The 115,343-nt window shown below is 64.1% G+C and carries 102 protein-coding genes and 3 tRNA genes; 38 read left to right on the forward strand and 67 right to left on the reverse strand.

Translation table 11 applies throughout. The features are described from left to right. The first annotated feature begins 972 nt into the window (after positions 1-972). From WGH93_RS11525 to WGH93_RS11535, 3 genes are all read left to right on the forward strand, one after another. Positions 973-2,304, forward strand: a complete 1,332-nt coding sequence (locus WGH93_RS11525) for a M23 family metallopeptidase (protein ID WP_374765043.1) — start codon at positions 973-975, stop codon at positions 2,302-2,304. Between the two features lie 4 nt (positions 2,305-2,308). Beyond that, positions 2,309-2,953 carry a hypothetical protein gene (locus WGH93_RS11530; protein ID WP_374765044.1) on the forward strand — a complete coding sequence of 215 codons (645 nt, stop codon included), beginning with the start codon at positions 2,309-2,311 and terminating at the stop codon, positions 2,951-2,953. Between the two features lie 291 nt (positions 2,954-3,244). Next, entirely contained in the window at positions 3,245-6,199 is a 2,955-nt protein-coding gene (locus WGH93_RS11535) for a TonB-dependent receptor plug domain-containing protein (protein ID WP_374765045.1), read from the forward strand. A 122-nt stretch (positions 6,200-6,321) separates the two neighbouring features. Here the strand turns inward: WGH93_RS11535 and WGH93_RS11540 are convergent, their stop codons facing one another. After that, positions 6,322-7,254: a class I SAM-dependent methyltransferase gene (locus tag WGH93_RS11540; protein WP_374765046.1), complete on the reverse strand. Its 933-nt coding sequence runs from the start codon at positions 7,252-7,254 to the stop codon at positions 6,322-6,324. Beyond that, the gene (locus WGH93_RS11545; protein WP_374765047.1) at positions 7,241-8,818 is read right to left on the reverse strand and encodes a sulfotransferase; all 1,578 of its coding nucleotides are present in this window, start codon (positions 8,816-8,818) and stop codon (positions 7,241-7,243) included. The genes WGH93_RS11540 and WGH93_RS11545 overlap by 14 nt, the downstream gene beginning before the upstream one ends. Before the next feature lie 107 nt (positions 8,819-8,925). Between WGH93_RS11545 and WGH93_RS11550 the strand changes: the two genes are divergently transcribed. Then, on the forward strand, positions 8,926-9,645 hold the full coding sequence (locus WGH93_RS11550) for a 2OG-Fe(II) oxygenase (RefSeq protein ID WP_374765048.1): 720 nt from the start codon (positions 8,926-8,928) through the stop codon (positions 9,643-9,645). Here the strand turns inward: WGH93_RS11550 and WGH93_RS11555 are convergent. Both WGH93_RS11555 and WGH93_RS11560 read right to left on the reverse strand, forming a co-directional pair. Continuing rightward, positions 9,636-11,474: a tetratricopeptide repeat protein gene (locus tag WGH93_RS11555; protein WP_374765049.1), complete on the reverse strand. Its 1,839-nt coding sequence runs from the start codon at positions 11,472-11,474 to the stop codon at positions 9,636-9,638. The genes WGH93_RS11550 and WGH93_RS11555 overlap by 10 nt on opposite strands. A gap of 25 nt (positions 11,475-11,499) precedes the next feature. Beyond that, positions 11,500-12,552: a hypothetical protein gene (locus WGH93_RS11560; RefSeq protein WP_374765050.1), complete on the reverse strand. Its 1,053-nt coding sequence runs from the start codon at positions 12,550-12,552 to the stop codon at positions 11,500-11,502. Between the two features lie 318 nt (positions 12,553-12,870). On the opposite strand from WGH93_RS11560, the gene WGH93_RS11565 reads away from it, so the two are divergent. Next, entirely contained in the window at positions 12,871-16,197 is a 3,327-nt protein-coding gene (locus WGH93_RS11565; RefSeq protein ID WP_374765051.1) for a TonB-dependent receptor domain-containing protein, read from the forward strand. A 396-nt stretch (positions 16,198-16,593) separates the two neighbouring features. Here the strand turns inward: WGH93_RS11565 and clpB are convergent, their stop codons facing one another. The 10 genes from clpB to WGH93_RS11615 form a co-directional block, all read right to left on the reverse strand. Next, positions 16,594-19,215 carry an ATP-dependent chaperone ClpB gene (gene clpB / locus WGH93_RS11570; RefSeq protein WP_374765052.1) on the reverse strand — a complete coding sequence of 874 codons (2,622 nt, stop codon included), beginning with the start codon at positions 19,213-19,215 and terminating at the stop codon, positions 16,594-16,596. Between the two features lie 235 nt (positions 19,216-19,450). Then, positions 19,451-20,122: a DUF4167 domain-containing protein gene (locus tag WGH93_RS11575; RefSeq protein WP_374765053.1), complete on the reverse strand. Its 672-nt coding sequence runs from the start codon at positions 20,120-20,122 to the stop codon at positions 19,451-19,453. A 275-nt stretch (positions 20,123-20,397) separates the two neighbouring features. After that, on the reverse strand, positions 20,398-21,246 hold the full coding sequence (gene prmC, locus WGH93_RS11580; RefSeq protein ID WP_374765163.1) for a peptide chain release factor N(5)-glutamine methyltransferase: 849 nt from the start codon (positions 21,244-21,246) through the stop codon (positions 20,398-20,400). Between the two features lie 5 nt (positions 21,247-21,251). Next, a complete protein-coding gene (gene prfA, locus WGH93_RS11585; protein ID WP_374765054.1) occupies positions 21,252-22,331 on the reverse strand; it encodes a peptide chain release factor 1 in 1,080 nt (359 codons plus the stop codon). Next, entirely contained in the window at positions 22,328-23,596 is a 1,269-nt protein-coding gene (hisS, locus tag WGH93_RS11590) for a histidine--tRNA ligase (protein WP_374765055.1), read from the reverse strand. Before hisS ends, prfA begins: the two co-directional genes overlap by 4 nt. 27 nt (positions 23,597-23,623) lie before the next feature. Further along, positions 23,624-24,748 (reverse strand): flavodoxin-dependent (E)-4-hydroxy-3-methylbut-2-enyl-diphosphate synthase, encoded by a 1,125-nt coding sequence (ispG, locus tag WGH93_RS11595; protein ID WP_374765056.1) that lies wholly within the window; start codon positions 24,746-24,748, stop codon positions 23,624-23,626. A gap of 166 nt (positions 24,749-24,914) precedes the next feature. Beyond that, positions 24,915-25,961: a RodZ domain-containing protein gene (locus WGH93_RS11600; protein WP_374765057.1), complete on the reverse strand. Its 1,047-nt coding sequence runs from the start codon at positions 25,959-25,961 to the stop codon at positions 24,915-24,917. Positions 25,962-26,239: 278 nt separating this feature from the next. Continuing rightward, a complete protein-coding gene (gene ptsP / locus WGH93_RS11605) occupies positions 26,240-28,552 on the reverse strand; it encodes a phosphoenolpyruvate--protein phosphotransferase (RefSeq protein WP_374765058.1) in 2,313 nt (770 codons plus the stop codon). 27 nt (positions 28,553-28,579) lie between these two features. Then, positions 28,580-29,614, reverse strand: coding sequence for an NAD(P)H-dependent flavin oxidoreductase (locus WGH93_RS11610; RefSeq protein ID WP_374765164.1), 1,035 nt, complete (start codon positions 29,612-29,614; stop codon positions 28,580-28,582). Between the two features lie 134 nt (positions 29,615-29,748). Continuing rightward, complete coding sequence (locus WGH93_RS11615) at positions 29,749-30,996, reverse strand: aspartate kinase (RefSeq protein ID WP_374765059.1); 1,248 nt, start codon at positions 30,994-30,996, stop codon at positions 29,749-29,751. Between the two features lie 175 nt (positions 30,997-31,171). Here WGH93_RS11615 and ubiG point away from each other — a divergent pair, with 175 nt between their 5' ends. Next, the gene (gene ubiG, locus WGH93_RS11620; protein WP_374765060.1) at positions 31,172-31,957 is read left to right on the forward strand and encodes a bifunctional 2-polyprenyl-6-hydroxyphenol methylase/3-demethylubiquinol 3-O-methyltransferase UbiG; all 786 of its coding nucleotides are present in this window, start codon (positions 31,172-31,174) and stop codon (positions 31,955-31,957) included. 58 nt (positions 31,958-32,015) lie between these two features. On the opposite strand, the gene WGH93_RS11625 is transcribed toward ubiG, so the two are convergent. The 4 genes from WGH93_RS11625 to WGH93_RS11640 form a co-directional block, all read right to left on the reverse strand. After that, a complete protein-coding gene (locus WGH93_RS11625; RefSeq protein WP_374765061.1) occupies positions 32,016-32,615 on the reverse strand; it encodes a DUF1178 family protein in 600 nt (199 codons plus the stop codon). Further along, entirely contained in the window at positions 32,612-33,493 is an 882-nt protein-coding gene (locus WGH93_RS11630) for a carbon-nitrogen hydrolase family protein (RefSeq protein WP_374765062.1), read from the reverse strand. Before WGH93_RS11630 ends, WGH93_RS11625 begins: the two co-directional genes overlap by 4 nt. A 7-nt stretch (positions 33,494-33,500) precedes the next feature. After that, entirely contained in the window at positions 33,501-33,764 is a 264-nt protein-coding gene (gene grxC, locus WGH93_RS11635; protein ID WP_374765063.1) for a glutaredoxin 3, read from the reverse strand. A 92-nt stretch (positions 33,765-33,856) separates the two neighbouring features. After that, complete coding sequence (locus WGH93_RS11640; protein ID WP_374765064.1) at positions 33,857-34,690, reverse strand: double zinc ribbon domain-containing protein; 834 nt, start codon at positions 34,688-34,690, stop codon at positions 33,857-33,859. Positions 34,691-34,815: 125 nt separating this feature from the next. Between WGH93_RS11640 and WGH93_RS11645 the strand changes: the two genes are divergently transcribed. Further along, positions 34,816-35,688 (forward strand): methyltransferase domain-containing protein, encoded by an 873-nt coding sequence (locus WGH93_RS11645; protein ID WP_374765065.1) that lies wholly within the window; start codon positions 34,816-34,818, stop codon positions 35,686-35,688. A 32-nt stretch (positions 35,689-35,720) separates the two neighbouring features. Here WGH93_RS11645 and WGH93_RS11650 read toward each other — a convergent pair whose 3' ends face one another. Then, positions 35,721-36,500: a DUF2971 domain-containing protein gene (locus WGH93_RS11650; RefSeq protein WP_374765066.1), complete on the reverse strand. Its 780-nt coding sequence runs from the start codon at positions 36,498-36,500 to the stop codon at positions 35,721-35,723. A 233-nt stretch (positions 36,501-36,733) separates the two neighbouring features. Here WGH93_RS11650 and WGH93_RS11655 point away from each other — a divergent pair, with 233 nt between their 5' ends. Further along, a complete protein-coding gene (locus WGH93_RS11655) occupies positions 36,734-36,970 on the forward strand; it encodes a hypothetical protein (RefSeq protein ID WP_374765067.1) in 237 nt (78 codons plus the stop codon). A gap of 126 nt (positions 36,971-37,096) precedes the next feature. Beyond that, a complete protein-coding gene (locus WGH93_RS11660; protein WP_374765165.1) occupies positions 37,097-37,540 on the forward strand; it encodes a (deoxy)nucleoside triphosphate pyrophosphohydrolase in 444 nt (147 codons plus the stop codon). A gap of 28 nt (positions 37,541-37,568) precedes the next feature. On the opposite strand, the gene argJ is transcribed toward WGH93_RS11660, so the two are convergent. Further along, positions 37,569-38,813: a bifunctional glutamate N-acetyltransferase/amino-acid acetyltransferase ArgJ gene (gene argJ / locus WGH93_RS11665; RefSeq protein WP_374765068.1), complete on the reverse strand. Its 1,245-nt coding sequence runs from the start codon at positions 38,811-38,813 to the stop codon at positions 37,569-37,571. A gap of 443 nt (positions 38,814-39,256) precedes the next feature. Here argJ and secA point away from each other — a divergent pair, with 443 nt between their 5' ends. From secA to WGH93_RS11685, 4 genes are all read left to right on the forward strand, one after another. Then, complete coding sequence (gene secA, locus WGH93_RS11670) at positions 39,257-42,061, forward strand: preprotein translocase subunit SecA (RefSeq protein WP_374765069.1); 2,805 nt, start codon at positions 39,257-39,259, stop codon at positions 42,059-42,061. Positions 42,062-42,085: 24 nt separating this feature from the next. Beyond that, entirely contained in the window at positions 42,086-42,691 is a 606-nt protein-coding gene (locus tag WGH93_RS11675) for a carboxymuconolactone decarboxylase family protein (protein WP_374765070.1), read from the forward strand. Positions 42,692-42,828: 137 nt separating this feature from the next. Beyond that, complete coding sequence (locus WGH93_RS11680) at positions 42,829-43,668, forward strand: hypothetical protein (protein ID WP_374765071.1); 840 nt, start codon at positions 42,829-42,831, stop codon at positions 43,666-43,668. 143 nt (positions 43,669-43,811) lie between these two features. Continuing rightward, complete coding sequence (locus WGH93_RS11685) at positions 43,812-44,039, forward strand: hypothetical protein (RefSeq protein WP_374765072.1); 228 nt, start codon at positions 43,812-43,814, stop codon at positions 44,037-44,039. Between the two features lie 30 nt (positions 44,040-44,069). On the opposite strand, the gene WGH93_RS11690 is transcribed toward WGH93_RS11685, so the two are convergent. From WGH93_RS11690 to WGH93_RS11720, 7 genes are all read right to left on the reverse strand, one after another. Beyond that, complete coding sequence (locus WGH93_RS11690; protein ID WP_374765073.1) at positions 44,070-45,029, reverse strand: ribonucleotide-diphosphate reductase subunit beta; 960 nt, start codon at positions 45,027-45,029, stop codon at positions 44,070-44,072. A 30-nt stretch (positions 45,030-45,059) separates the two neighbouring features. After that, on the reverse strand, positions 45,060-46,955 hold the full coding sequence (locus WGH93_RS11695) for a ribonucleoside-diphosphate reductase subunit alpha (RefSeq protein ID WP_374765074.1): 1,896 nt from the start codon (positions 46,953-46,955) through the stop codon (positions 45,060-45,062). 473 nt (positions 46,956-47,428) lie between these two features. Beyond that, complete coding sequence (locus WGH93_RS11700) at positions 47,429-48,388, reverse strand: acetyl-CoA carboxylase carboxyltransferase subunit alpha (RefSeq protein WP_374765075.1); 960 nt, start codon at positions 48,386-48,388, stop codon at positions 47,429-47,431. A gap of 233 nt (positions 48,389-48,621) precedes the next feature. Further along, positions 48,622-50,817 (reverse strand): penicillin acylase family protein, encoded by a 2,196-nt coding sequence (locus tag WGH93_RS11705; RefSeq protein WP_374765076.1) that lies wholly within the window; start codon positions 50,815-50,817, stop codon positions 48,622-48,624. Beyond that, complete coding sequence (locus WGH93_RS11710; RefSeq protein ID WP_374765077.1) at positions 50,817-51,734, reverse strand: site-specific tyrosine recombinase XerD; 918 nt, start codon at positions 51,732-51,734, stop codon at positions 50,817-50,819. Before WGH93_RS11710 ends, WGH93_RS11705 begins: the two co-directional genes overlap by 1 nt. 10 nt (positions 51,735-51,744) lie before the next feature. Continuing rightward, complete coding sequence (locus WGH93_RS11715) at positions 51,745-53,958, reverse strand: hypothetical protein (RefSeq protein ID WP_374765078.1); 2,214 nt, start codon at positions 53,956-53,958, stop codon at positions 51,745-51,747. Continuing rightward, positions 53,939-54,079, reverse strand: coding sequence for a hypothetical protein (locus WGH93_RS11720; RefSeq protein WP_374765079.1), 141 nt, complete (start codon positions 54,077-54,079; stop codon positions 53,939-53,941). The genes WGH93_RS11715 and WGH93_RS11720 overlap by 20 nt, the downstream gene beginning before the upstream one ends. A 205-nt stretch (positions 54,080-54,284) precedes the next feature. On the opposite strand from WGH93_RS11720, the gene WGH93_RS11725 reads away from it, so the two are divergent. From WGH93_RS11725 to WGH93_RS11735, 3 genes are read left to right on the forward strand one after another with little or no spacing between them, the layout of a single operon-like run. Further along, positions 54,285-54,938 (forward strand): shikimate kinase, encoded by a 654-nt coding sequence (locus WGH93_RS11725; protein WP_374765080.1) that lies wholly within the window; start codon positions 54,285-54,287, stop codon positions 54,936-54,938. Continuing rightward, positions 54,935-56,080, forward strand: a complete 1,146-nt coding sequence (aroB, locus tag WGH93_RS11730; protein WP_374765081.1) for a 3-dehydroquinate synthase — start codon at positions 54,935-54,937, stop codon at positions 56,078-56,080. Before WGH93_RS11725 ends, aroB begins: the two co-directional genes overlap by 4 nt. Continuing rightward, the gene (locus WGH93_RS11735; RefSeq protein WP_374765082.1) at positions 56,077-57,399 is read left to right on the forward strand and encodes an HlyC/CorC family transporter; all 1,323 of its coding nucleotides are present in this window, start codon (positions 56,077-56,079) and stop codon (positions 57,397-57,399) included. Before aroB ends, WGH93_RS11735 begins: the two co-directional genes overlap by 4 nt. Positions 57,400-57,401: 2 nt before the next feature. On the opposite strand, the gene WGH93_RS11740 is transcribed toward WGH93_RS11735, so the two are convergent. The 9 genes from WGH93_RS11740 to WGH93_RS11780 all read right to left on the reverse strand — a co-directional run bounded on the left by WGH93_RS11740 (position 57,402) and on the right by WGH93_RS11780 (position 66,832). Continuing rightward, positions 57,402-57,788, reverse strand: a complete 387-nt coding sequence (locus WGH93_RS11740; protein WP_374765083.1) for a hypothetical protein — start codon at positions 57,786-57,788, stop codon at positions 57,402-57,404. A gap of 79 nt (positions 57,789-57,867) precedes the next feature. Next, a complete protein-coding gene (gene htpG / locus WGH93_RS11745) occupies positions 57,868-59,784 on the reverse strand; it encodes a molecular chaperone HtpG (protein WP_374765084.1) in 1,917 nt (638 codons plus the stop codon). A gap of 99 nt (positions 59,785-59,883) precedes the next feature. Further along, positions 59,884-61,155: a DUF4340 domain-containing protein gene (locus WGH93_RS11750; protein WP_374765085.1), complete on the reverse strand. Its 1,272-nt coding sequence runs from the start codon at positions 61,153-61,155 to the stop codon at positions 59,884-59,886. A gap of 28 nt (positions 61,156-61,183) precedes the next feature. After that, a complete protein-coding gene (locus WGH93_RS11755) occupies positions 61,184-63,079 on the reverse strand; it encodes a GldG family protein (RefSeq protein WP_374765086.1) in 1,896 nt (631 codons plus the stop codon). After that, entirely contained in the window at positions 63,079-63,816 is a 738-nt protein-coding gene (locus WGH93_RS11760; RefSeq protein WP_374765087.1) for an ABC transporter permease subunit, read from the reverse strand. Before WGH93_RS11760 ends, WGH93_RS11755 begins: the two co-directional genes overlap by 1 nt. Continuing rightward, on the reverse strand, positions 63,813-64,763 hold the full coding sequence (locus WGH93_RS11765) for an ABC transporter ATP-binding protein (RefSeq protein WP_374765166.1): 951 nt from the start codon (positions 64,761-64,763) through the stop codon (positions 63,813-63,815). The genes WGH93_RS11760 and WGH93_RS11765 overlap by 4 nt, the downstream gene beginning before the upstream one ends. 134 nt (positions 64,764-64,897) lie before the next feature. Next, entirely contained in the window at positions 64,898-65,596 is a 699-nt protein-coding gene (locus tag WGH93_RS11770) for a glutathione S-transferase N-terminal domain-containing protein (protein WP_374765088.1), read from the reverse strand. 383 nt (positions 65,597-65,979) lie between these two features. Next, on the reverse strand, positions 65,980-66,576 hold the full coding sequence (locus WGH93_RS11775; protein ID WP_374765089.1) for a BglII/BstYI family type II restriction endonuclease: 597 nt from the start codon (positions 66,574-66,576) through the stop codon (positions 65,980-65,982). Then, positions 66,569-66,832, reverse strand: coding sequence for a helix-turn-helix domain-containing protein (locus WGH93_RS11780; RefSeq protein WP_374765090.1), 264 nt, complete (start codon positions 66,830-66,832; stop codon positions 66,569-66,571). Before WGH93_RS11780 ends, WGH93_RS11775 begins: the two co-directional genes overlap by 8 nt. A gap of 89 nt (positions 66,833-66,921) precedes the next feature. Here WGH93_RS11780 and WGH93_RS11785 point away from each other — a divergent pair, with 89 nt between their 5' ends. Continuing rightward, entirely contained in the window at positions 66,922-68,121 is a 1,200-nt protein-coding gene (locus WGH93_RS11785; RefSeq protein ID WP_374765091.1) for a DNA adenine methylase, read from the forward strand. 59 nt (positions 68,122-68,180) lie between these two features. Here WGH93_RS11785 and WGH93_RS11790 read toward each other — a convergent pair whose 3' ends face one another. The 4 genes from WGH93_RS11790 to WGH93_RS11805 all read right to left on the reverse strand — a co-directional run bounded on the left by WGH93_RS11790 (position 68,181) and on the right by WGH93_RS11805 (position 72,414). Then, complete coding sequence (locus tag WGH93_RS11790) at positions 68,181-69,167, reverse strand: Hsp33 family molecular chaperone HslO (RefSeq protein WP_374765092.1); 987 nt, start codon at positions 69,165-69,167, stop codon at positions 68,181-68,183. 37 nt (positions 69,168-69,204) lie between these two features. After that, entirely contained in the window at positions 69,205-70,149 is a 945-nt protein-coding gene (argF, locus tag WGH93_RS11795) for an ornithine carbamoyltransferase (protein ID WP_374765093.1), read from the reverse strand. Between the two features lie 40 nt (positions 70,150-70,189). Further along, positions 70,190-71,386 carry an aspartate aminotransferase family protein gene (locus WGH93_RS11800; RefSeq protein ID WP_374765094.1) on the reverse strand — a complete coding sequence of 399 codons (1,197 nt, stop codon included), beginning with the start codon at positions 71,384-71,386 and terminating at the stop codon, positions 70,190-70,192. Positions 71,387-71,598: 212 nt separating this feature from the next. Beyond that, on the reverse strand, positions 71,599-72,414 hold the full coding sequence (locus WGH93_RS11805; protein WP_374765095.1) for an ABC transporter permease: 816 nt from the start codon (positions 72,412-72,414) through the stop codon (positions 71,599-71,601). A gap of 197 nt (positions 72,415-72,611) precedes the next feature. Between WGH93_RS11805 and WGH93_RS11810 the strand changes: the two genes are divergently transcribed. Beyond that, a complete protein-coding gene (locus tag WGH93_RS11810; RefSeq protein ID WP_374765167.1) occupies positions 72,612-73,028 on the forward strand; it encodes a GcrA family cell cycle regulator in 417 nt (138 codons plus the stop codon). Positions 73,029-73,101: 73 nt separating this feature from the next. On the opposite strand, the gene WGH93_RS11815 is transcribed toward WGH93_RS11810, so the two are convergent. Next, entirely contained in the window at positions 73,102-73,950 is an 849-nt protein-coding gene (locus WGH93_RS11815; protein ID WP_374765096.1) for a hypothetical protein, read from the reverse strand. A 194-nt stretch (positions 73,951-74,144) separates the two neighbouring features. On the opposite strand from WGH93_RS11815, the gene WGH93_RS11820 reads away from it, so the two are divergent. Continuing rightward, the gene (locus WGH93_RS11820) at positions 74,145-74,606 is read left to right on the forward strand and encodes a c-type cytochrome (protein ID WP_374765097.1); all 462 of its coding nucleotides are present in this window, start codon (positions 74,145-74,147) and stop codon (positions 74,604-74,606) included. Between the two features lie 36 nt (positions 74,607-74,642). On the opposite strand, the gene WGH93_RS11825 is transcribed toward WGH93_RS11820, so the two are convergent. Continuing rightward, a complete protein-coding gene (locus tag WGH93_RS11825; RefSeq protein ID WP_374765098.1) occupies positions 74,643-75,308 on the reverse strand; it encodes a cytochrome b/b6 domain-containing protein in 666 nt (221 codons plus the stop codon). Positions 75,309-75,513: 205 nt separating this feature from the next. On the opposite strand from WGH93_RS11825, the gene WGH93_RS11830 reads away from it, so the two are divergent. The 8 genes from WGH93_RS11830 to WGH93_RS11865 all read left to right on the forward strand — a co-directional run bounded on the left by WGH93_RS11830 (position 75,514) and on the right by WGH93_RS11865 (position 84,153). Then, positions 75,514-76,023 carry an SUF system Fe-S cluster assembly regulator gene (locus WGH93_RS11830; protein WP_374765099.1) on the forward strand — a complete coding sequence of 170 codons (510 nt, stop codon included), beginning with the start codon at positions 75,514-75,516 and terminating at the stop codon, positions 76,021-76,023. 39 nt (positions 76,024-76,062) lie between these two features. After that, entirely contained in the window at positions 76,063-77,532 is a 1,470-nt protein-coding gene (gene sufB, locus WGH93_RS11835) for a Fe-S cluster assembly protein SufB (RefSeq protein ID WP_374765100.1), read from the forward strand. Positions 77,533-77,574: 42 nt separating this feature from the next. Then, a complete protein-coding gene (gene sufC / locus WGH93_RS11840) occupies positions 77,575-78,312 on the forward strand; it encodes a Fe-S cluster assembly ATPase SufC (protein ID WP_374765101.1) in 738 nt (245 codons plus the stop codon). A gap of 75 nt (positions 78,313-78,387) precedes the next feature. Next, positions 78,388-79,701, forward strand: a complete 1,314-nt coding sequence (gene sufD, locus WGH93_RS11845) for a Fe-S cluster assembly protein SufD (RefSeq protein WP_374765102.1) — start codon at positions 78,388-78,390, stop codon at positions 79,699-79,701. Then, a complete protein-coding gene (locus WGH93_RS11850) occupies positions 79,698-80,942 on the forward strand; it encodes a cysteine desulfurase (RefSeq protein WP_374765103.1) in 1,245 nt (414 codons plus the stop codon). Before sufD ends, WGH93_RS11850 begins: the two co-directional genes overlap by 4 nt. A gap of 22 nt (positions 80,943-80,964) precedes the next feature. Then, positions 80,965-81,519: an SUF system Fe-S cluster assembly protein gene (locus tag WGH93_RS11855; protein ID WP_374765104.1), complete on the forward strand. Its 555-nt coding sequence runs from the start codon at positions 80,965-80,967 to the stop codon at positions 81,517-81,519. An 87-nt stretch (positions 81,520-81,606) separates the two neighbouring features. After that, complete coding sequence (locus WGH93_RS11860) at positions 81,607-81,933, forward strand: HesB/IscA family protein (RefSeq protein WP_374765105.1); 327 nt, start codon at positions 81,607-81,609, stop codon at positions 81,931-81,933. Positions 81,934-82,089: 156 nt separating this feature from the next. Continuing rightward, positions 82,090-84,153 (forward strand): hypothetical protein, encoded by a 2,064-nt coding sequence (locus tag WGH93_RS11865; RefSeq protein ID WP_374765106.1) that lies wholly within the window; start codon positions 82,090-82,092, stop codon positions 84,151-84,153. Here the strand turns inward: WGH93_RS11865 and WGH93_RS11870 are convergent. From WGH93_RS11870 to hemC, 7 genes are all read right to left on the reverse strand, one after another. Then, on the reverse strand, positions 84,128-86,620 hold the full coding sequence (locus WGH93_RS11870) for a glycosyltransferase (RefSeq protein WP_374765107.1): 2,493 nt from the start codon (positions 86,618-86,620) through the stop codon (positions 84,128-84,130). The genes WGH93_RS11865 and WGH93_RS11870 overlap by 26 nt on opposite strands. Further along, on the reverse strand, positions 86,607-87,374 hold the full coding sequence (locus WGH93_RS11875) for a sulfotransferase domain-containing protein (protein ID WP_374765108.1): 768 nt from the start codon (positions 87,372-87,374) through the stop codon (positions 86,607-86,609). The genes WGH93_RS11870 and WGH93_RS11875 overlap by 14 nt, the downstream gene beginning before the upstream one ends. Positions 87,375-87,603: 229 nt before the next feature. Then, positions 87,604-87,679 (reverse strand) — tRNA-Thr (locus WGH93_RS11880). An 85-nt stretch (positions 87,680-87,764) separates the two neighbouring features. After that, complete coding sequence (locus WGH93_RS11885) at positions 87,765-89,138, reverse strand: tetratricopeptide repeat protein (RefSeq protein ID WP_374765109.1); 1,374 nt, start codon at positions 89,136-89,138, stop codon at positions 87,765-87,767. Next, entirely contained in the window at positions 89,135-90,481 is a 1,347-nt protein-coding gene (locus WGH93_RS11890) for a COG4223 family protein (protein ID WP_374765110.1), read from the reverse strand. Before WGH93_RS11890 ends, WGH93_RS11885 begins: the two co-directional genes overlap by 4 nt. A gap of 30 nt (positions 90,482-90,511) precedes the next feature. Further along, a complete protein-coding gene (locus WGH93_RS11895; protein ID WP_374765111.1) occupies positions 90,512-91,210 on the reverse strand; it encodes a uroporphyrinogen-III synthase in 699 nt (232 codons plus the stop codon). After that, the gene (hemC, locus tag WGH93_RS11900) at positions 91,207-92,175 is read right to left on the reverse strand and encodes a hydroxymethylbilane synthase (protein WP_374765112.1); all 969 of its coding nucleotides are present in this window, start codon (positions 92,173-92,175) and stop codon (positions 91,207-91,209) included. Before hemC ends, WGH93_RS11895 begins: the two co-directional genes overlap by 4 nt. A gap of 151 nt (positions 92,176-92,326) precedes the next feature. Here hemC and tsaD point away from each other — a divergent pair, with 151 nt between their 5' ends. From tsaD to WGH93_RS11920, 4 genes are all read left to right on the forward strand, one after another. Then, complete coding sequence (tsaD, locus tag WGH93_RS11905; protein ID WP_374765113.1) at positions 92,327-93,448, forward strand: tRNA (adenosine(37)-N6)-threonylcarbamoyltransferase complex transferase subunit TsaD; 1,122 nt, start codon at positions 92,327-92,329, stop codon at positions 93,446-93,448. Between the two features lie 99 nt (positions 93,449-93,547). Next, complete coding sequence (locus tag WGH93_RS11910; protein ID WP_374765114.1) at positions 93,548-94,579, forward strand: NAD(P)H-dependent glycerol-3-phosphate dehydrogenase; 1,032 nt, start codon at positions 93,548-93,550, stop codon at positions 94,577-94,579. Between the two features lie 37 nt (positions 94,580-94,616). Continuing rightward, positions 94,617-94,913 carry a YciI family protein gene (locus WGH93_RS11915; protein ID WP_374765115.1) on the forward strand — a complete coding sequence of 99 codons (297 nt, stop codon included), beginning with the start codon at positions 94,617-94,619 and terminating at the stop codon, positions 94,911-94,913. 3 nt (positions 94,914-94,916) lie between these two features. Then, positions 94,917-95,312 carry a Rieske (2Fe-2S) protein gene (locus WGH93_RS11920; protein ID WP_374765116.1) on the forward strand — a complete coding sequence of 132 codons (396 nt, stop codon included), beginning with the start codon at positions 94,917-94,919 and terminating at the stop codon, positions 95,310-95,312. An 81-nt stretch (positions 95,313-95,393) separates the two neighbouring features. Here the strand turns inward: WGH93_RS11920 and WGH93_RS11925 are convergent, their stop codons facing one another. Next, the gene (locus WGH93_RS11925; protein ID WP_374765117.1) at positions 95,394-96,176 is read right to left on the reverse strand and encodes a head GIN domain-containing protein; all 783 of its coding nucleotides are present in this window, start codon (positions 96,174-96,176) and stop codon (positions 95,394-95,396) included. Between the two features lie 233 nt (positions 96,177-96,409). Between WGH93_RS11925 and WGH93_RS11930 the strand changes: the two genes are divergently transcribed. The 4 genes from WGH93_RS11930 (at position 96,410) to WGH93_RS11945 (ending at position 99,644) form a co-directional block, all read left to right on the forward strand. Beyond that, positions 96,410-96,766 (forward strand): DUF2794 domain-containing protein, encoded by a 357-nt coding sequence (locus WGH93_RS11930; protein ID WP_374765118.1) that lies wholly within the window; start codon positions 96,410-96,412, stop codon positions 96,764-96,766. A 143-nt stretch (positions 96,767-96,909) separates the two neighbouring features. Beyond that, complete coding sequence (locus WGH93_RS11935) at positions 96,910-97,452, forward strand: 6-carboxytetrahydropterin synthase (protein WP_374765119.1); 543 nt, start codon at positions 96,910-96,912, stop codon at positions 97,450-97,452. Between the two features lie 124 nt (positions 97,453-97,576). Beyond that, on the forward strand, positions 97,577-98,896 hold the full coding sequence (locus tag WGH93_RS11940) for a methyl-accepting chemotaxis protein (RefSeq protein ID WP_374765120.1): 1,320 nt from the start codon (positions 97,577-97,579) through the stop codon (positions 98,894-98,896). Next, the gene (locus WGH93_RS11945) at positions 98,883-99,644 is read left to right on the forward strand and encodes a trypsin-like peptidase domain-containing protein (RefSeq protein ID WP_374765121.1); all 762 of its coding nucleotides are present in this window, start codon (positions 98,883-98,885) and stop codon (positions 99,642-99,644) included. Before WGH93_RS11940 ends, WGH93_RS11945 begins: the two co-directional genes overlap by 14 nt. A 131-nt stretch (positions 99,645-99,775) precedes the next feature. On the opposite strand, the gene WGH93_RS11950 is transcribed toward WGH93_RS11945, so the two are convergent. The 4 genes from WGH93_RS11950 to WGH93_RS11965 all read right to left on the reverse strand — a co-directional run bounded on the left by WGH93_RS11950 (position 99,776) and on the right by WGH93_RS11965 (position 103,932). Beyond that, positions 99,776-99,985, reverse strand: a complete 210-nt coding sequence (locus WGH93_RS11950; RefSeq protein ID WP_374765122.1) for a cold-shock protein — start codon at positions 99,983-99,985, stop codon at positions 99,776-99,778. Between the two features lie 347 nt (positions 99,986-100,332). Continuing rightward, positions 100,333-100,536 carry a hypothetical protein gene (locus WGH93_RS11955; protein WP_374765123.1) on the reverse strand — a complete coding sequence of 68 codons (204 nt, stop codon included), beginning with the start codon at positions 100,534-100,536 and terminating at the stop codon, positions 100,333-100,335. Between the two features lie 434 nt (positions 100,537-100,970). Then, positions 100,971-103,367, reverse strand: coding sequence for a hybrid sensor histidine kinase/response regulator (locus WGH93_RS11960; RefSeq protein WP_374765124.1), 2,397 nt, complete (start codon positions 103,365-103,367; stop codon positions 100,971-100,973). Between the two features lie 160 nt (positions 103,368-103,527). Continuing rightward, positions 103,528-103,932, reverse strand: a complete 405-nt coding sequence (locus tag WGH93_RS11965) for a hypothetical protein (protein ID WP_374765125.1) — start codon at positions 103,930-103,932, stop codon at positions 103,528-103,530. A gap of 404 nt (positions 103,933-104,336) precedes the next feature. Between WGH93_RS11965 and WGH93_RS11970 the strand changes: the two genes are divergently transcribed. Further along, the gene (locus tag WGH93_RS11970; protein ID WP_374765126.1) at positions 104,337-104,858 is read left to right on the forward strand and encodes a hypothetical protein; all 522 of its coding nucleotides are present in this window, start codon (positions 104,337-104,339) and stop codon (positions 104,856-104,858) included. Next, positions 104,843-106,003: a PAS domain-containing sensor histidine kinase gene (locus tag WGH93_RS11975; protein WP_374765127.1), complete on the forward strand. Its 1,161-nt coding sequence runs from the start codon at positions 104,843-104,845 to the stop codon at positions 106,001-106,003. Before WGH93_RS11970 ends, WGH93_RS11975 begins: the two co-directional genes overlap by 16 nt. Positions 106,004-106,333: 330 nt before the next feature. On the opposite strand, the gene WGH93_RS11980 is transcribed toward WGH93_RS11975, so the two are convergent. The 13 genes from WGH93_RS11980 to WGH93_RS12040 form a co-directional block, all read right to left on the reverse strand. Then, a tRNA-Phe gene (locus WGH93_RS11980) sits at positions 106,334-106,408 on the reverse strand. 77 nt (positions 106,409-106,485) lie between these two features. Further along, positions 106,486-106,674, reverse strand: a complete 189-nt coding sequence (locus WGH93_RS11985) for a DNA gyrase inhibitor YacG (RefSeq protein WP_374765128.1) — start codon at positions 106,672-106,674, stop codon at positions 106,486-106,488. Positions 106,675-106,689: 15 nt separating this feature from the next. After that, a complete protein-coding gene (locus tag WGH93_RS11990) occupies positions 106,690-108,090 on the reverse strand; it encodes a ribonuclease E/G (protein WP_374765129.1) in 1,401 nt (466 codons plus the stop codon). Beyond that, positions 108,083-108,784: a Maf family protein gene (locus WGH93_RS11995; protein ID WP_374765130.1), complete on the reverse strand. Its 702-nt coding sequence runs from the start codon at positions 108,782-108,784 to the stop codon at positions 108,083-108,085. The genes WGH93_RS11990 and WGH93_RS11995 overlap by 8 nt, the downstream gene beginning before the upstream one ends. A gap of 3 nt (positions 108,785-108,787) precedes the next feature. Beyond that, the gene (infA, locus tag WGH93_RS12000; RefSeq protein WP_374765131.1) at positions 108,788-109,006 is read right to left on the reverse strand and encodes a translation initiation factor IF-1; all 219 of its coding nucleotides are present in this window, start codon (positions 109,004-109,006) and stop codon (positions 108,788-108,790) included. A gap of 115 nt (positions 109,007-109,121) precedes the next feature. After that, positions 109,122-109,538, reverse strand: a complete 417-nt coding sequence (locus WGH93_RS12005; RefSeq protein ID WP_374765132.1) for an arsenate-mycothiol transferase ArsC — start codon at positions 109,536-109,538, stop codon at positions 109,122-109,124. Between the two features lie 49 nt (positions 109,539-109,587). Then, positions 109,588-110,085, reverse strand: coding sequence for a UPF0262 family protein (locus WGH93_RS12010; protein WP_374765133.1), 498 nt, complete (start codon positions 110,083-110,085; stop codon positions 109,588-109,590). A 5-nt stretch (positions 110,086-110,090) separates the two neighbouring features. Then, complete coding sequence (gene hisD / locus WGH93_RS12015; protein ID WP_374765134.1) at positions 110,091-111,401, reverse strand: histidinol dehydrogenase; 1,311 nt, start codon at positions 111,399-111,401, stop codon at positions 110,091-110,093. After that, positions 111,385-112,047 carry an ATP phosphoribosyltransferase gene (gene hisG, locus WGH93_RS12020; protein ID WP_374765135.1) on the reverse strand — a complete coding sequence of 221 codons (663 nt, stop codon included), beginning with the start codon at positions 112,045-112,047 and terminating at the stop codon, positions 111,385-111,387. The genes hisD and hisG overlap by 17 nt, the downstream gene beginning before the upstream one ends. A gap of 70 nt (positions 112,048-112,117) precedes the next feature. Then, entirely contained in the window at positions 112,118-112,570 is a 453-nt protein-coding gene (locus tag WGH93_RS12025) for a DUF2948 family protein (protein ID WP_374765136.1), read from the reverse strand. A 101-nt stretch (positions 112,571-112,671) separates the two neighbouring features. Further along, a complete protein-coding gene (gene murA / locus WGH93_RS12030; protein WP_374765137.1) occupies positions 112,672-113,970 on the reverse strand; it encodes a UDP-N-acetylglucosamine 1-carboxyvinyltransferase in 1,299 nt (432 codons plus the stop codon). Between the two features lie 75 nt (positions 113,971-114,045). Further along, positions 114,046-114,600 (reverse strand): dCTP deaminase, encoded by a 555-nt coding sequence (dcd, locus tag WGH93_RS12035; protein ID WP_374765138.1) that lies wholly within the window; start codon positions 114,598-114,600, stop codon positions 114,046-114,048. After that, the gene (locus tag WGH93_RS12040) at positions 114,600-114,827 is read right to left on the reverse strand and encodes a hypothetical protein (RefSeq protein WP_374765139.1); all 228 of its coding nucleotides are present in this window, start codon (positions 114,825-114,827) and stop codon (positions 114,600-114,602) included. The genes dcd and WGH93_RS12040 overlap by 1 nt, the downstream gene beginning before the upstream one ends. A 163-nt stretch (positions 114,828-114,990) precedes the next feature. Here WGH93_RS12040 and WGH93_RS12045 point away from each other — a divergent pair. Further along, a tRNA-Thr gene (locus WGH93_RS12045) sits at positions 114,991-115,065 on the forward strand. Positions 115,066-115,343: the final 278 nt, after the last annotated feature.

Here is a 115,343-nt window from a genome sequence, read left to right on the forward strand (position 1 = left end):
AACCATCGCTCCTTCTCACACAAGAAGTATCCTTCTCGTTAGAGACCAGAACAATAGTACGTAAAAAACGCACCACCGTCCTCATCTCCCTTCCAAAATCACAATGTCAAAGAACAAAAGACATACCCGACCGGATCAAACCGGCCAAAGACCGAACCATCTTGTCGGGCAAACCGTGCGCCAGCTTTCGCCAGACACGGGCCGATCTATATATGGGGTGAAACACACCCTGTCAAGATCGATCCGTGCTTTTTCACACGGTGCGGCGCGAAGTGCTTTTAGCTTCAAGCGGTTAGCTCGTTGCCTCGGCGGTGCGCCGCGTCGGTGAGATGGGTTCTATTCAGATCACCCCGATCACGCAACCCCCTTTTTTCAAAAAACTGAAATTTTTAATCGGGGAAATAATAAATGTCGCAAAAACAGTGGTTTATGGAATCGAGCTTCATGCCCGCTTTCGATGCCCCCAGGCATGACCCGGCAAAAGGCCGGCGTTTTCCGCGGACAATGGCCAAGTTTGAATTTGCCGCGAGTCCCGAAAAACGGTAAGTCTATTGGCGGATCAGGGTGGCACCCCTGCCCGGTGGAAATACAATAAAGGCAGCAGTTTAAAGGCTCATGGCAGTTTCACAACGGCACCGCCGCACATCACAGGGCGATCAGACCGCATCGCCCTCCGCATCCCTGCCGCGCCGCATCCGGCGCTGGGTGGAGCAACCGTCCGCCGCCGCGCTAAGCGGGCTGGCAGGCGCGGGGCTCAGTGCACTGCTATTATGGCAAGGGCCCATGATGGCCGCGCACCCCGGAGCCGCGCTTGCGGCGAACACCCCTGAATCCACGCCAGCGAGCGCACGGCAATCGCAGCATCCGCCGCTTCTGGCTGGGGTAATGCCGCCCTGGCCACAGAATCACGCCGCCACCTCGGACATGCAGGCCGCCACAATGGCGGGTGAGCCCGTCCGGGAGTTGGGCGTGATGGCCCCTTTTAACAGCGCCGCCCCCGCACGTCATAATGGCGGGCAGATTATTGATGCGGCGGTACACACCGAATCCGCCACTCCGTCACTGGCGCAGCAACAACCGGGGGAAAGCCGTCAGCAGCTCAAATTGCGGCGCGGGGAGACCCTGTCCCGCCTGTTGCGCCGGGCCGGGGCGGAACCACGCTCCGCCGCCAGCGCCATACGCGCGCTCGCCGATGTGATTGACATGCGGCGCCTGAAATCGGGCCAACCGTTCGACGTGGTGCGGGATGCATCCGGCGCGCTGACCCGTGTGGAGATGCGGGCGGCGTTTGACCGGTTGGCCGTCGCGCGCCGCGTGGCGGATGCGCCGGATCGCTTCAAGGCGGAGGAAACCACCGTTCCCACCCTGACGCTGACGCGATTCGTGGAAGGCACCATTGAGAACAGTCTGTACTTGTCCGCGCGCGAGGCCGGGATGCCGGACCCGGTGATCGTGGACCTTATCCGCCTGATGAGCTTCGATGTGGACTTTCAGCGGGACATTCGCCGGGGGGATCGCTTCGCCATCTTTTTCGAGCGGCGCTATGCCCCCCGCTTCGGCGATGTGGAAAATGGCCATATTCTCATGGCACAGCTCAATATGGACAGGGCCAATCTGGAAGCCATCTGGTTCGACGATGGCGATGGCAATGGCGGCTATTTCGATCGTGAAGGCCGCTCCACCCGCAAGACACTGATGAAAACCCCGGTGGACGGCGCCCGGCTGTCTTCCCGGTTCGGCGCGCGCAAGCACCCGATTCTCGGCTATACCCGTATGCACAAGGGGGTGGATTTCGCCGCCCCGCGGGGCACGCCGATCATGGCCGCGGGCAATGGCGTGATCGAAATGTCCCGGCGCTATGGCGGGTTTGGCAATTATGTGCGGATTCGCCATGGCAATGCCTATAAGACGGCCTATGCCCATATGCAGAAATTCGGCCCCGGTATCCGCGAAGGGCGCCGGGTGGAACAGGGCGACATCATTGGCTATGTGGGCACCACCGGGCGCTCCACCGGGCCGCACCTGCATTACGAAATCCTGCGTGGCGGGCGGCAGGTGAACCCGCTCACCCTGAAGCTGCCCAATGGCAAGCGCCTTCAGGGAGAAACCCTGGCCAGGTTCATGACCCGGCGGGATCGCGTGCTGGCCACCGTTGACAGCCTCAGGGAAAGCCAGTTCGTTCGGGCGGCGGAGCTGCTGCCGCCGCTGGCACCTGAAAGGCCCGGCCTCGGCGCCCGGCTGGCGAGCGCCAATCCCGGCGCGAACAGCAATGATGGCGATGACCGTCACCTGGACATGGACTAGACGCATGAACAGTCACGCACACCATCACGGCCCGATCTCCGCGCCCGCCGGCAGCCGGTTCAGTCGGATAACCGGCACGGGGCTGGCGGCGGTTTTTCTGTCGCTGGGTCTTGCCCCTGTGGGCCACGCGCAAACACTGACGGCGCAAGGCATTGCGGAGTCGCTGCGCGCCTGTCAGGCCATTTCTGACGATACCCGTCGGCTGGCCTGCTTCGATGCCCTGGCCACTGATCGCCTGTCCGCGCCGCAGGCAAAGGCCGAAGCGCCGGGCACCCCTGCCAAGGGGGAGGCCGACACCCTGAAGGCGGAGCGGGACGCCCTGGCCGCGGAACGGCGCGCGCTGGAAGCCCGCAAGAAAGCGGAAAAAGCGGATCGCGAAAAGGCGCGGCGGGAACAGTTCGGCAAGGACGAGCCGGAACCCGACCGCGTTCAGGCCATCACCGCCACGATCAAAAAGGTGCGCACCCTGCGCACCGGCATGTTGGCGATTCTGCTGGATAACGGCCAGATATGGCTGCAAAGCGGCACCGCGAGCCCCGGCCCCGTGGATGCGGGCGAAACCGTCACCATCAAGGAAGGGGCCTTTGGCGGCCACATGATGCGGTTCGAGACCTCAGGCCGCGCCATCCGGGTGGACCGCCGCTCCTGACAGCCACCCTGATACCGCAAGGCCACAACAGGCCCGCGCCCCTTCCCCCCGATTCCGCTATAGGGAAACCGGGATCGGCACATTTCTGCCATTTTCACCCCTGTGGCATCAGGGCAACAGTCGCCGAATAATCATCGCCGCCAACTGGTGACGATTGAAACTTTGCTGTCATCAAGGAACACATATGTCTATCCGTAGGGGGCGGAATACCAGTTCCGCTATGCGATTACGCTTGGGAAGCAACAAAAATAGCTTGATCGGCAAAACCACCGAAAAGAGAGGAAACGCAGAGTGTCTGACGAATTGAAGACCTATCGTCGCTCCGCCCTCATGGGCAGCGCGGCCACCCTGCTCGCCAGCTTTGCGCTGGGCGTAGGGGCACCGGCGTCCGCACAAGATGCGGGCGGCGCAGAAGAAACCTTCGAGGAGCTGGAAGCCCTTGAAGAGATCGCGATCACCGGTTCGCGGATTGTCCGCCGGGACCTGACCGCACCCTCGCCCATCTCCACCATTGATGCGGCGGAATTCGAACTGTCGGGCGCCGTGAACGTGGAAAACGTTCTGGCCCGCCTGCCGCAGACCATTCCGGGCTTCGGCTCCGCATCCAACAACCCCGGTAACGGTACCGCCACGGTGAACCTGCGGGGCCTCGGCACCACCCGCACGCTGGTGCTGGTAAATGGCCGCCGCTGGGTGGCTGCCGATACCAGCGGTATCGTTGACCTGAACACCATTCCGCCGGCCCTGATCCAGCGCACCGAAATCGTGACCGGTGGTGCTTCCGCCATTTACGGGTCGGACGCTGTGGCCGGCGTTGTGAACTTCGTCCTGAAGGACAACTTCGAGGGCGCCGAGTTCTCCGGCCAGTATGACACCACCACCCGCGGGGACGCAGAGCGCTACACCCTGAACGGGACCGTGGGCGGCAACTTCGATGGTGGCCGCGGCAATGTGACCGCCTATTTCAACTACACCAAGCGGAAGCCGCTGTTCCAGGGTGACCGGGACTTCTCCACCTATGCACTGGCGGATGGCGACCCCAATGACACCAGCGAGCAGGACCCGGACTTCGGTGACGGCGCCGGTCTGGTGCGCGGCGGCTCTTCCGGTATTCCGGGCACCCGCGTCTTCGCGGGTCCGGGTGTTGACCAGGACGGCGACGGCGTTGCGGACTTCACGCTGGGTCGCTTCCTGTCCGACGGCACGGGCGCGCCCTTCACGTCCGATGACTTCTTCAACTATGCACCGGACAACTTCCTGCAACTGCCGCAGGAACGCTGGGAAATCCACACCAGCGCCAACTATCAGTTGACGGACGACATCCGCTTCTACAGTGAAGGCACCTTCACCAACACCCGCGTACCGCAGGAACTGGCGCCGACGCCGGCTTTCGTTGGCACGCTGGAAGTGAACCCGGATTCGCCCTTCTTCGGCAGCGGTGTTCAGGGTGCCCTTGACGGCATCCGTGAGGACACCAATGGCGACGGCGTGATCGACGGCGACGACAACGCCTTCCTGCCCTTCATTGGCCGCCGGATGGTGGAAGTAGGCTCCCGTCAGTCCCTGGACAGCCGCAATAGCTGGCGCGTTGTCACCGGGCTGGACGGTGAACTGGGCGAAGGCTGGACCTTCGACCTGTATTACCAGTTCGCCCGTATGGAGCAGACCAACGCCCTGAACAATGACGTGGCGGAATCCCGCTTCCGTCAGGCCATCATGGTAACGGACGACGGCCAATCCTGTCAGGACCCGAGCGGCGGTTGCGTACCGCTGAACATCTTCGGGCCCGGCAATATCACCGAAGAAGCGGCCAATTTCATCAATGTGGGCGCCGCCAACATCGTGAACTGGCAGCAACAGGTGGTGCAGGGCAGCGTATCCGGCACCCTGGGCGACTGGTTCGGCGCCGGTGACGTGGGCCTGGCTATCGGCTCCGAGTACCGCAGCCAGAGCGCCAGCTTCCGGCCTGACGAATTCCTGGCTGGCGGCGATGTTCTCGGCTTCAATGCGGGCCAGCCCACTCAGGGTCGCTTTGATGTCTATGAGATCTTCGGCGAGGTCGCCGTACCGCTGATCAGCGAACAGCCCGGCTTCCATTCCCTGGAGCTGACCGGCGCCGCTCGCTTCTCCGACTACAGCACGGCGGGTACGGTCTGGTCCTTCTCCAGCGGTCTGACCTGGGCGCCCGTGGAAGACCTGAGCTTCCGCGGCCAGTTCCAGCGGGCCGTGCGCGCGCCGAACGTGGAAGAACTGTTCGGTGGTCAGAGCCAGGGCTTCCCGCCTGCGCAGGACCCCTGCTCGGACGCGACCAGCAACCCGGATCAGGCCCTGATCGATATCTGTGAAGCATCCGGCGTTCCGGCCGGTCTTGTTGGGAACTTCCAGCAGGCCAACAGCCAGATCGAAGGTGTGTTCGGCGGCAACCCGGACCTGTTTGAAGAAGAATCCGACACCTGGACCGTCGGTGCCGTCTTCACGCCGTCCGCCATGCCGAACTTCTCGGCCAGCATCGACTATTACAACATCCAGATCGATGATGCCGTCGGCACTCTCGGTGGCGGTGTTCCCAACGTGCTGGACCTCTGCTTCAACCAGATTCAGGACCTCAACTCCCCGTTCTGTCAGGCGGTCAATCGCCGTGTGGATGGCAACGTGGACACGGTTGAAGTGCTGAACGCCAACATCGCGTCGCTGGAAACCGAAGGCATCGACCTGCAGTGGGACTATGCCCTCGATATGGATGGCGGCCTGTTCGATAATGGCGGCTCCACGCTGGACTTCGCCTTTGTTGGTACCTATGTGATCAACAACGACTTCCTGGGTGCGGTCTTCCCCGGCAACCCGGAACTGGAAAGCCCGGTGACCTGTGAAGGCAACTTCGGCAACACCTGTGGCCGCCCGGACCCTGAGTTCCGCTTCAACCTGCGGACCACCTATACCGAAGGTCCGTTCCAGGTTTCCGTGAACTGGGAATGGCTGGACAGCGTCAGCGACGACCGGATCGACAACACCGACGGCATCATGGCGGCTGACCTGCCGGTGCCGAGCGTGGGTAGCGAAAGCTACTTCGATCTGACCGCCCGCTATGACATCAACGAGATGTTCCAGCTTTCCGGCGGTGTTCAGAACCTGTTCGACAACAAGCCGGACTTCCTGGGCGATGCACAGCAGCAGGCCAATACGTTCCCGGAAACGTATGACCTGTTCGGCACCCGGGTCTTCGTCGGCGGTCGCGTACGCTTCTAAGCGCCCCGCATCGTTGCGAACCCAAAAAGAAAGGCGGCGGGCTTCGGCCCGTCGCCTTTTTCATTGCCCATGATTGGCCGGGTGATTGCCGCCGTAACCGCCCCTGAACATGGCGGGGTGGATCAGGCCCGCCTTTCCCCCGCATACAGCCAGCCGATCAGCAACCCCGCCCCGTTGCGAAAGGGGGTGATCGTTCCCCGCACGCCCGCCTGATCCAGCATCGCCACCAGAGCCTGGGCCGCGTCACCGTCCAACCCCGCTTGCTGTAGCTGTTCCATGCGTGCGCGTTCCGCCAGCATCCGGCGCCGCATGTCATGCCCCGCCTGACAGCGCACCTCCGGGCCCAGGTCCTGCCGGTTCAGCAGGGTTCCCACGGAATCGAACACCTGGCGGCTCAAACGCGGCAAGCCACCCGGATAACCCGCCTGATACCGCGTGCCCGCCGCTTCCAGCCGGGTCATGGCCGCCGCCCCCGGCGCTTCCAGAAATTCAAGCAGGCAGCCCACCACGCCGCCATCGGCCAGAAGGCCATCCAGTTCCTGAATCTGCGCCGTATTGGGGCGATAGACCACGCTGTCCACATGATGCAGCAACAGGGACAGACGGCCACCGGGGCGCAGCACCCGCGCCGCCTCCCGCGCTGCCGCCGCGCGGGGCGCATATTCGAACCCGAACTGGGACGTGACCAGATCGAACGCCCCGTCATCGAACGGCAACGCCGCCAGATCCACGCCGCCCATAAAGCGCACTTGCGCCCGGCCACCGGCGCCGCGCACATATCGGCCCGGATCTATGGCCGCCAGATCCACGCCGGTCAGCGCCGCGCGGCGCCCCGTTTCCGCCATGCGATCCGCCATGCGCAGCAGAACCGCGCCATTGCCCGTGGCCAGGTCCAACACCGCGCCATCCTTGGGCACCGCATCGGCCAGCGCCCGCCAGTGATCGTGAATAGCCGCCGCATCCGCCGGATCGCGGGCCGGGCAGCAACTGTCCAGCCGATCCGCCTGCCAATAGAGCGACCAGGCATCCCGCGGGTCCACCTTAGAGGCGCACATCGGCCCGCCCCCTTTCCAGGGCCGCCAGGAAGCCGTCCGCCCCGGCATCATCAAGCCAGCGCGGCACAAGACTGCCCCGATTGAGCGGCTGGCGAACCTGATGCGCGGAAAAGGTATCCCCCGCCTCTGCGGCCAGATGGTGAAAATCCAGCAAGCGGCCCGACCAGTCATGGCCAAGCGCATCCAGCAATGGCTGCAACGTTTTTCGGGGGTCCGTTACAAGGCTTTCATAGTCCAGCATGATCACATCCTTCGGCACATGGTCCGCGAAGCGTTCAAAAAGGCCGATCTGATGGCCCAGATCGCCGGGGGCGGCCAGATAGCCGTGCCCATCGGGAAAAACATGGCGGATCATGGACGCGGCCACCGCCTTGTGGCCCCGGCGCATCATCACAAGAACGGCTTCCGGGAACAGATGGCGGATCAGGTGCAATTGCCGGAAATTGTGGGGCATCTTGTCCGTGAACAGGGTGCAGCCCTGTGGCAGGCTGCGCGGCCAGTAGCGCCGCCGCGCCGTGAGGCGGTCCACCGCGCCCGCCTGTATCAAAGGGGCCAGATGGCCCATATGGAGCCGTTCGCCCAGGGCCGTGACACCGGGCAGGCAGGCCAGCATCCGTTCCAGCAGGGTGGTGCCGCTGCGGGGCAGCCCCATGATGAAAACAGGCCGCGCCGCGCCCGGCCACGCCGGTGCCGCATCCGCCCGCGCCAATGGGCCAAGCGCCGCCAGCGTGGCGGCGAGGCGGGTTTCCTCCGCCCGGCGATCATGGGTGCCGGAGCCGAGCGCCGCCTGCCCGGCCAGAAAATGGCGCAGCGCGGCAGCCGAATCATCCAGCCTCAAGCAGGCCCGACCCAGCGCCATGCGGCCATAGCCCCGCGCGTCCGCCCCCCAGACGGGTTCCGCCGCCTGAAGCGCCTGTCGCGCCGCCGCCAGATCCGCGGGCGGCAAATGGGGAATCATGTCGAAAAACAGCCGCACGGCCACCCGATCCCGCGGTGGTCGGGCCAGTATCGGCGCCGCCAGCGTCATGGCCTCACCCTCCCGCCCCGTGCGGGCCGCCGCGCTGGCCGCCATCCAGCGCACGCGCGCATGATCCGGCGCCTCCTCCAGCACGGCACGCGCCCGTGCCCTCACCCGGTCATTGTCCCGCGCCATATAGGCCAGGTCCACCAGTGCCTCCCGGTCCTGCGGGGTCGCCTCCGCGCGGGTCAGATACAGATAATATGCCTGTTCCGCCGCGCCGTGGGCCTGCATCCGCCCGGCAAGGCGCGCGGCCTCGCGGAAAAAAGCGGCATCCAGACCCGCGCGGGCGGCGGCCCGATCCAGCACGGTGCGCACCTGATCGGGGTCACGGGCCGTCAGCGCCGCCTTCCAGGCCAGTGCCAGCATATCCCGGCGATCCGCCACCGCGCGCGGCAGGCGCCCCAGCGCCTTCCAGACCCGATCCGGCCGCCACAGGGCCAGCAGGTCATGGGCGGCCCGCGCCAGGTCATCGGTATTGCTGGCCCGCCACAAGGCGGCATCACACGCCGCGAGCCGGTCACGGCGGGTCTGGTCTGCTGTCATGCTCGCCTCGGGCACGGCGCTTTCCTCTTTGCCATCCGGTGGCATGGAGCCTAGAACGGACACAGCATCGCAACAAGACGGTTCACGAACGCGCTGGCGGAGGCCCCATGCAATTTGCCCTGAACCCGCATCTGGATACGGACGCCCTGTCCCGCCAATACCGGGAAAGGCAACGGCTTCAGGTGCGCGATATCTTCACCACCGAGACGGCGGAGGCCATCACCCAGACACTGGAACATCAGGTGCCATGGGCCTTCGTGCATCAGGACGGCGACCGCGCCCGCTATTACCGGGCGGAGGAAATGGCCGCCATGAGCGCCGAGGATCAGCGCGCCCTGATGGCCCGGCTTTATGACGGCGCGCGCAAGGGCTATCAATTCGCCTATAACACCTATCCGATGCTGGATGCCTATCTGGAAAAGTGGCGGCAGGTGCCCTTGCTGGACCAGCTTCTGGAATTCATCAACAGCCCGGAAATGCTGGATTTCATACGGCGGCTCACAAGCCGCCCGGACATCATCAAGGGGGATGCGCAAGCCACCCGCTACGGCGCCGGCCAGTTTCTGAAAAAACACGATGACAGGCTGGACAGCGAATACCGCGTGGCGGCCTATGTGCTCAACTTCACCCGGCACTGGGAGCCGGACTGGGGCGGATTTCTGCAATTCTATGACCATGAGGGCGATATCGAGCAGGGCTTCCTGCCGCGCTTCAACGCGCTGAATATCTTCACCGTGCCGCAGGAGCATTCCGTCAGCCCGGTGGCCCATTATGTGCCCCACCAGCATCAGCGCTATGCCATCACCGGCTGGTTCCGTTATCGCTGATCGGGAACCGCGTCAAAAGGCGCGGTCATGCGCGGGCCGCCGCTGTCATAGCGCTGCGTGCCGTGCCACAGATAGCTTGGAAACAGCACCAGGCGGCCTTCTTGCGGCTTTTCCCAGCGGCGGATCATCTCCCGCTCCGGCCCCAGAACCAGATTGCTTTCGCCGAACTTGATCCAGCCCGCCTTGTCCGCCTCCCCGGCGCCCGGTTCGGGAACGGTGACGTAGAAAGCGGATGAAATCCAGCCTTCCGGGTGCACATGGTTGAAGTGATAGCCCCCCGGTGAAAGCCGTACCGACCAACTGCCGGAATAGCGGAAACGGCCCGTATTGCGCCGCAGCAGCGGGTGGCTGTCATCGCGGGGCATGGCATCCATATAGGATTGCACCGCCCGCCCGATCGCCCCCGCCAGCGCCTGAATCACAGGAACGGGGCGCGTGAACAGGCGGCCATGGGTCTGGGTGCCGCCGCGCAGGGTCTGGTCCAGCGGATTGTCCATGGTGGTGTGCATGGCATCCAGCGCGGCCCGCACATCGGCCATGAGGGCTTCAAGCGACTCGTACCCTTCCGGCGGCGTGATGTCATAGGCGGCCACGAAACGATCCGTATCGAACAGCCAGTCGGCCCGCGCATCCCCGGCGATCTGCCAGGCGAGGCCACGAAAGGCCCACATCTCCTGATCCTCCGGCAGCATGGCTTCCACCCGGTCCAGATGGTCATGCGCCCGGCCCAGATCGCCCATTTGCAGGGAAAGCTGGGCCGCATCCATGCGCAGGTCCCGGTCATCCGGGGTCTGGTGCACCGCCCGCGCGAAGATATCCTGCGCCGCCGCCGCTTCGCCGCGATCCGCAAGCAGCCGGGCCTGTCGCCGCAACAGGTTCGCCGTGGGGCCCACCGCCGCCAGCGCCGCATCAAGGGCGCGGGCGGCGTCATCCGGGCGGGCCGCCCGCTCCAGCGCCGCCACATGGGCCACCGCCAGCCCCTCATGATCCGGCGCCTGCTGGCGGGCCACTTCAAAGGACCGGGCGAACAATTCCTTCCGGCCCCGTTCCCAATACATCTTGTTCAGAACTTCATGGGCAGGCAGATAGGTGGGGTCGATCGCGATAGCGGTGCGATATTCCCGGTCGGCGCCCTCTATGTCGCCCGCATCATGCAGGGCATTGGCCAGATTATAGCGCACTTCCACCTGCCGGGGCGCCAGCCGGGCCGCCTGTTGCAACAGGGCCGTGGCCCGCGCCGGATCATCCTGCTGGCGCTTGACCACGCCCAGATTCTGAAGGGCCTTCACATGATCGGGCTTGATCCGAAGGGCCTGTTCATAGGCCCCCGCCGCGTCATCCAGCCGCCCGCCTTCACGCAGGCTGACCCCCCGCGCGGTGTGAAAACGCGGATCGTCCCCCTTGATGGCAATGGCGCGATCGAAGCGGTCCAGCGCGGCGGCGTGATCGTCCGCCCGTTGCAGGGCAAGCCCCCAATTATACCAGGCATCGGCAAGGCGCGGGCGGGCCTTTGTGGCGGCCTCGAAACAGGCGCTGGCACGGCTCAGCGCCCCCTGCGCCAGATACAGATTTCCCTGATTGTTGAGAATTTCCCCGTCGCCAGGCCGCGCGGCCAGGGCGGCGCGAAATGCGGCCTCCGCCTCCGTCAGCCGGTTCAGGCGGCGCAGGGCGATGGCGCGCAGGTGCAGCGCATCGCCCTGGCCGGGCGCCAGCGCAAGGCAGCGATCGAAACAGGCCAGCGCCTGGGCCGGATTGCCGCCCCTGAGCGCGGCGGACCCATCCATAAGGGCCGTGCGCGGGTCCTGCTGATGGCCACCCGGCTGAATCATCACGCACCCCCGGCGATGACATCAATCATGACCGTTCCACCGTGGCAGCGGCCGCATTGCGGAAACGCTGCACCTGAAAGCGGGAAGCGGCCCGCACCGTCTGCAACAGGGAAAATTCCCCCACCGGATGCACCAGGCAGTGCACCTCTCCATGCGGCGTGCGGATCACGTCCTCAACCCCGTCCTCGCGCGGCTCCAGAATCATAACGGTACCGGAATAAGGCTGCGCTTCCTGAACCAGGGCCACAATATCCAGACCGGAACCATCGGGCAGCTTTTCCGCCGTAATCACAACGTCCAGGCTGTCAGCGGCGATGATGTCCGCTGCTTCCGCACGGGTCTCCACCATTTTCAGATTGTACCAGGAGCCAAGCCGCCCCAGCAAACCACCAAACAGCCGAACCGGGGCCACCGCCAGCACATTGGGCCGGGTGGCGCGCACCACGTCTTCGAGCCGCCCGCCGAGCAGGCCGGTGCCGGACAGCTTCACCTCTTCGCCATCAATGCTGAAAAACGTGCCCATGGCGCTGAGAACGCTTCGCGTCAGGCCGCCAAGCGCGTCCGACTGCACCGGGCTGCCGAGTGAGAGATAATCCTGCGCCAGCAACCGGAAGGACCCGGCAGCCGTGCGGTTCACGTCGTCCCGGTCATCCGGCTCCACAAAGGTGGCGAACAGCCCCGCCAGCACCGGCGTGCCCCCCTCGCCGCGCACGGGCAGCAGGGTCACTTCCACATCCTTGTGACGATGCCCGAAGGAATAGCGCAGCAATGCCACGCTGCCCGCCTGTTTTCGGAAACAGAGAGACACCAGATCCCGATTCACCTCGGCGAAGGCTTCCGGCACGCCCGCGCCAATGGGGCGCCCTTCGAGATCGGGGCCCATTTCCGCCTCTGGCAGGCGCCCCACATCCGCCAGCCAGAAGTCCTCCGCCCCCGAATGGATGCAGAAACCCCGCTCCGCGAAAAGGTCGCCGAGGGCATCCCGAACCGCATCGAAAGCGGGCAGGTCCGCACCCCCGCCGTTTTCCGCAAGGCGTTGCCATGTTTGCAGGAATTCACGTGAAATGGCGTTGAGCATAAACCTTCCTTGACCCCCCGGAAAGATGCGCCGCCAGGGTGGGGAAAGTCAAGCAGTCGCCCCCCTTGTAACACCAATCGGGCCAACGCGCGGGTCCGGGCCTGTAATCCCTTTCGCGGCATCACGGACTTTCACGGGCAGTCACGCCAATGTGGCAAAAATGTTACGTCATCCGACATTTTATATTTAATGTATGCGCTTTCACATAATTTTCTGTGATTTCCGCAGCGCAGCACGACAAAACTAAAGTTTAGCCGGAAACACGGCCCTGAAACCATGGTCCTTCCATCAACCCCATCCCTCAAACAGGAGACATTCATGCCGAGTAGCCCTTCTCCCAGCCTAAGGCGCTGGCATTGTTTTCTCCGTCGCGGCACGGCTCTGGGCCTGACCGCGGCGGCCCTCGCCCCGATCGCCGTGACACCCGCCAGTATGGCGCAGGACGTGGCGGACGAGACCGTCATGGACCTGGAGGTGGAGGAAGTCACCGTCACCGGGTCCCGGATCAAGCGGCCCAACCTGTCCGCCCCCAACCCGGTGACCGTATTGGGCACCGAAGACATCACCCTGTCCGGTGACGTGAATGTGGTGGACATCGTCAACGACATCCCCGCGCTGCTCGGCTCCAACAACTCCACCGCCAATACGGCGGGCTTCGGCACGCTGGGCGCGGCCACGCTGAACCTGCGCAACCTGGGGGAGGAACGCACACTGGTGCTGGTGGACGGACGGCGCCATGTGGGCGGCGTGGCGGGTGAAGCCACGGTTGACGTGAACACCATCCCCCCTGCCCTGATCGAGCGGGTGGAAGTGCTGACCGGCGGCGCATCCGCCATTTACGGCGCGGATGCGGTTTCCGGCGTGGTCAACTTCATCAAGAAGGACGACTTCGAGGGCCTGGACGTACGGGGGCAGTATAACCTGTCCGACAATGGCGATGGCGGCATTTTCAATGTGAACGCCACCGCCGGCGCCAACCTGGCGGATGGTCGGGGCAATGTGACCTTCTCGGTGAACTATGCCAACCACCGCCCGCTGACACAGGGCGACCGTTTCCACACCCGCGGCGATCGCGTCGCGTCCGACTGGCCCAACCCGGCACTGCGCATTCAGCAGGATGATGTTTCCCAGTTCGGGCTGGATCGACTGCTGCTGGGCCAGAGCATTGACGGTTTCTGCGGCGACGGGGATTCCACGCTGGGCGACGCCAAGGGATCGCTCTGTGGCCGCATAGACGGGGCCCCCGCCCGCGCCGTTCTGCCCTTCCCGCGCTTTGCCGTATCCAATTATGGCAGCATCATCGGCGTGGACTTCCTGGGCGACGGCTTTCTGAGCTTCTTCCCCGATGAAGGCACCGTCAACAGCCTGGGGCTGGACCTGGGCGCCGATGGCCTAGTGTTCGATACCAATGGCAATGGCATTGAGGACTGTTTCGAAACAGCGGCGGGCACCCTGACCCAACGCTTCGGCGGCTTTGCCGGCTGCCATGTGATCGACGGGGTTGGAACCGGCGTGCGCCCGTTTGAGGACGGCCTGATCGCGGACAGCATCAACCAGTTCGGCGGTGATGGCACCAATAGCGGGCTGGACGGCGCCTTCATCGTGCCGAACGAGGAACGCATCGTCGTCAACAGTACCTTCAACTATCAGCTTACCGACAGCGTGCGCCTGTTCGCCGACATGAAATATGCCTATTCCGAGGTATTCGTGCAGGGCCCGTCGGTGAACTCCTTCTATGACAGCCTGCCCATTCGGATCGACAACCCCTTCATCCCGGACAATCTGCGGGAGGGGATCGAAACACTGGTCTCTGACAACCCGGACGTGTTCAATCTGGAAGATGTGACCGTTTTCATCGGGCGCGATCTGGTGGATTTTGGCCGCAACCGGGACACCTCCACCCGCGAGACCTTCCGATTCGTCGGGGGCTTTGACGGCCAGTTGGGCGACAGCACCTTCGATTATGAGTTTTCCTTCAATTATGGCCGCACCACCGCCGACACGCTGGATGAAAACGCCATTCTGATGGATCGCTTCTTTGCCGCGGCGGACGCCGTGGTGGACCCGGACACGGGCGAAACGGTGTGCCGCTCCTCCATCGAGACAGACGCCAACGGCAACCCGGTGGAGCCGGGCGCGGCCTTTTTGCCGAGCCGCGGCATCTTCCCCGGCTTCAACACGTTCGACCCGCTGGACGGAAGCTGCGTGCCGGTCAATCTGTTCGGCCTGGGCGGCCCCAGCGCCGAGGCGGTGGAATTCATCAGCACCGATCTGACACGCGAGCGTGAGATCGAGCAAACCGTGGTTTCCGGCTTCCTGACCGGGGACAGCAGCGACTGGTTCACCCTGCCCGGCGGCCCGGTGGGTGTTGCCATGGGCGGTGAATACCGCCGCGAATCCAGTTCCTTCGACGCGGGCGTGGCGGAAGAAAACGGCCTTGTTTTCGACCCGCGCACCACCGTTTCGGACCTGGCGGGCAAGTTCGACGTATGGGAGGTGTTCGGGGAAGTGAATCTGCCGCTTCTGTCCGGCGTCACCTTTGCGGAAGAACTGAGCCTGGATGCCGCTGTGCGTTACGGCGATTATTCCACCATTGGCGGGGCCACGACCTGGAAGGTGGGCGGCACCTGGGCGCCGATCAATGACATTCGCTTCCGCGGCACCTTCTCCCAGACCATTCGCGCACCCAATATCTCTGAACTGTTCAGCCCGCTCACCGGCGCCACCGCGCGCCCGGTGGACCCGTGCGATGCCGGACAGATCGATCAGGGCAGCGAATTCCGCGAGGCGAACTGCCGTGCCGAGGGCATCCCCGAAGGCTTCACCGATCCGTTGACAGCCCGGATTTCCGGCTTCACCGGCGGCAATATGGAACTGATTGAGGAAACCGCCGACACCCTGACACTGGGCGTTGTCCTGCAACCCGGCTTCATTCCCGGCCTGACCATCACCGCGGACTTCTATGACATCGAAATCAAGGATGCCATTCAGGCGGTGGATGTGCAGGAAATCGTCAATGCCTGCTATGATCTGGAACAGTTCCCCAACGCCTTCTGCGGGCAGATCACGCGGGACGACGAACCCGGCTCCCCCACCTTCAACGGCCTGACCAGCTTCGTCAGCTCCGAGCTGAACTTCGCGGCGCTGGAAACCCGTGGGGTGGATTATGAGCTGTCCTATGCCTTCGCACTGGGCGAGATCGACAACGCCATGGACCAGTGGGGCGACATCATGCTCCGCGTTCAGGGCACCTGGGTGGACCAGCTTCAACGGCGGGAAGATCCCACCAACCCGGATCTGATCAACCCGGAACTTCAGGAAGGGGGCCAGCCCAAACATGCCTTCAACATTGATGCACGCTGGCTCTATAACGACCTGACCCTGAACTGGCAGGCTCGCTTCGTGGGCAATGTTCTGGAAATCACGCCGCGCGTTCAAAAGGAAAATGCGGACAACTTCCTGAATGCCTTTGCCGGCACCAAATGGCGGCACGACCTGTCCGGCACCTATCGCATGTCCGAAGACCTGCAACTCTATGCCGGTGTGAACAATGTGTTCGATGCCAAACCGATCCTGTCGCAGGTCAGCTTCCCGGTGGGGCTGATGGGGCGCCAGTTCTTCTTTGGCATAGACGCCTCTTTCTAAAGAAAAGCCTTGGCGCTCAGCGCCAAGGCTCTATTTGCCGCTCACGCCTGAGCGCTGCGCGCTACGGCTCCGCGAGGGCGCCGCAGGGGCGGCGGGCCACGGTCGTGGCCTCCGCTCATCCCGCGCAGTGGCGGGATGGCGGTAGAGGCGACGCTGGTGCGGGTGGCGGGGCGCGGTCGTGGTTTACCGCTCACGCCTGAGCGCTACGCGCTGCGGCTCCGCGAGGGCGCCGCATTGGCGGCGGGCCACGGTCGTGGCCTCCGCTCATCCCGCGCAGTGGCGGGATGGCGGTAGAGGCAACGCCGTGGCGCGCGGGATGCCTAGCGCCATCCATGAAAAAAGCCCGGCGTGTCATGCACACGCCGGGCACTTTTCTGGCATATCCGCTGCGGTGGGTCAGGCGGCGGCGGTCTCATCCTCCGCGTGCTCCGGCGTCAGAATCAGGCTGTCATCGCCTTTGGTGATCCGCACCCGGTCGCCACCCTTCACATCACCGGCCAGGATCAGTTCGGCCAGCGGGTCCTGCACATAGGTCTGCACCGCCCGCTTCAGGGGCCGGGCGCCATAAACCGGATCATAGCCCTTGTTCGCCAGCCATTGCCGGGCCTCTTCATCCAGCGACAGAACGATCTTGCGGTCATCCAGCAGTTTCTGCACGCGGGCCAACTGGATATCCACAATATCCGCCATATGGCGACGCTCCAGACGGTGGAACAGGATGATCTCGTCCAACCGGTTCAGGAATTCAGGACGGAACGCGCCGCGCACCACTTCCATCACGCCATCGCGCACGGTTTCCACCGGTTCCCCTTCCTTCAGTTCGGCGATCAACTGACTGCCCAGATTGGATGTCAGAATGATGATGGTGTTGGTGAAATCCACCGTGCGCCCCTGACCGTCGGTCAACCGGCCATCATCCAGCACCTGAAGAAGCACGTTGAACACGTCCGGGTGGGCTTTTTCCACCTCGTCGAACAACACCACCTGATAGGGCCGACGCCGTACCGCCTCGGTCAGCACACCGCCTTCGTCATAGCCCACATAGCCAGGAGGCGCCCCGATCAGCCGGGACACGGAATGCTTCTCCATGAATTCGGACATGTCGATCCGCTGAATCGCCTGATCATCATTGAACAGGAAATCGGCCAGGCTCTTGGTCAGTTCCGTCTTGCCCACGCCCGTGGGGCCAAGGAACAGGAAACTGCCCATCGGGCGGTGCGGGTCCTGCAAGCCGGCGCGTGCCCGGCGAATGGACTGGGACACCGACTTCAGCGCCGAGTCCTGCCCGATCACACGGCGGGACAGCGCCGTTTCCATGCGCAGCAGCTTGTCCCGTTCGCCTTCCAGCATCTTATCCACCGGCACACCGGTCCAGCGGGAGACCACGGAGGCGATATCCTCGTCCGTCACCTCTTCCCGCAACAGGCTGTTGCCCGCTTTCACATCAGCGGCTTCATCGGCTTCGGCCCCGGCAATGCGCCGTTCCAGATCGGGAATGACCCCGTGCTGAAGTTCGCCCGCGCGGGAATAATCGCCGTCCCGCTGGGCCTGCTCCAACTGGATGCGGGCCTGCTCAAGCTGCGTTTTCAAGTCCTTCTCGCCAGCGATGCGGTCTTTCTCCCGCTGCCAGCGGGCCGTAAGCTCGCCGGACTTCTGCTCCAGATCGGCCAGTTCCTTTTCCAGTTCCTCAAGCCGCGTGCGGGAGCCTTCGTCCTTTTCCTTTTTCAGCGCCTCCCGCTCGATCTTGAGCTGGATGATGCGCCGGTCCAGTTCGTCGATCTCCTCCGGCTTGCTTTCCGTCTCCATGCGCAGGCGGCTGGCCGCCTCGTCCATCAGGTCGATGGCCTTGTCCGGCAGAAAGCGATCGGTGATATAGCGGTTGGACAGGGTCGCGGCGCCCACAATGGCGGCATCGGTGATCCTGACCGCATGGTGCAACTCATATTTTTCCTTCAGCCCGCGCAGGATGGAAATGGTGTCCTCCACCGTGGGTTCCTGCACGAAAACCGGCTGGAAGCGCCGCTCCAGCGCCGCATCCTTTTCCACATGCTTCTGATATTCCTTCAGCGTGGTGGCGCCGATACAGTGCAATTCCCCACGCGCCAGCGCCGGTTTCAGCAGGTTGGAGGCATCCATGGCACCATCCGACTTGCCCGCGCCCACAAGGGTGTGCATCTCGTCGATGAACAGGATGATATTGCCATCGGAATGGGTCACTTCCTGCAAGACGGCTTTCAGCCGCTCTTCGAACTCGCCGCGATACTTGGCCCCGGCGATCAGGGCGCCCATGTCCAGGGACATCAGCTTCTTGTCGGTCAGGCTGTCGGGCACATCGCCATTGGCGATCCTGAGCGCCAGACCCTCGGCGATGGCGGTCTTGCCCACGCCCGGTTCGCCGATCAACACCGGGTTGTTCTTGGTGCGCCGGGACAGAACCTGAATCGTGCGGCGGATTTCCTCGTCCCTGCCAATCACCGGGTCCAGCTTGCCATCCCGCGCCCGCTCGGTCAGGTCGGTGGCATATTTCTTCAGCGCGTCATAGCTGTCTTCCGCGCTGGCGCTGTCGGCGGTGCGGCCCTGCCGCAAGGCCTCGATCGCCTTGTTCAGGTTTTGCGCGGTCACACCCGCATTCATCAGGATTTTGCCGCTTTCCACCTTGGGCGTCAGCAACAGGGCCAGCAGAATGCGCTCCACGGTGACAAAGCTGTCCCCCGCCTTTTCGGACAATTCCTCCGACTTGGCGAAAAGCTGCGCGGTCAAGGGGTCCAGGCTCAACTGCCCGGCACCGCTGCCTTCCACCTTGGGCAGCTTGGCCAGCGCCTCTTCCACGCCCTTGATGACCAGTTCAGGCTGGCCACCCGCCTTGCGGATCAGATTGGCCGCCAGCCCTTCCTTGTCGTCCAGCAGCACCTTGTGCAGGTGCTCCGGCGTCAGGCGCTGATGATTTTCCCGCAAAGCCAGCGATTGCGCGTTCTGAATGAACCCGCGCGCACGTTCCGTATAACGTTCGATATCCATGTGTCTTCAACCCCACATTGGCGGCGCCCGCCCTTATGCTTCAAGCGACGGTGGCCGGGTTTCACAAACAGGCACCCCGAACGGGCATACCCTTTCTGCATATGTGGGGAGGTTTTCCCGTTTCGCAAGAATGGCACCCGGCCATAAGAAAAAGGCACGCCCCCTTGCAAAGGCGTGCCTGAAACCATGTGCTGGCGCGGTCAACCGGAAAGGGCGGCCGATTGGGCGGATCAGATCAGGCGGCGTTATCCGCCTGATCCTTGCCGGATTGCCCATCGCTATCCGCCGCACCGTCCGCGTCCTCGCTCTTGCGGCGGCGCGGGCCCGGCTTGCGGCCACGACGGGCGGGTTTCGGCTTGTCCGCTTCACCGCCATCACCCTGTTCGGGCGCCTCTTCCCCGGCGCGCGGATCACGGTCTCCATTGGCGCGGCGCGGATCGTGGGAATGATCCATCGGCGCGCCCGCATCGCCCTGCTCGGCGCCATTGGCGGGCGAAACCGCATCGCCGCCATCCTTGCGGTTGCCCCCATCACCGCGGCGGGGGCGGGGTTGCTGATCCCTGGGCTGCTGATCCCGCGGTTGCTGATCCCTGGGTTGCGGGTCTTTGGCGGGGCCTTTGACCTCATTCAGAATGCGCTGATAGTGGTCGGCAAACTGATAATAATATTCCGCCTTCACCCGATCGCCCTCCTGAAGGGCGTCGCGCGCAGCATTGTTGTATTTCTCGATCTGCTGCTTGGGGTTACCACGCACCTTGGGGCCTCCGGTCTGGTTGCCCCGTTGGTTCATGGGCTTGCGATTCTGCGGGCGGCCGCGCGGTTTCCGCGCATTCTGTCCTTGCTTCATAGGAAAACAAAACCAGTCATTATATGGGTTTAACACGGTGGCACCCACGCCCTGACACATCCTTCGCCCAGCCACAAAGGCCGGGAGATGTCTCGCCAGGAGAGTGTTTGCTCAATTGGCAAACAGCAGATTTATCGCTGTTTTCCCAAGAACCGGCGCGTCGCTTTCAATAAAGTCTGCGGCAAATTGGCCACACCAGCGCCGATGAACGCTAGATCGCTTGCGCGGTATCGAGCGTGCCACGATGCAACGATCCTATCCTGCCTGAATGCGCTTGCAAAGGAAAAAGTGGCCACGCCATCGCGCTTTTCTGGCACGTGCCGCGCCAAAAAGCATCAAAAACGGGCACATACCACCCGGTCGATGCCGCCAAGGTCGGGAATACGGGCCGTGTCCGTGGCCCCCGCCCCGGCGAACAGCGCCGCCACCGGCCCCGCCTGATCGACCCCCACCTCCACAGCCAGCAGACCGGACGGCGCCAGCAGGCCGGGGGCACCCTGGGCCAGTTGCCGGTAGAAGGACAGCCCGTCCGGCCCGCCGTCCAGCGCGCTTCGGGGTTCAAAATCCCGCACATCGCGCATCAGACCCGCAAGAGCCGGGGTTTCAATATAAGGCGGGTTGGACAGCACCAGCGCATATCCACCCGCCGGGCGCGCCGTTTCAAGCGGGGCAAGGCCATCGCCTTCCAGCCAGCGTGCCCGATCCGCCAGGCCCAGCCGCGCGCCATTATCCGCAGCCACCGTCAGCGCGGCGCCGCTGATATCGCTGCCCACACCGGAAAGCCCTGGCCGCGCGGCCAGCACCGACAGCAGCAGGCAGCCGCTTCCGGTGCCCATATCCGCGATGGTGCCCTCGGCCCCCATGGGCAGATGGTCCAGCGCCATGCGCACAAGGGTCTCGCTGTCCGGGCGCGGAATCAGGGTATCCGGGGTCACGCGGAAGTCGTGTTCGTAGAACGCCTTGAAACCGGTCAGATAGGCCACCGGCTCCCCCTTCGCCCGGCGGGCCAGCAGCGCCTCGTATTCGGAAAGGCGGGGGGCGTGCAGCGGGTCATCCGCCGCCAGTTCCAGCATTCGCCCGTCCCGGCCCAGAACATGGCCCAGCAACAGCCGGGCCTCGGCGCGCGGCTGATCGATCCCGGTGGTTTTCAGGCGCGCCGTCCCCAGCTTGAGCAGGCCGCGCACCGTGGTCAAAAGCCGCGCTCCATCTCCGCCAGCTTCTCGGCCTGCTCCTCGGCCATCAGGGCATCCGTGATCTCGGACAATGCCTCCCCCGCCAGCACCTGTTCCAGCTTGTGCAGGGTCAGGTTGATGCGGTGATCGGTCACGCGGCCCTGCGGGAAATTATAGGTGCGGATACGTTCCGACCGATCGCCGGACCCCACCTGGCTGCGGCGGCTCTCGGCCCGTTCGCTGGCCATTTTCTCACGCTCCTGCTCATAGAGCTTGGCGCGCAGCACCTGCATGGCCTTTTCCCGGTTGCGGTGCTGGGATTTTTCCTGGCTGGTCACCACGATCCCGGTGGGCAGGTGGGTGATGCGCACAGCGGAATCGGTCTTGTTCACATGCTGACCGCCCGCCCCGCTGGATCGATAGGTGTCCACCCGGATATCCTGCTCATCGATGGTGATGTCCACGTCCTCGGCTTCCGGCAGCACGGCCACGGTGGCGGCGCTGGTGTGAATACGGCCACCGGATTCGGTTTCCGGCACCCTTTGCACCCGGTGCACGCCGGATTCGAATTTCAGTTTGGCGAACACGCCCTTGCCCGCCACTCGCACGGTCACTTCCTTGAAGCCGCCCACTTCGGACGGCGTATCTGACAGCATTTCCAGCGACCAGCCCTGCAAGCTGGCAAAGCGCTCATACATGCGCAGCAGATCGCCCGCGAACAGCGCCGCCTCGTCCCCGCCGGTGCCGGCGCGAATCTCCAGAATGGCGGAGCGTTCGTCCATGGCATCCCTGGGCAGCAGGGCCAGGGCCAGCGCCTCTTCCCTTGCGGGCAGGACTTCCTTCAGGTCGTAATATTCCTCGCTCGCCATGGCGCGCATGTCCGGGTCGTCGGCGCTGGTCATCATCTCTTCAAGATCTGCCAGTTCCCGGCGCCCCGCCACCAGGGCGCGGGCCTCGTCCACCACCGGCCCCAGGTCCGAATACTCCTTGGACAGATCAGCGAATTCCCGGTTGGAGAAATCATCGGGCCGGGTCAGCGCATCTTCCAGATAGGCATATCGGTCCAGCAGTTGAGATATGCGGGCATCGGTGATCATGCCACCCCTCCGGCCCGCTGATCCCCGCCGTCGCCCAGCCGCTCCGCGATCTCGACCAGCGGCAGGGTTTCCTGCGTGCCGCTGGCCAAGTCCTTCAGCGACACCTGCCCCGCATCCCGTTCGTTCGAGCCGATGATGGCCGCATAGCGCGCACCCGCCCGGTTCGCCCGATTAAGCCGCTTGCCCATATTGCCCGACCGGTCGGATGTGACCACAAGGCCCAGATCGCGCAGCGTCTCCGCCACCTGAACGCCGTAAGCCTGGCTGTCATCATCCATGGGCATCACCACGGCGCGCACGGCCTGATCCGACCCGTCCTCCAGCATCAGGGCCAGCCGCTCCATACCGGCGGCCCAGCCGATACCGGGCACATCCGGCCCGCCAAGCTGCTTCACCAGCCCGTCATAACGCCCGCCGCCCAGCACGGTGCCCTGCGCGCCCAATGTGTCGGTCACGAATTCAAAGGCCGTGTGGGTGTAATAATCCATGCCGCGCACAAGGTGCGGGTCCAGTTCATAGGGCACACCCGCCGCCGTCAGCCCCGCCGTGACCCGATCGAAAAAGGCGCGGCTGTGGTCATTCAGGCTGTCCGCCAGCCGGGGGGCATCCGCCAGAAGCGCGCGGTCCCCCTCGTCCTTGCTGTCCAGAATGCGCAGGGGGTTGCTGTCCAGTCGGCGCTGGCTGTCCGGGGAAAGCGCATCCCGGTGCCGGGCAAGATAGGCCACCAGCGCTTCCCGATAGGTGCGCCGGCTGTCATGGTCGCCCAGGGTGTTCAAATGCAGCGTGACCGCATCCCCCAGGCCCAGCGCCTTCAGAAAGCGCCACGCCATGACGATCATGTCCACGTCCGCCATGGGGTCATGGTCGCCGATCAGTTCCGCATTGACCTGATGAAACTGGCGATAACGCCCCTTTTGGGGCCGTTCATAACGAAAGGCCGGGCCGCTGCTCATCAGTCGCTGCGGCAGGGATTGCTGCATCCCCCCGGAAATGAAGGCACGGCAGACCCCGGCGGTGAATTCGGGCCGCAGGGTCAGGCCCGCGCCGCCACGGTCCTCGAAGGTGTACATTTCCTTGGAGACAATATCGGAACTTTCGCCGAGCGGGCGGGCGAACACCTCCGTGAATTCGAAGATCGGGGTGGTCAGTTCCTCAAAGCCATACAGATGGCCGGCCTCGCGGAATGCCTCTTCAACACGGCGCATCCGGCGCGCCTCGTCCCCCACAATATCGCGCGTGCCCCGCGCTGGCTGCAATTTGCCCACCGGTCCCGTCCTTTTCGTTTGTTCTGGCTACTGTGCGGCGTGTGCGCCGTCGGCCTGCTGCGCCTCGATGGCGACGGCCTTTTCTTCCACCAGCGCGACGATATGGTCAACCAGCTTGTCGTCGGTGATCTTGTGATCGGTCACGCCGCTCAGATACACCATGTGGTTGCCGTTCCCCCCGCCGGTCAGGCCGATATCCGTCTCCCGCGCTTCGCCGGGACCGTTCACCACACAGCCGATGATGGACAGGCTCATGGGGGTGGAAATGTGGGCCAGCCGCTCTTCCAGCACCTCGACCGTGCGGATCACGGGAAACGCCTGCCGGGCGCAACTGGGACAGGAAATGATCCGCACGCCCCGGTGCCGCAAGCCAAGGGACTTGAGGATGTCATAGCCCACTTTCACTTCTTCCACCGGATCGGCGGACAGCGACACCCGCACCGTATCACCGATTCCGGCCCACAGCAGATTGCCCAGCCCGATGGCCGATTTCACCGTGCCCCCGCGCAGCCCCCCGGCCTCGGTAATGCCCAGATGCAGCGGATAATCGCAGGCGTCGGCCAGCCCCATATAAGACGCCACGGCCAGGAATACGTCGGATGCCTTGACGCTGATCTTGAAGTCCCGGAAGTCGTTGTCTTCCAGCAGGCGGGCATGGTCCAGCGCGCTTTCCACCAGGGCTTCCGGGCATGGTTCGGCATATTTTTCCAGCAGATGCCGCTCCAGGCTGCCGCCATTGACGCCGATCCGCATGGAACAGCCATTGGCCTTGGCCGCGCGCACCACCTCGCGCACCCGCTCGCTGCTGCCGATATTGCCGGGATTGATGCGCAGACAGGCGGCCCCCGCATCGGCCGCTTCCAGCGCGCGCTTGTAATGAAAATGGATATCCGCCACCACCGGCACCCGCGCGGCGCGCACGATCTGCTTCAGGGCCGCCGTGCTCTCGGCGTCCGGGCAGGACACCCGCACAATATCCACGCCAGCCTCTTCCGCCGCGCGGATCTGGTCCACCGTGGCCCTGACATCCGTGGTGAGGGTGTTGGTCATGGTTTGCACGGAGATGGGCGCATCGCCGCCCACCGGCACGTCACCAACCATGATCTGCCGACTTTTCCGGCGCTCGATATCGCGCCAGGGCCGCACGCTCATGCCATTCCCTTCTCGATCCCGTCACGGCCCCCTATGGGGCCATCCGCTCTCTCATGGGTTATAGCCGGGAAAAGGGCCGCGTCAACCGCATGGCGGGAACGGACCATGACAGAACCCCGCAAAGCACAGGATTTCAGGGCAATCCCATCCGCTGGACGAAGGAAGGTCAGCGACCGCCCATATCCCCGCCAGACATGGGCCGCGCCACCATCAGGCTGCGCCTGTCCAGCGCCATATGGCGAACAAGCTGACCGCGCTCCCCGATCACACCAAGGCGGGTGCCATCCAGCGTCAGGCTCAGGCCCGCCGCATTGCTGGCGGACAGGGTCATGTCCGGCTCGACGCGCGGGCGATACTGTTCCCCCGCCATCAACAGGCCGGACCACACTTCGGAACCGTCCCCACGTGCCAGACGCACCCATGTATCCGCGTGCGCCGTCAGCGTCAGGCCGCGACCTGCCGTCGCGGGCGAGGCCGTCTGGCCATCGGCGGCTTCCGCGGCGGGAAATAGCGAATGGGCGGCCACTACGGTGTCCACGCCGGAATTGCGCTCTCCGGCCCGCGGACTGTCCGGGGCGGGGCCGCCAGCTTCGGGTGCCGCGCCGCGATCCGCGGCCCGACCCTCAAAATCCTTGCTTTCCGGCGCCTGCGCGGCGGCCATGCGGAGCGGTTCGTCGCCATCCGCCGCCGCCGTCTTCACGGTACGGGATGCCTCGTCCGACGGCGCGGCATCGCGCCCTTGCTGTTCCGCCAGGGCCTGCTGCACTTCGCTCAACTCCTGGCGGTCGGCCTGTGCCTCGGCGGAAAGCTCAAAATCGGCGCCCGGTTCCAGGGTCGGATTGAAAATACCGGAACCCACCAGCGCCCAGATGGCCGCCACACCGGCAAGGCCGCCCACGGGCGCCAGCCACACGGGCACGCGGCGCACCCTGGTCACTTCGGGATATTCAAAGACAGGTCGTTCGCGGAGCCCGCTTTCTTCCTTGAAAGCGCGCACGATTTCCGCGCCGTCGAGCCCAAGGGCGTCAGCATAGGCCCGCACGAACCCGACGGCGAATGCCTGTTCAGGAAGCGCATCGAAATCGCCCGCTTCCATCGCTTCCAGATAGGTGCTGCGCACGCAGATTTCCGAAGCGATCTGACCGATTTCCCGCTGTTGGTCACGGCGGGCGGTCTTCAGACGGTCGGCGATGGATACGGATGCATCATCCATAACGTATCTCTTTTCCCACTACATGGTGGCGCACCTGAGAGGTGGCACCTAACCCCTGTCTGTTTGAGCAAATTTTAGTCAGATTGTAAACAGGCCGTTTCGGGACCTTTCACCATTTGGAAAGATTTTCCCGCGGCAAACCCTACTTCAGAACACAAGAGTATCATAGCGCATTGACTGTGGTATCAAAAGCACAGGGCCCAAAATGCGCCCTTGTGCCCTCATAGGGTGTTAAAATACGCTTATTTGGTGTCGTTAATTAAAATTATATAAACTTTTCAGAGCTTTATGCCGTGATCGCGGGAAAAATTCATAAGTGAGTCGCGAATCGAATGCTCCGGTGAACTCAAGCCGTGCAACACGAACCGCCGCACCCGCCCATAGTCCGCCGAGCGGATCATGCGCTTCACCGGGCCGATCGCCCCCGGCGATGCGGACAGACGTTTCAGACCCAGCGCCATCAGCGCCAGCGCCTCCAGAGGGCGCCCGCCCATCTCGCCGCACAACGTGACCGTAACGCCGTGCCGGTTGCAGGCATCGATGATCCCCTTCAAAAAGGACAGCACCGGCGGCGCCAGCAGATCATAGCGATCCGTCAGCTTGGGGTTGGAGCGGTCACAGGCGAAGAAGAACTGCATCAGATCATTGGTGCCGATGGACAGAAAGTCGATCTCCCTGAGCAGGTGATCCAACTGCCAGCACAGCGACGGCACTTCCAGCATACAGCCCACATAGAGCCGCGCCGGGCGGGGCCTGTCGAACTTGTCGAGCCGGGCCAGCTCCATATCCAGCAGCTTCCGGCAGCGTTTCAGCTCGGCCACTTCGGCGATCATGGGGAACATCACATGCAAATCCCGACCCGCGGCGGCATAGAGCAGCGCACGCAACTGGTAACGCAGCAAGGCGGGCCGATCCAGCGCGATACGGGTGGCCCGCCAGCCCATGGCCGGGTTTTCCTCGTCCATGCGCGGCAGGAACGGCACCGGCTTGTCACCGCCAATATCCAGCGAGCGGAACACCACGGGCCGATCCCCCGCTGCATCCAGCGCGGTGCTGTAAATATGAGTCTGCTCCTCCACCCTTGGCAGGGCGGGTGAAATCATGAACTGAAATTCGGTGCGAAACAGGCCGATCCCCTCCGCCCCCAGGCGGTCCAGCCCCGGCAGGTCCACCAGCAGGCCGGCATTCATCAGCAGGGTGATGCGCTCCCCGTCCAGTGTCACGGCGGGCAGATCACGCTCCGCCTCATAGCTGGCCAGCAACTCCTCCCGCAGATTGATCGTCTCGCGGTAGGTCTCCACGATATCTTCCGCCGGGCGGAGATAGGCGTGGCCCGCCTCCGTATCGACGATCAGATAGTCACCGGGATTCACATGGGTCATCAGCCCGGCCACCTGCCCCAGCACGGGAATGCCGATGGCGCGGGCCATGATGATCACATGGCTGGTGGCCGACCCCTCCTCCAGCATGATGGCGCTCAGCTTGGAGACATCATAATCCATCAGCTCCGCCGGGCCGAGATTGCGGGCGATCAGAACGGACTCGCTTTCCAGCGGGCCGCTCTCCTGATTGTCCTCCCCCTGAATCAGGCGGATCAGCCGGTTGGCGAGATCCTCGAAATCGCCGATCCGTTCCCGCAGATACGGGTCCCGGATCTTGGCCATGCGGGCGCGGTTTTCCTGCTGCACCCGGTCCACGGCGGCGGCCGCCGTCAGGCCGGAGCGCACCGCCTCCCGCATACGCTCCTGCCAGCCCTGATCATAGGCGAACATGCGGTAGGTCTCCAGCACCTCCCGGTGTTCGCCGCCATGTTTCAGGTCCGGCAGTTCCAGCATTTGCTCAAGCTTGAGGCGCATGGCGGCAATGGCATCCTCAAGGCGCACCCGCTCGGTTTCCGGGTCCTCCGCGATGGTCTGGCGCACCTTTACCTGCGGCTGATGGAACACCGCCACACCCGCGCCGACACCCTCGGCCAGGGTCATGCCGTCCAGCGTGACAGGGGCGCCGGTCTTGCTCGCATCCTCGCTGAGTTCCTCCACCGGCACCAGATCGCCGGACCCCACCAGCTCGGCAACCACCATGGAAATGGTCTGGAGCGCCTCCACCTCCTCCGGCTTGTAGCGGCGGGAGACCACGTTCTGCACCACCAGCACGCCCGCCACCTGACCGGCCCGCAGAACGGGCACCCCCAGGAAACTGTGATAGATGTCCTCCCCCGTTTCGGGGCGATAGGCAAAGCGCGGATGCTGCGGCGCCTCGGACAGGTTGAGCGGCAGGCCCCGCTCCGCCACCAGGCCGACCAGCCCTTCGCCGAAACGCAGGCGGGTCTGGTGCACGGCTTCCTTTTTCAGCCCCTCGGTGGCGAACAGTTCCAGCACCTCACCGGCGCGGGCGAGATAGATGGAGCACACCTCCGCCACCATGTTCTGGGCGATCACCCGGACGATCCGGTCCAGCCGCTCCTGCCCCTCGCCCCCTTCGGCGAGCACATCATGCAGGCGTTTCAACAAAAGACGGGGCTGGCTGACCATATCAGGCACATCACTCTCCATATCGCCGGGCTTGGGCGTGGGGGCAGTCAGGGTTGCCATTCCGGGTTGCCATTCCGGGGCCGCGCCTCATGCCACCCCGTCAAGGTCGGCGCCACCGGCGCCATTTGCCAGGTGCGCCCGCGCCTGCGCCACCAGATCGGCCACGATCCGGGCGGTGGGCTCTATGCGACGCACCATGCCCACGCTCTGCCCGGCCATGACGGAGCCGGTCTCCACGTCACCATCCACCACGGCACGGCGCAGGGCGCCGCCCCAGAAATGTTCAATCTCCATCTGGGCGGCGGACTGGTCCAGCGCACCGCTGCGATAGCGCGCGATCACATCCCGCTGGGTGACCATGAAGTCTTCCGTGCCCTGATTCTTGAGCGCGCGCACGGGGATCACCGGAAAGGCCGGATCGATCTGAACGCTGGTCACGGCGTCGCGCGCATTGGCCCGCACGAATGCCTGCTTGAACTTGTCATGGGCGACGCATTCCTCGGCCACCACAAAGCGGGTACCAAGCTGCGCGCCACTCGCCCCCATTTCCAGATAGGCGGCGATGGCCTCGCCCCGGCCTATACCGCCCGCCACGAAAACCGGCACATCCCGAATCACGGGCAGGATTTCCTGAGCCAGCACATTGGTGCTCACCGGGCCGATATGGCCGCCCGCCTCGCTGCCTTCTATGATGATGGCATCGGCCCCCGACCGGATCAGCTTCTTCGCCAGAACCGGCGTGGGAGCAAAACACATCAAGCCCGCGCCATAGCCCTTGATGGCGCGAATGGCATCCCCCGGCGGCAGGCCGCCCGCCAGCACCACATGGCGCACGTCATGCGCCCTGACCACTTCCACCAGCTCATTCAGGCGCGGATGCAGGGTGATCAGATTGACGCCAAAGGGCTTGTCCGTCATGGCGCGGGTGGCCGCGATCTCGGCACTGAGCTGATCCGGGTCCATGCCGCCGCAGGCCAGCACGCCAAACCCGCCCGCATTGGAAATGGCGGAAACGAGGTTGCGCTCCGACACCCAGGTCATGGCGCCACCCAGAATGGCGGTTTCCGTGCCCAGAAAGGCACGCCCGCGGGCCCACAGGCGATCCAGCCGCTCGGCCCCCATGCAGGCGCCCTCGGCACGCACAGGCCCGGTATCCGTCTTGTCCGCCGCTATCTGCCCCATGGGTCTCGGTCCCTCTGTATTCGTTGTGCCCGACCGGCTCTCACCGGGCCGGTGATCGGCGGGCGCCGCCGGTGTCAGGCGTCCGCCGTCGTCCCCGCCAGGCCATAGGCTTCATGCAGCGCCCGAACCGCCAGTTCCAGATATTCGGCATCGATCAGGACACTGACCTTGATTTCCGACGTGGCGATGGCCTGAATATTGATACCCTTTTCCGCCAGCGTATCAAACATGGTTCCCGCCACGCCGGAATGGGTGCGCATACCCACACCCACAGCCGATACCTTCACCACATTATCGTCATAGTGGAGGGATTTATAGTTAAGCGTGCCCTTGCTGTCTTCCAGAATTTTCACCGCGCGGGCCAGATCGTCTTCCGTGACGGTGAAGGTGATGTCCGTGGCCGGGCCGCTGGGCCCCGGCTCATGGGCGGAAGCCACCTGCACGATCATATCCACATTGATGTGGGCGTCGGCCAGCGGGCGGAACAGGTCCGCCACCCGGCCCGGCGTGTCTTCCACCCCCACAACGGTGATTTTCGCCTCGCTCTTTGAAAACGCGATGCCGCTGACCACATCCTGTTCCACGATCTCATCCTCTCCAACCACAAGCGTTCCGGGCACGTCCTCGAAACTGGACCGAACCTGGGTGCGCACCCCATGTTTCATCGCCATTGCCACCGACCGGGTCTGCAAGACCTTGGCGCCAAGCGAGGCCATTTCCAGCATTTCCTCATAGGTGATGCGGTCCAGCTTGCGCGCCTTGGGCACGATGCGGGGGTCGGTGGTGTAAACCCCGTCCACATCCGTATAGATATCACACCGTTCAGCCTCCAGCGCTGCGGCCAGCGCCACGGCGCTGGTATCGCTGCCGCCACGGCCCATGGTGGTGATGCGGCCATCCGGCGCCACGCCCTGGAAACCGGCCACCACGGCCACGCGCCCTTCCGCCAGAACGGCTTCCAGCCGATCGGGCGGGATAGTATCGATCCGGGCGGCGCCGTGGGCATCCGTTGTGTTGATCGGCACCTGCCAGCCCAGGAAGGACCGGGCCGGAATGCCCATTTCCTGCAATGTAATGGCCAATAGGCCGCTGGTCACCTGTTCGCCGGATGCCACCACCGCATCATATTCCCGCGCATCGTGAATCGGGGAAGCCTCGCGGCACCATGTGACCAGTTGATTGGTGGTGCCGGCCATGGCGGACACCACCACCACCACGGAATGCCCATTGGCCACTTCCGCGCGCACACGCTCCGCCACATTACGGATGCGTGACAGGTCCGCCACGGAAGTGCCGCCGAATTTCATCACGAGCCGCGCCATAGGATGCCCCACTCTCTCAAACCCGCTCCTTGCCGCGCGGCGTGACCCGAAAAGGCGCGCGCCACGTATGACTGGGCTGTTAACATCGATCGGCGCCCTTGATATAGGCTGTATGCCCCCCGCGCAAGCGCCGATACCGCAGGGCACGGCCCGCGCCACCGTCAGGAGAAAACCGATGACAGACCCGCGCACCAGCCATACCGATACAGGCGGGCCCAGCGCCCCGGCCACCACCGTGGACGAAAGCGAGGTGGCCTTTTTCGCCGATCTGGCCGCCACATGGTGGGACCCCACGGGGCCGTTCAAGCCATTGCACATGCTCAATCCCACCCGGCTGGCATATATCCGCCGCCAGATCACCGATCATTTCCACCGGGACGACAGCGCCGCCATGCCGCTGGACGGGCTGGACGTGCTGGATATCGGCTGCGGCGGCGGGCTGGTAAGCGAACCGCTGGCCCGGCTCGGCGCCCGCGTGACCGGCGTGGATGCCTCAAAGAAAAACGTCAAGACGGCGGCGACCCATGCCCACATGAACGGCGTCGAAGTGGCCTATCACCACACCACCGCCGAGGATCTGAGCGCCACCGGTGTGCGCTATGACGTGATCATCAATATGGAGGTGGTGGAGCATGTGGCCGATGTACCGCTTTATCTGGCACACACGGCGGCCATGCTGAAACCGGGCGGGATCATGCTGCTGTCCACCATCAACCGCACGGCCAAAGCCTTTCTGCTGGCCAAGGTGGGGGCGGAATATGTGATGCGCTGGCTGCCGGTGGGCGCCCATGACTGGCGCAAATTCATCACGCCGGATGAACTGGCCGCCCATGCCGCACAGGCGGGGCTCGTGCCCGGACGGGCGGAAGGGTTCAGCTTCTCACCGCTGTCGCGGCAATGGTCCGTCACCAGCGATACGGGGGTGAATTACGCCCTGCCCGCCATCAAACCGGCGGATTGACGCCGCCAAGGCAGGGGATAAAGAACGATCAGGCGATCGGGGCACAGGCGACCGGCGATCAGGCGTCGTCTTTCGGCACGTCCGGCAGGGGCAGCACGTCCACCCCTTCCTCGGCCAGTTCCCGGCGCTCCGCCTCGCTCGCCTGGCCATATATGCCGCGCTTCTCGCTTTCGCCATAATGAATCTTGCGCGCCTCATCGGCGAAGCGGCGGCCCACATTGTCGAAACTGGATTCCACATGGGCCCGCACGGCGCGGAAAAAGCGGCGCACATCCGCCGCATCGGGCTGACCCGCCGGGCTGTCGGGGGCGGCTTCCCCGTGGGGCGCCCCCTTTTCCGCCCCGCCTGCCATGGCGGATGACGGCGCGGACCCGGATGCCGGTGAGTCAGGCAACCGGGACTCAGGCAACGGAGACTCAGGAAACGAGGACTCAGGCGACCGCTCCCCCGACGGCGGGAAGGAAGGCGCCGACGGCTCGGCCCGCCGATTGCCCTTGGGGGCCACATTGGGCGCCATCAGGGCTTTTTCCACATGATGGCTGTGACATTCCGGGCAACTGATCAGACCCCGCGCCTTCTGGCTTTCATAATCCGCGCTGGACCGGAACCAGCCTTCAAAGCGGTGCGCCCGATCGCATTTCAGATCGAAGCTGATCATGGGGTTGCCTCTCCATCAGGTTCATCGGCCACCGTTGTATCCGCCACCGGATCGGGCGCCGCAAAAGGCCGGTCATGCCGCAGGGACGGAATGCGCGCCCGCGTTGCCGCCACCGCGGACAGGTCCAGTTCCGCCCGCACAAGGCCCGGCTCGGTACCGCCATCGGCCAGCACCTCGCCCCAAGGCGACACCACCAGGCTGTGGCCATAGGTGGCGCGGCCTGTCTCATGCTCCCCGGTCTGGGCGGGGGCCAGCACGAAACTGCCCGTTTCAATCGCCCGCGCGCGCAACAGGGTATGCCAGTGCGCTTCGCCGGTGGGCCGGGTAAAGGCCGCCGGCACGGTCAGGATTTCCGCCCCGGCCTGCGCCAATGACCGGTAAAGCGCCGGAAAGCGTACATCATAGCACACACTCAGCCCCAGCGGGGCAAAGTCCGTCGGCGCCACCACGGCCCGGTCCCCCGGCGCATAAAGCGCGCTTTCCCGGTAGCTTTCCCCGGACGCCAGCGTCACATCGAACAGGTGAATCTTGTCATAGCGGGCGCGCACGGTGCCGTCCGGGCCGATCAGGAAGGACCGGTTGGCCAGCCGCTCCGGCCCGATGCGGATGATCAGCGACCCTACCAGCAGCCATATGCCCAGCTCCCCCGCCAGCGCCGTGAACGCGGCAAGGCCGGGATCGTTCGCCTCTTCATGGCTGACGGCCAGGACCCGGTCCCGCTTCAGTTCCATCAGATGGGTGGTCTCCGGCGTCAGCACAAAGCGCGCGCCATCTTCCGCGGCCCGGCGAATCCAGTGACAGGCCGTCTCCACATTGGGCTGAATGGTACGGCCCGCGGTCATCTGGACCAGAGCGATGGGCAACACGGCGTCCGCCATGGTCGCGTTACCCCGCCGCCTTGATCAGGTTGGACAGTTCACCCCGCGCGTCCAGCGCATAGAGCGCATCACAGCCGCCCACATGCCGATCGCCGATCCAGATTTGCGGCACCTTGTTGTCGCCCCCGGCTTTCTGGCGCATGCCCGCGCGCACGCGGGGTTTCATGTCCACATTGATTTCCTCGAAACTGGCGCCGCGCTCCTTCAGCAGCGCCTTGGCCCGCCAGCAGAACGGGCACATGGCCGAGCTGTAAATCACCACACTCATCACGCTTTCCTTCTTTGTCTCAACCTGTTTCCGGCCCATGGGGCCTGATCGTTATTCCATATGTAAGGCCGGAACCGGCCCTTGGAAAGGGCCTATCAGATCGCGCGCGGCCCCGCCACCCGCGCCAGAGTCACCGCCCCCACGCTGGCCGCACCCGCCCGGCGACAGGCACGCGCACAGGCGGAAAGCGTGGCGCCGGTGGTCATCACGTCATCCACCAGCACCACATGGCGCCCGGCCATGGCCGCCCGGCCCCGCGCATTCGCCCGAAAGGCGCCGCGCACATTGTTGAACCGGGCCCGGCGCCCGCGCCCGCCCTGGCTGGGGGTGGCCCTGGTCCGGTGCAGGCCGTCCACCAGCACCGGCACCCCCACCTGGCGGCCCAGCGCACGGGTCAGCAGGGCGGACTGATTATAGCGCCGGGCAAGCAGCCGCCAGCGATGCAGCGGCACCGGCACCAGCAGGTCGGCGGCCGCGCCCGGCTGGCCGTTTTGAAAGGCCCGCCCCATCAGGCGCGCCAACGCCGGGGCCAGCGTGGTGCCGCCGCCATGCTTGAAGGCCAGCACCATGCGCACCGCCCGGCCTTCATAAAGGGCGGCGGCACGGGCCCAGTCGAACACCGGCGGCGCGGCGAGGCAGGCGGCGCACAATGTCTCCGCCCCCGTCTCCGGGTCAGACTCGGCCACCTCGAACGGAAAGCCGCATTGCCCGCACAGCGGATCGCCGATCAGCGCCATGTCGCCCCAGCAAGCCCCGCACACATGCCCATGGGCGGACACCCGCCCCCCGCAGGCGGCACAGCGGGGCGGCAACAACAGATCGAGACCTTGCCCGGCCAGCGCCCCGACATGGCGCAGCCCGACCCTGACATGATGCAGGCCGCGCGGGATGATACCGGGCCAATCGGACCCATCGGGATGCAGGGGCATGAACTACTCCGAACACGCACTTCACCAAAACGGGCGCCGCGACGGGTCGGGGCCGGGGCATAAAAATGGCCAACCGGCCCAGCCCGGCCTTGATCCCGCGCCGGGGGCGCCCTAATCACAATGGCATGAGCGCAGAGAGCCCCACAAGCCTGTTCGACCACGCGGCCCTGACCCGCCAGCGCCGCCTTGCCGCCCGGCGCGCGGCGGCGAGCGGCCCCGACCGGCCAACGCCCTTTTTCCTGATCGAGGAAGTGCGGGACCGCCTGCATGACCGACTGAAAGACATCAATCGCTCTTTCCAGCACTGGCTGGACATTGGCGGGCTGAGCCTGCCGGGGGACGGCGCAGCACAGGCCAGCCTGACCGTGGCCGGGCCGGACCCGCGCGCCAGCCTGCCGGAACACGCCGCATGTCATCCCATGACCGGGGAGATTCTGCCGGTGGCGGAAAAGAGTTTCGATCTGGTCACCAGCACACTGGGCCTGCACTGGGTGAACGACCTGCCGGGGCTGATGATTCAGGCCCGGCGCGCGCTAAGGCCCGACGGCCTGTTCATGGTCTCGCTGTTTGGCGGCGACACCCTGCACGAATTGCGGCACGCCCTGCTGGCCGCCGAATCCGAAGTGACCGGCGGCGCCAACGCCCGCATCGCCCCCTTTGGCGATGTGCGGGATCTGGGCCATCTGCTGCAACGGGCCGGATTTGCCCTGCCCGTCAGCGATACGGATCGCTTCACCGTTACCTATACGGACGCGCTGTCGCTGATGCGGGATTTGAAAGCCATGGGGGAAGGCAATGCCCTGGCCGGGCGCCGCCCGCTGCGCCGGGACGTGCTGATGCGGGCCGCCGCCCGCTATCAGGAAACCCACGCACAGCCGGATGGCCGCATCCCCGCCACCTTCGAGGTGATCACCCTGACCGGCTGGCACCCCCACGAAAGCCAGCAAAAGCCCCTGCGCCCCGGCAGCGGCACCGCCAGCCTGAAAGATGTGTTGTAAAAATGAAGAAATAAGAAATTGAAAAATATCAATTATTCAGTGAAAGAGTTTATAGTGTATTTTTTATTGTCTAATGCACAACGGTAAAGTTTTCTACCCGGAATAGAGTCCGTCATAGTGCTCCTTAAATCTGTAATTTGTTCCTCATTCATCTTAACTCCTACATATACTTCTTCGATGGAATTATCTGGTAACTTATAAAGATATAACTCTTTATTATTTTCTAAAGAACAAAAATCAAAGTTTCCACTATCATTTTGTCTTTTATCACTAGAAATTCCATTCAAGCACTTCACCACACGAACCTCCTCCTCATACGCCCAACACATCGGCTTCGTCAGAAAGAGATTCTGTAATTTTTCATAATGCTCTCTCGGAAATGCGTGGGTATCACCCAACCGCAATCCATGTTCGGGCGCCAGATTAGATACCATTCCCGGTCTAGAGTTCGAATAAATCACACTTCCAAAAGAAGCTGGTATAAAGTTTGTTTTTTCACACAAGAACCCTGCCTTCTTAATATTTATGCCAATAACAATTCCTTCATGGCTCTCTGCATAATGCGCCCACATCAAAGGATTGTTCGGCAATCTAGTAAGAGACAATATCCCATATTTTTCCCTCATTACGTTACTTTTTATTTCACTCCGAATATTACCGAGAACTCGAGATACGTAATCTGATGAATCAGACCTTTCAAATATCGGAGCATCAAACGGGTCATTAAAATAATCAGGCTGTGTGAACGATATTTTGTTCCCTTTTATAACCTTCAATCCATTACAAAAACTTAAATACTTATATAATATCATTTCATTCACCTTTTGATATTTAAAAGATCATAAACAATTTAAAGCTATTTAAATTTTTATACATTATATTAAAGATAATAAATAAAGGCAACCATCGCCTCACCGCCCGACCCTCTTAATTCATATGCCATCCAAGCTTGATTCTAAATTTACAGCGCATCAGGCCCTATTCTGGCACGGGTCTTGAATGTCAATCCGGTGCATCACAGCAATGCCACGCGCCGGAGGTGACCATGGCACAGGTGAACTTAGAACTTCAGATGAAATTCCTCAACGAGCTGGACGAGGCTCTGAGCGAGGCCCGCGCCCGCTACCGCGACGAATCGGCGGAAAAGCGCGCGGAACTGGACTATATGAAGCAGGAAGTGACGCGGGCCAAGCGCCTGGTTCATGACCGGCTGCATCGGGACGGCGCCAGCACCGCCCAATCGGATGAACTGCCCAGGCTCGGCGGACTGGCACTTGGCTGACCGGGGGCAGATTCTGCCCCCCCTTGCCTTGGCCTGGCAGGGTACGACCCGGTACGGGTGCCCCACCCCGAACAGGGCTTGCATCCTTTTCACGGGCGGCGTAAAGGGCTGGTCATGACCCTTGACATGCCATCACCCTGCCCGCCGCCGCGGGTCGATCTGAGCGCGGACCTGCCCATCATCCATGTGGCGGCCATCGCCCTTGTGGACCCGGACGGCCGCGTGCTGATGGCCCAGCGGCCTGAGGGCAAAGCCATGGCGGGGCTGTGGGAATTTCCCGGCGGCAAGGTGGAGCCGGGTGAGCTTTATGAAGCCGCGCTGATCCGCGAGTGCCGGGAAGAACTGGCCATCACCGTCGGCGCCGGATGCCTGACGCCTTTCACCTTTGCCTCTCACAGCTACCCGGATTTTCACCTGTTCATGCCGCTTTATCTGTGCCGCAACTGGGCCGGCCCGGTACGGCCACAGGAAGGCCAGACGATCCAGTGGCTGCGGCCCAACGCCATGAAAAACCTGCCCATGCCGGAGGCCGACCGCCCGCTGGTGGCCATGCTCAGGGACTGGCTTTAGGCATTCAGGGACCGGCTGATCTGGACGGTCAGCTTCGGTAATCGGCATTGATGTCGATATAGCCGTGGGTCAGGTCCGTGGTCCAGACCGTGGCGCGGCCATCGCCCATGCCCAGATCCAGCGTGAAGCGCACATGGCGTTCCCGCATATGGGCCGCCGCCGCCGCCTCGTCATAGCGCAGATACATGGACCCCTTGTGCGCCACCAGATGGTCCCCGATGCGGATTTCCAGGCTGTCCCGATCCGCCCTTTCGCCGGATTTGCCCACCGCCATCACCAGGCGGCCCCAGTTCGGGTCTTCCCCGGCCACGGCGGTTTTCACCAGCGGGCTGTTGCCCACGGCAAGGCCCACCCGGCGCGCCGCGGCATCGCTTTCCGCGCCATTGACTTGAATGGTAATGAACTTCTGGGCGCCTTCGCCGTCCCGCACCACCTGCCGGGCCAGGTCCACCATCACCGCCTCGAAAGCGGTGCGGAAATTGGCCAGCGCCGGATCGTCCGGGTCGCTGATCGGCGTGTCGCTGCCGTCCTGCCCGCTGGTGATGGCCAGCACCGTATCATTGGTGGATGTGTCCCCGTCCACGGTGATGCTGTGAAAGCTGGGGTCCAGCGCGCGCACCAGCAGCGTTTGCAGACAGTCCCGCGTCAGATTGGCATTGGTAAACAGAAAGGCCAGCATGGTCGCCATGTCCGGGGCGATCATGCCCGACCCCTTGGCGATGCCGTTGATGGTCACCGGGCGGCCGCCAATATCCGTGACGCGCACGGCCCCCTTGGCGAAGGTGTCCGTGGTGCGAATGGCGTTGGCGGCATCCTTGTAAAGTTTGGTGCTGAGCCCGGCCATCATCCGCCCCAGGCCCTTCTTGATCGGGCCGGTGGTCAGCCCTTCCCCGATCACGCCGGTGGAGGCCAGCAGCACCTCGTCATCGGCGCAGCCCAGCACAGAGGCGGCATATTCCGCCGTGCGCCGGGCCGCCTTCTGGCCGCGAATACCGGTAAAGGCGTTGGCGTTTCCCGCATTCACCACCAGCCCGCGCATCAGGCCGGCCCGGTTCTTCAGCGCGCGGCGGGACCAGTCCACCGGCGCGGCGGGCATGGAGGAGCGGGTAAAGACCCCGGCCACGCGGCTGCCCTCGGCGAACCGGGCCAGCATCAGGTCCAGCCGCCCCTTGTAGCGCAGCCCCGCCGCGATCGCGCCCAGTTCGATCCCCGGCACCGGCAACAAGGTCGGAAACTGGGCCGGTGCCAGCGGAGAGCGCTTCAAGTCTGCCATCTTGGTCCTCCAATGTCCGGCCCCTGCCAGGGCGCGAACAGAACATTTTTTACCACATGACAGACAGATCAATCACGGCCATGACATAATTGCAACATTCAGGCCCCGAACCACGGCCATGGCACAGCCGGGAATCGCCCAAGTCCTATTTGAACGCGAAAATTAACCAATCCAATGCGGCGCAGCCCGGCCATGGGGGCGAATCAACCGCCCGCCGGCCCGCCGGAATCGGGCGCTGTGCCGGGACAAATGGCACAAGGCGCCGCGGCCCAGCTTGACAGTCTTCCCGCCCGTCCTTATCTGTGCGAGCGTCCATAAGCCAAGGATTCCACGCCGCGCCAAGCCCGGGCCAAACTGCCAAGAACCGGCCCAAACGGGCGGCGGCCATCTGCTGAAACGCCAAGGGCCCGCCACTGCCGGCCTCAAGGGAGCGCACGCCGCCCATGTTCGGACTGAAAACACTTTCGCGCAAACTGTTCGGCTCGGCCAATGACCGTGTTCTGGCCAGGCTCGCCCCCAGAGTGGACGCGATCAACGCCCAGGAAGACGCCATTCGCGCCCTGTCGGATGAGGCGCTCGCCGCCAAGACGGCGGAATTCCGCCAACGGCTGGAAGACGGGGCCAAGCTGGATGACCTTATGGTGGAAGCCTTCGCCGTGGTGCGGGAAGCCGCATGGCGAACGCTGGGGCTGCGCCATTTCGATGTGCAATTGATCGGCGGCATGGTGCTGCACGATAATTCCATTGCCGAAATGAAAACCGGCGAGGGCAAGACGCTGGTGGCCACACTGGCGGCCTATCTCAATGCCCTGCCCGGCAAGGGTGTGCACATCGTCACGGTCAACGACTATCTGGCCGAGCGGGACTGCGAGTGGATGGGGCAGGTCTATCGCTTCCTCGGCCTGACCACGGGCGTGATCGTGCCGGGGCTGGATGATGAAACCCGGCGCGAAGCCTATGCCGCCGACATCACCTATGGCACCAACAACGAATTCGGCTTCGATTATCTGCGCGACAACATGAAATACCATCCGGGCGAGATGGTGCAGCGCGCCTTCCACTATGCCATCGTGGACGAAGTGGACAGCATCCTGATCGACGAGGCCCGCACGCCGCTGATCATTTCCGGGCCGACGGAAGACAAGTCGGAGCTGTATCTGAGCGTGGACAAGGTGGTTCAGGAACTGGACGAAAGCGCCTATGAGAAGGACGAAAAGGCCAAGTCCGTCGCCCTGACCGAGGAAGGTCAGGAGCAGGTGGAAGAGATCCTGCGCCGCCATGACCTGCTGAAGGGGGAAAGCCTCTACGATTACGAGAACACCGCCGTGGTGCATCATGTGGATCAGGCGCTGAAGGCCCGCACCATGTTCGAGCGGGATACCGATTACATCATCAAGAACGGCAAGGTCATCATCATTGATGAATTCACCGGCCGCATGATGGAAGGCCGCCGCTTTTCCGGCGGGCTGCACCAGGCGCTGGAAGCCAAGGAAGGCGTGGACATCCAGCCGGAAAACCAGACGCTGGCCTCCATCACCTTCCAGAATTATTTCCGCATGTATCCCAAACTGGCCGGGATGACCGGCACCGCCGCCACCGAGGCGGAGGAGTTTGGGGATATTTACGGGCTGGGCGTGGTGCAGATTCCCACCAACAAGCCCATTGCGCGGCTGGACGAGCATGACGAGTTCTATCGCACGGCCAAGGAAAAGTACGACGCCCTGGTCAGCGACATCGCTGAAGCGCAGGAGCGCGGCCAGCCGGTGCTGGTGGGCACGGTTTCCATCGAAAAGTCGGAGCTTCTGTCCGCCTTTCTGAAGAAGAACAAGATCAAGCACCAGGTGCTGAATGCCCGCTATCACGAGCAGGAGGCGTATATCGTCTCCCAGGCAGGGCGGTTCGGCGCCGTAACGATTGCCACCAACATGGCGGGCCGGGGCACGGACATCCAGCTTGGCGGCAATCTGGATATGCGGCTGGCCCATGAGCTGGACGGCATCGAGGATGAAGCCAAAGCTTCGGAAATCCGCGAAAAATTCACCCGCGAACATGCCGAGGAGCAGGCCCGCGTCATCGAGGCGGGCGGGCTGTATGTGATCGGCACGGAACGCCATGAAAGCCGCCGCATCGACAATCAGTTGCGGGGCCGTTCGGGGCGTCAGGGCGATCCGGGGCGATCCAAGTTCTTCCTGTCGCTGGAAGACGACCTGATGCGGATTTTCGGCCCGGAACGGATGGACGGCATGTTGCGCCGCCTGGGGATCGAGGAAGGCGAGGCGATCATCCACCCCTGGATCAACAAGGCGATCGAAAAAGCCCAGGGCAAGGTGGAAGCGCGCAACTATGATATCCGCAAGAATCTGGTCAAGTTCGACGATGTGATGAACGACCAGCGGCGCGTGATCTATGAACAGCGCCGCGAGGTGATGGACGCGAAAGACGTGTCGGAAACCGTCGCCGCCATGCGCGATGAAACCGTGGCGGAGCTGGTGGAACGCCGCATCCCGCCCAAGTCCTATCCCGACAACTGGGAACTGGACGCCCTGCAGGAGGATTTCGAGCGCGTGCTGGGGCTGGACCTGCCCGTGAGCGACTGGGCATCGGAAGAAGGCGCGGACGAGCAGACCGTGATCAGCCGCGCGCAGGATGCGGCAAACCGCGCCGCCGCCTCCAAGGCCGCCAAATACGGGCCGGAATTCTGGCGCAGCATCGAAAAGAGCCTGCTGCTTCAGGTGATCGATCAGGAATGGAAAGAGCACCTGTCCAATCTGGACCATCTGCGTCAGGGCGTGGGTCTGCGCGCCTATGCCCAGCGGGACCCGCTGAACGAATACAAGACGGAAGCCTTCTCCCTGTTCGAGAACATGCTGGCCCACACGCGGGAACAGATCACCGAAATCCTGTCCAGGGTGGAAGTGGCCCCCCAGGGTGAACCGGCCGGCATCCTGCCCGAAGGCCCGGCGGAAACCCACGAACTGCACGCCGACCCGCACGCCACCACCGGCGCCCTTGGCGGGACGGACCCGAACGATCCGTCAAGCTGGGGCGACGTGCCGCGCAATGCACCCTGCCCCTGTGGATCGGGCGAGAAGTACAAGCACTGTCACGGCGACATGCGCGCGCTTGACGGGCCGGGCACCGCACCCGGCACACCAGCGCGCAACCCCTATGCCGATGTGGGACGGAACGAAGCCTGCCCCTGTGGATCAGGCAAGAAATTCAAGCATTGCCATGGCCGGGTCGCCTGACCTGTCACGGCTGGGAGATACACCATGACTTTCTTTCCGAGCATTCCCGACAACGGGCATCTCGCCGATGTGTTCCGCACCTTCGACAAGGGGCTGGAGCCGCTGCTCGCCTTTCATGACGCGGTGTTGCGGGGGGAAAGCGACCTGACCATCGGCCAGCGGGAAATGATCGCGGCCTATGTTTCGGCGCTCAATGATTGCGCCTTCTGCTATAACAGCCACCGGGCCTATGCCGCTGCTTTCGGCATCGACCACACGGTGTTCGACCGGCTGGTGGATGACCTGGACAGCGCCCCCATAGACGAGGAATTGAAACCGCTTCTGTCCTATGTGCGCAAGCTTACCCGCCTGCCCTACAAGATGACCCAGGATGATGTGGACGCGGTGCTGAACGCGGGCTGGTCCGAATCCGCGCTGCATGATGCGATTCTGGTGACCAATCTGTTCAACTTCATGAACCGGGTCATTTTCGCGCACGGCCTGCCCGACCACGAAGCCCTGTACAGGGAGCGGCTGGAAGGCCATCTTCAAAAATCGCTGGAAGATCGGCAAAAAGCCAACGAAACGGCGCTGGGCAGTGACAATTATCAATCCTTCGGCACGGCCCTGAAGGCCGAGAAAAAGGGCTAACCGGGCGACCTCTTTGGGGCCCGGCCCCGACGCTGGCGGATAAACGCCGCCTGAACGCGCCCCTAAGGCCCGGCTCAGGCGGATCGGTCCATCCTTTGTGAACCGGCCATCGCGGCACCACAAGGGAGAGGCCCGCCATGCCCCGTTTCCGTTTTCATTTCACAGCCAACCCGGCCCCCGTTCCTGTAATCGCCACCGGCGGGCTTCGCGCCCGACCGGGAATCGCGCTGTTGCTGCTTCTGGCGGCGTGGTCTGTGGCCCCCGCAAGCCGGGCGGCACCGCCGGATCATGCCCCGGCCCATGGCTATCGCGGCGATACGCCAGCCCGTCCCGCCCACAAGGCAGGCCACCACGCCGAAACACCCGCCTTTCGCGCGGCATATCCCTTCGTTATCCGCCCCATTGGCCGCTTCGCCGCCGCCCTGCACCACGGTCTGCGCCAACGCCTGCCCGCTTATGTGCGGTTTGGCGGATACCATGACAGGGCGGATCTGGTGCTGCGCGCCCGCCTTGTGGATTCGAATGTGGCGGTTCGGGTCGTGGACCGGGACTATAAGTACAAAAAGGTCAAGGGCCGCCATGCCAGCCGAACCTGCCCGAAAGGGGCGCCCATCGCCTTTCTGCGCGTGAAAAAGGAAGCCCGCGCCCACGCCACTTACGCGGTTCGGCTCTTCACGCCGGGGCATGGCTTTTCCACCCGTCATGTGAGCGGCCATGCCCGCGAGCGCTGGAAGGAAGCCGCCCGTGTGGATCTGCCGGCAGGCTGTGCAGGCCACGGCGATCATGTGCCGAACAAGCGCCTGAATACGCTCGCGCACCGGGGGGACAGGCCGGACCTGCCACCCCATCGCCAAAAAGGGCTGACCCATGCCGCCCGCGAGGACGCCATGGAGCAACTGGTGCACATGATCCATGCCCGGATGCGCCATCACTATCAGGCGCTGGCCCAGACACATGATCCATATGGCGCCTATTGAGTCCGGCCCCGTACTGCCAACGGGGCTGGCGGGGCCTTTTTCGTGCCTTTTTTATGCCCCGCTTTTCCCCAATCCGGCCACGGAGTGGCCCCAAAGGCATTTCAACCTGATTCCTGACCGGATATCCGCGAAAGGAACACGCCATGACACCGCGCCAAAGCCTGATCCATGTCGGCATCCATCGGCTGAACCGGCGGCACCTGGCGGGTCTGGCGCTATTGCTGATGCCATCCCTGATGGTGGACGACGCCCCCCGACCAGACGACCCGCAAAGCGGGATGCGCCACGAGCACACGGGACACAGGGTGCCCACCCCGGATTTCATACCCGGAACGATCCCGCCCGATCCGCAAAAAAGGGGGCGCGCCTGACGGCTTTGAAAGGGCGGGTACGCTGATGGCTTAGGCGAAGGCGTCTTCCCAGCTACCGCGCGTGGCCGCCTTGGAATATTCCGTGGCGCGGTTCTCGAAGAAATTGGTGTGTTCCACCGCATTGAGCATGGCATCCATCCAGCCAAGCGGGTTTTCATCGGCGCCATAGACCGGGTTCAGCCCCAGTTGCTGCATACGCCGGTCGGCGATATAGCGGATATAGCGCTTCACATCGTCCGCCGTCAGCCCTTCCACGGGCCCCATGCCGAAGGCGAGATCGATAAAGGCGTCCTCATGGCTCACAATGGTCTCGCACGCCTCCCGAAGGCGCCCTTTCAGGTCCGCATCCCAGATTTCCGGGTTTTCGGACACAAAGGTGCGGAACAGCTTGATCACCGAATTGCAGTGCAGGCTTTCATCGCGCACCGACCAGCTTATGATCTGGCCCATGCCCTTCATCTTGTTGAAGCGCGGGAAGTTGAGCAGCATGGCAAAGCTGGCGAACAGTTGCAGCCCTTCGGTAAAGGCACCGAACACCGCCAGAGTCAGCGCGATGGACTTGTTGTCCCCCACGCCGAACTGCTGCATGTAATCCACCTTGTCCGTCATTTCCTTGTATTCCATGAAGGCGGAATATTCGGCTTCCGGCATCCCGATGGTATCCAGCAAATGGCTGTAGGCGGCGATATGGATGGTTTCCATATTGGAAAAGGCCGCCAGCATCATCTGCACCTCGGTGGGTTTGAACACCTGGGCATAATGCTTCATGTAACAGTTGTTCACCTCGATATCGCTCTGGGTGAAAAAGCGGAAAATCTGGGTGAGCAGGGCGCGTTCTTCCGGCGTCAGTTTGTTGGACCAGTCCCGCACGTCCTCGGCCAGCGGCACTTCCTCTGGAAGCCAGTGAATGCGCTGCTGGGTCAGCCAGGCATCATAGGCCCAGGGATATTCAAACGGCTTATAGGCCGTGCGTTCTTCCAGAAGTGACATCGGGTCCCTCTCTTGTCTTGGCGGTCCCGCCTATTGGCAGGCCAGGCATTCGTCATAATCGGTGCCGTCATCGCCGGTGCGCGGCGCCGTATCGGCCAAAGGCAACTGGATACCGTCGGGGCTGGGCGGGCCGTCCCGCCGGTCTCCCGGCATGACGCCCTCTTCCTCGTCGTCCCGCTCATAAGACCCGGTGGCGACCACCTCGGCCCGCTGGATCGATTTGGACCGGCAATAATACAGGCTCTTCAGGCCCTTTTTCCAGGCCTGGAAATGGATCTGATGCAGGTCCCGCTTGTGCACGTCCGCGGGCACGAACACGTTCACGCTCTGCGCCTGGCTGATATAGGGCGCCCGGTCGGCGGCCAGTTCCACCACCCAGCGCTGATCCAGTTCGAAGGCGGTCTTGAACACGTCCTTCTCGTCGTCGGTCAGGAAATCCAGATGCTGCACGGACCCCTCATGGGTGGTGATGGACGACCACACCTCCTCCGTGTTGCGGCCCTTTTCCTCCAGCAGGCGGGCCAGCGCGCGGGTCTTTACATTATAGTTCCCGGACAACGTCTTGTGATTGAAGCTGTTGGCCGCGATCGGCTCGATGCCGGGGCTGGCGCCGCCGCAAATGGTGGATATACTCGCCGTGGGGGCAATGGCGGTCTTGTTGGAAAAGCGTTCCATCATGCCATAGTCCGCCGCGTCCGGGCACGCGCCCCGTTCCTTCGCCAGCGCCGCGGAAGCGGCGTCCACACCCTTCTGGATATGGCTGAACATCTTGTGATTCCACGCCTTGGCCAGCGCGCTTTCAAAGGGCACCATCTGGTCCTGAAGGAAGCTGTGAAAGCCCATCACACCCAGCCCCACGGATCGTTCCCGCATGGCGGAATAGCGGGCCTTGGCCATTTCATCCGGCGCCCGGTCGATAAAGTCCTGCAACACATTGTCCAGAAAGCGCATCACGTCGGGGATGAAATCCGGTACATCTTTCCAGGTCTTGAAATGCTCCAGATTGAGCGAGGACAGGCAGCACACCGCCGTGCGCTCATTGCCCAGATGGTCGATGCCCGTGGGCAGGGTGATTTCGCTGCACAGATTGGATGTCTTGACGGTCAGACCAGCGAGCTTGTGATGCTCCGGCATGGCGCGGTTCACCGTGTCCGAATAGATGATATAGGGCTCCCCCATCTCCACCCGCGCCGTAAGAATGCGAATCCACAATGAGCGGGCGGAAATCTGCTTGACCACATGGCCGTCCTTCGGGCTGATCAGCGCCCAGTCCTCGTCCGCTTCCACCGCGCGCATGAAAGCGTCGGACACCAGCACGCCATGGTGCAGATTGGGGGTCTTGCGGTTGGGGTCGCCGCCGGTGGGGCGGCGCAGTTCCACGAATTCCTCGATCTCTGGGTGATGCACCGGCAGATAGACCGCCGCCGAGCCGCGCCGCAGCGACCCCTGGCTGATGGCCAGGGTCAGGCTGTCCATCACGCGCACAAAGGGCACGATGCCGCTGGTCTTGCCAACGCCGCCCACCTGCTCCCCGATGGACCTGAGATTGCCCCAGTAACTGCCAATGCCCCCGCCCTTGGATGCCAGCCAGACATTTTCCGTCCACAGGTCCACAATGCTGGACAGCCGGTCCTGCGCCTCGTTCAGAAAGCAGGAAATGGGCAGCCCGCGATTGGTGCCGCCATTGGACAGCACCGGCGTGGCGGGCATGAACCACAGGCGGGACATATAGTCATACAGGCGCTGGGCGTGGGCGGCGCTGTCGCCATAAGCGCTGGCCACCCGTGCGAACAGGTCCTGAAAGCTTTCCCCCGGCATCAGATAGCGGTCTTCCAGCGTGGCCTTGCCAAAATCGGTCAGGTGCGAATCGCGGCTGCGATCGATCTTGACCGCCTTGCCGTGTTCCACATGAGTCACCTCGAACATGCCGTCTCGCTCCTCGCTTGCGCGGGCCGCGGCCCGAATGCGCCGCCCCAATCCCGATCCTTACCGGCTCACCCGCATCTTCACGCCCGACAGACTCGGCGTTCCGCCCTTTTTATCATGACCGAACCATGAAAACAAAAAGAGTACAAAACAAGATGCTATATTGTGAGACCCCACATGCCGCCCCTGGTCACCACCGGGCTTCTACCCCCGCCCCCGGTTCACGGCATCGAGACCAAAAGCCTATGGGCCACGCCTCGACACGTCAAGATATTGTGTGGAAAAAGGGTAAGCGCCACATATCTTGTGGACATCGCCGGGAAAGCCTGTGGATAAGGCGCATCTTATCCACAAGCACCGCACAGCAACGGGACCGTTTCGCCAGCGATATGATGGAACTCAGCGCCGCTTTGAGCGCCGGAATCGGGGATGGAACCGCCGGGGCGCCACCGCCCGACCATGTCATGGCCCGCTCAGCCCAGCCCCTGATCCCCGATGGCCAGGAATTTTTCCCGGCGCGCCTGCCTGAGCGCGCGATCGTCCAGCCCGGCCAGGTCGCTCAGGCTTTCCTCGATGGCGTCGCCCAGCGCGTTCATGGCCCGCTCCGGGTCCCGGTGGGCGCCGCCCAGCGGCTCGTCCACCACCCGGTCGATCACGCCCAGCTTCTTGATGTCGCCCGCCGTGATCTTCAGCGCTTCCGCGGCATCCGCCGCACGCTCCCCGGTGCGCCACAGGATGGAGGCGCAGCCCTCCGGCGAGATCACCGAATAGATGGCGTGCTCCATCATCATCACCTTGTTGCCGCAGGCGATCGCCACCGCGCCGCCGGAGCCACCTTCGCCCACAATGGTGGCCACGACGGGCACCGACAGGTCCAGCGTCTTGTCCGTGGCGCGGGCGATGGCTTCCGCCTGGCCGCGTTCCTCCGCGCCGATGCCGGGATAGGCGCCGGGGGTATCCACCAGGGTGATCACCGGCAGCTTGAACCGATCCGCCAGGCCCATCAGCCGCACAGCCTTGCGATAGCCCTCTGGCCGGGCCATGCCGAAATTATGGGCGATGCGGTCATGGGTGTCGGCGCCCTTTTCATGGCCGATCACCACACAGGCCTGGCCGCGAAAACGGGCAAATCCGCCCGTGACCGCCGCATCCTCGCCAAAGGCCCTGTCCCCGGCAAGGGGGGTGAAATCCTGAAACAGATGCCCCGCAATGTCGCGGAAATGGGGGCGTTCCGGGTGCCGGGCCACCTGCATTTTCTGCGCCGGGGTCAGGTCGGCATAGGTTTCCCTGAGCATCCGGGTCAGCTTTTTCTCAAGCTGGCCCACTTCCGCGGTGATATCCACATCGCCGCCATCGCCGGAAAGGCGCTTCAGATCACGGATCTTGCCTTCCAGTTCCGCGATGGGCTTTTCAAAGTCCAGAAAGGTTATCATGCCGTTCCCGTTTATCCCCCGTTCCACCCGGTGGCCTCGCCCCGGATGGTGCGTGCTTGGCGCGTGCGGGTGCACCGGTCATCCGGCCCCCTTGCAGCGCACCGAAGTATAGAGCGCCATGATCGCCATGGCAAAACATGACCGTTTGATGTCAGCCCGATCGCGCCGCTGCAAGTGGAATCGACCAGAGCGGTTCGTCAAGACTATGTGTCAGCCCTTGCCCGCACGCTTTCCTAAAAAGCCTGCCGACTTTCCGCATGACGGTCCAGAACGGCGCGGCGCCATTTCACCATCCTTGTGCGCTCCTGCACGAACAGCCCCACCTGATCATCGAAATGGGGCGATTCGGGTCGGCTGGTGGCGGCGCCGAAATTGTGCACCGCGCGGGACAGCACCTGCCCGGTCTCATCCCAGTCCACGAACAGGATATAGCTGTCGCCCGCCTGCGCGGTGTACTGGCCGTCCGCATCCAGACCATCGGCATAAAGCGCGCGCGGCACATCCGGCCCGCCGCCGGTGGACCAGCTCTGATCACCGCGCCTGATGCGGACAATCTCGCCCCATGCCGGGTCCACCCGGCCATGATGGGCCAGCAGGGCGCTCACCGCGCCGTCAAAGGCGGCATGGAGCGCGTCGTCCGTCACCGCCCCGTCGCCATGAACAAAGGCATTCACCGTCAACACCGCAAGCGCGGCGGCGCGGCTGTCCTGCGTGACCCGGCGATCCCATGCCTGCAACAGATGTTGCGCCTGGCGCCGATCCGGGTCATCGGCCAGATGCTCCGGCAGGGGCCGATCCGCGACCCGCGCCACCAGCCGGGCGACACGGCTGTCCGGCGCATAGGTCTTGTCATATTTCAGCGCCCGGAATTCATCCGCCGAAATCTGCGGCTCCCCGGTCATGCGGGTAAGGATGCGCCGGGCCCGATTGGTGATGCCACGCTCAATGCCCAGATCGGGGGTATAATCCGCCGGGTCCGGCTGGAACGGGCCGTCTGTGGACAGAAAGGGATCATTATTGGCGTTGAACACGAATCCTCTTGGCGGGTCGATGGTCATGGGCACCAGATCGAAGGGGTGGTAGCTGTCCCACACCAGGTCCGGGCTGTCGCCGGGCAAGACAGCCCGCCAGTCCACCGTCCGGCCGCCATGGCGCACGGGCCGGTCGGGCAGCTTGGCGTTATAGAAATGGGCAATATGGCCGTTGCGATCCGCATAGATGAAATTCAGGCTGGCAAACGCCTGAAGCTGGAAAGCCTGCTGAAAATCGAAAAAGCTGCGCGCCGTGTTGAGCCGCAACAGAAAATCCAGGTGGCGCACCTCGTTCCTGCCTACCCAGCGCACCGCATAAACGCCTGTCTCGGTGCGAAAGACCGGGCCGTGCACGCTTTCTTCCACCTTGCGCTGCACGGTCCAGCGCAGCGGCCCCCAAAGCTTCACGGTGATGGGCACGGAGCGCACGTCCAGCGGCACCCAGTGCCCGTCATGCAGATATTCCCGGTCATTGTCCGGGTTCATGGTCAGCTTGTAGATATCCACCAGGTCGGGCCGGTTCACCGTATTGGCCCAGCCCAGCGTGGGGCCATGGCCATGCAGAATCAGCGGCGCCCCCGGAAAGGTGCCGCCCACCATGTCGATGCCCTCGTCCGATTTCAGGCGGGCCTCGTACCAGGCCACCGGGCCGGTCAGCGGCTGATGGGAATTGATCAGCAGGCGCACATGGCCATCCGATGATTTCACCGGCGCCACCGCGATGCCCTGAGAGCCGAAAGGCGCATGGCGGGCCGCGGGCGCCAGAAAGGACCGGGCCGCCCGCGTGGGCGCGCCGTCCAGCCCCGGCCCGGCACGGGGCGGCTGTTCCGCCGCCTTGGCGCGCCCCTCGGCCACCGCAGCCACCACCTTGTCAAAGCCCCAGAAAAAGGGCGCCTTGAAGGTGAACCCGGCCACCACATCCCGCCCCGTGACCGGCAGCAACTGGCGGCTGATGCGGCCCGGCTGCTGGCTGGCGAAATAATTGATGCCATCCGCATAAGCGCGGGCCAGCGCCCGCCCGCGCGGGCTGAGCGCGCTGTCATAACCCCGGCTGACGGCGCCCTGCACATCCATCCAGCCCACCAGATAATCGGTTTTCGCCGCCTCAAGGCCCTTTTTCGCCGCCAGCCGCCCGCGCGAGGCCAGGATCACGTCCTCAATGGTTTCCACGTCATCCTGTGCATGGGCCAGTGCCAGCCCGAACACCACATCCTCGTCTCGCGGGCCATAGATATGCGGCACGCCGAAATCATCGCGGATGATCTCACCGTCATAGCGATCCGCAAGGGTCGCATAGCGCGCGGGGTCCGCCCCCGTGGGCAGTGTCACCCAGGCCCAGAACAGCACCAGCCCCGACACCAGCAGCGCACCGATCAGAAGCCGCCATACCCAGCGCATCAGTCGCCCTCCGTCGTATCGGAACCGGCCAGCGGATGATGCTGCTGAACCAGTTCCCGCAGCCGGGCATCCAGCACATGGGTATAGATCTGGGTGGTGGAAATGGCGGCATGGCCCAACAGGCTTTGCAGGCTGCGCAGGTCCGCCCCGCCGGCCAGCAGATGCGTGGCAAAGGCATGGCGCAGGCTGTGCGGGCTGACCCCTTCCGGGTCCACCCCGGCGCGCACCGCCAGTTCCGTGACCAACTGCCCCACCCGGCGCCGGGTCAGATGCCCGCTGGCCCCGCGCGACGGGAACAGAAAGGGGCTCGCCCGGTCGCTGACATCCAGATACGCCTTGACGGCCCGGCGCGCCGGGTCCGCCACCGGCACCTGCCGATCCTTGCCGCCCTTGCCGGTAACAAACAGAATCGGCTTGTCCGGGTGCCACGCCTTGCGCGGCAGGCCCACCGCCTCGCTCACACGCAGGCCGGTGGCATACAGCAGTTCCATCAGGGCATGAAGCCTGAGCGCGGCCACGGACCCGTCGGTTTCGGCCTCGGCCTTGGCGGTGTCCAGCAGCCGGTCCACGTCCTGCTCGCTCAGGCCGTCGGGCAGGCTGCGGGGTTGGCGCGGCCCGTCCAGCCGGGCGGCTGGATTGTCACTGCGCCAGCCTTCGGAAAACAGGAACAGGAAAAACTGGCGCGCGGCGGACAGCTTGCGCGCCACCGTGGCGGGGCGCAGCCCCTGCCCGTGCAGGTCCGCCAGATAAGCGCGCAGGGCTTCCCTGTCCGCCGTCAGCGGGTCGCCGCCCCCGGCGGCCAGATGGTCCATCAGGGCGGTGATGTCGCGGGCATAGGCGCTAAGGCTGCGCGGCGCCGCGCCCCGCTCCGCCGCCATCATTTCCAGAAAGGCATCCAGCAGGTGATCGTGCCCCATGGGCGCCCCCTCAGTACCCCGCGCCCAACAGCATCTCCACCGCCAGTTGCCGGGCCAGGTCGCCCCGGCCCGCCGCCGTCAGCGCCCCGGCAAGCGACCCCGCCACGGCGGGCGGCACCATGCCGGCCTCACCACCCTGTGCGGGGCGGGTGGCCAGAAGCGGCATGGCCGCCCCAAGCCCGGCCCCCACGCGCCCGGCGGAAAGATGAATCAGCGCCTGCCGCCAGTGCTGCGGATTGGCCGCCCCACCGGGCAGATAGGCCGCCCCGTCCGACAGGCGCGCCCAGGCCGTATCCGGCACCGGGTGCCCGATACCGTCCAACAGGCTGAAAACCAGGGCCACGCGGGCCGCTTGCCCGTCCCGCTCGGCCTTGTCCTCCGGCTCGGTCATGGCATCGAACCAGTCCTGCCACAGGACCGTGTCCGAAACCGGCGCGGTATCCATACCGGACAGCAGCAGAACCGGCCACAGATCGATCAGGACCGCATCCACCGACGGGTCGTCGCCCGCCCGGCTCTGGCGCAGGCTGGCCAGCCAGCGGGCGGCCCTGTCATGTTCCCCGGCCAGCAGGTGCAGCCGCACCAGTCGCGCCTTGTCGGCGGGCGACACCTCGGCCTGAGGCAGATCACGGGCCGCCACCGACACGATGGCCGCCAGATGGGCGGCGCCATGATGACGGGCCAGCCGCTCCAGCAGAGGGCGCAGGGTTTCCAGCCGCGCCTCCAGCCGGGCGCCGTGGGCCAGCCGGCTGGCCAGCGCCAGATCGATGCCCAGGCCATCGCCGGTGATCCAGTTGTTGAAGGCGTCCTCCACCTGGGCGTTGCTGGCCTCATAGGCGCGCACGAAAGCCCGTGCCGGGCCGAGCGCCAACGCCCCGCGCCGGGCGAAACGGTCGATCAGCGCGATCTTCACACCGGGCTGAACGCGCGCATTGCTGAGCAGCATATTGGCCGCCAGCGGATCGCCGCCTTCGTCCGCCAGCTCCGTCACCTGCACCTGTGCCAGCCGCGCCATGGCGGCTTCCAGAACCTCACCGCGAAGCGGCGTGGTCAGGGCGGCATCGCGGGGCGGCTGGTCGCCTTCGGCCTCCGCCACGATGCGGTCGGTCAGCCGATAAAAGGCGGCGCTGAGCGGATATATCTCCTCAAGAATGCCCAACTGGAAATCCAGCGCCTGCCGGTCGCCACTGGCGGCGCGGCAAAAGGCCGCCAGCCGCACCCAGAAAGGGTTTCGATCGTCACTGCGCTGCCGGTCCCCGATCAGGCAGGCATCCTGCAAGCGCCCCGCCGCCAGGTGGGCATCCACCTGCTGACGGGCCAAAGCGGGCCATTCCCGGTTGCGCGGCAAGGCATCCACCAGCGCGACGAAGCCTTCAAGGTCACCGCGGGCGCGCAGCAAGGCCAGCCGCGCGGCAAAAAAATCGCTCACCGATCCCGGCGCGCGGGCAGGCACCACATCCAGTTCCGAAAGGGCCAGCCGCTCGGCAAACCCATCCAGAACGCGCGAAGCGCCCGTGGCCTGAAACCGCGCCAGCATGGCCTGCTGCCCGGCGCGCTCCAACCCGGCGAACAGGCCGCGCGACACGCCCTCTTCAGGCGGCAGAACGCCCAGGCCCGACGGGTCCAGCACGGCCAGTTGCCCGGCCACGATGCCGTCCGCATCCGTTTCCCGCATGGGCTGTGATTGCGGCGTTTCCGTCCGCGTATCGGCATCCTGATCGGGGGCACTGCCTTCGGCGCCCTCCTGTGCGGCACGGGCGCCGGTCTCTTCAGTCGTCTCCCCGGCGTCTTCCGTGTCTTCCGCCGTTTCCGGGGCCAACATGTCAGGCCGCGGGGCCAGCGCGCCCTTTGGCAGATAGGGACTGGGCAGAATGGTCGTCGGCTGGCCCATCGCCGGACGACGGGGGGATGGCAGGGTTTCCTGCGCGCCCAAAAGCGGGTCCCGCGCAATCGGCGCAGTCTGGTCGGGCACAGTCTGGTCGGGCGCTTCTTCCGTCTGTTCTTCAGGCTGGTCCTGATCGCTGCCATCGCCCTTGTCGCCGTCCGCGTCGTCCTGCGCCGCTGCGGGCGCCGCGATCAAGGCGGGCACCACCGGCAAGGCGGGCACCACCGCCACGCACAGCATCAGGGCCAGCGCCTTCACGGCTGCCGGCAACAGCCGCCGAAAGGACACAAGCGCGGGCCAACCAGCCACACCGGGGCGATCAGGACGGGAATCGATCATCGCTCAGCGTCTTTTCAACCCGTGCACTGGGGGCGGGAATTTCCCGCGTCATCAGGAACAACGCGGCACCCAGCACCAGGATCACCGCACCTATGAGAGCCGCGAATTTCGGCTTGGACATGAAAGACATTTCCCTTGTTCAGACACCGGACCCCCGCGGCCCGAAGCAAGCACCACGGACAAAGCCCGGCAAATCGGCCACAGTGTGCGCGGGATTGGCCGCGAGGGCAAGGCCCCGCCCCCCATGACGGGGCGATAAAATGACCAAAGGCGGGCGCCACAAAACCCTTGGCCCGTCGGGGACAAGGCGTGTAAAGATCATCGCCATGACTGGCAAGAGTACTGGCAAGAATACCGATGCCGCGCCGGAAGATCCCGCGCCGCAAACAACCCACCCGTCACTGACCGACGGGCGGACCCTGGTTCTGGTGGGCCTGATGGGCGCCGGCAAGACCACCGTGGGGCGCCGCCTGGCCCGAACGCTCAACATGCGGTTCGTGGATTGCGACCATGAAATCGAAAAGGCGGCGGGCATGTCCGTATCGGATATCTTCGACACCTTCGGCGAGGGGGAGTTCCGCGCCGGGGAGCGGCGGGTGATCGCCCGGCTGCTGGATGGTCCGCCCAAGGTGCTGGCCACGGGCGGCGGCGCCTTTGTGGACCATGAAACCCGCGCCCTGATCAAGGAAAAGGCCCTGTCCGTCTGGCTGGATGCGGACGTGACAGTACTTGCGGAGCGCACGGGCCGCCGGGATACCCGCCCGCTGCTGCGCGGCGGCGACCGGGAAGCCATACTGGCCGATCTGGCGCGGCGCCGGGCCCCCTTCTACGGGGAGGCGACGCTGCGCGTGTTTTCCGGTGACGGCCCCCACGAACAGGTGGTCACGGATATTCTGGCCGCACTGAAGGAGCGCCATCAATCCGGCGAAAACCAGGCTTCCCGCGAAGACCCCACAGGGGCGGAGGCCGGGCAGGCATGAGCGACACTCCATCCTGTGTTCTGGAAACCGTGCCGGTGGCGCTGGGCGCGCGCACCTATGACATCCGCATCGGCACCGGCCTGATCGACAATCTGGGCGCCGAAATCGGCGACCTGCTGCCCCGCAAGCGCACCGCCATCATCACCGACGAAACCGTGGCCGCGCTGTATGAACAGCGGGCGGTGGCCGGGCTGGAAGCGGCGGGAATCACGGTGCACACCCTTAAGGTGCCGCCGGGCGAGGGGTCCAAGTCCATCACCATGCTGGACCGTCTGTGCGGCGACCTGCTCGCCACCGGGCTGGAGCGCAGCGACATGGTGATCGCGCTGGGCGGCGGCGTTGTGGGCGATCTGGCGGGCTTTGCCGCCGCCATACTGCGCCGGGGCATGGATTTCATCCAGGTGCCCACCACCCTGCTGGCGCAGGTGGACAGTTCCGTGGGCGGCAAGACCGGCATCAATACCGGCCATGGCAAGAATCTGCTGGGCGCCTTTCACCAGCCGCGCCGGGTGCTGATCGATCTGGCCGCACTGGACACCCTGCCGGATCGGGAACGCCGCGCAGGCTATGCGGAGGTGGTGAAATACGGCCTGATCGACGACCCCGAATTTTTCCGGTGGCTTGAGGATCATGGCCCCGCCCTGCTGGCCGGGGACAGGCCCGCCGCCCGCCACGCCATCGCCACCAGTTGCCGGGCCAAGGCCCGCACCGTGGCCGAGGACGAGCGCGAAGGCGGCAAGCGGGCCTTGCTCAATCTGGGCCACACCTTCGGCCATGCGCTGGAGGCCGAGGCCGGTTATGACGGCAGCCTGCTGCACGGCGAGGCGGTGGCCATCGGCATGGTGCTGGCGCTGGACCTGTCGGTGCGGCTGGGGCTGGCCACACCGGCGGAGCGGAACCGTGTGGCCGCCCATCTGGCCGCCACCGGCCTGCCCACCAGCCCGGCGACCCTGAACCGCCCGCTGACGGTGGACCGGCTGATGGCCCACATGGCGCAGGACAAGAAGGTTTCCGGCGGCAAACTGGTGCTGATTCTGGGCCCCATTGGCGGGGCGGCCATCCACCGCGACGTGGACCCGGAAGACGTGCGCGCCGTCTGGGCGGCGGCGCTGGCGGGCGACGGGGCGGGGGTTGCCTCATGACCGACGACACGCCCCCCGCCCTGCCCGCCGCGCTGGCGCCCCCCGACATGGTGGACCTGTGGCTCACCGGGCTTGCCATTCTGGTGCTGCTGGTTCTGTCGGGCATTTTCTCCGGCTCGGAAACGGCGCTTACGGCGGCATCCAAGGCGCGCATTCACCAATTGGCCAAGACCGGGCGGAAAAGCGCAAAGCGCGTGTCCCGCCTGATCGAGGACAAGGAACGCCTGCTGGGCGCCATATTGCTGGGCAATAATCTGGTGAACATTCTGGCCTCGGCGCTCGCCACCAGCCTGCTGATCACGCTGGTGGGCGACGAGGGTGTGGTCTATGCCACGCTGCTGATGACCGCGCTGGTGCTGATCTTCGCCGAGGTGCTGCCCAAATCCTATGCCATCGCCAACCCGGATCGCATGGCGCTGACCGTTTCCGCCTTCATCGCCGCCATGGTGTGGCTGTTTTCCCCGGTGGTCGCCATTGTCCGGCAGGTGGTGCGCTTCACTCTGCGGCTGGCGGGCACGGATATCTCCCGGCTGGAAAGCGTGTTGACCCCGCAGGAGGAAATCCGCTCCACCATCGACCTGCAAAGCGCCGAGGGCGGCATTGTGCGGGAAGACCGGCACATGCTCGGCTCCATTCTGGAGCTGGACGAGGTGACGGTGGAAGACGTGATGGTGCACCGCAAATCCATGCAGGCGCTGAACCTGTCCGCCCGCCCCGCCGATATCGTGGCGGCGGTGGTGCGCAGCCCGCACACCCGGCTGCCGCTCTATGACGGGGAGAACGAGAATATCGTCGGTATCCTCCATGCCAAGGACGTGCTGCGCGCGCTCAGGCGCAGCGGCTGGCAGATGGACAGGTTCGACCCCCGCACCGTGATGAAAGACCCCTGGTTCGTGCCGGAAACCACCAGCCTGCGGGAGCAGCTTGACGCCTTTCTGGAACGCCACAGCCATTTCGCGCTGGTGGTGAACGAATATGGCGACATTCAGGGGCTGGTGACGCTGGAAGACATACTGGAAGAAATCGTGGGCGAGATCGCCGACGAGCACGATTATGAAGTGGAAGGCGCCCGCATCCTGCCCGACGGCACGGTGCAGGCGGAAGGCACGGTGCCCATCCGCGACCTGAACCGGATGCTGGACTGGGACCTGCCGGACGACGCCGCCACCACCATTGCCGGGCTGGTGATCTTTGAGGCCGAAGCCATCCCGATCGTGGGCCAGAGCTTCAGCTTCCACGGCTACCGCTTCCACATCACCGCCCGCAAACGCAACCAGATCACCGGCGTACGGGTGCAAAAGGAAAAACCGGCGGAGTAATTTTAAATCTGCTGCAGCCCTTTATCAATTATCGTTTTTAGACTTTGCTGAAATTTGCCTAGGTCAGCGTATGCAATTCTAAATTCTGAATTTAACTGCTGATCTTTCGCTGGGTCTCTTGCCTGTAATTGAGAATCAACTTTATTAACACACGACGGTTGGCAAAAGGATCGCATGAGAAAATTCTTATTTCTCACTTGAGGGATTACCGTAATAACGACCCCAGAATTCTGATTTTTCGAAACCCGAAAGTCGGGACTATCCGTACAATAAACCTTATTCAGGCTTCTGTAGCTATCATAAATATCAAATATGAAATCCCTAATATTATCTTTCTCGATTTTGTCGATATTGGGCAACGCGAGCATGAAATTTACAATCTCTTTCATATAAATCTTTCCTTCGAACTACGACTAAAACCGAGGGTAGCATGATGCCACCCTCGGAGAAAATTTCAACGCCTAAAAATTAAGCTAGCCCCTGCTCCATGGCGCGGGAGAGGCGTTCGGCGAAGGCGGTGGGGTCGGCGGGGGGATCGCCCTCCAGGATGCGGGCCTGATCCAGCACCAGATGCACCGGGTCGGTCAGCGTGTTGGCGGCATTGTCGTCCGCCGCCCTGGCCGCCAGCTTGCGAATCAGCGGATTGGCGGGATTCACTTCCAGAATCTTGGCGCTCATCCGGTCAAGCTGGTTGTGCGCCTTCAGCAACCGTTCCAGATGCATGTCCATGGCCTGATCGTCCGCCACCAGACAGGCGGCGGTTTTGGTCAGGCGGTCGGACGGGCGCACATCGGCCACCACATCCCCCAGCACCGTTTTCATCAGCGCGGTCAGCCGGGTCATCTCGTCCTCGCTGGCGCTGTCTTCCGGCTTCTTGTCCGCCTTGTCCCCGTCGCCCAGGTCTTTCAGCTCGCTGGCGCCGCGGGTGATGGATTTCAGCGGCTTGTCGTCATAGTCCGGCACCATCTGAAGCCAGAAGTCATCCACCGCGTCCGACAGCAGCAGCACTTCCACATCCTTGTCCCGGAAACCTTCAAGCTGCGGGCTGCGCGCCACCGTCTTTTCATCCGTTCCGGTAACGTAATAGATGGTTTTCTGGCCGTCCTTCATGCGGGACACATAGTCCTTCAATGTGGTCCAGCCATCCGCCTTGGTGGACTTGAAGCGCGCCAGTTCAAGAAGCTGATCCCGGCGCTCATGGTCCTCATAGATGCCTTCCTTGATAACGGGGCCGAAGGCTTCCCATATCTTGAAAAAGCTATCCTGATCCTTGTCCGCCAGCCGGGTCAGTTCGCCCACCACCTTCTTGGTGATGGCCTTTGACATACGGGTCACCGCCGGATTGTTCTGCAACATTTCACGGCTGATGTTCAGCGGCAGGTCCTGGCTGTCCACCACGCCGCGCAGGAAACGCAGCCAGCCGGGCAGTACATCGCCCGCATCCTCGGTAATGAAAATCCGCTTCACATAGAGCTTGAGCCGCCCCTTGCGCGCCGGATCGAACAGGTCCATGGGCTGCTGGGAGGGGATGAACAGCAGCACCGTATATTCCTGCATCCCTTCCGCTTTCCAGTGGATGGTGTGGGCCGGTTCGTCAAAGGCATGGCTCACATGGCGGTAGAATTCGGTGTACTGCTCCTCCGTGATCTCGGACTTGGGGCGGGTCCACAGCGCCTTGCCATCGTTCAGCCGCTCGGCGCCCTTTTCATTGCCGTCTTCATCCGTGGCCCCCTTGATGGCGAGCGTGATGGGCACGGCGATATGATCCGAATAGGTCTTGATCACATGCTCCAGCCGGTGCTGGCTGAGGAATTCGTCCGCGTCCTCCTTGATGTGCAGGACGATATCGGTGCCGCGCCCCTCTTTCCCGGCGGGGTTGATGGTATAGCTGCCCTCACCGTCGCTTTCCCAGGCCCAGGCGTCATCCTCACCGGCGCGGCGGGTGGTCACCTGCACCTTGTCCGCCACCATGAAAACGGAATAGAAGCCCACGCCGAACTGGCCGATCAACTGCACATCCTTCTGCGCGTCGCCGGTGAGCTGATCCATGAAGCTGCTGGTGCCGGAGCGCGCAATGGTGCCCAGATTGTCCTTCAGGTCGGCCTTGTTCATGCCGATCCCGTTATCGCTGACCGTGATGGTGCGCGCGTCCGGGTCCACCGAAATGTTGATGTGAAAATCCGGGTCGTCCTGTGTCAGGGACGGTTCCGTCAGCGCGGCATAGCGCAGCTTGTCGCAGGCATCCGACGCGTTGGAGATCAGCTCGCGCAGGAAAATCTCCCGCTCGGAATAGACCGAATGGACCATCAGTTTCAGCAGGCGGGAGACCTCCGCCTCGAAGCCCAGCGTTTCACCCGTTTCCGTTTTCTCCGTTGTGTCGTTCATTACGGACCCTTTGACTGTAATCATTCACTGATTGAAGGACGAATGCGGACCCCGCACCCGAAAGCTCTCCGCTGGGAGATAAGAACCCCCCGCCCGGCTTCAAGAGGCAGGCCCGCCCCCATCGTCATTTTCCGCGTCATTTTCTCTGTTATCGTCCATGGCGGTCCCGCCATCGTCCCCGCCATCGTCCCCGGCGGCATCGCTGGCCGGGGCTTCAAGGGCGCGATCCACTGCGCCCGACGCGCTGTCCGGCGAGTCCGCCAGAAAGGCCGAGCGGTCGCGGGTCAGCACATCCGCCGCATCCGCGGGCAGGCGGTACAGCCAGCCGCGCGTGCGGACCATCAGCGCCGCCGCCCGTGCCTGTGGCCCTTCGGATGCATCGGATGGCTCTTCCGCTGCCCCGTCTTCAGCTAATGGGGCTTCGGCTGGCGCGTCTGCCGCTGGCGTCTCTTCCCCGGCCTGATCGTCGCCGTCCGCGGGGAGGGTCTCGGCCACATCGGCGCTGATCCGCGCCCACAGGCCCTCCTCCGCCCCCAGCGCCGCGCCGTCGAACAGGGCCAGCCGCACCACCAGCCCGTCAAAGCCGGTCAGGGTCACATGGCCCACCGGCGCATCGATCGGGTTGTTGCCGCTGCGCACATCTTCCGGCGACAGGCCCGACAGCACGCGCGCCGGTTCCCGCCGCGACCACCGGGATACGGGCGTCTCGTCCTCCGCCATATCAGCCAGAACGAATGCCTCGTCCGGCGCCTGCCGGGCCAGCGTGGCCGAGGTGCGATCCGGGCCGCCAAGCGCCACCGAGCGGATCGCCACCTGATCAACCCCCAGCAATGTCTTGTCGATCCAGAATCCGGGGTTCGCCGAAACGCGCGGCAGGCCGGTCACCAGCCAGCTTCGCGGCTCGTCCGTGCGCTTCACATAGGTCAGGCTGTCACCGGCCCGATTGGCGGATCGCTCGCCCAGATCAAGCTGCGCCAGCCGCGTGCCCGTGCCGCGCAGCACGGTCAGCGTCACCGCCTTTTCACCCAGGCCGATGCGCGCGAACCAGTCCGCATTGGCGGTTTTGGGCTCCCGGCGCCGGGACAGCACCAGCCCGCGCAGCACATCCCGCACGCGCGCCTGATCGGCGGGATACCCGGCCCGGTCGGTCACACGCCAGGCGCCGTCCGCGCGGGCAAGGGTCACCTGCCGGTCCTGGCCGGTCAGCTCCAGCCGGTCGGCGCTGTTGATGCGGTTGGCCAGTTCAGGGAACAGCGGTTCGCCGCGCCCCCCCTTGGTGGCGCCCGGCGGCTCGCCGAACAGAACCCAGATCGCCCCCAGAACGGCCAGCAATGTGAGCCAGCCAAGCAGTGTGGTCAGTCGCGTGGACATGGTCTTGTCTCCCACCTTTGTGCAGGCGTCATGATGGCCGAATCTGACGGACCCGGCGGCGGCGCAGCCAGAACCGCACCAGCCCGGCCAGCACCACCAGAAGCGGCACAAGGGCGATATTGATGGCCGCCAGTCGGCCCCCCAGCCTTTCGATATCCTGCCTGAGCGACCGCTTCACCGCCCTGAGCTGTTGCCGCGTTTCCAGCAGACGGTCACGGAAGCGGTCCAGTTCCGCCTGCGCCTCGGGGGAAAAGACCTCGCCGGTCTCCCCCCGGCTCTGCTCCAGGGCGCGAATGCGCTGCTCGGTGGCCTCAAGCTGCTCCTGAAGCGCCTGCTCCCGCTCCAGATAGCGGGCCTCGGCCCGGCGGCGCAGGGCATCCACCTTTTCAAACGGACGCTTTGACACCCCGCGCGACCGCAGGCCGAGAAGCGCCTCGGACCCGGCCATCTGCTCCGCCAGGTTCAGGATGAAAGAGCCATTGCCGCTCACCGGCACGCTCACACGCTCGCCGAAATAATCCTGTGTCTGCACCCAGAAGCGGTCGTCCAGCATGTCGCTGTCCGCGATCACGGCCAGGTTCACATCGCCGGATCGGGGGGGATCGCCGCCGGCTTCGGGATAGGCGGACGGCGCCGTACCCGTAAGCCGGGCCGCCAGTGTATAGCGCTGACCGCTGCCCTCGAACTGCCGCAGCAGGGCATCCGGGTCCGGCTGCCCGGCGGCGCGGTCCACATCCATCAGGGCGGCATTCATGCTGGAACGGATCAGCGGTTGAAGCCGGGTTTCGGCCCCGTCCACCGCTTCCAGCGCGCCCACCGTGGCAAAGGTGACATTATCCAGCGGGCCGGTGACCACATCCGACTGATCGAGCGCGTCGCCGGTGGGGGCCACCCAGAACAGATAGTCCTTCACGGAATCCGGCCCGTAACCGCCCATGGACACCTTCTGGGCAAAGGTGCGGTCGGCCACCACCTTGCCATCCGTCAGCCGCACGCCCCAGGCATCCAGCAGGGGGCCCAGATCACTGCCCCGCACGCCGTCACCGGGCCGCCCGGCGCCAAGGCTTTCGGCGTGCGGGTCCACCATCACGATGGCCTTGCCGCCCGACAGCACATAGCGCTCGATCGCCTTGTACTGGCGCGTTTCCATGGCGCCGGGATGGGCGATCATCAGCACGTCGGTGGCATTCGGGATGGCATCGAAATCGTCCGGAAGGGTCTCCACCTCGAACAGTTCCGTCAGCCGCTCGAAGATCACATAAGGGGCCGACTGGCCGTTCATCATGGCCTGCGGCCCGCCATGACCGGTGGACAGCGGCAACCGGCTGATCAGGGTAAGCTGTTTCGCATCCCGCACCTGAAGGCCGGAGATCATGCGGGCCACGTCATATTCCAGAAAACGCTCCCGCTCCTGCGCGAAGAAGGGAATCACCTCCTCCCCGTCCAGCGTGTTGCGGGCCACCAGCCCCAGATAGAGCGTGGAGCCGTCCTGAAGGGGCACGCCGTTCAGGCCCGCCGCCACGGCCCGGTCCTCCGCGCGGGAGAAGGGCTCCGGCGTGACCACGTCCAGCGTCACCTTGTCCGGCGCTTCGGCCCTGATGGCGCGCAGCATATCCCGCACGCGCTTGCCATAGGCCAGCAGCCCCGGATAATTGGATGCCAGCCCTTCGGAGAAGTAAAAGGTCAGCCGCACCGGCTCTTCCAGCCCGTCCAGCACCTGTTCGGTGCCGCCGGACAGCGAATACAACCCGTTTTCCGTCAGGTCCAGCCGGGCGCCGCGCAGATAGCGATCCGATATCACCGTGACCGACAGGAAAAGCAGCACCGCCAGAGTCATCATGACGGCAGGCCGGCTGAACAGCCCGCCCCTGCGCCCGGCGCCCTTTTGCCCGCCCGTATCCTGTTGCGTATCCACCTCGGTCATCAGCCGGCCTCCCGCTTGATTTCCACCACCACCCGGTTGATCCAGAGCCAGAGCGCGATCATGCCCAGAAAGAAGATCAGGTCATTGGCCGTGACCACGCCCTTGCGGATGGTTTCGAAATGGCTGAGAAAAGACAGGTTCGCCACCGCCAGGGTGATCTGGTCCGGCGCGATGGCGCGCACCCCTTCCAGCACCATGGGCAGGCCGCTGACCAGGAACAGGAAGCACACCATGACCGACAGGATGAAGGCCACCACCTGATTGCGCGTCATGGCGGACATGGCCGCGCCAATGGCCAGATAGCTGGCCGCCATCAGCAGCGAGCCCAGATAGCCGGTAACGATCACCCCGTGATCCGGGTCACCCAGCCAGGCCACGGTGATCCATATGGGAAAGGTCAGCGCCAGCGCCAGCGCCGCAAAGGTCAGCGCGGCCAGATATTTGCCCAGCACCACGGCCCCGGCCGGCAATGGCAGGGTCAACAGAAGCTCCATGGTGCCCGACCGGCGCTCCTCCGCCCACAGCCGCATGGCAATGGCGGGAATGAAGAACAGGTAAAGCCATGGATGATAGCTGAAAAAGGGGGTCAGGTCCGCCTGCTCGCGCTCGAAGAACTGGCCCACATAAAAGGTGAACAGACCTTGCAGAACCAGAAAGATCACCAGATAGACATACGCCAGCGGGGTGTTGAAATAACTGGCAAATTCGCGTCTGAAAACCGTACCAACCGCTGTCATGCCGCGTGCTCCTCACTCTCACCACGGGTCAGGCTGAAAAACACGTCGTCCAGCCGCCCGCCTTCAATGGCGAACTGGTCCACATCCCAGCCATAGCGCTCCACCGCCTCGGCCACGGGGGCGGAAATATCACCGCGATCGCCCGACAGGGCGGTCAGCCGCACCACGGCACCTTCATGGCTTTCCTCCACCCCGGCGACACCCGGAAGGGCATCAAGCACCGCGCGCACATCGGCGGCGATGGCGCTGGAAACGGTCATGGAAATGGCGTTCACATAGCGCGACCGGCGGCGCAGCGCGCTGGGGCTGTCATCAGCCACAAGGCGGCCTTCATGAATGATGACGGCACGGCTGCACAGGGCTTCCACCTCCTCAAGGATATGGGTGGAGATGATGATGGCGCGGTCGCGGGCCATCATCTCGATCAGGTTGCGCACATCGTGTTTCTGATTGGGGTCCAGCCCGTCCGTGGGTTCGTCCAGGATCAGCACATCGGGCGCATGAAGGATCGCCGCTGCCAACCCCACACGACGGCGAAAGCCCTTGGACAGCGTGTCGATGCGCTGTTCCATCACCCGGTCCAGATGCACGGCGCGGGCCGCGCTTTCCACGGTGGAGCCGATGCGCCCGCGTTCCAGCCCATGGGCGCGGGCCACAAAGGTCAGAAAGGCGCGCGGGGTCATGTCGCCATAAAGCGGCGCCCCTTCGGGCAGATAGCCAATACGCCGACGGGCCCCGGCGCCGCCGCCGGTCACCGGCAGGCCGCAAATCCGGGCCGTGCCCGCGGTGGGCGCCAGATAGCCGGTCAGCATTTTCATGGTGGTGGTCTTGCCCGCCCCGTTGGGGCCGAGAAATCCCAGCACTTCGCCCTGTTTCACACTCAAGGACACATTGTCCACCGCCAGCGTGTCGTCGAACCGGCGGGTCAGTCCCTCGGCTTCAATCAGAACCGACATGGCTGTTCCCCCTGCTGCTGTTCACCCCGAACCACGGGGTTCGCCCGGTGATAATCCCCAAACCGGGCGGACGCAAGCGCCTGCACGCCAGGCCCGCCCCTGACCGGAACCGGCCCGCCCCCGGATCAGGCGGCCTGCCCGTGGCCGCGCGGCGCCTTGCGGGCATCGCCGTCGAACAGGTCCATGATCCGGTCCAGCCAGTCGGCGATGATGTCCTCCCCGTCCAGCAGGGCCATGGGGCTGGCGATCCGCGCCCAGATAAAGGGGCTCGCCGCCACATAATCGGCCCAGGCGGGCCGGTCGCCGCCCAGATAGGTCTGCTGCTTCAGAGTGCGCCGCATGGGGGCGAGCGATTTGTGAAACGCGGTCAGGCGCTCCGGCTGTTCAGCCGCCGCTTCTTCCAGCGTTTTACCAAGGCGCGGTTCGCGGGTTTCGCGGAAATAGGTGCGGTCCTCCTCATCGAGCAGGGCCACGATATCCTTGGCGATCATGGGAAAAATCTGCGCCACCAGCGTGCCATCCACCCAGTTTTCGATGAAGGCGGCCATGCCCCGCGCCGCATCCACACCCAGAAGCGGATGGTCGGGATAGTGGTCATCCAGATAGCGGGCGATCACGGCGCTGTCGCTGACCCAGCGCCCGTCGTCATTGAGCACCGGCACGGTCTTCGAGCCGGAGCCCGCAATCCGGTCCTTTTCCCGGAAGCGCCATGGCACGGTCTGAAAGTCCAGCCCCTTGTGGCGAAGGGCCAACCGGGCGCGCCAGACAAAAGGACTGAACCGGATCGCCTCGTCCTCGCTGCATAATTCGTAAAGCTGCCGCATGACCCTCTCCCCAATGATCCATTATCGACGTGCAAACGCTTCACAGGTAAGCGGCAAAAGCACGGGCCGCAAGAGGGCGTGCGCGCGCGAAAGTCGGGATCGGGGAAAAGGGAACCGGCCCGGCCTTGGGTCATTGGCGGGTGCCACCGTGCTCAGGGGCTGAGGGGGATGGGGCACGGGGCATGGGGTATGGGTCCGCCATACCGGGCCGGTTCCAATCAAGGGCCGCCAAACGGGATGGCGACCCACCCAATCCGCACGGGGCACCGCGGGGGATGGGCACGATCAGATATGCACCGGTAAAATGGCCCGCAAGCGGCAGGAAAGTGACAGGAAAGTGGCAAAGAAATAAATTAAATTTGCCAATTTGAAATACTTATGGGTCAATCATTAACGTATGCCCCTGGCTTCACTGCAATAACCAGCAATGGACATCCACCATTCCCCCCTCCTTCAACCTTCGGAATAAGTTTATCTAAATGCGTTGTTGACGCTCCATATTTTTTACCAACTCCGAGAGGCTTGAAAACCTCTCTTTGAAGCTCTGTTGCTCTAGTCACAATTACACCAACAGAAATTGCACCCAAATCATACAATTTCCTAAAATTATTGAGATCCCGATCATAGAATTCTGTCTTATTGTTCCATTCAATATCAAGCGCCACCTTCCCTTTGACGCAGTCAATCTTGTGAGTTGGAGCACTAATTTTATTCCCATCGATATCTATGGAAATCTCGAATTTATATTCGCTCCAACCTAGATCCTCAAGTCTATTATCCAGAAATTTCGCCACTTCTGACTTTGAGCCTCCCCCAGCAACCACATCACTTCTCCTGAGCTGAAACTCGTTCAGAACCGAACAAATGTCTGCAAATTGCTCCCCAAAATCAGTTGTAAGAATAGCCAAAGCGGAATTCCATTCAAGAATTTTATACTTATCATCAAAACCGCGGGGAAAGTGCCTAAACAAATTATTCATTAATCTTTACCCTTTCTAACTCATTCATGTAACTAAAGACGAAATCTTTTAAGTTTCTACCGCAGTGTTGCACAATTTTTTCTATCTCCGGTAAAGTCAACTGTTTCTCGCCACTTTCATATTTGGACACATAACTCTGCGGTCGATTCAACATTTTAGCTAACTGACTTTGTGTCAGTTGCGCCTCATTACGAAACTCCACCATCAGCTCCCTAATTATAACACTTTCCTGGTCCCAAAGACTCACCCCTGCCATTCCCTTAGTATTGAATTTGACACTGCTTGACAGATAGCATAGTGTCTCAAATATCCGATATTGGGATATTGTTTTAATAAGAGGGTGCTATGATATTAATCAACAAAGGATCCACCAAGTTGTCCGCACGGCACTACCCTAAAATCGTAAAATACATGGGATCTAAATCTAAAATAATTAACTTTTTAATAGAAGGAGTTAATGAAGTATATGACGGCGGAACAGTGTGCGATTTATTTTCTGGAAGCGCTACACTCGCAGGGGCCATTGGCCAGCAATGCAAAGTGCATTCTAACGACATACAAAGCTACTCTAGAATAATTTCTGATACTTATAATCTATCCTACCACGTAAAATACAAGCCTTCCGCAGTTGAAATATTAGATGAGGTTAAAAAAATAGTAGAAAGAAATAGAATAAATAAAAAAACAAATTTCGAGGATATACAATCAAAAGAAGAGTTTTTAAAGTTTGAAGACGATCAGAAAAACCTAATAAATGAAAATTTTAATTATAAATGGCACCTTTTTGCAAAATATTACTCAGGAACTTGGTGGAGTTATGATCAATGTCTATGGATTGATGCTCTTCGCGAATTCTCGGAATACCATAGAAATACGCCATATTATCCGGTTCTGATCTCTGCGATAATGTACGCGATGGCCTACTGCAGCCAAGGCACAGGTCATTATGCCCAATATAGAGACGCCCATACCGCTTCATCCCTGAAAGATATTTTGATTTATAGACAAAGGTCAATTTCTGATTATTTTTATCGAAAATATATTGAATTATCTAACTTTATTCCCAAAAGCCCTCCAAAAACACGCCATGAATCAACAACACTAAATTACGAAGAGTGCCTAAAAAAAATTTCTGGTGGAACAGTATACGCTGATCCACCGTACTGTTTCGTCCATTATAGCCGCTTCTACCACGCATTAGAAACACTCGTTCTCTATGACTATCCTAGCCTCCAGAAAAAAGGAGGGAGAGTAGTTAAAGGCCGCTACCGGGATGATCGTCACCAGTCGCCTTTCTGCATAAAGACACAGGTTCCTTCCGCCTTTGAAAGGCTCTTTTCTGGCGTTAAAGAATCAGGATCAAAATTAGTTTTGAGTTATAGCAATACCGGCATGATTACTATAGATTTTCTACTAGATATGGCAAAAGAATTTTTCAAAGATAAGAAAATCAAAATCATTACAACCGATCACCGACACATGACCCTAGGACGAAAAGAGGACAGACATAGAGACGTGCAAGAGTGCCTGATACTTATCAAATAAGCCTGCGATCTCCCGTAATTATATAAGCCTAATTTCCAAGCAATCTTTCTAATAAGATATTAATTTTTTCCATCGCTTTCCGGCCCGGTGGCGTGCCCGGCGGCGGCCATGACCGTTTCGGGGTCGAAATCAAATGTGCTGTTACAGAACTGGCAATTCACCGCAATCACACCGTCCACCACCATATGGTCGATATCATCGCGGGAAAACTGGCTGAGCACGCCCAGCAGGCGATCCCGGCTGCACCGGCAGCCCATGACCACCGGCGAACGCGCGAACACGCGCACGCCGTCCTCGTGAAACAGGCGCAGCAACAGCTTGTCCAGATCCAGGTCCGGGCCGAGCAATTCCGTGTCCGTGACCGTTTCCATCAGGATATGAGCGCGGTTCCACTGTTCTTCGGTTTCCCGGTCCAGCAGGCGTTCATGGCCTTCCTCGCCGCGCGCCAGATGCTGCACCATGATGCCGCCCGCGCGCCAGTGGCCGATCACCCCGTCGCGCCGGGCATGAATCTGCATGGCCGTGGGCAGTTGCTCGGAATTGCGGAAATAGGTGCGGGCCACCTCTTCCACGCTGTCGCCGTCCAGGTCCACAATGCCCTGATAGCGTTCCATGTCCCGGCCCTGATCGATGGTGATGGCGAAATAGCCCTTGCGCCCGCTGATCAGCTCCTTGAAGTCCGCATCGGGGGCCATGCGGGCAAGCTGGTCCTCGTCCATGCCCGCATAGCCGCGCAAATGCCCGTCGCCATCGGCTTTCCGCTCGAAATCCGCCACCATCATGGGCACCGGCCCTTCGGCTTTCATCTGAACGGTGACGATGCCCTCGAACTTCATCATGGACCCCAGCATGGCGGTCAGCACCAGCACTTCCCCCAGAACCCGCCGCACCGGATCGGGGTAATCATGGGCGCTGAGGATGCGGTCCACAGTGGTGCCGAGCCGCACCGCGCGGCCCCGCACTTCCATGCCCTCTATCTGAAAGGGGCGCACCTCGTTGTCCCGGCTGTCCGCCGGGTCCTTGACGACGATCGGCGTCTCGCTCATCAGCAGTCTTTCTCGCTTGGCTGTTGACCGCCCGTCCCTACAGGCAGCCAAATACATGTAACAGAACGGCCTTCTGCGCGTGAAGACGGTTTTCCGCCTCGTCCCAGACCAGGGCGCGGGGGCCGTCCATCACCGCATCGGTGACTTCCTCGCCCCTGTGGGCGGGCAGGCAGTGCAGGAACACCGCATCCTCGCCCGCCGCGGCCATCAAATCCTCATCCACCCGGAAAGCGCTGAAGGCGGCCAACCGGTCCCCGGTGCGGTCATCGCCCATGCTGACCCAGGTGTCGGTGATCACGCCATGGGCACCCGCCACCGCTTCCCGCGGATCGCGGACGATCTCGATTTCCGCCATCCGGCCAGCGGCCCAGCGCATCACGTCGCCGTCCACCTCGTATCCGGCGGGCGTGCAGACCCTCAGCGTGAAACCGAGAATCGCCGCCGCCTCTATGAAGGTATTGGCCATATTGTTGCCGTCCCCCACCCAGGCGAGGGTCAGGGCGCTCAGGTCCGGCCCGAAATGCTCCCGCAGGGTCAGCAGGTCGGCCATGATCTGGCAGGGATGGGACCGATCGGTCAGCGCATTGATCACCGGCACGCCCGCATTGTCGGCCATTTCCCGCACATGGCCGTGGGACCGCGCCCGGATCATCAGGCCGTCCACATAGCGCCCCATGACGCGGGCCGTGTCCGCCACGCTTTCACCGCGCCCAAGCTGCATGGTGTCGCCCTGCAACACCATGGTCTCACCGCCCAGTTGCCGCATCGCCATGTCGAAACTGATCCGGGTGCGGGTGGATGCCTTTTCAAACACCATGGCCAGCATGTGCCCGGCAAGCGGCCTGTCCGCATCAGCCACCCCCTTTGGCTGACCGGCACGGGCGACCTTGCGGCGGGCCGCTTCGTCCAGCAGCCGGGTCAGGGTCGCCGCGTCGCAGTCGGCCAGATCGATGAAATGGTTACAGGAACCGGGTGTGCTCATAACGCCACTCTCCAGGGGGCATGGAGCCGGGGGGTGGGAATCACCCTTCCGGCCAGCCTTTTTGCGCATAATGGGCCAGGGCGGTGTCCATGATCTCCACCGCCGCGTCCACATGGGTTTTCTCAAGAATCAGGGGCGGCAGCAGGCGCACCACATTCTGGCCGGCAACGGCGGGGCACAGGCCACGATGCACCATATCCTTCAGGACCGCGCGCGGATTGGGGCAGTCCGGGATGCGGATGCCCGCCATCAGGCCAAGGCCGCGCACCTCGCTGACCAGCCCGTCATGCTTGTGCTGAAGGGCGTGCAGCCGCTCATGCAGATAGGCGCCCATGGCGCGGCTGTGCTCAAGGAAATCATCCGTGGTGACGATATCCAGCACCGCATTGCCCACCGCCATGGCCAGCGGATTGCCGCCAAAGGTGGTGCCGTGGGTGCCGCCGGTCATACCGCTGGCCGCTTCTTCGGTGGCAAGGCAGGCGCCCATGGGGAAGCCGCCGCCAATGCCCTTGGCGATGGTGACGATATCCGGTTTCACGTCCGCCCATTCATGGGCAAAGAATTTGCCGGTGCGGGACACGCCGCACTGAATTTCATCGAACACCAGCAGCAGATTGTTCTCGTCCGCGATCTTCCGCAGGCCCTGAAGCACATCCGCCGGGATCGGGCGGATGCCGCCTTCCCCCTGCACCGGCTCCACCATGATGCCGCCGGTTTCCGGCGTGATGGCCGCCTTCACCGCGTCCAGGTCGCAGAAATCCACCACATCGAAGCCTTCGGGGATGGGCTCGAACCCCTTGACCAGCTTTTCCTGCCCCGCCGCGGCGATGCCGCCCAGCGTGCGCCCGTGAAAGGCGGACGAAAAGGTGATGATCCGGTGGCCGGGCGCGTTGCCTTTGTCATAATGGTATTTGCGCACCATCTTGATCGCGGTCTCGATGGCCTCGGCGCCGGAATTGTTGAAGAACACCGTGTCGGCGAAGGTCAGGTCCACCAGCCGCCGCGCCATGCGCTCCTGACCGGGGATTTCATAGATATTGGCCACATGCCACAGCTTTTCCGCCTGATCCTTCAGCGCGGAAACCAGATAGGGGTGGCAATGGCCCAGGCAATTCACGCCGATCCCGGCATAAAAATCCAGATGGGCCTTGCCGGTCTCGTCATAGAGATACATCCCCTCCCCGCGCTCAAAACGGACAGGCAGGCGATTATAGGTGGGCATAAGGGCTGGAATCACGGCGTTATCTCCCCTCGATCGATGAATGATCCGGGCCAGCCGGGCGCAGCCGACGGCCGTGAACGCCGCGCGGCCTCCAACAAAACAGGGCCGGTGTGCCGCCACACCGGCCATGCTCTCGCTGTCCCTCCAAAAAACGCCGCAACAATGCCGCGCGCATCAGGGGAAGTCAACGCCCGCCACCGGGGCATTTCGCCCCGCCTCAGCCGGGGTCAGGCTTTCAGCTTGTAGCCGCGCTTGAACACCCAGTACACCGTCGCCACCAGCACCAGGTTAATGGCCAGCGTATAGAGCACCCCCGTGGTCAAATTGCTGTCCGCCCGATCGATAAAGCCATAGCGGTAGCCGTCGATCAGGTAAAAGAAGGGGTTGAGATGGGAAAAGGTCTGCCAGCTCTCATCCAGCCGGGAGATGGAATAGAATGTGCCCGACAGCAGGCTCAGCGGCGCGATGATGAAGTTCTGGATGGCGGCGGCATGGTCGAACTTTTGCGCCCACACGCCGGTCAGTGCCCCCATCAACGCCATCATCATGCTGGCCGAAATGCTGAAATAGATCACCGGCCAGATATGGTGGATGGTCACCGAAATCCCCGGCATGGCCCAGAACACCAGCCCCACGCAGAGCCCCACGGCCACGCCCCGCGTAACACCGCCCGCCAGATAGCCGATGGTCAGTTCCAGCGCCGACAGGGGGGGCATCAATGTGTCCACGATATTGCCCTGTATCTTGGCGATCAGGATGGAACTGGACGTGTTAGCGAACCCGTTCTGGATCATCGCCATCACCATCAGCCCCGGCGCCAGAAAGGTGGAATAGGGCATGTCCGCCACCACGCGGGCATCACCGCCCAGCGCCAGATTGAAGATCACCATGAACAGAATGGTGGTAACCGCCGGGGCCGCCAAAGTCTGTGCCCACACCTTCATGAAACGGCGGGTTTCCCGCATGTAAAGCGTGTAAAGGCCCAGCCAGTTGACGAGCCCGATGCTGCGCTGGCCATAGCGAGGCGCGGATTCTTCTGCCATAAGACGGGTCCTGCTTCCTGATGCTGTGGCCCACCACGCCTGGCGGCGGACCCCGATAAACACGGCGCCTGTGTAGCCCGCACCGGGGATTGGCACAAGCCCGCCCCTTGGCAAACCACCGCATTGCGGGATATAAGCGCATGAACGGCGCGGGCAAGGAAACCGCGCCCAACTGTTTCTGGACAAAGGATAACCGCATGGCCTGGACGGACGAGCGAATCGAAACCCTGCGCACGCTCTGGGATCAGGGGCTGAGTGCCAGCCAGATCGCCAAGGAACTGGGCGAAGGGGTGACGCGGAATGCCGTGATCGGCAAGGCGCACCGGCTCGGTCTGAAATCGCGCCCGTCGCCGGTGAAGAACGACAAGGCAAAGGCCCGTGGCACCAGCCGCAAGACCGCGCGCAAACAGGAAAAAACCCTGGTCAGCCTGCTGGATCTGACGGATCGCATGTGCAAATGGCCGATCGGCCATCCCGGCGAGCCGGACTTTCATTTTTGCGGCAAGCCGAGCGAGTCGGGGATGCCCTATTGCGCCAGCCACTGCGCGGAAGCCTATCAGGCCCAGCCGCCGCGCCGGGATCGGCAGCGTCCGCGCCTGTCCAAACAGGCCTGAACAGGCAGGCTCAAGCCTGACCGCCGCGCGGGTTGCGCCTCAAGTGGCGCACTCAAGAAGCGCACAGGTCAGGTCAGCCCTGCTGCCTGTCGGCGTCCGCATCATCGAGATCGTCCTGAATATCCGGCTGGCTCGCCGCCGCGCTTGCCGCGGCGCTGTCCCGTGCGGTGTCGCTGATCCGTGATTCGGCCTCGTCCGCGCTGGCGCCATCGGTGGGCGCGTCGGCGGATATGGGCTCCGCCTGTTCGCGGAGACGGCCCAGAACGTCATCCCGGATGGCGGCGGGCACATCGGATTGCGCCTTCAACAGATCGATCCTGAGGCTGGCGAGAAACGCATCCGCCTCTGCCACGCGGGCCGATTCGGCGTCCGTCAGGGCGCCGGGGGCCGGGGCCGGCTTTGGCCGCGTGGCGAGCAGCGCATCCATGGACCGCGCGCCCTGCCCCTTTGTGAAATCCAGCACCTGCCCGGCGGTGGGGCCGGTCTGCGGCGCGAAGAAGTGGGCCGTCACCCCCGATCCCGATGCGGCGAGCCGATCCGCCATCTCGCGGGCGATGGCATCGGCGCCGCCCGCTCCCTTGGCAGCCGCCGATTTTTTCAGGGCCTCGAAAACCGGATCGGGCAATCCCGGATTGTGAATCGTGCCCATGCTGTGGGAGCCACGCTCCACGCTCGCCAGAACCCTGCCGGACGAATCGGTGAAGATGGCGGCCACGTCGGCGGCGCGCCGCTCCCGGTTTTGCAGGGCGGTGGCCGCCTGAAAGCTGTCGGATCGCTGAAAAGCGGAAAGCGCCGATGCGGCCTCATCACGCGCAGGGTTTTCCGGCCCCTCCATCTGCCGAAAGCCGGATTGGGGAAGCGCGATCCGGCGAACGTCGGGATGGGACAGACTGATGGAAAATCCGGTCGAAATGTCGGGCATTGCTGTCATTCTCCAACACAATATCCCCCGGCAATATCTTATGGCCGGGTGCTTTTCCATCAGAGGCAAGCAATAATCACACCATATCGCCTTATACGATCAGCAGGAAAGCCCGTATTGCCACACGGAACAGGCTGTGTAGGGTGTTTCGGGACAACGCTTCATATGACCGCCTTAAAAGGGAGCCCTTCACAATGCGGAAAACACTGAGCCTGGCGGCTGTCGCCGCCCTGACGTCGGCTGTTTTTGCCCATGGCGATGGCAGCCATGCGGCACAGGATGACCGCTATACCGAATCCAAATATCGCCACCAGCTCATGGAAGTGGTGGGCTATTCGGCAAAGAATATCGTCATGCACATGAAAGGGGAGGTTGATCTGGACGGCCAGATGCTGGGCCACGCCCGCATCTTGGATCAGGCCGCGGCCATGGCCAAGGATGCCTTTGCCAAGGACACCCGCCACAAGCAGGGGAAAACCGATTCCAAGGATGCGGTCTGGGAGAACTGGGAAGATTTTTCCAGTCGGCTGGACAGCTTCAAATCGGACACGGCGGCGCTGGTGTCCGCCCTGGAAAGCGAAGAGGGCGTGCCCGCCGCCACCAAGGCCATGTTCAAGAACTGCAAGTCCTGCCACGACGAATATCGCAAGGATTGATCGGACCCGGCCTGATCGGGGCGGCGCACGCGCCGGTCAGGCCAGCACACCCCACCAGATCAGCGCGGCCACAAGAGCCAGCGGCAGCAGCGCCCAGGGGGCGGCCACCAGTTTCGGTGCCGTCACGGATCGCGGCAGGGGGCGCCGCCCGGTGATCATCGGGCGGATCAGCGGCACGCGCGCCCACAGTGCATAGACCAGCACCGCCAGCACATGCAGGCCGATCAGGCCAAACAACACGAAGCCGGTCAGTTCATGCCAGCCGGTCAGCGTGCCGGACAGGTCTTCGCTCACCATGCTGGCCAGCGGGCCGGAAAAGAACATATCATCGCTGGCGAACAGCCCGGCCCCGGCCTGCCACAGCAACAAGGCCAGCATCACCGCCACCATCCAGCCGCCAGCGGGATTGTGCCCGGCATAAGGGTAGGTTTTCTGCTGCCGCCGCAACAGCGTGATCAGGTGGCCCACAGCGTGCTTCGGCGCCGCCAGAAAGCTGCGAAAGCGCGCTGTTTCACTGCCCACCAGCCCCCAGACCAGACGCCAGCCCACCAGAAGCAGGACACTGAGCCCGGACCAGAGATGCACATCCGCCCAGATGCCGAATTTATCCTGAAAGGCGGAATAGGCCGACAGGCTGAATGTTATGATAAGCGCCAGATGGAACAGACGGATGGCACCATCCCAGACTTTCACCGATCGCATGGTTTTCTCCCGCTTCCGCGCTTCGGCCCCGGCGGACGGCGCACAATCTGTTTGACAAGCCCGCCCTGTCGGACCATATACCTGACCAAACAGGTCATATTTTATCGCCCGGCAGGTCGAGCATGCCCCAGGCAGGCGATCCGGGCAAGGGGCGCACCACGCGGCAACGGGCCGCAGCGCCCCGGCAGGAGCAAAGGACGCAACCGTGATACGACTGACCAATCTGGCAGACTATGGTGTCGTTCTGATGTGCGAAATCGCCCGCCTGCACCAGGCGGCACACCAGGATGCGGTCAGCCCGGAGCGGCAGGACGCGCTGGGCCGTGTCAATGCACAGGGCCTGTCCGGGGCCACCGGCGTGCCGGTGCCCACGGTGTCGAAAATTCTCAACGCGCTGGGCCGGGCGGGTGTCCTTGTGTCGCACCGTGGCCTGAAGGGCGGATTCACCCTTGCCCGCGCGCCGGAGGAAATCAGCATTGTGGACGTGATCGAAGCGATCGATGGCCCCATTGCGCTGACCCAGTGCGTGGATCATCGCAGCGGTGCGTGCAGCCTGGATCAGGTCTGCTGCATGAAACCGCACTGGCAGACCATCAATCAGGCGGTGCGATCCGCCCTTGAGGGGATCACCCTGTCCCGGCTGGCAGCGTCCGGCCCGGCAGCACCGTTCAAAGCGTTCGACGCGGTACCGGCAGAGTCGGCGCAGCGCGCCTGAGAACGCCATTTCACGCCAAGAGCAAGGAGCCGTAACGTCATGGCAGGCACAGCGGAAGCCCGCAAACAGGTGGATGAAGCCACCGGCAAATACAAATACGGGTTCGTGTCCGACATCGAATCCGAAATGGCGCCCAAGGGCCTGAATGAAGACGTGATCCGTTTCATTTCGGCCAAGAAGGGGGAGCCGCAATGGATGCTGGACTGGCGGCTGAAAGCCTATGAAGGCTGGCAGAAAATGGCCGAGCCGGACTGGGCCAAGGTGGAATATCCGCCGATCGACTTCAACGACATCTATTACTATGCCGCGCCCAAGCAGACACAAAAGCCCAAGTCCATCGACGAGGTGGACCCGGAGCTGCTGCGCACCTATGAAAAGCTGGGCATTCCGCTGGAAGAGCAGAAAGTGCTCGCCGGGGTGGAAGGCGCCCGGAAAGTGGCGGTGGATGCCGTTTTTGACAGCGTGTCCGTGGCCACCACCTTCCGCGAGGAACTGCAAAAGGCGGGCGTGATCTTCATGTCCATTTCGGACGCGGTCAAGGAACACCCGGACCTGGTACGCCAGTATATCGGCTCCGTGGTGCCGCGGCGGGACAATTTCTTCGCCGCCCTCAATGCCGCCGTCTTTTCCGACGGCACCTTCGTCTATATCCCCAAGGGCGTGCGCTGCCCGATGGAGCTGTCCACCTATTTCCGTATCAATGCGGAAAACACCGGCCAGTTCGAGCGCACCCTGATCGTGGCGGAGGAAGGCTCCTATGTGAGCTATCTGGAAGGCTGCACCGCGCCGCAGCGGGATGAGAACCAGCTTCACGCCGCTGTGGTGGAGCTGGTGGCGCTGGGCGATGCGGAAATCAAGTATTCCACCGTGCAGAACTGGTATCCCGGCGATGAGAATGGCAAGGGCGGCATTTATAATTTCGTCACCAAGCGGGGCCTGTGCAAGGGCGCCAATTCCAAGATAAGCTGGACCCAGGTGGAAACCGGTTCGGCGGTAACGTGGAAATATCCGTCCTGTGTGCTGGCCGGGGAAAACAGCGTGGGCGAGTTCTATTCCGTTGCCGTGACGAATAATTACCAGCAGGCGGATACCGGCACCAAGATGATTCACCAGGCGCCGGGCACCCGCTCCACCATCATTTCCAAGGGGATTTCCGCGGGCCATTCCGACAACACCTATCGCGGCCTGGTGAAAGTGCTGCCCGGTGCGGACAATGTACGCAACTATACCCAGTGTGACTCGCTGCTGGTGAATGATACCTGCGGCGCGCACACGGTCCCCTATATCGAGGTGAAGAACCCCTCCGCTACGGTGGAGCATGAGGCCACCACCTCGAAAATCTCCGAGGATCAGCTTTTCTACTGTCTTTCCCGCGGGCTGGACGAGGAAGAGGCTGTGGCGTTGATCGTCAACGGGTTCTGCAAGGAAGTGATGCAGCACCTGCCCATGGAATTTGCCGTGGAAGCCCAGAAACTACTGGGTATTTCGCTGGAAGGCTCGGTGGGTTAGACCCGCCGTCGCGCATCAGGCATCAGAGAAGGACGTTTTTTCATGCTGACCATCAAGGACTTGAGTGTCTCCATCGGCGACAGCAAGATCATCAAGGGCCTGGACCTTGAGATCAAGGCCGGTGAAGTGCACGCCATCATGGGCCCGAACGGGGCCGGAAAATCCACCCTGGCCAGCACCATTGCGGGCCGGCCCGAAATGGCGGTCACGGGCGGGGAAATCAGCTATCAGGGCAAGGACCTGCTGGCCCTGGCACCGCATGAGCGCGCCGGTGAAGGTATCTTCCTGGGCTTTCAGTATCCGGTGGAAATTCCGGGCGTGTCCAACCTGAATTTCCTGCGCACCGCGCTCAATTCCGTGCGCCGGTATCGCGGGGAGGCGGAAATCTCGGCGGCGGATTTCATGAAGCTGGTGCGGGAAAAGGCGGCAACCCTGAAGATGGACCCGGAGATGCTGAAGCGGTTCGTCAATGTGGGCTTTTCCGGCGGCGAGAAAAAGCGCAATGAAATGGTGCAGATGGCGGTGATGAACCCCACGCTGGCCGTGCTGGACGAAACCGATTCCGGGCTGGACGTGGACGCCCTGCGCATCGTGGCGGACGGCATCAACGCCCAGCGCCGGGAAGACAGGGCCATCTTGATCATCACGCACTATCAGCGCCTGCTGGATTATGTGGTGCCCGACAAGGTGCACATCATGGCCGATGGCCGCATCACCCGCACCGGTGACAAGTCGCTGGCCATGGAGCTTGAGAAAAAAGGCTATGAGGCGGTGGCCTGAGGGCGCATCCCCGACACCGGCACTGGAACGATGCAACCGGCACCGGAACGATTTGGCACCGATAAGGAATCTGGCATGGACGACGCCCTGTTGAAATCATACCGCGACCAGGCATTCAGCCTGCTCGGCAGCCTGCCGGGCGTGGACGATCTGCGCCGCCAGGCCGTGGAGCGGCTGGAAAAAGTGGGCCTGCCCACGCCCAAGACCGAAGCGTGGAAATATGCCGACCTGAAGCGACTGCGCAAGAGCGCCTTCAGCCTGGCCACACCCCCTGAAACGGACCCCGGCGAGTTGGACTGGCTGGTGGACGAGCCCGCCGCGCGCATCGTGTTCGTCAATGGCCGTTACAGCGAAACCCTGAGCGATCTGAAGGATGTGTGGCAGGCCATTTCCATACGCCCGCTGGCCAATCATCTGGCCGCCATGGAAGGCCGCGCGGATACGCTCTTTCAGGATGACGACGCCATCGCCCTGCTGAACACCGCGCTGCTGCGGGATGGCATGGTGATTTCCGTACCCGCAGGGGTCACGATCGACGAGCCGGTGGTGATCGTCAATCTGGTCCAGAATGCCGAAAACGCCGCCCTGCACCAGCGCCATCTGGTGGAACTGGGCGAAGGCAGCCGCCTGACCCTGGTGGAACGCTTCATCGGTGACAACAGCAGCAGTTGGACCAACACGATCCTTCAGGCGCGGGTAAGCGAACGCGCGCGGCTCGATCATGTGCGCCTTCAGGAAGAAGGGCCGAACGCCCTGCACACAGGCAAGGCGCATGTGAATGTGGGGGCCGAGGGGCGCTATCATGCCACCAGCCTTGCCACCGGCGGCGCCATGACCCGGTTCGAGGACCATGTGCGCCTGCTGGGCAACGGCGCCGATGCCAGCGTGGACGGCGCGGCACTGGCCAGCGACCGGCAGATTCACGACGCCCTGACCCATATCAGGCACACCGTGCCGGACGCCACGTCGGACCAGGTGTTCCGCGCCATTGCGGGCCAGCGGGGCAAAAGCGTGTTTCAGGGCAAGATCACGGTGGATCGCGGTGCCCAGGACACGGAAGCGGACCAGAGCTTCAAGGCCCTGCTGCTGGATCGCACCGGGGAAGCGGACGCCAAGCCGGAGTTGGAAATCTTCGCCGACGCGGTAAAATGCAGCCACGGAGCCACGGTGGGCGAACTGGATCAGGCGGCCCTGTTCTATATGGTCAGCCGCGGCGTGGACCCGGCCACCGCGCGCACCCTGCTGGTTGAAGCCTTCACGGCGGATGCCCTGGCCCGCATTGCCAACACCACCCTGCGCGACAGCCTGATGGGCCGCGTTTCCCGCTGGATGGCCAGCCGCGACCTGTCGGCGGTGGCCGCGGCCAGTGAAGAAAAGGGGGCAGCATGACAGCCGCCGAAAGACTGGACGACACACTGGACCTGGCGGCCATCCGCGCCGATTTTCCGATCCTGTCGGAAACGGTGCACGGCAAGCCGCTCGTCTTCCTGGATTCCGCCGCAAGCGCCCAGAAACCCCGTGTCGTTCTGGAAGCGGAACGGGATCTCTATGAACACACCTACGCCAATATTCATCGCGGGGTGTACAGTTTCAGCGCCGAGTCCACCCGCCGCTTCGAGGCCGCGCGGGACGCCGCCCGCGCCTTTATCAATGCGGAAAAATCCCATGAATGCCTGCTGGTGCGCGGCGCCACGGAAGGCATCAATCTGGTGGCGCAAAGCTGGGGCCGGTCCAATCTGAAGGCCGGGGACAGCATCGTTCTGTCGGAACTGGAACATCATTCCAACATCGTGCCCTGGCAGATGGTGGCGGAGGAAACCGGCGCCCGTATCCGGGTGATCCCGGCGCTGGACGACGGCACGCTGGATATGGACGCCTATACTCGCCTGCTGGCCGAAAGGCCGAAAATGGTGGCCGTGACCCATGTATCCAATGCGCTGGGCACCGTGATGCCGGTGGCGGAGATCATCCGCCAGGCCCATGATGCGGGCGCGCTGACCCTGATCGACGGCTGCCAGGCCGCCCCCCACCTACCGGTGGACGTGCGGGCACTGGACGCGGATTTCTATGTGTTTTCCGCGCACAAGGTCTATGGCCCCACGGGCATCGGCGTGCTTTATGGCAAGGAAAGCCTGCTAGAGGCCATGCCCCCCTGGCAGGGTGGCGGCGACATGATCGACCGCGTTACCTTCGAAAAGACCACCTATGGCGCCCTGCCCCACAAGTTCGAGGCGGGCACCCCCAATATCGCCGGGGGCGTTGCATTCAAGGCGGCGCTTGATTATGTGAGCACTATCGGCATGGACCGGATCGCGGCCCACGGAGACGCGCTGATCCAGTACGCGCATGACCGGTTGTCCAGCCTGAACAGCGTGCGCGTTCTGGGAGGTGGCCATCCGCGCATCGCGGCGATCAGCTTCGTGATGGACGGCGCCCACCCCCACGATATCGGCACCATACTGGATCAGCAGGGCATCGCCGTGCGTGCCGGGCATCACTGCGCCCAGCCCACCATGGACCGTTTCGGCGTTCCGGGCACGGCGCGGGCCAGTTTCGGTCTATATAACGGTACGGACGACGTGGACGCGCTGGTAACCGGCCTGAACAAGGTGGTCGAGCTTTTTGGCTAGAGCAACCCGCTAAAGGATACGCATGAACGAGCAACGGGACATACTGGACGTAACGGCCCCCGCCGCAGACGGCATCCCGCCGGAAAACCGGCCCGTGCGGCCCGAAAGCCGCCCGCGCCCCGGCACGGACGGCGTGGCGCAGGAGCAGGACGACGGCAGCTATTTCCTCAACAAGTTTCTTGAGGACAAGGCCGAGGCCAAGGCCGCCGAGGCCGCAGCGGAGCCGCGCGGCAACGGCCACGAGGATATCGTCGAAGCCTCGGACGCGGAAGCCGAAACAATCAAGGAGCGCATCGTCGAGGCGCTCAAGGAAATCTATGACCCGGAAATCCCGGTGAACATCTATGAACTGGGCCTGATCTATGATGTGAAACTGCGGGAGGATCACGCCGCCTTCGTCACCATGACGCTGACCACGCCCCACTGCCCGGTGGCCGAGTCCATGCCGGCGGAAGTGGAACTGAAGGTCAATGGGGTGGAAGGTGTCAACGGGGCGGAAGTGCGGCTTGTCTGGGACCCGCCCTGGGATATGAACAGAATGAGCGACGAAGCACGGCTGGAACTGGGCCTGCTCTGAGACGGACATTGCGCCGGGGCGCCGAACCGGGGCGCCATACCGGAGCACGCATCGAACCGACCCGGCCAACAGGAAAGGAGGTCCACCATGACCCCGATCAACATTACCGACAAGGCCGCCGAGCATATCCGGGGGCTGTTGGCCAATAATGAAAAGGCCGTGGGCATCCGCCTCGGCACCAAGAAATATGGCTGCAACGGCCTCGGCTATGACATCAGCTATGTGGAAGAGCCGGACCCGGCGGACGAACTGGTGGAAGACAAGGGCGTAAAGGTCTATGTGGACCGCAAATCCCTGCTTTTCATCCTCGGCACCGAGATGGACTGGGAAGACGGCACCTTCACCACCGGCTTCACCTTCCGCAATCCCAATGAACAGGGCCGTTGCGGCTGCGGGGAAAGCTTCACGGTCTGACCCGGCCCACTGGCGGCCCACCGGCGCCTTCTGGCGCCCCTTCACTGGCTTCGCCCGCGCGTTTCGGCCCGTCGGCGTCTTTGATCTGAATCAGAGCGCCCCGCCCTCGGCGCTGCCACGCTCCCTTATGTTTCGCGTATATGAGGGAGCCTGACCATGCGCACAATCGAAACGGGGCACCAGTGCCCGGATACAGCCACGCCCCAACGGGTGCGCGCCTCGGCACTGATGGCCCTCAGGCGACATTCGCCCGCCCGCCCCCGGAAGATCATCGCGCCGGAACGCACCCAGCGCCGACGGCTGGACCGGCTGGGGCTGACCGGAACGCTCAGTCATCCCGGCCCGCTGGATGGCCACATGCGGCTTCTTCCCCTCGCAGCCCTGCTGCCGGGCGACACATCCGACCCGGTCCCCCCCGACCCCCTCGCACAGGGCCTGCGGGATGCACGCGCCATGGCGGAGCAGGGCGGCGCCCGTCTTTTGCTGCCAAGCCACCTGATCGCACGCGGCCTGCTGCCGCCGGACCCGGCGACATTGCAGGGCTCAGGTGCGGACCTGTTCATCGATCCCGCAAGGCTTCCCGCCCTGCTGGCCGCCAAGCCCGATGACGACCCCGCCCCCGTGCTGGTGTTCGATGGCGGCTATGACGACCGCGCCGCGCTTTACGATGCGCACTTGCTGTCGGCGCTGCCCGATCATGTGGCCTTGCACACCGCCTTCACCGCACTGGGCGCCTGTCTCGGACCCGTGCTCGATGCCACGCCCCACACAGCCAGCGCCCTGCTGATCAGCGCCGGGCTGTATCGGTGCCTGGACAGGGTGACGCTGGACCAGTTGATGATCACCCATGGCCTGACGCTGCTGGTGGCACCCGATGATGACGCCCGGCTGACGGAGGGGCTGATCGCCTTTTGCCGCGACGGAACACCCATGCCCGACCATACTCAAAGCCCGGTAAAGCATGGCGCGCTGGTGCCGCGCGGGCGGCTGGACGCGGTGCTTGGCTATCTTCCGGGGGCGGCGCTGGACCTGCCGGAATCGGAATGGGACCGGCAGGCACGGACACGCTTTGCCATTGACGACCTGACCGGAAAGGAAACCGGGGCGCAGACCGGAGAACAGCGCGGGGCGGGTCCGGCGTCGCCCCCGCCCGCCACAAGCGGGCCGCCCTGTACGCCCGTCAATGGCTGTCATTTAACCTGCGACCGCCCCCCACCCGCCAGAACCACGCCGATCATGGCCCGCACCCGAACCGTGACTGTGCCGCGCGCCTGGCTCACCGATGGACACCCGGACCTGATGGCCGAAATCACACAGGCGGCCAACGATATCGCCGTCAGAGGCGGGCGACCGGGCGGGCTGACCGCCACACTGATTGCGCCGGATACGGGCGGCAAGGGGGACGGCTCCGCCCCGTCGCTGCTGGCGCTGCTGAAAGCCCGGCTCACCGCCTATCTGGACGGTCAGGGCCTGCCCCTCATGGCACTGGAGGAACGCACTGCCCCGACCCTTGCCCCGACGGATACCGCCAGCCTGACCTTCACCCTGTGCGGGCAGGCCGGTCGGCCACCGGGCGGACGAACGGACCAGAGCGAGCCGCGCGCCCTTGTTCTGGTGGGGTCACTGGGCGGCCTGGGGGCACGCAGTCTGATGGATCAGGCGGTGGACGAAAGCGCCCCCCGGCCCCACAGCCTGGTTCATCAAAGCCTTGCTCCCTTCATATCCGGCCTTGGCGATCTCACCCCGAAGGTGCTGTTGGGCCACTGTCAGGGCGGTCTGCGCGCCGGGCTCCGGCGACTGCTTCAGGCGGGGCTGGAAACCGGCGGCCTGACAGTGCGGGAAACAGCTCTGCCGGTGGCGGATACCACCCGCGCGCTCATTGCCCGACTGAATCTGGACATTCTGGAACTGGACAGCCTGTCCTGCATGATACTGGCGGTGCCGGAGCCGCTGGCGGATACGGTCTGCGATCGCCTTGCGAACATCGACCATGCTGAAGGGGCCCGCCCGCTTGTGATCAGCCGGATCGGCAGCGCCGCGCCAGCCCCCGACCCCACCGCCATTCCGGCGGACAGCCTGCCCCTGTATCTGATGGCCCGAACAGGCGGCTGGCGGCATGAGAACCTTGCCAGAACCACCCCTCTGACCGCCGCCGCCCACTGCCCCCGCCGCAGCGGGCAGGCCCATCGCCCGGTCAGCGGGTCAGTGTCAGCAGGCTGAACGGGCGGCCCCAGTCACTGAAGGCGGGCGGATGGTAGGGATCGCCGTCATGGTCCGGCCACCGGGCGGCCAGGCGCGCCGCCTCGGCCTCATAACGTGCCTTCCTGTCCGCCAAAAGGCGGTCAAAGCCCCGGCTGCGGCCCTCGTCGTGGCGAAAGGTCAGCGCCGGATCATACAGGCAGGCCCAGCCCGCCCGGCGCAGCTTGAAACAGAAATCCACATCGGAAAAAGCAATGGCCAGCCCTTCGTCAAAGCCGTCCACCACGTTGAAGCGCGTCCGGGTGCAGGCCAGAAAGGCACCGGTCAGCGCGCTCACCTGGTGGGCCAGGCGGGTCCGGTTCAGATAGCCGCCGTCTTCCGGGCGCTCCCCCATGCCTTCATGGGAAGGCCGGTCCAGCGTGCGCAAGACCATGCCCGCATGTTGCAGCCGCCCATCGGCAAACAACAGGCGCGCGCCCACGGCGCCGATTTCCGGCCTGGCCAGTTGGCCGCGCAATCGGTCATCGAAACCGTCGCAAAGCGCCAGCGTGTCATTATTCAGGAAAAGCAGCAGATCGCCGCGCGCCTCTGCGGCCCCCAGATTATTGCCGCGCGACCAGTTGAAGGCCCCCGGCGCGGCCACCACGCGCTGGCGCGGCCCGCCGGGGGCACCGCCATCATGAAATCGGGTCAGCCAGGCGCGGCAGTCCGGGTCAGCGCTGTCATTGTCCACGATCAGGATTTCAGCCATATCGGGCCGGGCCAGGCGGGCGATCACACTGTCCACCAATGGGGCCAGCAGGTCCAGCCGGTCGCGGGTGGGAATGATGATGCTCAGCATCGAAGCCGGTTCGGGTACCGGCCAGCGCCAGTGCAGCGCGCCCGGCACCGACAGGGCAAAGCCATCCTCGTGCGGGCGCGCCACCGGGCCCGTACCGCCTGCCAGCGCCATCAGGGCGGTCACGCGGCGGCAAAAGTCCGCGTCCGTCCCGACCGGCGCGGGATCGTCCGGTTCGGTCCACAGCACCTCCGGCACATGATGGAAGGCGGCGTCGCCATCCGTCGCCAGCACCGCCAGTTGCAAGGCCCACAGGGCGCCCGCATCGCCGCGCGCGGCATTACGGGCCAGGTCCGGCCAGCGCCGCACCACATGGCCCCGCACCAGCACGGCCCGGCCATACAGGGGCGCGGCCATCAGCCAGTCCGGGTCCGGCGCACCATACAGGCAGGGCCCATACGGTGTGCCGGACGGGCTTTCATGATCCCGGTCCAGCGTGATCACGGACGCGCCCGGCGCGACAGCCCCCAGGCGGGCCGGAAGCTGCGGCCACAGCCGATCCGCGGGCCCGGCGAAATGCACCAGCGCCGAGTCGTCGGGCAAGGGGCCATCCGGCGCGTATGCCACCGGCTGAACCGGCGCGGCATCGGCCATGGCCGGGCGCCCGGCATCGCGGTTCTGGGTTTCGCGGTTCTGGGTTTCGCGGTTCTGGGTTTCGGGGTTCTGGGTTTCGCGGTAGAGGGCATAGCTGTCCAGCCCGAAGGCCCCCAGCCGCGACAAGGCGGGCAGCGCCCCGGCCAGTTGCCGCAGCGAATCCGCCAGCGCCGGATCATCCTTGGGAAGGCTGTGCACCCGCTCCACCAGCTTGACCAGGCTGTGAAAGGCGCGCGGCTCGCCTGGTGTCATGTCCTGCCGGGGCAGAATGAGCTGGCCGGTGTCCGCCTCACTGATCCGCAGGGCCACGCGGCCACCGCCCATCAGGCTGTCGGGCAGTGCCAGCCGGGTTTCAAACCCGCCCCCCTTCAGGCCGGGCCAGACTTCCGCCAGGTCGGGCCGGGGGCCGGTATTGTCCATGCTCGCCACCAGATGCGGCCCGGCATGAACCAGCAGCGATACCGTCCGCGACGGGTCCGCCCGGTCCACCACCCAACCGGCCAGCACACCGCCGTCCAGCCGCTCCAGCCCCGCCGCCAGATCACGCGGCGGGCGGCGGGTCAGCCGGTCCAGCGTGCGGCGCAGGGTCGCCAGCCGGTCCTCTCCGTACAGGGCGGCAAAGGCGGCAATGAACGGGTCGGTTTCCGCCAGCGCCGCCAGCCCGGCCACCCGGTCCAGCGGCACGGCGGGGGCGGGCCGCTTCAACAGGTGGGTAAAGGCGGCCCGCACCGCCTCGCGCCGGGCACCAAGGGCGACCGCATCGCCAAGGGCGGCGGCGTCCACCGGGTCCGGCGCCTCCCCCGCCGCCAACCGGTCCAGCGCCGCCTGAAACGCGGGCAGGGCCATCAGGCGCTTGAACACCACCCGCAGGGACGGCGCCCGCCGCCGCCCCTGACCGCGGGTCAGGCAGCGTTCCCGCTCAAGCTGTGTGGGGGCACGCCCCAATATCAGCGTGCCAAGCGCGGTCAGATGATCGGCGGGGCGGGGCTGAAACAGTCGCCCACGGCCCAACGCCGGGAGAAGACGGGAAAAGGTGCGCCCCTCAGGCATATCCATACCGGAAGAGCAAGCCCGCATAGCGATCATGCAGGGCCTGCGCCGTTTCAGCATCAAGCGCCTGCTGCCATTGCCGGGGGCGGCCATTGCTCACATGCTCCCCCCGCACCACAGCTTCGCCGAACAGGGAATGGCGGCGGACAATCTCATCAAAGACAGGCCGTGCCTTTTCCGGCAATTCCAGAAAGCGGAAAGCCTCGCGGAACCGGGTCAGCTTCCGATCCTCCACCATGTCTTCATAGCGCAGGGTCATCACCCGATCGCTTTCGGGAAAAGCGGCCATATCCTGCGCCGTGGACCCGGCGGCATGATCCGCCTCGAACAGAACCTGCCCTGAAAAGGTTTCAAAGGATTCCAGCTTTTGCCGATAGGTCTGTCCGTCAAAGTCGGATTGGGGTGCGTGCAACCATTGTTCATCGGATTTCAGGTGATAGCGCGCGCCTGAAATAACGATATCGCGCGGATCCCGCACCATGTGCAGCCCCCTGAACTGGTTGGAAAAAACTTCCGAGCGGTTCAGCGCGGCGGCCACGATCCGGCTATGGTCATCAAACAGACACACCGGGCCAACGCCTTCCCGCGCCAGATAATCGCACAGTGGCACCAGGCTATCCTCTGGAAGGCCAGCCTGACGAGCATAGCGGGTCAGGTCGAAGAAAAAGATTTTCCGCTGGCGGCAGAAATTGGCAAAAACGGTACGCAGCCACTGTGTTCCGGCCTTGTGGTGGGTGCTGATGAAGATTTTGCCTTTCACGCGCGTGCCCCGGTCCCTGCGGTCTCGATACGGAATAGTATGGCACACCGGAAAGGCGCGCGCATAGCCCGCCCCGGTAATGGCCCAGACATCCCGGTTTGACAAGCCCCAAGCCACGCGGCGCCGCATCGGAGCCGCCCAAAGCAATGCGGCGCCCGAAGGCCATTACCCAACGCCAACAGCGCCGGCAGATGGATGGCGCACAATCAAAATATAAATGAAATGAAAATGGTGCCGCCTGCGTGACTCGAACACGCGACCCCCGCATTACGAATGCGATGCTCTACCGACTGAGCTAAGGCGGCCCTGAGAAGTGCGGGCGTTGTATAACGGATGACGAAGGCCGGAACAAGCCCGTTTTTATCCCAGATGACGAACGGAAAACAGCAATCAGACGGCGGGCCGCCCGCCCGGCCCATGTGGCGGCGCGCTATCCTGTAACAGGGCGATGGTGCGCTCGGCATCGAAGCGGGGGCTGCGGCGCACGTCCGCGCCGGTCAGCCAGTCCAGGCTGTCAAAGGCGCCGCACTGCCCGCACAGCGGCGTCCAGCGCAGGTGCCGGTGACCACAATCGCCGCAGGTCCAGCGCCCGCCCTCTTCCGATGTGGCGAGCGCCGCCTCGATGGCATCGGTTTCTTCCCCCAGGGCATGGGCCAGCGCCAGCCGCAACTGCCAGGCCCGACGGCTCGGCGCCTCGCGGGTCAGCCGGTCCAGAAGCGGGCGGGCAGCGGCCATGTCGCCCGCCTGCATGGCCGCATCGGCGCGGGCCAGCAGGCTTTCCATATGGTCCGGCCGCGCGCGGACGAGATTTTCCACCCGTTCCCGCCAGTCATGGGCGGATTCGGTGGGGTCCAGTTCCTTGTACAGGCGCAGCAGGGTGGGGTGGGGAAAGGCTTTCCACGCCTGTTCCAACCGGCGCTCGGCGCGCCTTGTGCGGCCCGCTTCCAGATCCAGCCGGGCCAGCCGGGCCACGGCGGGGGGAAAATCGGGGCGATCCTTCAGGGCCGCCATGAAGCCCCGGCGGGCCGCATCCTGATCCCCCCTGGCATGAACGGCGGACGCTTCCGCAAAGGCCAGCGCGGCCCGGTGGCGGCGCACGGTTTCCTTGTCCAGCAAGCCTTCCATCGCCACTTTTTTCAGCGCGTCCCGCGCCGCCTGCCAATGGCCGCTGGCCACTTCCAGCGCAAACAGCGTCTTGAGCACCCAGGGGCTTCGGCGGTGCTCGGAAAAGGCATCCCGCGCCAGGTCCAGGGCCTCGGCCTCCCGCCCCTGTCGGCGGGCTTCCCCCACCAGACCGCGCAGACCGATCAGGCGGCCTTCGCTGCCCCGCTCCAGCGCCCGGTAGCGTTCCGCCGCCGCCGCCCGGTCCCCGGCGCGGCTGGCCGCTTCGGCGGCGATCAGGTGCACCATGGGCTGTTCCGGCAGCAGGGTTTCCGCCTGTTCCACCAGCCGCCGGGCCAGCCGGTGATCATCCGCCGACAGGGCCACCAGCGCCTTGTTCATCAGGTGAAATCCCTTGCGCTGGCGGGCGATGACGCTGCCCTCACCGAAAAAGGGCATATCGCGCCTGAGCTTCATCCACAGCCATACGGCCCCGCCGGTACCAAGCGCCGCCGCCGCGATAAGCGCCGCCAGCGCGGCAAGGCTGGTGCTGACCAGTGCCCCGTCCAGCGCCAGCGTGACCCGGCCCGGATGCCCGGCCAGCCAGGCCGCCAAAGCGGACACCACCAGAAACAGGGCAAAAAGCAGCAACACACGGATCACGGCGTGCCCCCTTCAGCCGCGCCTTCACGCGCACCGGCCAGGCGCTCGCCCAGCGTATCGAACAGGGTGCGCGCGCGGGCCAGTTGCCGGGCCTGATCCAGCCAGGGCGCGGCGGGCTCGGCGGCGGCGCCATCCAACTTTTCAAGTTCGGCAATGGCCCCGGACAGGTCCTGACCGGCAAGCCGTCGCTCGGCGCGGGCCAGCAGGCCATCCACCCCCTCAGCCGCGGCATCGGTGCGACGCACCGTGAACAGGCCCTGAAGGAAGCTGCCCTCGGCCTTGTCGCGGGCGGCAATGACCGCCTGTGCCATATCGTCAAAGGACCGTTGCAGGCCGGTCAGGGTGGGCAGCCCCTCGGCCAGGGGCTCAAGGTCCGCCAATTGGTCCGCCAGCACACGGCGGTCCACCGGGTCGAGCCGGTCCAGCCCTTCCCGGAACTGCCGCAGCGGCTGAACGAAGGACAGCCCGGCCATGGCCCGGTCCTGCATCCGTGTCAGGGCCAGCATCATGCGCCCCCGCGGCGTGGCCTCCAGCGCACCGTTTTCCACCGCGCGCAACTTGTTTTCCAGTGTCTGAATGCGCTCTTTCAGGCGATCCGCTTCCGCCTTCACCACGCCAATGCTCTGATCCATTCGGGAAACGGCGGGGTTGTCCTCGCTTTGCAGGGCGGCGAGCCGGGCCACATCGTCCGACACTTGATCCAGCCGCTGGCGCAGCGCCTTGACCATGCTGGCGTCAAGGCTGCGGGCCACATCTTCCTGCCTGGTATCAGAGGATTGTTTCGGTTCCGTTTCTGATTTCGCCTCAAGCTCGGACAAAAGATTATCATGGGCGGCGAGCGTTTCCCCATGGCGGCTGACCCGCTGGTCCAGGCCGGTCAGCCGCTCCTGAATCGGGGCCAGGTCCACCGCCTCGGCGCTTTCCCCCTGCGGCGCGGGGCGGGGCGGGGCAAGGCCCAGCATGGCCAGCCCCTGCCGGGCATGGGGAGCCGCAAACAGGCCACCGGTAAAGGCCGCCAGAAGCGCCAGAAGCGCCCAGGGCAGCCGCGACCGGCGCGCCTTGCCGCCGCCGTGATCGGTGGGCGTGGCACGGGCTTCGGCGCGGGCACGGGAATCATCGCCCCCGGACTCGGCGCTGCCAGACTCGAAATCGGAGTCGGATTCGGCGATCACTTCCGCATCGATGATCTCGTCCGGCGCCTGATCACGGGTGTCACCATCCCGCGGGCTGTCATCCGGCGCCTCATCCGCCGCCGGGCCGTGATCCGGGTCATGATCCGGCGTGTCCCCGTTCCCGGTATTCCGGGGCGGAGTCTCGCCATTCTCCGGCGTGTCAGCGGCCATGATTCCTCCTCGCCTCGGCGCCTGGCGCCATTAGCCCAGCAGTTTGAACAAGGACAGCTCCGTGGGCAACACCGCGTGACGTATGCTGGCCCACGGCCCGATCAGATTGTCCGACACCCGCGCCGACATGGTGATGGCATCAAGCTTCTTCAGCCACCAGGTCTTTTCCAGTTCGGACACCAGCTCCTCGAAGATGGTGGCAGCGCGGGCGGAATAGAACAACACCGCATCCACATCCCCCTGGTCCAGCGCCACGGTCACATCGGTAGGAAAGCCCTGCGCCGCGCGGGTACGATAGGTGACCAGCCGTTCCGCATCGATGCCCTGGTTCTGCAACACACCGGCAATGTCATAGGCGGTATCCTCGCCGGACAGCCAGGTATATTGCCGCTTCACCTTGATGCCGCTTTCCGACAGCACGGGAATCAGGCCCTTGGCGGTGCCGGGGCCGACGCTCACATTGGTGAAGCCCAGCCGCTTGCACTCGTCCGCCGTGGCCTGCCCCACCGCATAGACCGGGCGGCCCTTTTGCGGAATCATGGACAGGCCGTGCCGCGCCCCGTTCTTCGATGTCACGATCAGCGAACGGGTTTCTTCCGGCAGTTCGAAAGAGGCGGGCTGCACCTCCACCATGGGCGCGATCAAGGCGTCACAGCCCCGCCGCTCCAGATCGGCGGCGGTGGTTTCCGCCTCGATCCGCGGGCGGGTGACAAGCACGGTCTGGGTCATGCGAACTGAGCCTCCACCTCGTCAAACAGTTTGCGGAAGAAATCCTCCCCCGCACGGGCCCGGATCGCGGTGCCCATCTCGTGGCCGAGCGCACGGGCCTCGGCGATCGGATCGGGGCCCAGATCGATGCTGCGCCTGTCTTCAAAGGCGCAGTTTCCATCAATCGACAACAGGGCGCCCACAAGCGTGAACCGGTCCCCGTCCCGCCAGGCATGGGCCGCGATGGGTGTGCGGCACGATCCGTCCAGCGCGGCCAGAAAGGCCCGTTCGGCGCTGGCCTGAAGCGCGGTTTCACCGTCGTGCAACGGCGCCAGCCGGGCGTTCAGCGCCTCCTCTCCCGCGCGCACTTCCAGCGCCAGCGCACCTTGCGCCGGGGCGGGCACGAAGCGGTCCACGGGTAGAATTTCGCTCGCTACATGGGCCATGTCCAGCCGTTTCAATCCGCTGAGCGCAAGGAAGGTGGCATCCGCTTCCCCCTTTTTCAGCTTGTCCAGCCGGGTCTGCACGCTGCCGCGAAAGGTGACCACCTTCAGGTCCGGGCGCAGGCGCCGGGCCATGGCCCCACGGCGGAGCGATGCCGTCCCCACTACCGCGCCGCGAGGCAGGGCATCAAAGGTGCAGCCGGCGCGCGAGATCAACACATCGCGCGGGTCTTCACGCGGCAGAAAGGTGGTCAACGCCAGCCCGTCCGGCAGGCTGGTGGGCACGTCCTTGCCGGAATGGACGGCGAAATCGATGTCCCCCGCCATCAGCGCGGCCTCGATTTCCTTGGTGAACAGCCCCTTGCCGCCCGCCGCCATCAGGTGCCGGTCCAGAATGCGATCCCCGGTGGTCTTGATCGGCTTGATGATCAGATCATCGGGAGACAGGTCGTCATGGACGGCCAGCAGCCGTGCTTTCACCTCTTCCGCCTGTTTCAGCGCCAGCGGACTGGCCCGCGTTCCGATGGTGATGGCATGTTGCACGGCGTTCCCCCCGAATGATAAATGGAGCATGACCCCGCGGGGTCGGCTCCCCCGCTTATAGACGGGAATCGGCGCCGAACCCAACCCCCTTTGGGGCCGTACCGTCATACCGCAGTCGGGCGCGCCGCGCCCGCCGACCAGGAAAACGCATATGCCCACCACCGCCAGACCGGCTATCACCGAGCCGCTGATCCTCGGCATCGAGACAAGCTGCGACGAAACCGCCGTGGCACTGGTGGACGGCGCGGGCCGGATACACGGCCACGAGGTATTGAGCCAACTGGACGCCCACCGGGATTTCGGCGGCGTGGTGCCGGAAATCGCCGCCCGCCAGCATATCAGCCATCTGGACCATCTGATCGCCCGCGTGCTGGACGAGGCGGGCATCACAACAAATGCGCTGACCGCCATTGCCGCCACCACCGGGCCGGGCCTGATCGGCGGGCTGATGGTGGGCGTGATGACCGCCAAGGCCATGGCTCGCGCGGCGGGCAAGCCCTTTCTGGCCATCAACCATCTGGAAGGCCATGCCCTGACCGCCCGGCTGACGGAAGACGTGCCCTTTCCCTATCTGCTGCTGCTGGTCAGCGGCGGACACTGCCAGATTCTGGACGTGGCGGACGTGGGCCGCTATCGCCGCCTTGGCAGCACGGTGGACGACGCCGCCGGGGAAGCATTCGACAAAACGGCCAAGCTGCTCGGCCTTGGCCACCCCGGTGGCCCGGCAGTGGAACGGGCCGCCCGCCAAGGCGACCCGAACCGCTTTGCCCTGCCCCGCCCCATGACCGGCAAACCGCACTGCAATTTTTCCTTTTCCGGCCTGAAAACCGCCGTGCGGCGGGCGGCGGAGACCTGCGTGGCCGAGCGCGGCGCCCTTTACAGCGATGACCGCGCCGATCTGTGCGCCGCCTTTCAGCAGGCGCTTGGCGCCTGTCTGGAAGACCGGCTGAACCGGGCCGCCGCCCTGTTCCTGGCCGCGCACGGCACGCCGCCGCCCGGTGGCCACCGGTTCGTGCTGGCGGGGGGCGTGGCGGCCAATGCGGCCCTGCGCGCGCGGCTGGAAACGGCCATGGCCGCCCACGGCTTCCGCTTTCACGCGCCGCCCATGGACCTGTGCACCGACAATGGCGCCATGATCGCCTGGGCCGGGGTGGAACGCTGGCGCGCCTTCGGGCCGCTGGATGAAAGCCATGTGCTGCCGCGCGCACGCTGGCCACTGGACAGCGAAGCCGCGCCTGTGGTGGGCTCCGGTCGCAAGGGGGCCAAGGCGTGAGGGGGCATGGATGGGTGCCCCGGAACAGTTTCCCTTGTGATGAGCAACAGGACAGGTAAGCTTGGGAACCACCTATTGATTTGACGCATCGGGGAATGAGTGAGCATCACCGGAACACATAGCGACGAACAGGCTGACACCGGCCTTCTGGGGGTTGTAGGCGGCGGCGCCTGGGGCACGGCACTGGCTACCGCGGCGGCCCGTATCGGCACGCCGACCCGCCTGTGGGCGCGGGAAGCGGAAGTGGTGAGCGCCGTCATTGACCGGCATGAAAACACCCTCTTCCTGCCCGGCTGCCCGCTGGACCCGCGCCTGAAAGCCACCGACAGCCTTGCAGATATGGCGGATTGCGCAGCCGTGCTGCTGGTAACCCCGGCGCAATATCTGCGCCCCACGCTGGACGCGCTGAAACCCCATCTTCAACCCGGCACGCCGCTTGTCATCTGCGCCAAGGGGATCGAGGTGGCCAGCGGCAAGCTGCTGTCCGATGTGGTAACGGAAACCGCGCCGGGTCATCCGGTGCTGGTGCTGTCCGGCCCCACCTTTGCGGGGGAAGCCGCCCGTGGCCTGCCCTGCGCGCTGACGCTGGCCACCACGGATCAGGCGGCGGGGGCGCGGCTGATGGCCATGCTGGGCCAGCCCACTTTCCGGCTGTATCTGTCGAACGACATCATCGGCGCCCAGATCGGCGGCGCCATAAAGAATGTGCTGGCCATCGCCACCGGCATGGTGGCCGGGCTGGGGCTTGGGGAAAATGCGCGCGCCGCCACCATCACACGCGGCCTGGCGGAAATCATGCGCTTCGGCGCGCTGTTCGGCGCCCGGCAGGAAACCCTGATGGGCCTGTCCGGGCTGGGCGATCTGATCCTGACCTGCTCCAGCACCCAGTCCCGCAACATGTCATTGGGCAAGGCGCTGGGCGAAGGGCACAGCCTGGAAAGCCTGATGGCCGGGCGCACATCCGTGGCGGAGGGGGCCCACACGGTGGAGATCGTCCACCGCATCGCCACCGAAAAAGGCGTGGACATGCCGATCACGGAGGCGGTGCACGCCATACTGCGCGAGCACGCGGATGTGCGCGAAACCCTGAGCGCGCTACTGGCGCGGCCGTTCCGCAGCGAAACCGCCTGACGCCCGACAGTCGGCGCCCGGTGGAGAAAGGAAAACCATGCTGTTCATGATTTTGTGCCATGACGGGCCGGACGGGGCAGACCTTAGACAGACCCACCGCCCTGCCCATCTGGATTATATCAAATCCGCCGGGGACCGGGTGAAGGTGGCCGGGCCGATCCTGTCCGACGATGCGGAGCCCCACCCCGTGGGCAGCATGATCCTGATCGATGCGGGCAGCCTGACCGCGGCCCATCTGTTTGCCGAGAACGACCCCTATCGCACCGCCGGGGTCTTTGAGCGGGTCGAGGTGTGGCCGTGGAAACCGGTGATCGGCGGCTGGCTGAACGGCTGATCCGTGCGCCGCACGCGCCCCGCATCGCCGCCGCTGCATCTGGCCGATGTGCCAGGCGGGCCGCCACCGGGCACCCTGTTGTGCCATCTGTCGGACCTGCCGGACCATGGCGGTCGCGCGCTCGCATTCCGGGACCATGGCGGCGCCGAATTGCGCCTGCTGGTGCAAAGGCTGAACGGCACCATCCGGGTGTTTGAAAACCGCTGCCCCCATGTGGGCACGCCGCTCAATCTGTTCGGGGAAAGATTTCTGAACAGCGACGGCACCGCCCTGATATGCCGCACCCACGGCGCCCTGTTCGATCCGCTGTCGGGCCGCTGCGTTCAGGGGCCGTGCAAGGGCGATTTCCTGCGGGAAGTGGCGGTGACGGAACGGAACGGCGCCCTTTACAGCCGTTGACCCTTCTGACGAAAAGAGAAGACAGCACGAAAAAGGGCCGGAGAACGCCCCCGGCCCCGGCATTCATTCCAGGGGCGCGCCCTATTTGATGTGCACCTTGCCCAAAAAGCCGGAATTTTCCTGCACCTGACCGGGCTTGCCGTAAACGGTGATTTCCCCGACGCCGTTCACATTGGCCGTCACCGAACGGGTGGCGTGAATCTCGGCCTCGCCCGCGCCATTGATGGTGGCGCTCACTTCCGCGCAGATCAGGTCTTCCGCATCCACGTCACCGGCGCCATTTATGGTCATGGAAAACGCATCGCATGTGCCTTGCAGCGACACATCACCCGCGCCATTAATGGACAGGTTGACCGGCCCGCCCTTGATATCGCTGATGGTGGCATCCGCCGCGCCCATTACGGACAGCCCCTCAAAGACGGGCATACCGATCGTCAGATCCAGGTCGGCACCATCCCAGTTGATGCGGCGGCCTTCGCCCTTTTCCGTGATGTCGATGATCAGCACCCCGTCCTCCACAGTGGTGAAGACACGCTCCAGATAGGCTTTGTCCGTGGTCAGTTCCACGGACTGGCTGGCATCCGCATCCACGGTCAGGTCCGCGGCGCCGCGCACCTCGATCTTGTTGAAGGCCGGCACATCGCGGGTGACGGTGACCGACTCGCCGCTGGCATTGACGCCGTGCGCCGCCAACCCGCCGGGGCCATCCGACGTGCCCGGCAGGGTCATACGCACGATGGGGTCACCGTCCAGAAGAGTGCTGGCAACGGCACCGCCGCCGATCAGAAGGGTAAGGCCCCCCACCAGCGCAAGCCGGCGACGGGCATAACTGTTCGCATGTTTCATCATATCCTCGCATGTCATGTTGGCCCCATCAGGGGCGGGCTGTCGTGAACGGGCCTGTTTCTGGCCTTCTTGTTGCGGATTTTTATTGTCAGCCGAGCGCCGATCCGATGCGCGCCGACCTATTATCCCGAAATGATACCTGTCTCCCCACGGGCGTCAAGATGGCATGGAAGGGCCCGGTCGGGGCTCTTGTCAAAGCCCCGGCCAGGGGGCACACTCGATCCGTCCCGGATCGCCAGCCAGGAGTGTTCATGAGCGGATCGCGGCCCATTCCCCTCGACACTGCCGCATATGACCGGCAAAGCCGCTTCGTGGTGTTCACCAGGGCTGAGCTGATGGACATTCTCAATGTGTATGGGCGCATGGTGGCGGCGGGCCAGTGGCGGGATTATGCCATCGACCATGGCCGTGACTCCGCCCAGTTCGCCATTTTCCAGCGTGCCAGTGAACGCCCGCTTTACCGGATCGTCAAGGAACCCGCCCTGCGCAACCGCCAGGGTCAGTGGCGCCTTGTGGGGCAGGCGGGGCAGATATTGGCGCGGGGCCACCGGCTGCCCGGCCTGTTGCAGCGGCTCACTGCCCGCCACCTGAAGGTGATCGACCACTGAGCCAGCCGGAACCCGGCAGGGGCCGAGAACGGGCCACACCACCGGGCACTGTCATCGCAAGCACTGGACGGCGGACGGGTGAGACGCTATCACCCCCGCATGTGGGGCCGCGCATGGATGGCCCGCGCTTGAGGAGGTGTGCCATGTCGGACTTCACGGTGATGCGCCGTATCGGGATCGATGCCGGTCACCGCCTGGCGGATCACGGCTCCAAATGTCGCCACCTGCACGGCCACCGCTATGAGGTGGAGGCGGTCTGCCGCGCCCGCGAGGTCACGGATGCCGGGGAGCAATCCGGCATGGTGATCGATTTCGGATTCCTGAAAGAGGAAATGATGCGCCTGATCGACGCCCCGTGCGATCACGGCCTGATCCTGAGCGTGGACGATGCGGCCATGCTGCGCCTGTTCGCCCCCGCCGATCAGCCCTTTGATGCCTGGCACGCCCCGTTGACCGAGGATGTGGCCCGCCATGGCTACCGCGAAGTTGCGGGGGCGGCCCTTGGGCAGAAGCTGTATCTGGTGGCGGCACCGCCCACGGCGGAATGTCTGGCCCGGCACTGGTTCAACCGTCTGGCACCGGCGGTTGCCGCGCGTTCGGACGGGCGGGCGCGCCTGACATCCGTTCGGGTGTGGGAAACGCCCAACTGCTTCGCCGTTTACGAGCAGCCCGCCGACGCATCATGACCCCGTCCGTCCATTCCGATCACGGCTGATCACACTGTGGGGAAGGCCCTTCCCCGCACAGGTCACAGCGCCTATTGCTGATAAACCAGACCGCAAAACAATCTCTTGCACGGAGCCATGATAAATGGAGCGTCTCGCCAGTCAGTTCACCGTTGCCCAACGCATTCTGATCCTGACCATCGCGCCCATTGCGGGGCTGGGGCTGGTCTTTGCGGTAACACTGATTTTCGGTGGCAGCACCACCGGCTTTTGGACCACGCTGGGCCTGATCATCATCGGCGCGGGGCTGATGCTGGCGTTGGGGCTGATGGTCCGCAACACGGTGGTGACACCCCTGACCCGGCTGACCGATGCGGTCTGCACCATTGCCAAGGGCGAACTGGACACCCACGTGCCCCGGCAGGATGGTGATGATGAACTGAGCCATCTGGCCATGGCGGTGGAATATCTGCGCCAGAACGCCCTGGAGCGGCGCCACCTTGAGGAACAATCCCAGCAGGAGCAGGAAGACCGCGCCGCCCGCGAGCAGGCCCGGCTGGAAGAACGCCGCCGGGAAGAGGCCGAAGCCCGCGAACGGGAGCAGCGCCAGCAGGCCCAGGCCCGCGAGGAACGCCTCGCCCTGGCGGACAATATGGAACAGACCGTGATGGGGCTGGTGGGCGATGTGAAAAGCGCCGCTCGCGACCTGGATGAAGCCGCCAACAGCCTGTCCCACACGGCGGGCGATACCCGCGAGCAGGTGCAGTCCGTCCGGCAGGCGGCGGCCAATGCACAGGACAGCGCCGAGAGCGTGGCCAGCGCGGCGGAGCAGCTTGCGGCATCGATCCGCGAAATATCCCAACAGGCCAGCCGCACCGGCAAAACGGCGGAAGACGCCAGCAGCCGATCCGACACCGCCACCAGCCGAATCGACGAACTGAACGGAATCGCGGATTCCATCGGCGATGTGGTCCAACTGATCAGCGATATCGCGGACCAGACCAACCTTCTGGCGCTGAACGCCACCATCGAGGCAGCCCGCGCGGGCGACGCGGGCAAGGGCTTCGCCGTGGTGGCCAGCGAGGTGAAAAACCTGGCCGATCAGACCGCTAAGGCCACGGACAAGGTGGACGGCCAGATCCAGCGGATGCAGGGCGCCACCCGCCATGCGGTGGATGGGGTGCGCGATGTTCAGGCCGCCATCCGCTCCATGAACGAAACCGCCATGGCCATCACCGCCGCGGTGGAACAGCAGGACAGCGCCACATCGGAAATCGCCGAGAGCGTGGCGCGGGTATCGGATGCCACCAATGGCGTGACCCGGCAGATGGACGCGCTGATGGAAGGGGCCGGGGAAACGGCAAGTGCCTCCAAACAGGTTTCCGGCACGGCCATGGACCTGAACAAGCAGGCGGGCAGCCTGGATTCGGCCATACAAGATTTTCTGGATCGTGTCCGGCAATAGGCCGCGTGCCTTCCGGGGGCCGCGCGCACGGCGTCTCTCCGCCGGGCTGGGCGCTGCCCGGATCGCCGCCACGGCCCTGATCAGCACAGCAACCCTGATGGGCAGCGCCGCCATGGCGGGCCCGGCCCGAACGGCGCCTCTGCCCATGGCCCTGCCCCACCCCATGGCGCGCCCCGCGCCCCTGGCCGCCACCATGGTGGCGCGGCTCAATCATGCAGGCTACAAACACAAGCGCCACTGCACGGCCACGCTGGTGGCCCGCGATTTGGCGCTGACAGCGGCGCATTGCCTTGGCGGCGTGCCGCTTGCAGAACATCACATATTGCCCGGTTATGAACGGGGGCGCGCGGATCAAAATCTAAGGCCCAATGGGCGGGTTCTGCGGTTCGGGGCGCGGGATGTGGCGGCCATCGCGATCAGCCCGGCCCATGACGGCGCCGTGATCCGAACCGTGGGGGAACCGCAAGTGGGCGATACGGCCTGGGTGCAGGGCTATCCCATGCCCGCGCGGGAAATTCAGACCAGTCTGGCCTGCCCTGTATTGAGGGTAAAGCCGCACCATTTTCTGCTGAAATGCACGGTGGCGCCCGGCGGATCAGGCGCGCCCGTGGTGCACCGCACCCCGGGAGGGCCGGTTCTGATCGGCGTGATAAGTCGCCGCAAGGGGGGAGCGACACTTGCGGAACGATTGCCGCCCCGGCTGCGCGCGCACATAAGAGCCGCAAATCAACAGCGCCGCCAAAGGTGAAAAGCACCATGCTCAGCACGGCGCCCGCACAGCGCGACATGACGGACGCCGCACATAAAAAAACGCCCCGGCAGATAACTGCCGGAGCGCTTCAGCCGTTGCGGCCCGCAAGGCGGGCGCATTCAAGCTTGTTAGTCAGCTACGGAAAGCTGACCAGCCGCATAACGGCCACGACGATCTTGTTCCAGCTCGAAAGTGATGCGCTGGTCGTCGTTGAGCGTTTGCAGGCCAGCGGCCTGAACAGCGGAGATGTGTACGAACACATCATTGCCGCCTTCGTCCGGCTTGATAAAACCAAACCCCTTGGTGGGGTTAAACCATTTAACTGTACCTTGTGCCATGATGGCCTCCTTTTGCGCGATGTCGTGAAGTGGGTCTCGTGCGGTCATCGCGCAAAAGTCCAGTCCAGATCAGTCGCGGGTCTTGTGCGGCGTATCAACACGATGTGCCGCATCCCTTTTCAAACAGCCCACGGGGTGCTGTTCCAGAAGCGCGCCCCGCAAAACGGGGCCTGCCCTGAAAATCACCCACCCCCACCTGCCAGAATAGATTGGCCGACAGGGGGCTTCCAATGCGATCGTGCCCCAAGGGCGCGACCACGGCGAGATACTAAGGCCAATTGGCGGTTCTGACAAACCATTTCAGCGCCGGATGCGATTTTTTTTGATGCCCGGTCGCAAAACGCGGTTCAACCGGCGGAATTCCCCGCCTGTGCGGCAACGGAACTGGCCATCACGAACTGAACGAGGCGGAGCATCAGAAACCGGTTATTGTCCAGATCCACGGCGCCGGGATTCGTTTCCGTCAAGGCAACCACGGCGGCCAGAGCGCCCTGGTGCCCACGCTCCGCCCATATGACCAGCTTGTCGAGGCTCAAACCGTGATAGCTCATGCCTGAACTCCTTCACTCCGACTCTGTTGCCGCCCGATTCACTGGGGCGAGACCCCGGCTCTTTTTCTTGTCATGGAGAGGCCGGGATGCTGCTGCCATCAACGCCGCGGGTAACAGCCGGAATGACCGCCCGGCCAGCTTCATGGCAACTTTTAATAAGATTGTACTAAAAGGTGCTAATATTGCGTGAACATCCCGCGCAAGACACAAAATGTTGATATTCTGAAAATTCTGTCCGGCTTGAACGAATCTGTCCAAAACTGGCACAAATGCGGCGGAATTTTCCGAGTCGATCCATCCACCGAGCGCCCGCGCCGCTGAACGGCACCGGGACTCGGACGAACCCCATGAGCGAAACTCAGGGGCAAACCCCATGGATCAAACAAACGCCCCCGGATCACCGCTCTCAGATCAGGGCCCTCAAATCAGGGCCCTCAAATCAGGGCCATGAGTTCTTTTTCCAGCAGGGCCTTGTCAATCGGCTTGGAAACATAGCCGTCAAAGCCAAGGGTCAGATATTTTTCCCGGTCCCCGGTCATGGCGTCCGCGGTCAGGGCGACGATCGGGGGGCATGGGGACAATTCCCCCTTCAGGGTGGTCAACACCTCTTCGCCGCCCATGACGGGCATCTGAATATCCACCAGCACCAGATCAAACACCATGGTCCGGCACGCTTCCACCGCTTCCGCGCCATTGCTGGCCAGGCTCACATGGCGGAACCCGATCTTGGCCAGAAAATGCTGTACCAGCTTCTGATTGACGGGGTTGTCCTCCGCCACCAACACATGCAGTTGGTCCACATCCGGCGCCGCCAGACCGCGGCGACGGCCCTGACCGTTGCTGTCATCCACCGCCCCCGGCGCCAGCGGCACGATGAACCAGAAACGGCTGCCCGCACCGGGCTTGCTGTCCACCCCGATACGACCATCCATCAGATTGATGATTTCCCGGCAAATGGCCAGCCCCAGCCCGGTTCCCCGGCGGGCCCGCTCGGTGCCATCCTCCGCCTGATAGAAGCGGCCAAAGACCTTTTCCCGATCTTCCCGCGTCAGGCCCGGCCCGGTATCGCTCACATCGAAACGCAGGTCATACCGACCCGGCGCGCCGGAATCCGCCCCCTTCGGGCCGGTCACGGCCACCACCAGCGAAACCGAGCCCGCATCGGTGAACTTCACCGCATTGCCCACCAGATTGACCAGAACCTGCTTCAGGCGCACTTCATCGCCCTCGAAAAGGTCCGGCGTGGTCGCACCCTGCCCTTCAATGCGCCAGGTCAGTTTCAGGTGCTTTTCCTCTGCCTTGTAGGCGAGAAGGTCCACCGCCGAGCGCACCAGGGCGGTCAGCGAAAAGGTTTCCGAGCGCAGTTCGAAATTGCCGGATTCGATCTTGGAGATATCCAGCACGTCATTGATGATATCCAGCAGATAACGGGCCGAATTGGTGGCATCCTCAAGGCACTGGCGCAGGTCGTCGTCCATGGGATGTTCGCGGGCGATGGACAACATGCCCAGCACACCATTCATCGGGGTGCGGATTTCATGGCTCATATTGGCGACGAATGCGGACTTGATGGCGCTGGCCTTTTCCGCCGAGCGGCGCTCCTCCTCCAGGCGGCGGCGCTCGGCCTCCTCCTCGGTGCGGGCCGCTTTCAGGTCCGCGCGCTCCTCGGCGGTCTTCTGATAGGTTTCCAGCATCCGGGCGAGCGTACCGATTTCATCCCGGCGGTCCCGATAACCGATGGGCACCACACCCGCGCCGTGGATATTTTCTTCCACAGCCGAAACGACCTTTGCCAAAGGCCCCGTGATACGCCGTGAAAACCGGAAAGCGCCGTACGCCGCCACCAACAGCACCCCCAGGGAAAGCGCCGCAAACAGCCACATCAGATCCCGCACGGGGGAAAAGATCGCCGACCTTGGCACCAGCACGCTCAGCACCCAGGGCCGCTCGATGGCGCCCACCGTAACGGGGATATGGATGGCCTCCACCGCCTCGTCGGCATGTTCATAGCTCTGGCTGACCCAGGTGCCTTCCGCCACCGCTTCTTTCAAATGAGCCAGCGGTATGCCGAAATCCGTCGCCCGAACGCCCGTGGTGCCATCTTCCGGGGGAACGATCACCTTGCCGTTTGGCGCGAACAGGGCGACGCGCCCCGCGCCATAGGGGCGCTGCCGCCCCAGAAACGCCTTCAGGAAGGTCAGGGTATAATCCGTGCCCGCCACACCGATGGTCTTGCCGCTGGGTGCGCGCACGGGCAACGAAAAGGTGGCAAGGGTGGTGGGCGTGCCTTCGATCGGCCAGGCTGTGGGGTCCACCAGAACGGGCTTCCCCGTGGCGATCACACGGGTGAAATAATCCGAATTATAAGGGTCCGTGATACCGCGCGTGCCCAGCTTGTCCCCCACCCGATAAAAATAGGGGATGAAATTGCCCTCGGCATTGGAACTGGGCGTGCCGCGAAAGTCCTGGTCCCGGCCATCGAACCTGTCGGGCAGAAAGCCGGTCCAGATACCGAAAAAATCGGGATTGGCGCGCAACAGCCGCTGCATGGTCTGATGCACGGTCTGGCGGCTGGTATCGCCTTCCGCCACCATGGCTTCCAGCATACGGGAAAAATCATCCGCCGTCTGATAGGCGGCTTCCAGCTTGCGCGAAACCTCGCGGGCATTCTTCTGGGCCACCGCCGCCAGGCGGGCGCGGGCCTCGTCGGCAACGAACCTCCCCGCCTGAACGGTCACAATGACGGACAGCACAAGCACGGCGGCCCCCACAACGGCCACCATGGTCGCAGGCATCTGAAAGGCAATGGATTGTGTCTTCGGCAGGCGCACAGGCACTCCGACAGGACAAAACAACTATTGAGCCGAGGCCACAATCATCGCCAATTCACGCGCTTTTGTCACCCCCTGAGCGCATCACCCTGACATGGAAGGCGCCACCCGCACGCCTGCCCACCCTTGCACCTTCGGCCAGGGCGGGCCGGGGCGGCACCTATCGGTCAGCTTTCACCATTTGCCGGGCGCGCTCGGCGATGTGCCGGGCAATGCGCTTTGGGGCCTTTTCCGTGGTGGCCACGATTTCGCTCGCAATGCGTCCATCTTCCCCGGAACAGGCGAAGGCGTGCATATAGTTGAACCGGTCGCCCTCTGTCACCCGAACGGCCCCCACATGAATGTGCAAGGCGCCGTCCTGCTCCCCGCGTGAAAGTTCCATGTCCGGTTTCAGGGCCTGCGACAGGGCGGGCCTCAGCGCTTCGGCGCCAGCCCCGGAAAGGGTTACGCGCAGGGGTTCGGCCACATCCAGCGCCTGAACCGGCACAAGGGCGAGGGAAGCCCCGGCGAAGGCCATCAGGCTCATGGACCTTACAGAGGCAAGGGAGCGCTTCTTCATTAACATGTCGAGGTATCCTTCATGGGCCCCGGCGGCGACAGAACCGGCGGGGGCGGTTTCACGATCTTGTCAGATCACGTTACGCCGTCGGCATCGCCAATGGATCAGTTGACCCGGCGGACAGAACGGCATTTCCACCACGATCACCGCCCAATGCGCGGCGACACCCCGGCAAAATCTGACAAAAAAGTAATGAATGACTGTACGAATACAACTGAGGCTATATATACTTCGTTCCTGAAGTGAAAAACTTCCCGAAAAGGTTTTAAACGAAAATTTTTTGAATTCGGTGATCTAAAAATATCCGGCAACCGAACCAGTATCACGTTTCAGTAAAATCATGTGTCGGCAATGCTACATCAGGCCTTGGCCTTTTCTTGAAGAGAAGACGTCTCACCCGGAGACCATCCATGTTCGACTTCCGCTTCGGCACCGCATCCAACGACACCCCTGACCTTCCGCAGTCCGGCCGGGACGCCTTCACCCGCGTGGAAGACCTTCTTCCAGTGCGCGCAAACACCCTGAAAAACACCCGCCTCGATCGCCTTCATGATGCGATTGGCAACCTGCGCGGCAAGCTTTTTGATCCGACCGCGACCGAGAACATATTGGCGATCGATACCGAGGTGCGGGAGATCGCCACCGGGGTGTCCGGGTCGTCCGAGGAGCAGCGAGCGGTGATCGGGGAGATCGCCCGCAACCTTCAGGAAGCTTCAAAGGGCACGGAAGCGGTTTCACAGCAGACGGAAAGCATCTCAAGCGGTTACGGCGATATCCAGGAACGCGCCCGCCAACTGGTCAAGGCAGGGGATCACCTGGAATATATGGCGGGTAAATTGAAAATTCAGATAGATTATATGACCCTTTTAACGCGAATATGCCATCCGCCCGTCAACGCCCCCACCATGAGGCCGTCATGCATGATACCCTGACCATCGACCCGAACCGCGCCCTGGCCAGACTGGCCGTGATGTCGCCCGATGCGATCATCATTACGGATTGCCGGGGCCACATCACCCTTTTCAATCTCGGTGCTGAAAAGATATTCGGCTGGCGATTGGAAGACATTGTCGGCAAACCGGTCACCCGTCTGATGCCGGACAGCGCCGCCGCCGTCCATGATGCCCACATGGCCGGGTTTGCCCGCTCCAGCGAAACAGCCCGCTTCATGAACCAGCGCAGACCCATTCAGGGAAAACGGCGTGATGGCTCTCTTTTTCTGGCGGAAGCAACCATCGTGCAACTTCCGCTGAATGATGATCCGCATTTCGGCGTCATCCTGCGGGACGTGACGGAGCGTGAGGAATCCCGCCGACGACTGGAACACGCCCTGAACGCAGCCACAGTCGCGGATCGCACGAAAAGCGAGTTCCTGCACCGGGTGAACCATGAATTCAAGACCCCGCTGAACGCCATAATCGGCTTTGCGGAGGTATTGCAGACCCACACCAATCTGGACGAAACAAACAGGCGGGCCTATCTGGACTATGTTCTGCATTCCGCGCGGGATATGCAGTCACTGGTTGAGGATGTGATCACCATCAGCGATGCCCTGGCCGAGAACAGCAGCGGCCATCTGCGCGAAGACTGGGTGCCCGTCTCCCCCTTGATGGAAAGGGCAATCCAGGCCCACAAAAGCGCAGCGGAAGAGGCGGGCGTCACACTATCTTTCGACTCTCCCGGCGATGTTGACCTGTATTGCGACGCCCGGCGCACATCCCGCGCCCTGTCCGCGCTGGTGGACAACGCCATACGCTTTTCCCCGCCGGAAGGGGTCGTGCGGCTGTCCACCAGCCGCGAAGCCGATGGCAGCCTTAACCTGACCGTGACAGACGAAGGCAGCGGCATGGATCAGGAAACCCGGCAACAGGCGCATCAGCCCTTCTTTCAGGCCGACAGCGGGCTGGACCGGCGCTATAACGGGCTGGGCCTGGGCCTGACCATCGCCGACATGATCATGAAACAGCATAGTGGCCGCTGCCAACTGGACTCAGCCCCCGGCAAAGGCACAAAAGCCACCCTGACCTTCAGCGCCGAGCGCATCCACCAACCAGCACCGCCGCCCGGCAACCCATAGCAACATCGCCCATGGGCCTATCCCCCGCCCGAAGGCGCGTGCAAAGAAACGGCGCATTGGCGGGCCCGGAAAGGCGGGACCGTTGGTGCGGCGGAATGACGGCTCGCTGTTGCAAGCCGTCCGCTGCGCGACCGAACAGTGGCTCTTACCGCTGCCACAGACCCCATTAAAAAACCCCCGCCTGATGGCGGGCCCGGAAAGGCGGGACCGTTGGTGCGGCGGAATGACGGCTCGCTGTTGCAAGCCGTCCGCTGCGCGACCGAACAGTGGTTCTTGCCGCTGCCACAGGCCCCATTAAAAAACCCCCGCCTGACGGCGGGGGCTTTTTAATGGTGCCCGGGGGCGGAATCGAACCACCGACACGCGGATTTTCAATCCGCTGCTCTACCCCTGAGCTACCCGGGCATGGGTATTACTGGGCTGTGTGCGAGGGCTTTTAGCGAATATGGGCGGGCCTGTCCAGCCCTTGGCTGAAGGTTTTTTCAGCCTTCGTCGCCGTCGCTGTCCGCGGGGTCTGCCGCTTCCCGTTCGCCGGGCAGCACATAGGCGCCGCCAAACCACTTGCCCAGGTCCAGATCGGCACAGCGTCGGGAGCAGAAAGGGCGATAGTCAACCGTGGTGGGCTTGCCACATTCGGGGCAGCGAGCCCGGGTTGGTCTGGATGAATGCATGGCCACCTTCCTTGATCAGCGATCCGGCAGCAGGGCCACATCCACGGCGCGACCCGTTTCCAGCCGCACCTGACGATGGGTTTCCTGCCCCAGACCATCCAGCAGGGCCGGATGCGCTTCCAGCCAGCGGGCCGCCGCCTGCGGCAGGGTGAGCACCAGTGTGCCCGGCGCCTTGTCCCGGCCCAGCCGGGCAGCGCGGCGCAGCAGGTCCAGCACCTGCATATCCGGCGCCGGGCGGGGTATGCCGGGGCTCAACATGCGTTGGCGCAGGGACCGCCCCCGCCGCTTGCGGCTGAATTCCATCAGGCCGAAGGGCGAAATGCCGCCATGATGCACGGGCACCGGATCATCCCGAAGCGCCCTGTCCAGCACGGTGATCACCGCTTGCGTCACGGCCTTGCTGCAATCGATGAAATCCACCACCACCAGGCCGCCAATATCCTGAAAGCGCAGATGAAAGGCCACCGCCAGAGCGGCTTCCATATTCACCTGCCGCTTGGCCTCGGCGGGCGACAGGCTGGCCAGTGCCGCGCCCATATTCACATCCACCGTGGTCAGCGCGCGGGTTTCTTCAATCCCGATCCAGCCGCCCGATGGCAGGTCGATCCGCTCCGCCAGCGCCTCGTCAATGGCTTCATCGACCCCGAAGGTCTCGAAGGCGGGCTCCGCCCCGTCATGGCGCACGATCCGCGGGACCAGATCAGGCCAGTGTCGCCGCGCGAGGGCCAGAAGCTCCCGGTGCGCCGGGCCCCCATCCACCAGAATCGCCCCGTCCCCGTCATCCGCGACCAGAAGCGCCTGCTCGGCGGGCGTCCAGGCAAAGCGCAGGCCCGGCTCCCCCGGCGCGCCCTGCAAGGCGCCCACAAGCCGCTCGGCCTCGGCCACCACATGGTCGGCGGCCACGTTTTCGGCCCGCCCGCGCACCACCACGGCGGCGGATGTGGCCAGCGGCGCCAGCCGGTCAGACAGGGCGGCCTGCATCTTTGGGGAAATATCCTTGGAGAAATTGAGCCGGCCCTTGCCGCTTTCCACCACCACATAGCGCCCGGCCAGTTTGGGCCTGGGAGTAACCGGGAACCCCTTGTCGAAGCGCTCCCCCGGTTCCGCCACCACCTGCACCCGCAGGCGGTCGCCCTCGCGGGCGCAGTCGGCAACGGCGCGGGCGTCGCGGGCCATCAGGCGGGCGCGGCGGAAATTCATCACGCCGGTGCGGCCCGCGCCCAGGTCCAGAAACAGCATGTCAAGGGCACCGTCCACCCGACGCACCACGCCGTCCATCACCGCATCCACGGGGCCGAGAGCCGGGCCAAGGGCGGGGTCGTCGTGGAAATGCACATCCAGCGGCAGATCGTCTTCGCCCAGATGGGCGCTGCGCCATTGCCCGATGCCAGGCTCGATCAGCAGACGATCAGTCATCGACCACCTCCGCCGCCGGGCCACCGCGATCGCTGGCGCCCACCATATGGGCGTTCAACCAGCCCGCCACCTCGAACAGCGGCAAGCCCACCACATTGGAATAAGACCCGGACAGATAGCGCACGAACATGGCACCCAGCCCCTGCACCGCATAGCCCCCGGCCTTGCCGTGCCATTCACCGCTGGCCAGATAGCGGGCCATGTCCTGAGCCCCCAAAGGCCGGAACGCCACCACGCTTTCCACCAGCCGGGTCAGCGTGCGCCCGCCCGGCAGCACCAGCGCCATGCCGGTGGTGACCCGGTGACGGCGGCCGGACAACAGGGCCAGGCATTGCCGCGCCGTGGCCGCGTCTTCCGCCTTTGGCAGAATGCGGCGCCCGGCGGAAACCACCGTATCGGCGGCCAGCACCAGGGCGCCGTCCGCATGGGGTGCCACAGCGGCGGCCTTTTCCCGGCCCATGCGCTCGGCATAGGCGCGGGGGCGCTCGTCCCGGTGCGGGGTTTCGTCTATATCAGCGGGCAGGATATGATCCGGCACCACGCCTATCTGCGCCAGCAGATCACGGCGGCGTGGCGACCCGGATGCCAGAATCAGGCGGCGCGCGGCTGTGCCCGCCGCCAGGGGGCCGGTACCCAGACCGGTGCCGGGCGTGGCCGATTGGGCGCCGGGGTTGTCAGGCTCCAAGCCGGGCATGGATTATTTGTAGCGGTAGGTGATGCGGCCCTTGGTCAGGTCATAGGGCGTGAGTTCCACCAGAACCTCATCCCCGGCCAGCACGCGGATGCGGTTCTTGCGCATCTTGCCGGCAGTATGGCCCAGCACTTCGTGGCCATTTTCCAGTTCCACCCGGAACATGGCGTTGGGCAGCAGCTCAACCACCGTACCGCGCATTTCCAGCACTTCTTCCTTAGCCATGAACTCTCCGTTTCCTCGTCATGGGGCAGCAGGTCCGGGCACCATCGCCCGCGCGCCCCGCGCCCATCCAATTTGGGGCCATACATGATGGACCGCAGGCAAAAATGCAAGATGTTTAAGCCTCAGCCAGCAAGGCGGCGATCCGGCGCTTCAATTGATCCCGCACGCTGCGATAGGCGGCCAGAAGCTGCGCCCGGCTGCCGTCATCCGCGCCCGGATCGGGAATGGGCCAGTGCAGCAATTTGCCGCTGTCCGGGCCCAGCGCGCGCTGCATCGCCCCCAGAGCCCCGTCTGTCAGGGCCACCACCCTGTCAAAGTCGGCCAGGTCCACCCGGTTGAGCGCCCTGGGCGCATGGTCGGCGATATCGATGCCCGCCTCCCGCATCACGGCCACGGAAAACGGGTCCAGCATACCGGGCACCAGCCCCACAGACGCCACATGTAGCCCCGGCGCCGCCATCTGGCGGGCCAGCGCTTCCGCCATCGGGCTGCGCACCGCATTCTGATTGCAGACGAACAGAAGGCTTTTCACCCTGCGCCCTCCCCCTTCATGATCACAGTCCCGGCCCGGCGCCGCGCGCTCAGCGGCTGCCCTTGGCCTCGGTCATGTGCAATGCCGAAATTAGCGTGAACAGGCGCCGCGCCGTGTCCATATCCAGCGTCACCTTGCCGTCCAGCCGGTCCCGAAGCTGCTCGCTTCCCTCATTGTGCAGGCCGCGCCGGCCCATATCGATGGCCTCGATCTGGCTGGGGCTGGCGCTGCGAATGGCCTCGTAATAGCTGTCGCAAATGGCGAAATAATCCCTGATCACCCGGCGAAGCGGCGACATGGACAACCGGAAGCTCATCAGCGGACGATCATCATCGGTGAACACATCGAACACCAGCCGCCCTTCCTGCTTGGCCAGCGACAGCTTGTACGGCCCTTCATAATCCGGGTCGGACGTGTGCACCAGCCGAAAGCTGTTCTCTTCCAGCAGGTCGAATATGGCCACGCGGCGCTCGTGCTCCACGTCCGCGCTCCACCGGCCCATGGTGGATTCGTCCAGATCGACGGAGATGAGCCGGTGATCCGCCAAAACGCTCAGCCCTCCCCGGCGCCATTGCCGGAAAGCCGCAGCCGAACGGACAATGCATGGGCGCCAAGCCCTTCCGCGTCGGCCAGCCGTGCCGCCGCATCGCCGATCCGGGCCGCGCCAGACGCGCCGCAGCCCACAAAAGTGGTGCGCTTCATGAAGTCGGTCACGCCCAGGCCGCTGGAAAAGCGCGCCGCGCGGGACGTGGGCAGCACATGGTTCGGCCCGGCCACATAATCGCCCATGGCTTCCGGGGTATGGCGGCCCAGAAAGACCGCCCCCGCATGGCGCACCCGCGCCATCAGCGCGTCCGGGTCCGCCACGGCCAGTTCCAGATGCTCCGGCGCGATGCGATTGATCAGCGCCGGGGCATCGGAAAGGTCCGGCACGGTGATGATGGCGCCGAAGCGCTGCCAGCTTTCGCCCGCAATGTCCCGCCGGTCCAGCCGGGCGAGCGTTTCGGTGATGCTGACCGTCACCCGGTCGGCAAAGGCGGCGTCATCGGTGATCAGAATGGCCTGGGCGGCGGTGTCATGCTCCGCCTGCGACAGCAGGTCGGCGGCGATCCAGTCCGGGTCATTATCGCCATCCGCCACCACCAGAATTTCGCTCGGCCCGGCAATGGTGTCGATCCCCACGCGGCCAAACACCTGCCGTTTCGCTTCCGCAACGAAAGCGTTTCCCGGCCCGACAATCTTGTCCACCGGGGCGATGCGCCCGGTTCCAAAGGCCAGCGCCGCCACGGCCTGAGCGCCGCCGACGCGGTAAATCTCGTCCACCCCCGCCACGCGGGCCGCGGCCATCACCAGCGGGTTGATCACCCCGTCCGGCGTGGGCACCACCATGACCAGCCGGTCCACGCCTGCCACCTTGGCCGGCAAGGCGTTCATCAGCACCGAGGACGGATAACTGGCCGTGCCGCCGGGCACATACAGCCCCGCCGCCTCCACCGCCGACCAGCGCTGGCCGAGCCGCACGCCCGCCGCATCCGTGTAATCCAGCCCTTCCGGCTTCTGCCGCGCATGGAAGGCCCTAATGCGATCCGCCGCCATTTCCAGCGCGGCCAGCGTTTCCCGATCCACCTGATCGGCGAAACTGTCCCGCGTGGCCCGGTCCAGCGCGAGCCCGTCCACATCCAGCGTGAAACGATCGAACCGGGTGGTCAGGTCCACCAGCGCCGCATCCCCGCGGGCGCGCACGTCCGCAATAATGCCGCGCACGGTATCGCTCACATCCGCCGCATCGTCCTGGCGCCCGTCCAGCAGGTTGGCAAAGGCCGCCTCAAAGTCGGGCGCGTTCGCGTCAAGCCGCCGCGTCATCGGCCACCGCCTTTCTGAACCGGTCGATCCATCGGGTCACGGGCCCGGGGTTTTTCTTGAAGGCGGGGCGGTTCACCACCAGCCGGGACGTGATATGCGTCAGCACTTCCACTTCCCTTAGATGATTGGCCTTCAGCGTGCCGCCGGTGGACACCAGATCGACGATCCGTTCCGACAGGCCCAGCGCCGGGGCCAGTTCCATGGCGCCATTGAGCTTGATACATTCCGCCTGAATCCCGCGCGCGGCAAAATGGCGCCGGGTCAGATTGGGATATTTGGTGGCCACCCGAATGTGCGACCGACGCGCCGAGGCGGTGTGATCCGCGCCCTCCGGCACCGCCAGGGATAGGCGGCAATGGCCGATATCCAGATCCAGCGGGGAATACAGGTCGCCATAATCGAATTCCTGCAACACGTCATTGCCCACCACCGCCAGATGCGCCGCGCCAAAGGCGCAGAACGTGGCCGCATCAAAGGCGCGCACCCGGATGATGGATACATCCGGGTCGTTGGTGGCGAACTGCAACTGGCGGGAATCCGGGTCATCGAAGGCCGCTTCCGGCTCCAGCCCGGCCCGGCGCACCAGCGGCATCACTTCCTTCAGGATGCGGCCCTTGGGCAGCGCCAGCACCAGTTTCTCGGTCATAAGCTGATCCCTTGTCTCAGTGTTCGTCATACGGGGCATACGTCCCGCCAGCCTATCCTGCCAGCCCGGTTCAGGCGGCGCCGTGGCGCGGCTGGCGCCTGGCCCGCCAGGGCGGGCCCAGATCGGTCAAAATCACGTCCGGCGCCTCCACGGTCAACGCCACGTCCCGGTCCCCGGAAAAGGACAGCAGCAGCTCCAGGTCCGTTTCACCGCTGTCGGCCCCCGGCTCCAGCCCATGGCCGCGCACGGCGAGCAGGTTCAGCACATGGTCTTCATCCTCTGGGATGTTTCGCGATTTCACCGCGCGCACGGCATTGAAATGCAGCGCCGCGCGCACGCGTTGCCGCTTGAGGCCGAACAGCGCCCGCTTTTCCCAGCAGAACCGGTTGGCGATCAGGGTGAACCGCGCGGCCCCCTTTTCATACGCCATGTCGCCCACGCGCACCGTGGCATCCTGCATGATGCTGGACAGGACGGTCAGGTCTTCCGCGGTGCGGGCCATCAGTTTCAGGGGCTGACTCATGGGTAAAGCCGTCTCCGGGCCAGTGGTGATCCGATCGGCGGGCGACACCCTTCGCGCGCCGGGCCTGTTCATATGCCGGGCCTGTGCGCTGCACCATAGGCTCAAGCAGGCACGCGATCAACCTGTGCCCCGACGTGACGCAGCTTTTCCTCAAGGTGTTCATAGCCACGGTCCAGATGATACAGCCGGTTGATATGGGTTTCGCCGTCCGCCGCCAGCGCCGCCAGGCACAGGCTCATGCTGGCGCGCAGATCGGTGGCCATGACCGGCGCGCCCACCAGCCGACGCACCCCGCGCACCGTGGCGCTGTTGCCGGTGATGGTGATATCCGCCCCCAGCCGCACCAGTTCGGACACGTGCATGAAGCGATTCTCGAAGATGGTTTCGGTGATCACGCTGGCGCCGTCGGCAATGCTGGCCAGCGCCATGAACTGGGCCTGCATGTCCGTTGGGAAACCGGGAAAGGGCTGCGTGACCAGATTGAAGCCCGAAAGCGGCCCGGCGCGGCGCACATGCAGGTCCGCAGTGGTGGTGTCATCCGCCATGTCCACCAGGCCGCCCGCCGCCCTGAGGGCATCGATGATGGCCCCCATATGGTCGGCCCGCGCGCCCTTCAGGGTCAGGTCCCCGTCCGTCATCAGGGCGGCGATGGCATAGGAACCCGCCTCCACCCGATCCGGCATCACGTCGTGGGTGGCGCCGGTCAGCCGGTCCACGCCGTCTATGGTGATGGTCTCGTGCCCCGCGCCCCGGATTTTCGCGCCCATGGCGGTCAGGCAGTCCGCCAGATCGACGATTTCCGGCTCCCGCGCGGCGTTTTCGATCACGGTGGTGCCGCGCGCCAGCACCGCCGCCATCAGGGCGTTTTCCGTCGCCCCCACCGATACGAAGGGAAAACGCACCGTGCCGCCGGTCAGCCCGCGCGGCGCGCTGGCCCGCACATAGCCATGTTCCAGCGTGATATCCGCCCCCATGGCTTCCAGCGCCTTCAGGTGCAGATCGATGGGCCGGTTGCCAATGGCGCAGCCGCCCGGCAGCGAAACCACCGCTTCCCCGGCACGGGCCACCAGCGGCCCCAGCACCAGAATGGAGGCGCGCATCTTTCGCACGATGTCATAAGGCGCCACCGTGTCGGTGATGTCCGCCGCATCGAAGGTCAGGCTGCGCCCCGCCAGCCGCCGACCGCCAAGCTGCTTGCCATGAGTTGTGACCGTCACCCCCATATGGTTCAGCAATTCGCCGAGCGTGGCGATATCCGCCAGCCGGGGCAGATTGGTCAGGGTCAGGGGCGCGTCGGTCAGCAGGGCCGCGCACATCAGCGGCAGGGCCGCATTCTTGGCGCCGGAAACGGGCAGGCTGCCCTTTAACCGGTGCCCCCCTTCAATGACGAGTTTTTCCATGGGTCGGGGCCTCTTGAACGGAACGGTATCGCACGCCAAGCATAGCAGTGCAGATGGCGGGAATGGGGCAGCGGATCAGATCCGGGGCAGTGTCACGCCGCGCTGGCCCTGATATTTGCCCGCACGGGCCTTATAGCTGGTTTCGCACGGTTCATTGCCTTGCAGAAACAAGAACTGGGCCACCCCCTCATTGGCATAGATGCGCGCGGGCAGCGGTGTGGTGTTGGAAAATTCCAGCGTCACATGGCCTTCCCAGCCCGGCTCCAACGGTGTCACATTCACGATGATGCCGCAGCGGGCATAAGTGGACTTGCCCAGGCATATCACCAGCACATCGTCGGGAATGCGGAAATATTCCACCGTGCGGGCCAGCGCGAAGCTGTTGGGCGGGATGATGCACACATCCTGATTCCGGTCCACGAAGCTTTTGGGGGAAAAGTTCTTCGGGTCCACTATGGCGCTGTCCACATTGGTGAATATCTTGAATTCCGGCGCCACGCGGGCGTCATAGCCATAGGACGACAGACCGTATGAGATGCAATCCCCCCGCACCTGGCCGTCCTGGAACGGCTCGATCATGCCATGGTCCAAAGCCATGCGGCGTATCCACTTGTCGGACATGATCGACATCAGCTCTCTCCCCCTTTGTCCGGCCCGCCCGGTGGCCCGCCCGCGTCGCCCGGCTCCCCCTCGCCCTGCCCTTCGTCGCCCTGTGCCGTGGACGGCGCGGGGGCGGACGGCGTGGTGCGCGCGCGATTTTGCTGCTTGCGCCGCCTTAGATTGGCGCGCAACTGCCGGGCCAGCCGATCCTGCCGGTTCGCCGCGCCCGATTTGCCGGATGTACTACCCTGCTTCATAACAGTATGAATGCGCGGGCGCCTTTGGGTTTTCAAGCCCTAACTGGCAAAGACGACCCCACACCGCCGCTTTTTAGCAAAATCCCCCTTGCATCCGGTGCCCGGCTCTGGCATATGCCCGCCAAGCCCCGGACGGCACCGTTCGGGTGTCCCCGCCTGACGGGCCGCTGTAGCTCAGTGGTAGAGCGCACCCTTGGTAAGGGTGAGGTCGAGAGTTCAATTCTCTCCAGCGGCACCATGATTTTTTTGCGCTCACGCAAGCGTGCTGCGCACGCGCTCCGCGAGGGCGCCGCACGGGCGGCGGGCCACGCTTGTGGCCTCCGCTCATCCCGCGCAATGGCGGGATGGCGGTAGAGGCGGCGCCGGAGCAATGTTCCCTTCACCGCTCACGCAAGCGTGCTGCGCACGCGCTCCGCGACGGCGCCGCACGGGCGGCGGGCCGCAGTCGCGGCCTCAGGCCCCCTGAACGGGCGCCTGTAGAAGCAACGCCGGAGCAATGGTCCTCTTGGCGTGAGG

This window comes from Yunchengibacter salinarum, from assembly GCF_037658235.1.
GTDB classification, from domain to species: Bacteria; Pseudomonadota; Alphaproteobacteria; order Sphingomonadales; family Kordiimonadaceae; genus Yunchengibacter; species Yunchengibacter salinarum.

Coding starts and splice junctions, on each gene's coding strand:
- WGH93_RS11525 (WP_374765043.1), top strand. CDS start 973: ATGGCCCCTTTTAACAGCGCCGCCCCCGCACGTCATAATGGCGGGCAG.
- WGH93_RS11530 (WP_374765044.1), top strand. CDS start 2,309: ATGAACAGTCACGCACACCATCACGGCCCGATCTCCGCGCCCGCCGGC.
- WGH93_RS11540 (WP_374765046.1), bottom strand. CDS start 7,254: ATGTGCGCCTCTAAGGTGGACCCGCGGGATGCCTGGTCGCTCTATTGG.
- WGH93_RS11545 (WP_374765047.1), bottom strand. CDS start 8,818: ATGACAGCAGACCAGACCCGCCGTGACCGGCTCGCGGCGTGTGATGCC.
- WGH93_RS11550 (WP_374765048.1), top strand. CDS start 8,926: ATGCAATTTGCCCTGAACCCGCATCTGGATACGGACGCCCTGTCCCGC.
- WGH93_RS11555 (WP_374765049.1), bottom strand. CDS start 11,474: ATGATTCAGCCGGGTGGCCATCAGCAGGACCCGCGCACGGCCCTTATG.
- WGH93_RS11560 (WP_374765050.1), bottom strand. CDS start 12,552: ATGCTCAACGCCATTTCACGTGAATTCCTGCAAACATGGCAACGCCTT.
- WGH93_RS11565 (WP_374765051.1), top strand. CDS start 12,871: ATGCCGAGTAGCCCTTCTCCCAGCCTAAGGCGCTGGCATTGTTTTCTC.
- clpB (WP_374765052.1), bottom strand. CDS start 19,215: ATGGATATCGAACGTTATACGGAACGTGCGCGCGGGTTCATTCAGAAC.
- WGH93_RS11575 (WP_374765053.1), bottom strand. CDS start 20,122: ATGTGTCAGGGCGTGGGTGCCACCGTGTTAAACCCATATAATGACTGG.
- prfA (WP_374765054.1), bottom strand. CDS start 22,331: ATGATCACCGATGCCCGCATATCTCAACTGCTGGACCGATATGCCTAT.
- ispG (WP_374765056.1), bottom strand. CDS start 24,748: ATGAGCGTGCGGCCCTGGCGCGATATCGAGCGCCGGAAAAGTCGGCAG.
- WGH93_RS11600 (WP_374765057.1), bottom strand. CDS start 25,961: ATGGATGATGCATCCGTATCCATCGCCGACCGTCTGAAGACCGCCCGC.
- ptsP (WP_374765058.1), bottom strand. CDS start 28,552: ATGGCAACCCTGACTGCCCCCACGCCCAAGCCCGGCGATATGGAGAGT.
- WGH93_RS11610 (WP_374765164.1), bottom strand. CDS start 29,614: ATGGGGGCCGAGCGGCTGGATCGCCTGTGGGCCCGCGGGCGTGCCTTT.
- WGH93_RS11615 (WP_374765059.1), bottom strand. CDS start 30,996: ATGGCGCGGCTCGTGATGAAATTCGGCGGCACTTCCGTGGCGGACCTG.
- ubiG (WP_374765060.1), top strand. CDS start 31,172: ATGACAGACCCGCGCACCAGCCATACCGATACAGGCGGGCCCAGCGCC.
- WGH93_RS11625 (WP_374765061.1), bottom strand. CDS start 32,615: ATGATCAGCTTCGATCTGAAATGCGATCGGGCGCACCGCTTTGAAGGC.
- WGH93_RS11630 (WP_374765062.1), bottom strand. CDS start 33,493: ATGGCGGACGCCGTGTTGCCCATCGCTCTGGTCCAGATGACCGCGGGC.
- WGH93_RS11640 (WP_374765064.1), bottom strand. CDS start 34,690: ATGCCCCTGCATCCCGATGGGTCCGATTGGCCCGGTATCATCCCGCGC.
- WGH93_RS11645 (WP_374765065.1), top strand. CDS start 34,816: ATGAGCGCAGAGAGCCCCACAAGCCTGTTCGACCACGCGGCCCTGACC.
- WGH93_RS11650 (WP_374765066.1), bottom strand. CDS start 36,500: ATGATATTATATAAGTATTTAAGTTTTTGTAATGGATTGAAGGTTATA.
- WGH93_RS11655 (WP_374765067.1), top strand. CDS start 36,734: ATGGCACAGGTGAACTTAGAACTTCAGATGAAATTCCTCAACGAGCTG.
- WGH93_RS11660 (WP_374765165.1), top strand. CDS start 37,097: ATGCCATCACCCTGCCCGCCGCCGCGGGTCGATCTGAGCGCGGACCTG.
- argJ (WP_374765068.1), bottom strand. CDS start 38,813: ATGGCAGACTTGAAGCGCTCTCCGCTGGCACCGGCCCAGTTTCCGACC.
- secA (WP_374765069.1), top strand. CDS start 39,257: ATGTTCGGACTGAAAACACTTTCGCGCAAACTGTTCGGCTCGGCCAAT.
- WGH93_RS11675 (WP_374765070.1), top strand. CDS start 42,086: ATGACTTTCTTTCCGAGCATTCCCGACAACGGGCATCTCGCCGATGTG.
- WGH93_RS11680 (WP_374765071.1), top strand. CDS start 42,829: ATGCCCCGTTTCCGTTTTCATTTCACAGCCAACCCGGCCCCCGTTCCT.
- WGH93_RS11685 (WP_374765072.1), top strand. CDS start 43,812: ATGACACCGCGCCAAAGCCTGATCCATGTCGGCATCCATCGGCTGAAC.
- WGH93_RS11690 (WP_374765073.1), bottom strand. CDS start 45,029: ATGTCACTTCTGGAAGAACGCACGGCCTATAAGCCGTTTGAATATCCC.
- WGH93_RS11695 (WP_374765074.1), bottom strand. CDS start 46,955: ATGTTCGAGGTGACTCATGTGGAACACGGCAAGGCGGTCAAGATCGAT.
- WGH93_RS11700 (WP_374765075.1), bottom strand. CDS start 48,388: ATGATAACCTTTCTGGACTTTGAAAAGCCCATCGCGGAACTGGAAGGC.
- WGH93_RS11705 (WP_374765076.1), bottom strand. CDS start 50,817: ATGCGCTGGGTATGGCGGCTTCTGATCGGTGCGCTGCTGGTGTCGGGG.
- WGH93_RS11710 (WP_374765077.1), bottom strand. CDS start 51,734: ATGGGGCACGATCACCTGCTGGATGCCTTTCTGGAAATGATGGCGGCG.
- WGH93_RS11715 (WP_374765078.1), bottom strand. CDS start 53,958: ATGATCGATTCCCGTCCTGATCGCCCCGGTGTGGCTGGTTGGCCCGCG.
- WGH93_RS11720 (WP_374765079.1), bottom strand. CDS start 54,079: ATGTCCAAGCCGAAATTCGCGGCTCTCATAGGTGCGGTGATCCTGGTG.
- WGH93_RS11725 (WP_374765080.1), top strand. CDS start 54,285: ATGACTGGCAAGAGTACTGGCAAGAATACCGATGCCGCGCCGGAAGAT.
- aroB (WP_374765081.1), top strand. CDS start 54,935: ATGAGCGACACTCCATCCTGTGTTCTGGAAACCGTGCCGGTGGCGCTG.
- WGH93_RS11735 (WP_374765082.1), top strand. CDS start 56,077: ATGACCGACGACACGCCCCCCGCCCTGCCCGCCGCGCTGGCGCCCCCC.
- WGH93_RS11740 (WP_374765083.1), bottom strand. CDS start 57,788: ATGAAAGAGATTGTAAATTTCATGCTCGCGTTGCCCAATATCGACAAA.
- htpG (WP_374765084.1), bottom strand. CDS start 59,784: ATGAACGACACAACGGAGAAAACGGAAACGGGTGAAACGCTGGGCTTC.
- WGH93_RS11750 (WP_374765085.1), bottom strand. CDS start 61,155: ATGTCCACGCGACTGACCACACTGCTTGGCTGGCTCACATTGCTGGCC.
- WGH93_RS11755 (WP_374765086.1), bottom strand. CDS start 63,079: ATGACCGAGGTGGATACGCAACAGGATACGGGCGGGCAAAAGGGCGCC.
- WGH93_RS11760 (WP_374765087.1), bottom strand. CDS start 63,816: ATGACAGCGGTTGGTACGGTTTTCAGACGCGAATTTGCCAGTTATTTC.
- WGH93_RS11770 (WP_374765088.1), bottom strand. CDS start 65,596: ATGCGGCAGCTTTACGAATTATGCAGCGAGGACGAGGCGATCCGGTTC.
- WGH93_RS11775 (WP_374765089.1), bottom strand. CDS start 66,576: ATGAATAATTTGTTTAGGCACTTTCCCCGCGGTTTTGATGATAAGTAT.
- WGH93_RS11780 (WP_374765090.1), bottom strand. CDS start 66,832: ATGGCAGGGGTGAGTCTTTGGGACCAGGAAAGTGTTATAATTAGGGAG.
- WGH93_RS11785 (WP_374765091.1), top strand. CDS start 66,922: ATGATATTAATCAACAAAGGATCCACCAAGTTGTCCGCACGGCACTAC.
- WGH93_RS11790 (WP_374765092.1), bottom strand. CDS start 69,167: ATGAGCGAGACGCCGATCGTCGTCAAGGACCCGGCGGACAGCCGGGAC.
- argF (WP_374765093.1), bottom strand. CDS start 70,149: ATGAGCACACCCGGTTCCTGTAACCATTTCATCGATCTGGCCGACTGC.
- WGH93_RS11805 (WP_374765095.1), bottom strand. CDS start 72,414: ATGGCAGAAGAATCCGCGCCTCGCTATGGCCAGCGCAGCATCGGGCTC.
- WGH93_RS11810 (WP_374765167.1), top strand. CDS start 72,612: ATGGCCTGGACGGACGAGCGAATCGAAACCCTGCGCACGCTCTGGGAT.
- WGH93_RS11815 (WP_374765096.1), bottom strand. CDS start 73,950: ATGCCCGACATTTCGACCGGATTTTCCATCAGTCTGTCCCATCCCGAC.
- WGH93_RS11820 (WP_374765097.1), top strand. CDS start 74,145: ATGCGGAAAACACTGAGCCTGGCGGCTGTCGCCGCCCTGACGTCGGCT.
- WGH93_RS11825 (WP_374765098.1), bottom strand. CDS start 75,308: ATGCGATCGGTGAAAGTCTGGGATGGTGCCATCCGTCTGTTCCATCTG.
- sufB (WP_374765100.1), top strand. CDS start 76,063: ATGGCAGGCACAGCGGAAGCCCGCAAACAGGTGGATGAAGCCACCGGC.
- sufC (WP_374765101.1), top strand. CDS start 77,575: ATGCTGACCATCAAGGACTTGAGTGTCTCCATCGGCGACAGCAAGATC.
- sufD (WP_374765102.1), top strand. CDS start 78,388: ATGGACGACGCCCTGTTGAAATCATACCGCGACCAGGCATTCAGCCTG.
- WGH93_RS11850 (WP_374765103.1), top strand. CDS start 79,698: ATGACAGCCGCCGAAAGACTGGACGACACACTGGACCTGGCGGCCATC.
- WGH93_RS11855 (WP_374765104.1), top strand. CDS start 80,965: ATGAACGAGCAACGGGACATACTGGACGTAACGGCCCCCGCCGCAGAC.
- WGH93_RS11860 (WP_374765105.1), top strand. CDS start 81,607: ATGACCCCGATCAACATTACCGACAAGGCCGCCGAGCATATCCGGGGG.
- WGH93_RS11865 (WP_374765106.1), top strand. CDS start 82,090: ATGCGCACAATCGAAACGGGGCACCAGTGCCCGGATACAGCCACGCCC.
- WGH93_RS11870 (WP_374765107.1), bottom strand. CDS start 86,620: ATGGATATGCCTGAGGGGCGCACCTTTTCCCGTCTTCTCCCGGCGTTG.
- WGH93_RS11890 (WP_374765110.1), bottom strand. CDS start 90,481: ATGGCCGCTGACACGCCGGAGAATGGCGAGACTCCGCCCCGGAATACC.
- WGH93_RS11895 (WP_374765111.1), bottom strand. CDS start 91,210: ATGACCCAGACCGTGCTTGTCACCCGCCCGCGGATCGAGGCGGAAACC.
- tsaD (WP_374765113.1), top strand. CDS start 92,327: ATGCCCACCACCGCCAGACCGGCTATCACCGAGCCGCTGATCCTCGGC.
- WGH93_RS11915 (WP_374765115.1), top strand. CDS start 94,617: ATGCTGTTCATGATTTTGTGCCATGACGGGCCGGACGGGGCAGACCTT.
- WGH93_RS11925 (WP_374765117.1), bottom strand. CDS start 96,176: ATGACATGCGAGGATATGATGAAACATGCGAACAGTTATGCCCGTCGC.
- WGH93_RS11930 (WP_374765118.1), top strand. CDS start 96,410: ATGAGCGGATCGCGGCCCATTCCCCTCGACACTGCCGCATATGACCGG.
- WGH93_RS11935 (WP_374765119.1), top strand. CDS start 96,910: ATGTCGGACTTCACGGTGATGCGCCGTATCGGGATCGATGCCGGTCAC.
- WGH93_RS11940 (WP_374765120.1), top strand. CDS start 97,577: ATGGAGCGTCTCGCCAGTCAGTTCACCGTTGCCCAACGCATTCTGATC.
- WGH93_RS11950 (WP_374765122.1), bottom strand. CDS start 99,985: ATGGCACAAGGTACAGTTAAATGGTTTAACCCCACCAAGGGGTTTGGT.
- WGH93_RS11955 (WP_374765123.1), bottom strand. CDS start 100,536: ATGAGCTATCACGGTTTGAGCCTCGACAAGCTGGTCATATGGGCGGAG.
- WGH93_RS11965 (WP_374765125.1), bottom strand. CDS start 103,932: ATGTTAATGAAGAAGCGCTCCCTTGCCTCTGTAAGGTCCATGAGCCTG.
- WGH93_RS11970 (WP_374765126.1), top strand. CDS start 104,337: ATGTTCGACTTCCGCTTCGGCACCGCATCCAACGACACCCCTGACCTT.
- WGH93_RS11975 (WP_374765127.1), top strand. CDS start 104,843: ATGCATGATACCCTGACCATCGACCCGAACCGCGCCCTGGCCAGACTG.
- WGH93_RS11985 (WP_374765128.1), bottom strand. CDS start 106,674: ATGCATTCATCCAGACCAACCCGGGCTCGCTGCCCCGAATGTGGCAAG.
- WGH93_RS11990 (WP_374765129.1), bottom strand. CDS start 108,090: ATGACTGATCGTCTGCTGATCGAGCCTGGCATCGGGCAATGGCGCAGC.
- WGH93_RS11995 (WP_374765130.1), bottom strand. CDS start 108,784: ATGCCCGGCTTGGAGCCTGACAACCCCGGCGCCCAATCGGCCACGCCC.
- infA (WP_374765131.1), bottom strand. CDS start 109,006: ATGGCTAAGGAAGAAGTGCTGGAAATGCGCGGTACGGTGGTTGAGCTG.
- hisD (WP_374765134.1), bottom strand. CDS start 111,401: ATGACGCGGCGGCTTGACGCGAACGCGCCCGACTTTGAGGCGGCCTTT.
- hisG (WP_374765135.1), bottom strand. CDS start 112,047: ATGACCGAGAAACTGGTGCTGGCGCTGCCCAAGGGCCGCATCCTGAAG.
- WGH93_RS12025 (WP_374765136.1), bottom strand. CDS start 112,570: ATGAGTCAGCCCCTGAAACTGATGGCCCGCACCGCGGAAGACCTGACC.
- murA (WP_374765137.1), bottom strand. CDS start 113,970: ATGGAAAAACTCGTCATTGAAGGGGGGCACCGGTTAAAGGGCAGCCTG.
- dcd (WP_374765138.1), bottom strand. CDS start 114,600: ATGTCGATCATGTCCGACAAGTGGATACGCCGCATGGCTTTGGACCAT.
- WGH93_RS12040 (WP_374765139.1), bottom strand. CDS start 114,827: ATGAAGCAGGGTAGTACATCCGGCAAATCGGGCGCGGCGAACCGGCAG.